Genomic DNA, 97500 nt, shown 5'->3' on the forward strand with positions numbered 1-97500 from the left:
GGCCCAGTACCTCGCGCACGCGACCGGGCATGCCCGCGAGGCCGGGGACGCCGAGCGCCTGCTGGCGGAGCTGCGCGACCGCTGCGCCCCGCAGATCGAGGAAGGCAACCCCGCCCGCGACCTCGCCTGGACGCTGTGGGGCCGCACGCCGCTGCTGCTGGCCGCCGAGGGGGCTGACGCCCTCCCACACGCCTGGCAGTCGCTGCTGGCCCGGGTCGGCAAGACGCTGGCCGTGCCCGTCCTGGGGGACCCCCTCGTGCTGGTCACCGGAGCCTTCGAGGCGCAGCACGAGAAGGGCGACGCCAAGGTGGCCCTGCTCCTCGGGGACGTGGACGCGGTTCTCGGCGTCGCGCGGGAGGTGCTGGAAACGCGCATCGACGAGGTGCTGCACGTCCCCTACCCGGAAGGCCTCAGCCCCGAGCATTCCGGCGGGTACGCCGCGCAGCTCGCCCTGTGGTACTTCGGCGCCTGGGTGGCCGCCTACCTCGCCGAACGCTACGGCCTGGACGCGGGTGACCCGCCCATGCTCACCCGCGCGCAGGCCGTTCTGGCGGGCGAGGCCGACCCCGAAGCCCTGTCCGCCCCAGCGGCTGACGAGGACGTGCGCCCCACCCAGCTCGTCCGCGACTGGCGGGCCGACGCCACCGATGGGCCGGAAGAAGAGGCTGACGAGGACCTGGACGGGGACGACCTGGACGACCGTTGAGAGAGGGCGTGAACGGTGGGCGGCGGGGGCAAACCTCCGCCGCCCTTTGCTTTGAGGGACCGGGGAACGGCCGGTGGGTTGGCTCCAGGGCGTGCGGGAGAGTGCCGGTCGTCTCCAGCTGCGGCAACGCGGCTCCCCTGTTGACCTGCACCTGAGCCGAATAGGTATGAATTCCCTTCACGCTCCATCAGGGTCCCGGGGGACCCACTTCATGAGCCTTCTTTAGTGTGGAGCATGTTGCCCGAAAGGAGGCTGGACCGGAGGAACCCGGAGCGGTAAAGCACTTCCGTCTTCTTGCCTTTCTGGAGGGTACTGGATGTTCCACCACGTCAAGGAGTTGCAGTTCAACGCCCGTGTCTCCGGCCCCGACCCCAGGTTCGCCAGCCTGCTGCTGGAGCAGTTCGGCGGCGCCAACGGGGAACTCAAGGCCGCCCTGCAATACTTCGTGCAGTCCTACAGCGCCCGGCAGGCGTACCCCGACAAGTACGACATGCTGATGGACATCGCCACCGAGGAATTCAGCCACCTGGAGATCGTCGGGGCCACCATCACCATGCTGCTGGACGGGCTGAACGGGGACCTCAAGGACGCGGCGGAACGCAGCGACCTGATGCGGCTGGTGCGCGGCGCGGGCGGGGTGGACCAGAAGGACCAGATGATCCACGAGGCGATGGTCAACCCGCAGTTCTTCGCGCTGACCGGCGGCGGGCCGCGGCTCACCGACAGCCAGGGCGTGCCCTTCAGCGGCGCCTACATCAACAGCAACGGCGACCTCACGGTGGACCTGAGGAGCAACATCGCCGCCGAGTCGCGCGCCAAGATCGTGTACGAGTACCTGATGCAGTTCACCGACGATCCCTACGTCAAGGACACCCTGCGCTTCCTGATGACGCGCGAGATCGCGCACTTCCAGATGTTCAGCGCGGCGCTCGACAGCATCCAGCCCAACTTCCCGCCCGGCATCCTGCAAGGCGACCCGCGCTACACCCACACCTACTTCAACCTGTCCACCGGCGCCAGCTCACGCGGCCCCTGGAACGAGGGGCAGGGGCCCTGGGGACCCGGCGAGAGCTGGGAATACGTGGAGGACCCCATTCAGGCGGTGATCCAGACCGGCGGCCTGGTCCACTTCCAGCCGTCTGTGCCCGTTCCGTCCGAGCAGGACGTTCAGCAGATGAACCAGCAGCTCAGCAAGGAGCGCAGCGGCGAGATCAAGAGCATGGTGCCGCAGGGCGACAACCAGTGGTGCAGCTACCCGCAGGACCAGCTCGCCAGTCCGATGGGCATTCAGGACAAGTCGAAGTAACCCGTGAGCGCACCGCACCCGCAGGGGGAAGCCCCGGACATGGCCCCCATCGAGGTCACCTACTACACCGACCCGCTGTGTGCCTGGAGCTGGGCCTTTGAGCCGCAGTGGCGCCGCCTGCGCTACGAGTTCGGGTCGCAGGTGCGCTGGCGCTACCGCATGGGCGGCCTGATTCCGAGCTGGGAGGGCTTCACCGACCCCCTCAACGATGTCAGCCGTCCCATCCAGCTGGGGCCACTGTGGGTGCAGGTGCATCACACCTCCGGCATGCCGCTCGACGACCGGCTGTGGTTTGCCGACCCGCCCGCCTCCTCGTACCCGGCCTGCCTGGCGGTGAAGGCGGCGGGGTTGCAGTCGCCCTGGGCCGCCGAACTGTACCTGCGGCGCACCCGCGAGGCTGTCATGACCGAGGCCCGGAATATCGCGCGGCGGGACGTGCTGGAGGCGCTGGCGGACGAGGTGGCGGGAGCTTCCCCCGGTGTCCTCGACCCCGAGCGCCTGCGCCGCGACCTGGACGGGGAGGAGGCGCGGGCCGCCTTCCGCGACGACCTGATGGAGGCCCGCTACCGCCGCATCGAGCGGTTTCCGGCGCTGACCGTGCGCCGGGGCGAGCGCGGCGTCGTCCTCATCGGCTACCGGCCCTACCCGGCGCTTCTGGACGCGCTGCTGAGGGTCGCGCCGGACGTGCCGCGCCGTCAGGTGACGGACGCCCAGGCCTACGCTGCCTACTGGGGCAGCGTCCTTCCCGCCGAACTGGCCGAAGCCCTCAAAGGCCAGGCCACGCCGCCCCAACCTGCCTGCTGAGATCGGCTTGCTCTACTGGAGCCGCTGCCCATTCCTTGCGTTCGGCCGGAAGCGAAAGTCCGCCCTTCCCCCTCCAATGAAGGGTCAAAGCGAACAAGCAGCCCGGCTGGTTCGGGGCTCTCTGCTTAGGACTTACGCGATTCACAAGCCGAGCGCTTGTGGAGAGGGTTTTTTACCCCTCCCCCCTTGCGGGGGAGGCTGGGAGGGGGGTTGACGGCGTAGCCGTCACAGCGCGGGAAAATGCGGTTTTCCACCACTACCCAGAACAGAGTTTCGCGTAAGTCCTATGCTGTCAGCGCCTCGTGGGACACACCCCGCAGAGGTTACCTGACCTGCGTGCAACCACTCACGGTCAGTTGCCCGTTCCGCATATTTTTCATGTAGGACACCTTGCCGTTGTTGACCCAGGCAAACTGGGCATTCCGGTACCGCACGTTGTCGGCCCCGTTGGCCAGATTCAGCACCAGGGACCGACCGGCAAATTGCACCCGCGCCCGGCCGGGCATCTTGGTCACCTGGACCCGCACGCCCCCCATGCAGCGGAAGACGGCCTGGCCGAGGACCTGATCGCGGTTCATCCCCCGGGAGGCCGTGGGGGCGCCGTCCGCGAACGCTGAACCGGACACCGCGAGGAGAGCGACCTGGCAGACACCCACCCGAAGCAACGCAGCAAATTGTCGCATACCTCGATTATTTCACATTCTGTGCGGAGCGGGTGGGTTTGCGAGCAGCCTGACTAGTCCCCGGCACGGGAAGGCTTCAGAACGTGATAGCGGGTGCCGCTGTCCTGCTCCGGCGATACAGGTCCAGGATGTTGAGGAGCAGGCGCGTGGTGAGCTGACATTTTTCCGCCGACGGGTGAACGCCGCGACAGGTCCGGGGGACACGGCGCTGCCGGAAGCAGTCGCCACGCCCGCGTGCTTTTGTCCGTTCCCGACTGGAGCAGTCCAGTTCTTCGCCCTCAGTCTTCTGCGGCGGCGAGCGCCCGTTCCTGCGGCTGGGCCTGTCCACCTTCCAACCCCAGCAGGTGACGGACGGCGGCATTCCAGCCCGCGTCGTCCAGCACCCGGTACAGGTGCGCCCACTGCCAGCGGCGGTAGGCGTCGGCCGCCTCCTCCAGCTTGCCTGCGAGGGGACTCGCGGGCGGCGGGCCGAGGTGGTGGCGCGACAGGGAACCTTCCAGCTCCGCCAGGGTCTTGGGGCCGAAGGCAAAGGCCACCCGGCCCCCGGCCAGCCAGCGGATCAGGTCGGGTTCAGGCGGCAGGGCGTACAGGATCAGTTCGCCGCCGGGGTGCGGGGCGCCGGGGGCGAGGAGCGTCAGCCCGGGCACCTGGTTGCCCAGGTATTCGGCCACCGCTCTGTCGGCGTAGGCACTGGCCCCGGCCCGCAGGTGGCTCATCGCTTCCCTGGGGTCGAGGCGGGGGAGGGCCGGGGCGCCGGTCCAGGGGCTGTCGAGGCCCAGGCGGGCGGGCGGGCGCAGGGCCTGCCCATGCAGTTCCATCCGGGCCTGCCCGCGCCACTCGCTGCTCACCAGATGCGCGGCGAGGTCGCGCTCGCCGGGGGCCGCGTCGCGCTCGCCGTGCTTGATGCCGCGCAGGCCCCCGACCTGGAATTGCAGGCTGGTGCCGCGTTTTCCCACCAGCCGCGTGCCGGTGAACGGTTCGCGCACATGCCAGAGGGGCGGGGCGTGCCCGGTGCCGTACGGCTCGAAGGCGGCGGCCTGGCTGACCAGCTCGGGCGTCGCGCCGAGGGTGGGCAGCGGTGCGTCCAGGCGGTAGAGCGGGACCGGGCGGGGAAACTGCCGCACGTAGGCGTGCAGCCGGTCCCGCAGCGCCCCGAAGTTCGCTTCCTCGACGGCGAAGCCCGCCGCGCCCGGGTGCCCGCCGTAGCGTTTCAGCAGGTCATGGCTGTAGCGCAGGCCCTCGACGGCGCTGATGCCGGGCGTGCTCCGCACCGACCCCTTGCCCTGCGCGACGATGTACACCGGCTTGTGAAAGGCCTCGACCAGCTTGCTCGCCACGATGCCCATCACGCCCGCGTGCCAGTCCGCCTTCGTCACCACGATGGCGGGTTCCTCGGGGTCGGCCAGCCCCAGCGCCTCCTCGTACATGCGGTCTTGCAGCACCCGCCGCTCCTGGTTGCGGGCCTCCAGATAGGTCGCGAGGGTGCGCGCCTCGTGGTCGCTGGCCGTGATGAGGAGGTTCAGCGCCAGGTCGGCCTCGCCCAGCCGCCCGGCCGCATTGACCAGCGGCGCGAGCAGAAAGGACACGTCCCGCGCCGAGGGCCGCTCGACCTTCTTGGCGTTCAGCAGGGCCTGGATGCCGGGCAGGGTCGAGGCCGCCAGCGCGTCCAGGCCCGCCCGCACCAGCGCCCGGTTCTCGCCGACCAGCGGGGCCACGTCGGCAATCGTGCCCAGCGTCGCCACACCCGTCAATTCAAGCGGCGCGGGCAGACCCAGCTCCTCCCGCACGGCCCACAGCAGGTGGTAGGCCACCCCCGCGCCCGTGAGGTTGTGCAGGTCGGGGTCATAGCTGGTGGTCAGGTGCGGGTGAACGACCAGGCATTCCGGGTAGTCGGGGCCGGGCGCGTGGTGGTCGGTCACGATGACCTCCACGCCGCGCGCGAGCAGCGCCCGCACCTCCTCCAGGTTGGTCACGCCGCAGTCCACTGTTACCAGCAGGTCACAGGCGGCGGCGTGTTCCTCCACCTTGCCGGGGTGAATGCCGTAGCCCTCGTTCAACCGGTGGGGGATGAAGCCGTGAATGTCGGCCCCCACCTCCCGCAGCCCCAGGACCAGGGTGGCGGTCGCGCTCACGCCGTCCGCGTCGTAATCCCCGTGAATGCGGATGCGCCGCCCCGCCCGGATCGCCCGCACGATGCGCCGGGCCGCCTCCCGCAGGGCCGGGTTGGGCGTGAGGCCCAGCGGCGGGTCGAGGTGGGCCGGAGTCAGGCCGCGCCCCTGGAGCACCTGCGCGAGCGGCGGCGCCACCCCCCAGGTCCGCATGCTCTCCAGCAGAGCCTCGCGGCTGGCGGGCGGCGCGAGCAGCCAGCGGGCCTCGGGCAGCCGGAAGCCGGGTTTCATGCATTCTCCAGGGGCGGTCGGGCGTCGGTGGTCGGCGGGGCTGGCGGGGTGCCCAGGCGGGCCTGGAGGGCGGCGGTCAGGCGGCCTTCCAGCCGGGCGCGTTCCCGCGCGGCGCGGCGGCGGCGCAGGCCCGCCGCCCAGAGGGGCGGCAGCAGCAGCAGGGCGGCGTAGGCGGCGCCCAGCCCCATGAACAGCGCCACCGCCTCACCCATCGGGACCACCAGTTCGCCCCGCCCGAGCGGCAGGGGGAGGCGCACCCGGGCCGGATTCTCCAGCGCGACCAGCAGCAGATAGGCCGCCAGGGCCAGCAGGAGCAGCACCTGAACGAACTGCACGAGTCGCATACCGACAGTCTAGCGCCCGCCCCGTGCGGGAACGTCCCGCAAGACCGCCAGGCCAAGAAGAAAGGCCCCACTGCGGGGGCCTTCCGGAGAGAAGCGGGGGGTTAGAAGTAGAACTTCAGGCCAGCCTTGACGGCGGGCGCGAAGCCGCGGTCGGTCGTGGTGGTGGTGTTCAGCGCGCCGCTGCCCTTGTTGCTCAGGTAGTAGCGGCCGTTGCCTTCCACGAAGGCAGAGATGCTGTTGGTGATCTGGAAGTCCACGCCGACCAGCGCGTTGACGTAGGTGTCGGTCGCGTTGGTGGTGGTGGAGGTGCGGCTGGTGCTGCTGGTCAGGCCCAGACCCACGCCCGCGTAGGGCTGGATGTTGGTGCCGGTGTTCAGGTGGTACATGGCGTTCACGTCGCCCGAGATCGCGTTGCGGCCGGGCTTGTAGTCGAGGGCGACGCGCGCCCCGATGGGGCCGACGATCTGCGTGCTGCCGATCATGCCGCCGAAGCTGGCGCAGTAGTTCACGGCGCGGCCGCCTGCTTTGGGCACGTAGCAGGGGCTGCCACCCGCGCCGCTCGCGCCGATGCTCACACCGGCGTACAGGTTGCCACGGGTGACCGCCGGGGTGGACGGCGTTTCACCGATCACGACCGTGGTCGGGGCAGGCGTCGTGGTGACGGTGCCGGTGGTCGTGGTGTCCACGGGCGCAGTTCCGGCAGGACCGGCAGGGCCAGCGGGGCCCGCAGGACCCTGGGGACCCGCGGGACCCTGGGGGCCAGCAGGAATGTTCCGCACGGCGGCTTCCAGCGCGTCAATGCGGGCCGTCAGGGCGGCCACGTCGGCGTTGGCCGCTCCCCCGTTGCCCAACGTGTTGATGCGGTCTTCCAGCGCGGTGATGCGGGCCTGCTGGTCAGCCGTGAGCTTTTCCAGGTCGGTCACGCGGCTGCTGATGGCGGCCAGCTCGGTGCTGACTTCCTGCATGCCGCGCGTGATGGTCGCCAGGTCCGTCTGGCTGAGGCTGCCGCTGCTCAGCGCGCCCGACTGGAGCAGGCGGTAGAAGATCAGGGCGGCCTGGTAACGGGTCAGGTTCTCGTTGCCACGGAAGGTGCCGTCGGGGAAGCCCTGAATCAGGCCGCGCTGCACGATCACGTCCACGGCGTCCTTGGCCCAGTGCCCGGCGGGCACGTCCGTAAAGGTCACGACCTGGGCGGGCACGGCGCTGGTGGTCGTGGTGGCCGGGGCCGCAGTGGCGGGCGCGGGCGTCATGGGGGTCGTCGGCGTGGGAGCAGGCGTCGTGGTCTGGGCGCTGGCAGCGCCGAGGCTGAGGGCCAGGGTAGACGCGATCATCAGGGACTTACGCATGAGGTTCTCCTTTTCGCACGGGTACGGCTTGCGCCCCCGGTGCCTGGGTTCACCGTAGGCAGGTCACGTGAGTGCGCTGTGAATCGTGTCGAACATTCCTCTCTCCAGCCAGTGGCTTTTCTCTCAAGCTGACGAACAGGCCCGTAAGATGAGAGGTAATTGAGAAGGCGTGCCTTCACTATGAGTCCCTTGCACCTCGTTTAAGTGGGAGTTTGCCCATCCTCAATGAGAAGCCTGTTGCTTTCTTCAGTCTTCGATTTCATGAGGGAATGCTCATGCTCACTCAGAACGGTCCGGCGTTCAGGAGGGGCTGGTGGTCCCCAAGTGAGAGGACGGAATGCCCTGCTGACGGTCCCTAGAGCCGGGGGATGGTCCTTTTCCCTGCGCATGTCCCAGGTTAAGGAAAGGTTCACGCGAGGTTCCAGTAGTGCCGGAAAAGGCAACCACAGTGTCCGGTTTTGGACGCCCTGCCCGGTTCAACCCCTCAGTCACCTTCGCTGACAGCTCCCCTTGAGGGGAGCCAGAGACAGTTCTCCATGAAGCCAGGTCTGTGGCCTCTCTTTGAACGCTTGATGTGCAATAGAAACTTGCTATATAGGATGAGCTTTCTTCTCCCTCCCCCCTTGCGGGGGAGGGTCGGGGAGGGGGGTGGCGGGCGAAGCTCGCCCTCATTCCAGACGAGAAAAATGCTTCTGCCTTCCCACCGTCCCAGCCCTGCAATGCACATCAAGCGTCTTGAGGGGAGGTGGCCCGCAGGGCCGGACTCGCAGAGCGGCGCAGCAGAGGGCCTCAACCGGGCTTGTGCGGACTCGGCGCCTTTGCAGTTGCCCTGGGTACCTGGAAAGGACCCCGCCGAATTAGGCTCCTGTCCCCCTATACTCGCGCGCATGAGTCAGATTCATGTGCGCGCCCAGCCCGGCGACGTGGCCGAGCATGTCCTGCTGCCCGGAGATCCCAACCGCGCCCGCCATATTGCCGAGACGTATCTGGAAGGCGCGGCGCTGTACACCGAGCACCGGGGGCTGCTGGGGTTCACCGGCACCTACCGGGGCGTGCGGGTCAGCGTGCAGACGACCGGGATGGGCTGCCCCAGCGCGGCCATCGTGGCCGAGGAACTGGCGCGGCTAGGCGCGAAGACGCTGATCCGCGTCGGGACGCTGGGTGGCGCGACGCCCCAGGTCAACCCCGCCGACCTGGTGATCGCCACCGCCGCCGTCCCGAATGACGGCACCACCCGGCAACTGCTCGGCGGCGCCCCCTACGCCCCCGCCGCGAGCTTCGAGGTCGTCGAGGCCGCCGCGCAGGCTGCCCGCGCCCAGGCCGTCCCGCACCATGTCGGCCTGATTATGACCGAGGACGCCTTCTACGCCAGCACCCCCGAACACGCCCGCCTGTGGGCCGCGCGCGGCGTGCTGGGCTTCGAGATGGAAGCGAGCGCCGTCTTTCTGGTCGCCGCCCTGCACGGCCTGCGGGCGGGATGCCTCACCGCTTGCAGCAACGACATCGGGGACCCCCAGCTCGTTCCGGATGAGGTGCTGGCCGCAGGCGTGGACCGGATGGTCCGGGTGGCGCTCGGCGCGGTGGTGATGCTGGACGGACGGTGAGGGCTGGACCGGCGCTGAACCCGCCCCATCTCCCCCTTCCCTTTCCCGCGCCATGTCAGGATTGACCCATGACGATGCTCGACGAACTCGAATTCCGCAACCTGCAACTTGACCAGCATGGCCCCCTGGCAGTGCTGACCGTCACCCGGCCCAAGGCGCTGAACGCCCTGAACAGCGACACCCTGAGTGAGATCGCGCAGGCGGTGGACCTGGTGATCGAGAACCCGGAAGTCGGCGCGCTGATCGTCACCGGGGGCGGCGACCGGGCCTTCGTGGCGGGCGCGGACATCAGCGAACTCGCGGAGCTGGGTGACGTGTACGCGGGGCGCGAGGCGGCGCTGGCCGGGCAGGACGTGATGCACCAGATCAGCAGCCTGCCGATTCCGGTGATCGCCGCCGTGAACGGCTTCGCGCTGGGCGGCGGCCTGGAACTCGCCCTCGCCTGTGACGTGCGGGTGGCGTCCCCGAACGCGAAGCTCGGGCTGCCCGAAGTCACGCTGGGCCTGATTCCCGGCTTCGGCGGCACCCAGCGCCTCTCGCGCCTGATCGGGGCGGGCCGCGCGCTCGACCTGATGCTGACCGCGCGGCAGGTGGGGGCGGAGGAGGCCCTCGCCCTCGGCCTGGTGAACTACGTCGCGGACGATCCGCTGATGAAGGCGCGCGAGGTGGCCGAACAGATGGTGAAGAACGCGCCGATTGCGCTCTCGCTGGTCAAGGAGGCGGTGCGCCGCGGCCTGGACACCACGCTGGAGGCGGGGCTGGAGGTGGAGGCGGACCTCTTCGGCATGGCGGTCGCGACCCAGGACTTCCGCGAGGGTACGGCGGCCTTTCTCGCCAAGCGCCGCGCGGCCTTCAAGGGTGAATGAAGGTGGGTGAGGAGATGCAGGAAGCCGAGCAGTCCGGCGCGACGGAGGAACCCAAGTTCACGCTGAACGTCTCCGACGGCGACGTGCGGGAGGTGGAGGGCCGCCGCCCGGAAGCGGAGGCGCAGCCGCCCCTGCTGGAAGCCCGGCGAATCGCCGAGTTCACCACGCCGCGCGCCAAGCTGCTTGAGGAGGCGCACCACGCCATCCACGCCGACCTCGCCAGCTACCCCCGCGCGCTGGCCGCCTACGAGGCGCTGCGCTCGGACCCCGAGGCGCTGGCGTCCTGGGACATGGCGAACTACGTGACCATGCGCAAGCTGGGCTACAACGACCACGGGCGTGTTCACGCCTTTATCACCGGCGCGGCCAGCATGGCGCTCACCGAGCTGCTGCTGGAGGCCGGGGTCAAGCCCGACATCATGGAGAGCGGGGTGGGCGACGCCGACGACGTGTTCCTGGCGGTGATCCTGGGCACCATGCTGCACGACATCGGCAACCAGATCCACCGCGTCTCGCACGAGCAGTTCGGCGTGATGCTGGCCCTGCCGATCCTCGACCGCATCCTGGGGCCGCTGTACCCCGACCCCTTCAAGCGCACCAAGGTCCGCTCCTTCATCCTGGGCGCCATCGACTGCCACGACCTGAACCCGCCGCCCCTCACGCTGGAAGGCGGCATCACGGCGGTCGCGGACGGCACCGACATCACCAAGGGCCGGGGCCGCAAGGCCTTTGCGCTGGGCAGCGTGGACATCCACTCCATCAGCGCCCTCGCGGTCGATCAGGTCGTGATCGAGAAGGGCCGGGACAAGCCGGTCCTGATCAGCGTGACCATGAACAACTCCGGCGGCATCTTCCAGGTGGAGGAGGTGCTGGCGCCCAAGGTGATTCGCACGCCGATGAGCCGCTACGTGGAACTGCGCGCCACCACCCGCGAGCAGGGCGACGAGCAGATCCTGCGCCGCGTCCGCCTCGAAGGCGACCACTTCGTGATGGACCTCGACGACGGCGAGCGCGTGCGGGTGGAGGTCGACGACCCCCAGAAGCAGGCGGCCGAGGCGGTGCTGGACAACCTGGGCGTAGGCGTTGAGCGGCGTTAGCTTCTGAACAGCGGATGAGGGTGAAGTGTGATCCGCCTTCATTCACTCGCCGGTGAAGCTCCTTACACTGCCGGGTGATGAAGGTCTGGGTTACTGGTCTGTCTGCCGCCGCGCTGCTCGGCGGCGCACTTGCGCTGGGGGTCGCCGCCCAGGATGACGGCAAACTCGCGCCCGGCCTGCGCGTGGCGGGCGTCGCGGTGGGCGGCCTGACCCGCGCGGAGGCGCTGGCGGCCCTGCAAAGCCACCTTCCCACCCCGCCCCAGGTGACCGTGACGGCGGGGCCGCGCGCCTGGACGCTGGAGGCTGGCCGCCTGGGCTGGCAGGCCGACGCGGGCGCGAGTGTGGACGCCGCCCTGCGGGCCACGGCGGAGCGCGGCTTGCTGGAGCGGCTCCAGGGACGGCTGGGCCAGGCGACCGGGCAGGACTTCCCGCTGGTCACGCGGGTGGATGTGGGGGCGGCGCTGGCGACCCTCAAGGCCCTGACGGGGGACCTCAACCGGTTGCCGCAGGACGCGGCCATCATCTTCGACAAGCGGGCGAAACAGTACGCGGTGCAGCCCGGCACCCCCGGTCGCCGCGCGGGGGCCGCCGCCGCCGCCAACACCTACGCCGCGAACCCGGCCCTGACCACGCTGGCCGTGCCCGTCACCGAGTGGCAGGGGGGACGCAGCGCCGAGGCCCTCCAGCCGCAGGTGGACCGGGGCAACCGCCTGATGCGCCCGCTGACCGTGCAGCTTGAGGGTACCGGGCGCACCGCGAGCCTGACGCCCCTCCAGGTCGCGAACCTGTACTGGGTGCGCGAAGGAGGCATCGTCCCCGACGAGCAGACCATCCAGTCGGCCTTTGGGCGCCTGACCGATGCGGTGGACCAGCCCGCGCAGAATGCCCGTTATGTCGTGGAGAACGGCAAGCTGGTGAAGGTGACCGAACAGGCGGGGCGCGTGACCGACCGGCAGGCGGCCCTCGCGGCGTTCCGCCAGGCGGTGCTCGACCCCGGCGTGCAGACGGTCCTGTTCGCCAGCAAGGTCAGCCAGCCGACCCTGACGGTCGCGGGGCTGCCCGATCCCAAAAAGATGGAACTGATCGCCACCGGCACCAGCACCTATTACGGCAGCAGCCGCGAGCGGCGCACCAACGTCGCCAATGCCGCCGCCAGGATCAGCGGCGTGGTGGTGCCCGCCGGGGAAACCTTCAGCTTCCTGAACGCGCTGGGCGGCATCACGCCGGACAACGGCTTCGTGGGCGGGCTGATCATCAGCGGGGGCCGCACCGTGGACGGTCTGGGCGGCGGCGTGTGCCAGGTGTCCACCACCACCTTCCGCGCGCTGTACAAAGCGGGCCTGCCGGTGGTCGAGCGCAACCAGCACTCCTACCGTGTGGGGTACTACGAGCCGCAGGTGGGCTTCGAGGCGGCCGTGTACGACCCCGGCGTGGACCTCAGGATGAAGAACGACACCGGCGCCCCCATCTTCATCCGGACGGTCAACAACGACGCGAAAAGTCGGCTGGAGGTGCAGGTGTGGGGCGTGAAGCCGGAGCGCACGGTGACTGTCAGCCCCGCCGTGATCCTCTCGCGCACGCCGCACCCGCCCGCCCAGTACGTCGTCAACCCCGACCTGCCCGCAGGCGCCGTGCGGCAGGTGGACTGGGCCCAGGACGGCTACAACCTCTACATCACCCGCACGATCAAGGACGCCCAGGGCACCCGCACCGACAAGGTCAGCACCGTCTACAAGCCCTGGCAGGCCGTGTACGAAACCGGGCCGCGCAGCTAAACAAGGCTGGGACCGCGCCGGGGCTGGGGGCGTCCGGCCCCTTTTCCGTCAGCGTGGCTCACCTGCCGGTCAGGCTCGCCACGTACAACAGAGGCATATGCGAGGCTTTTCTCCTCTGATCACGCTGACGGCACTGGCCCTTTCGGGGATGGCGGGCGCGCAGGTTCCGGCCCTGACGGGCACGACCTGGACCCTGACCGGATTGACGGACGGGGGGCGGCTGATCGCGCCGGGGCAGCAGGCGCCGCGACCGACCCTGCGGCTGGACGGCCGGGCGGCGTCGGGCAGCACCGGCTGCAACGTGTACCGCGCGAATTACGCCGCGCGCGGCGACGTGCTGCGCTTCGGGCCGCTCGCCGCCACGCGCCGCGCCTGCCCCGACCGGGTGGACGGCCTGGAGGACCGCTTCGTGAACCTGATGCGGGACGTGAACCGGTATCAGCTCAGCGGCAACACGCTGACGCTCCTCGCGGGCAGCGGCGACCGGCTGATCTTCGCGGCAGGCACTCCGGCTTCCCAGGAGGCGAACGTGAACCTTGACGGCACCTGGACGCTGACCGGCGGCACCGCCCTGCGCCCCGTACCTGGCAGTGTTCCTGCCCTCACCTTCGAGGGGGGCCGCGTGAGCGGCACGGGCGGCTGCAACCGCCTGACCGGCACCTTGCAGGCGAAGGGCGAGACGCTGAGTTTCGGGGCGCTCGCCACCACCCGCATGGCCTGTGCGCCCGCCGTGAACGCGCAGGAGCAGGCGTTCCTGGCCTTCCTGACTACGCCGCTCACCGCTCAGGTACGGGGCCAGACCCTCACGCTGACGAACGCGGCGGGCAGGACGCTGGTGTTCCGCCGCGCCGGGATGCAGGGTGGCGGTAGTCCGGTTGGTGGCGTGCAGGGTGGCGCGGCCCTGCTCGAACAGGCGCGCCAGGCCCAGGCGGACGCGGCCACCCAGGAGGTCAGTTACACCCTCACCCGCGTCAACGGGCAACCCGCGCCGCGCACCGCCCGGCCCCTCACCCTCAGCCTGGGGGAAGGCCGGATCGGCGGGAGTGACGGCTGCAACAGCTTCGGCGGCTCTTACCGGCTGGAAGGCAAGCGGCTGGTCCTGACCGGTCCCCTCGTCACTACCCTGATGGCCTGCCCCGAGCAGACGGCGGACGTGGACTTCCCGGGCGTGCTGAGAGCGCAGCCCACGCTGAACGTCACGCCGGATGGCCTGACCCTCACGGCGAACGGGAAGACGTTGACCTTTACCCGTGAGGTGACCCCTGGGCAGGGCCGCGTCCAGACGTGGACCGTGGCAGCCCAGCGGGTGCCCTGCACGGGGGTCGCGCCCATGTCCTGCCTGCGGATTCAGCGGGACGGCGGACCCTGGGAACTCTTCTATGGTCAGATCGAGGGGTTCACCTTCCAGCCGGGCGTCACCCAGGTCATCCGGGTGCGGGAGGAAGACCGGCCCGCGCCGGTTCCCGCCGACGCCAGCAGCAAACGCTACGTGCTGGTAGAGGTGGTGGAGCGGCGCTGAGCGAGCTTCACCAGGAAGAGGCCACCCGTGCATTCTCTGCGGGTGGCCTCTTCCTAAACCTCTCGCGGCGACGTTCCCGCCAGGCGTAAAGGCACCAGCCGTTCCAGCAGAGTCACCAGTTCCGGGTCCATGAAGCCGTACTCGTCGGGAATGCCGAGGGTGAGGAGGCGGGCATCGGGAAGGACACCACCCAGCTTCGCGCGAATCCAGTCGCGGTGCCGCTTTTCCATGCATACGGCCACATCCGCCCACTCCAGCAGATCGCGGGTCAGGGAAATCTCTGCGTCGCGCGCCGTGCCCGCCGAGGCCACCTGCCAGCCCGGATGCTCGCGGAAGAGGGTTTCTGCCGTAGGGCTGCGGAGTTTGTTCTGGGTGCAGACGAACAGGACCCGCAGGGGACGCTCCGTGCCGCTCAAGGTTCTTGCCCCCGCGTCAGCCACTCCGCCTCGAAGTCGCCCAGCGTGCCGGGCGCGTGTGCTCTGGCCCAGGCAGCGGCGGCTTGCATGTCGTAGGGGGTGCGGCGGAACTCGGCGGCCCAGGTTCCGGCGCGGCGGGTCAGCAGCACCCAGCGGGCCAGCGGCAGGCGGTCCTTCTGGCGGCTGACCGGCCCCGCGTTCACGACCGTCACGCCATCCACCACCGCCAGCATCTCGTGGTGGGTGTGTCCGACGACGCAGACACGTCCGCCCGCCTCAAAGGTGAAGTCTCCCAGCCGCTCCCGCACCTCGCGGAAGTGGGCGGGCCGGGTGGCATCGTCCTCGCCTTCTTCCGTCAGCAGCAGGTCTTCCCAGGGGCTGCGCGGGCTGCCATGACAGACACGCACCTCGCCGCCTGCCACGTCCACGAACGTCGGCAGCGCCGCGAGGAGGCCGGGCACGTCTGCCGGAAGCTGGGCCAGCAGCCAGTCGTGCAGAGCCTTCTTCCCCTCCCGCATTCCCGCCACACGCTCATCGGTGTTGCCGCGCACGGTGCGGGGGCCTGCTCGGCCTGGAGTGCCCACGCGCCCGCCGGGTCCGCCGCGCCCCACACGCTGTCTCCCAGGTTGAGCACCTGATCCGGGGCAGTCTCCCGGATGTCCTTCAGCACAGCTTCGAGCGCAAAGCGGTTGCCGTGAATGTCTCCCAGGATAGCGAGTCTCATCCCGTCCTCCTCACTGCGGTTTGCGGATGGCCGCGAAGAGCAGGCCGAACAGGATGCAGGTGAAGATCACACTGATCAGGGAGGCCCCGGCGTTGAAGCCGGGCCGCAGGGCGTCGCCCGTGAGCTTGTAGACGGCGTAGGGTGCGGCCCAGCCGAGGGCGTACAGCCCGGCGCGGTTCAGGTACGGGGGGGTGGACATGGCCTGCGGGAACAGCCGGGCGGGGGCGAGCATGGCGGGAATCAGCAGCAGTTGCGCCAGCCAGAACCACGCGGGCAGGTTCCCGAAGCCGTACTCCACCCCGGCGAAGATCACGTTCAGGGCGGCGATCAGCAGGCCCGTCACGAGCATGGAGCGAAGGAGCAGAGGATTCACCCCGGCATGTTGGCACAGGCCGCCCGAACTTGTGCCTCCTGCGCTCAGCCCGCATCATGGACGGATGACCGGCCCTGCCTCCAAAGACCCGCTGCACGGCGTCACCCTCGAACAGATCGTGGTGCGGCTGGCGGACCGCTACGGCTGGGAGGGCCTGGCGCGGCGTGTCCCTGTCCGCTGCTTCCAGCACGACCCCAGCGTGTCTTCCAGCCTCAAGTTCCTGCGGAAGACGCCCTGGGCGCGGGCGAAGGTGGAGGCGCTGTACGCGGCGCTGGTGCGGGACGAGCGGGAAACCTGACGGTCTAGCGGGGCCTGCCGCTCAGCGTGATCAGCGTCCGGCCGTCCGGCTGGCGGTCCGCCACGTACTGCACCCGCTCGCCTGCCCGCCCCAGGAAGACCGCGAACTCGTCCCCGTCGTCCTCCACGCCGCCCTCGGGCACGAAGCCCGCCGCCTGGAACGCCGGGAGCAGCGCCCGGGGGTGCCAGCCGGGAAGCGTGTACTGCTCGACCCGCGCGAAGCCCTCCCGCACCTCCTGCCGGTAGCTGCGGCTCTCGGGGCAGGTGGGCGTAGCCGCTGCCGGAACGGGCGCGAGGCCCCACACCTGCCCCGCCTGCTCGATGCAGTACAGCGGTCCCCGCCAGCGGGCCTCCCGCAGCCCCCACACCGCCAAGGCGGCGAGCAGGACGAGGACGGGCAGCAGCAGGAGCAGGGGAGAGCGGCGCATGGCCTCCACCCTAACGCGCGGCCAGCACGCCCCACAGGGTCAGCAGGGCCACCAGCAGCACCGGCGGCGTGAGGACCAGCCCCGCGCGCAGGTATTCGCCCCAGCTCACCTTCAGTCCCCGCCCACCCAGCACGTGCAGCCACAGCAGCGTGGCGAGGCTGCCAAGGGGCGTCAGCTTGGGGCCGATGTCCGCGCCGACGACCGCACCGTACAGCAGGGCGTCTCTGGCCGGGCCACCCACGCCGCTTTCGCGGATGCCCAGGAGGGCCGTCAGCAGGGCCGGAAGGTTGTTCAACCCCGCGCTGAGGCCCGCCACACTCAGGCCCCCCGCCAGGACGCCGGGCAGGGTTCCCCGTCCGGCCCAGCCTGCCAGCCACTCTCCATACGCCCCCGTGATGCCCGCCCCGCGCAGGCCGAAGACGACCGTGTACATCGCGAGGCTGAAGATCACCACGTTCCAGGGGGCCGAGCGCAGCACGGCGCGGCTGCTCACGTTGCCGCTGCGGGCGGCGACCAGCCACACCAGGGCGGCCGCCGTCCCCACCACCGCCGAGAGCGGGACGTGCAGCCGCGAGGCCAGAAACGCCCCCGCAAGCAGCAGCGGCGTGACTGCCCAGCCCGCCCGGAACACCCCCCACGACCGCACCGCGCTCCCCGGCTCCGGCAGCGCCGCGAGGTCGTAGCGCCGGGGCAGCGTGCGCCCGTATACCGCCAGCAGCACGGCCACGCAGGCCAGCACCACCGCGAGGTCGACCGGCACCATCACCCGCGCGTACTCGCCAAACCCCAGCCCGAAAGCGTCCGCCGCGATGATGTTGGTCAGGTTGCTGATCGTCAGCGGCAGGCTGGCCGCGTCCACCACGAAGCCCACCGCCAGCGCAAAGGCCAGCGTCGCCGCCCGGGGGAGCGAGAGCAGCGCCGCCAGCTCCAGCACCAGGGGCGTCAGGATCAGCACGCCGCCGTCGTTGGCGAAGACGGCGGCCACCAGGGCGCTGAAGACCACCAGCAGCGTCAGGAGCCGCCGCCCACGGCCGCCGCCCCAGCGGGCCACGTGCAGCGCGGCCCAGCGGAAAAAGCCCGCCGCGTCCAGCAGCAGGCTCAGCACGATCAGGGCCACCAGCGTCAGCGTGGCGTTCCAGGTGGCGTCCCACAGGGGCGGCAGGTCCGAGAGGTGAACCACGCCCACCAGCAGCGCCGAGGCCGCCCCCAGCGCCGCCGCCCACGCCGGGTCCAGCCCACGCGGCCGCCAGACCACCAGGGCGACGGTCAGCAGGACGATCAGGACAGCCAGCATGGGCGCCATCCTAGGGGCTGACGGTACGGGCCGTCACGGAATGGGGGGGGCCAGAAGTTCAGCCGGAGTCAGCCGCCGCGCCCCGGCCGCTGCGGGAAAAGGCACGGATGCGGGCAGCGAGGGCCAGGCCCGCCGCCAGCACGCCGCTCGACAGGGCGAACACCACCTGGAACCTGCCGGTCCGGTCGATCAGCCCGCCCGCCAGGGCCGGTCCCAGGAACTGACCCGCCGCGAAGAACAGGGTCACGTAACTCAGGGCCAGCGGCATGTCCTCGGCGGCCACCTGCTCGGTCCCGGCGGCCTGGATCAGCGTGAAGAGGCCGGTCACGGTGCAGCCCAGCACCACGTAATGCAGCGTGAACACCGCCAGGGTGGGCCACAGCACCGGCGCGAGCGTCGCCAGCAGCACCAGTCCCAGCGCGAGCATCAGCGACGCGCCCCGCCCCAGCCGGTCGGAAAGCCAGCCCCACACCACTCCCGAGAAGACCGAGAGCAGGCCGTTGACGGCCACCAGTTGCCCCGCCTGCCCGCCAGGCACGCCCGCGTGCCGCATGAAACTCACCATGAAGAGCGTCTGCACGATGGAGGTCAGGCCGACGGCGGCATACACCAGGCCCACCGTGATGACCCGGGGATTGCGGTACACCGCCCAGGCGCCCGCGCTCCCAGCGGTGGACCGGACGGGTGGCCGCGGAGGATCGCGCAGGAACGCGGCGACCAGGCCGCACACGGCCGCTCCGGTCACGGCGAACAGGCCCCAGGCCCAGCGCCAACCGTCGCTCCCCTGCCAGGCCGTCAGGGCCGGGACCAGGAACCCGACCGAGACCAGGCCCAGGCCGATGCCGCTCGTCGCCAGGCCGATCACCAGGCCGCGCTGCTGCGGGAACCACGCCGCCAGCGCCGAGATTAGCGGCGTGTACGTGAAGGCCGTCCCGATGCCCAGCAGCGCCATCAGGACCAGCAGCAGCGGGTACGCCGAGGCCAGCGCCAGTCCCACGAAGCCCGCGCTCACGGTCGCCACACCCAGCAGAACGGTGTTCCGCGCGCCCCAGCGCCGGGCGGCCAGCCCCGCCAGCATCACCGTGGCGAAGTAACCCAGGGCGGTGACGGTGCCCAGGTTCCCCGCCTGTCCGTAACTCAGGCCCAGCCCGCGCTGCATCTCGGGGAGCAGCACGCCGTACGCCAGACGGGCAAAGGCCAGCGTGACCAGCGTTACAAACCCGCCGGTCAGCACCATCCACCAGAGACTGCGGGCTGCCGGGGCGCTCTTCATCTCCGCCCGTCAACCTCCCCGCTCCGGCTCACTCCTGGCTGGTGATGAAGGGCAGGTTGCGGTCGAACTGCGCGCGGTCCAGGCCGTAGCCGTAGACAAAGGCGTCGGGAATGGTGAAGCCCAGGTACTCGACCGGCACTTCCACCCGGCGGCGGCTGGGCTTGCTCAGCAGCGCGGCGACCTTGAGGCTGGCCGGGCCGCGCCCCTGGAGGTAATGCAGCAGGTAGTTCATGGTGATGCCGGTGTCCACGATGTCTTCCACCAGGATCACGTGGCGGCCGCTGATCGGGAATTGCAGGTCCTTGACCAGCTTGACCTCGCCGCTGGACTGCTTGGCGTCGCCGTAAGAGCTGGCCTGGAGGAAGTCGATGGTGCAGGGGATTCCCAGGGCGCGCACGAGGTCGGCATGAAACAGGAACGCGCCATTCAGCACGCAGATCAGGTGCGGTTCCCTGCCCGCGTAGTCGGCCCGGATCTTCTGTCCGAGTTCAGAGATGCGGGCCTGGAGCTGTTCCTGGGTGATCTGGACGGGGCCGCTGCCGGGGGCGAGGCTCATATGGGCCCCAGGCTAACACGGGCCTCCCGCCTGTGGTCCCTTTCCCCCCGCCCCCGTATACTCCGGCGCATGACGGGCCTGCCTGTGACCCACTTTGACCGCGTGCCCGGCGTGCTGGGGCGCATCGTGCGCGAACGTGCCGCCGATTACGCGGCCGCGGACCCGCACCTGGGGCCTGCGCGTCCCCGCACCGGAAGGTTCCGCGCGGCGCTGTCCGGCCCCGACCTCGCCCTGATCGCGGAGGTCAAGCGGGCCAGCCCCAGCGAGGGCGCCATCGCTCCGCTCGATCCCGCCCAGGCCGCCCGCGCTTACGAGCAGGGCGGCGCGGCGGCCATCAGCGTGCTGACCGAGCGGAGGCACTTCGGCGGCGACGCGGAGGCGCTGCGGGCGGTGGTGGGTGCGGTGGACCTCCCGGCGCTGCGGAAGGACTTCGTGGTTCACCCGGCCATGCTGCGCGAGGCCGCCGACTGGGGCGCGTCGGCGGCCCTGCTGATGGTCAGCGTGCTGGGGGCGGCGGTGGGGGCGTATCTGGAGACGGCGCATCACCTCGGCCTCGACGCGCTGGTGGAGGTCCACGACGAGCACGAACTGGAGGTGGCCCTCGCCTCCGGCGCCCAGATCATCGGCGTGAACAACCGCGACCTCACCACGCTCGCCACCGACCTGAAGGTCAGTCCGCGCCTGATCCGCCGCGCGCGGGAGGCGGGCTTTGCGGGCGTCCTGGTCGCCGAGAGCGGCTACCGTACGCCCGCCGATCTGGCGAGCGTGCGTGGCCTGGCAGACGCCGTGCTGGTGGGCACCAGCCTGGCCGGAAGCGGCGACCTGACCCGCGCGGTCCGTGAGTTGATCGCCCCTTGAACGGCCCCACCCTGACGTTTCTGGGGACGGCCGACAGCAAGGGCGTGCCGCGCTTCTGGTGTGCCTGCCCGGTCTGCACCGAGGCGCGGGCGGGGGGCGTCAACCGCCGCACCCGCAGCGCCGCGCTGGTGCAGGGGGGAGGGGAGACTCTCCTGCTCGACTGCGGCCCGGACCTGCACGCCCAGCTCGCGCGCCTGCCGGGACCGCTGGTGCCGGACGCCGTGCTGATCTCGCACGCGCACAACGATCACCTGCTGGGCCTGGGCGACCTGCTGGACTACGTGCGCTACGCGGAAGGGCGCCTGCGCGTGTACGCGCCCGCCGAGATCATCCCGGAGATTCAGGGCCGCTTCCCTTACGCCTTCCGGCAGGCCGCGCCGGTGCAACCTCTGCCCCGGGAGGGGCTGGAGGTCGTGGGTCTGCGCGTCCGGGCCTTCCGGGTGCCGCACGGGGCCAACGGTCACAGCCACGCCTTCCGCCTGGACCGCCCCGGGTTCGTGGCGGCCTACGTGACCGACGCCATCGACATTCCTGATGACGTTGTCCGGACGTGGCTGACGGACCTCGACCTGCTGATCCTCGGCACGTCCTTTGCCGACGAGTCCGGTGTGCCGCACGCGGGCCGCAGCGTGTACGACGTGCGCGAGGCTCTGGCCCTGCCCTGGGCGCGGGCCGCCCGCCGCGTCTGCCTCACCCACCTCTCGCATGACGTGGACGTGCGCGCCCGGTCCCTCCCGGCTGGCTGGGACTGGGCGCGGGACGGCCTGGAGCTCGGGTTATGACGGTCTGGGGCCGCCGGGTTTAGACTGCCCTGATGTTGCCCGCCCTGTACCTGCTGTTCACGCTCGCGTTCGCGGCGGCGCTGCTGGCGCTGCTGTGGCGGCCCGGCGCGGCCCGGGGCATCGTCGTCTGGGGCCTGGCGGCGCTGCTGCCCCTGCTGGCGGCGGTCGCGGGGGCGCTCACCGGACAGGCGCGGTCGGCGCGGGTGCTGGCGGGCTATGCCGCGCGGCCCGTCACGGTCACCATCCTGAACGGGGCCGACACGCGGGTCCTCACCCTGGACACCCGGGACGCCGCCTGCGTCGAGCGGGCCTTGCGCCTCCACACCCGCAGCGAACTCCTCGCCGGGCAGGCCTCTGTTCCCCTGGTGGGGACCACGCGCGTGCTGGGCGAGCTTCCCCCGCAGCCGGTCGTGGAGGCGCTGGGGATACGCGGCACCCTGACCTGCCCGCACCTGCGCGCCCTGCCGGATGAGGCCGCTTCGTCCTGAAGCCGCCGCTCCGGCTGGAGAAGAGGGGCCTTCCTGAAGCTGTGCGGCCCCCGCTACTCCCCCAGATAGCGCCGCAATTCGTCCAGGCTGTGCCCGGTGCCGATCACCACCAGCTTGTCGTGGGGGCGCAGCTCGTCCTCGGCGCGGGGGGTCACCTCGACTTTCCCGGCACGGCTGATGGCGATGATCTGCACGCCGAAGCGGCCCGTCAGGTTCAGGTCGCGCAGGGTGCCCCGCAGCCGCTCGTTCGCCTCGATTTCCACGATGGCGTAGTCGCCGCCCAAGTCGAGCGTGTCCACGATGTTCGGCGTGGCGATCTGCCGCGCCAGCCGCACGCCCATATCGTGTTCGGGCCGGATCACCAGGTCGGCCCCGATGCGTTCCAGCACCCGGCGGGCCATCTCGTCAATCGCCTTGGTCACCACGTACGGCGCGCCCAGGCTCTTGGCGTTCATGGTGGCGAGGATGTTGGCCTGCACGTCGGTCCCGATGGCGACCACGACCACGTCGAAGTCGGCGGCCCCGATGGCCCGCAGCGCCCGCTCGTCGGTGGCGTCCACGATGGCGGCGTGGGTGACGCGGTTCATCACCCGCTCGACGTTGTCCTCGTTCTGGTCGATGGCGACGACCTCGTGGCCCATCTCGTAGAGGGTGGTGGCGACGGCGGTGCCGAAGCGGCCCAGGCCGATCACCAGGCATTGTTTGGTCTTCATTCAGCGGTCCTCTTTCCGGGGGACAGGCTAGCAGCCTTCAGCTTTCAGCGGTCAGCCGTCAGCTTCTTTTGCTGAAAGCTTCCCCCCTCACCCCACCAGGATGTCCCGCTCCGGCGGGTACTTCACGCCCCGGCCCTGCTGGCTGCGCAGGCTGAAGGCGACGGCGAAGGTGACGGGGCCGATGCGCCCCAGGTACATCAGCACCGTCAGGATCAGCAGGCCGGGGTCGTTGATCAGGTGGGTGGTGTTCAGGCTGAGGCCCACGGTGGCGGCCGCGCTCACCGTCTCGAACAGCAGGTGGGTGAAGCCGAGTTTGGGATTGGTGGCGAGCAGCGCGAAAAAGGAGGTGGCGACCAGCAGCGCGTACAGGGTGGTGACGGTCCCGGCCCGCACCACATTCTCCGGCTCCACCCGCCTCCCGAAGGCGATCAGTTCGCCCCGCCCGCGCACCATGTTCCACGCGCTGCCGACCAGGATGGCGAAGGTGCTGGTCTTGATGCCGCCGCCCGTCGAGCCGCTGTTGGCGCCGATGAACATCAGGGCGATCAGCAGGAAGAGGCTGGCACTCGTCATCCCGCTGATGTCCACCGTGGCGAGGCCCGCCGAGCGCGGCGTGACGCCCTGAAAGAAGGCGGCGAGCAGCTTGCCGGGCGGGGGGAGCGGTCCCAGCGTCTCCGGGTTGTCCCACTCCAGCGCCAGGATCAGCGCCGTGCCGACCAGCAGCAGCAGCCCGGTGGTCAGCAGCGTGAGCCTGCTGTAGACGGTCAGGCGGTGGCGGCGCGGCTGGAAGAAGTGCATCAGCACGTTCAGTTGCACCAGGAAGCCCAGCCCCCCCAGGATGATCAGGCCGCACAGCGTCAGGCTGACCAGGGGGTCCTGCGCGTACTGCCCCACCCCGCCGGGCACCACGCTGAAGCCCGCGTTGTTGTACGCGCTGATGGCATGAAAGACCGCCTGATACAGCCCCTCCCCCAGCCCGAACTGCGGCACGAAGCGCAGCGCGAGCAGCGCCGCCCCGGCGGCCTCGGCGGCGAGGGTGTACAGGAAGATGATGCGGATCAGGGACAGCACGCCGCCCACGTCGAGCGCGCTCACCTGCTGCGCCAGATGCTGCCGCTCGCTGAAGTTCACCCGCCGCCCGACCAAAAAGGCGAACAGCGTCCCGAAGGTCAGGATGCCCAGCCCGCCCACCTGCGCCAGCCCGATGATCAGGACCTGCCCGAAGCGCGTAAAGGCCTCCCCGGTATCCGCCACCACCAGGCCGGTGATGCAGATCGCGCTGGTGGCGGTAAACAGCCGGTCGATGCTGCCCAGCGCCGCACCGGGAGCTGTCACGCCGGGCAGGTGCAGCAGCGCCGTTGCCAGCAGGGTGCCCAGCAGGTACACCAGCGCGATCAGTTGCGGCGGCTGGAGCCGGGCCATCAGGCTGCGCTTGGGCGTCCGGTTCGGGAGGGGGGAGGCAGGAGGCATGGCGTATACGGACTCCGGTGGGAAGGTTGACTTGTCAGCCTGGAAATTCGGGCGGACTTGCTGCGCCGCAGAGCGAGCAGGAGAAAGTAGGGGCTGAAGCGGTCTGGAGCGGAAGCCGTATTACCCGATGATGATGTCCTTCTCCGCCGGATACCGCACCGGGTCACCCGGCTCGCGGTTGTTGAAGGCCACCGCGAAGGTCAGCGGGCCGATGCGCCCCAGGTACATCAGCAGGATGATCACGATTTGCTGGTCGGCATTCAGCAGCGGCGTGGTGTTCATGCTCAGGCCAACGGTCCCGAAGGCGCTGACCGCCTCGAAAAAGAGCTGCACGAACAGGATATTCGGGTTGCTGTTCATCAGCAGCAGCAGGATGAACATGGTGTTGACCAGGCCGATGCTCAGCAGGCCAACCGTCATCGCGCGCAGAACGGTGTCCTGGTCAATGCGCCGTTCGAACAGCGTGGTGTCGCGGTGGCCGCGCACCATGCTCCAGGCCGAGGCCATCATCACGTAGAAGGTGCTGGTCTTGATGCCGCCGCCCGTCGAGCCGGGGTTGGCCCCGATGAACATCAGGATGATCGTGATGAAGGCCGTGCCGAGGCGGATGGCCCCGTAATCGATGGTGTTGAAGCCCGCCGTGCGGGTGGTCACGCTCTGGAAGAAGCTGGCGAGCAGTTTGTCCCCGAAGGGGAGCGGCGCCAGGGTCCTGGGATTGTTCCATTCCAGCCCCAGGTAGGTCACGGTGCCGATCAGCAGCAGCGCGGCCATCATGGTCAGCACCAGCTTGGAGTGGACCAGCAGGCGGTTGCGCCGCGGGTTCAGCAGGTGCGCGACCACGTTGAGCTGCACCAGAAAGCCCATGCCGCCCAGGATGATCAGCAGCGCGATCACCAGACTGACCAGCGGGTCATTCACGAAGCCCATCAGGTTGTCGCTGTAGAGCGCGAAGCCCGAGTTGTTGAAGGCGCTGATCGAGTGGAAGACGGCGTAGAACAGCCCGCGCCCCCAGCCCTCCAGCGGCACGAAGCGGAAAGCCAGCAACGCGGCCCCCGCCAGTTCCAGCACGAAGGTATACAGAAAGATGTTGCGGATCAGCGGCACCACGTCCCCGGCGCTGAAGGCGCTCACCTGCTGCGCCAGCCGGATGCGGTCACTGTAGTTCACCCGCCGCCGCGTGATCAGCGCAAACACCGTCCCGAAGGTGATGATGCCCAGTCCCCCCATCTGGATCAGCAGCATGATGATCACCTGGCCCAGCCGGTTGAAGTCCCGGCTGGGGTCCACCACGTTCAGCCCGGTCACGCACAGCGCGCTGGTGGCGGTAAAGAGGGCCTGAAGAAAGTTCACCTGCCGCCCCGCGCCGTGGGTGAACGGCAGCGAGAGCAGCACCCCGCCAGTCAGAATCGCCAGCGCGAACGACAGCGCGATCAGTTGCGGCGGGCTGATCCGCGAGAACAGGGGTTTGCGGACGCGGGGCGTGGCGGCGTCGGCCGACCGGGCGCCGGACGCTGGGGGAGTGGGGGGGCGCGACATAGGAAACGCGCGATTCTACCACCGCCCCGCGCGTCCCCGGTCCCCGGCTATACTGCCCTGCTATGCCGCGCCCCGCCCGCCAGAAGAACCCCCCGTTCGCCCGCCCGAAAAAGTCCCAGGGCGACCACCGCGCCCGCCAGCCCGCCCACGAGTATGTGCTGGAAGCCCTGCCCGGCCTGGAGGCCGTCGCCGCCGAGGAACTGCGGACCGTGCCCCTGGCGCGCGACATCCGGGGCCTGCGGTTCTGGTACCCGGGCGACCCCGAGCGCCTGACCCGGCTGCGCGCTCCGGTGGCGGTCTACCGGGCGCGGGCCTGGGACGTGCCCCGCCCGCGCGGCCTGCTGGGGCATCAGCAACTCGGGGAGCTCACGGCCTTTCTGGAAGGTGTGGTGCGGTTCGGCGGGCACCGCTCCTTCCGCCTCGCGGCGGCGGGCCGCGACTCCAGCGTGATGCAGCGCATCGCGGACGAACTCAGCTCGGCCCTGAACCTCCCCTATGACCCCGAGGACGGTGAACTCCTGATCCGCCTGCGCCCCCAGGAGGACGGCCCCAGCTGGGAGGTGCTGGCCCGCCTCACGCCCCGGCCCCTCAGCGCCCGCGCCTGGCGGGTGTGCAACATGGGCGGCGGCCTGAACGCCACCATCGCCTACGCAATGCACAAACTGGCCGGGCAACGCGACGAGGACCGCATCTTCAACCCGATGAGCGGCAGCGGCACCCTGCTGGTCGAGCGGGCGCTGCTCGGGCCTTACGACGCGATGGTCGGGGTGGACCTGAACCCGGAAGCGGTCGAGTGCGCCAGGGCCAACCTGCACGCGGCCAAGCGTGAAGTGGAAGTCGCCCAGGTGGACGCCCTCCACACCGGCCTGCCCCCCCGGTCCTTCGACCTGATCGTCAGCGACCTGCCCTGGGGGGACGCGGTCGGCACGCACGGCGGCAACGCGGCCCTCTATCCCGCCTTCCTGACCGAGATGCACCGCCTGCTGAGCCGTCAGGGCCGCCTGGTGGTCCTGACCCACGAGATCAAACTGTTCGAGCGTCTCCTGAGCGAACAGGACCGCTGGCACGCCCACGAACTCTTCCAGGTGTACAGCGGAGGGCATCATCCCAAGGCGTATCTGCTGAGCAAGCGGTAAGGGGTCAGCTTTGAGCCGTGAGCTTGGGACTTACGTCGAACTCTGACTCGGAATATCGGGGAGTTGAGAGAAAGTGGGGCTGGGACGCTCGGCCCGTTCACCCCACCCGGCCTCTCGCGGTGCGAGCTGTACCAGTCCTCCCCCTGCTTCGCAGCTTTGCAAGTTAAGGGGGAGGAGTTAAAACGCCCTCCCACACGCTCGCCTACATCCAATCGCGTAAGTCCTGAGCGATGAGCCACGAGCAAAGAGGATGAGCGGGGTCGTCTTTTGCTCCTCCCTCCTTGCGGGGGAGGCTGGGAGGGGGGTGGCAAGCAATGCTTGCCCTTGCGGAAGGGCCTTACCTACACTTTCCTGCCTACCGCCGCGCCGCCCGAACCACCCGCGCGATCCCCGCCAGCCCCACCACTGTCAGGACGACGGTGTTCGGCACAAAGCGCGTCCCCTGCCCACCGGAGACATACGCCCCCAGCGGAATGCTCAGTCCACTGCCGCCCCCGCCGCCATTCTCGGCATTGTCACTCCCGCCCCCCGTCCCGAAAGCGACCAGCGCGACGGGCGTGACCGTCCCGGTGGGTGTCTGAACCGTCTCCCCCTGCGAGGCGCGGACACCCAGGGTCAGAATCGTCTCGGCCAGTTGGACAGAACTATTTGCCATAGGGCCAGCCTAACCCGGCTCAGGCTCCCGCCTTCTCCCCGGAACGCGGCCACGCGACCAGCACCACGCCCGCCAGAATCACGCCGAGGGCTGCCCAGCCCAGACGGCTCAGGCTCTCGCCGCCCAGCCCGACGCCCAGCAGCACGGCCACCACCGGATTCACGTAGGCGTAGCTGGTCGCCAGCGCCGGTCGGGTATGCGCCACCAGATACATGTAGGCGCTGTAGGCCACCAGGCTGCCGAAGACGGTCAGGTACGCCACCGCCCACAGGCTCGCAGCGGTCGGTGCGCTCCAGTGTTCCCGCAACAGCAGGCTGAGCAGCAGCAGCAGGCCGCCACCCGTCAGCATCTCGGCGGCGCTGCCCATCAGCCCGGCCGGAAGGGGGAGGTGCCGTGACCACTGGCTGCCGAAGGTCCAGCACAGCGGGGCCAGGAGCAGCAGGAACGCCGCCAGGGGCGTGGCGTGCAGCTCGCCCACGTTCAGCAGCGCGATGCCCGCCAGCCCGACCACGATCCCCAGCCACTCGCGCCCGCCGGTCCGCTCGCCCCACAGCCGCGCGAACAGCGCCGCGAAGAGGGGCGACACCGCGATCATCATCGCCGCGACGCTGCTGCTGGCGTCCCGCTCCGCGAGGGTCACCAGGCCGGTGCCGCCACCCAGCAGCAGCAGGCCCACGATGGCGCTCGCCCGCCACTGCCGCGCCGTGGGGCCAGGCGCACCCCGCCAGCGCAGGAAGGCGTACAGCAGCGCCCCCGCCACCAGAAAGCGCACCCCCAGCATCCCCAGCGGCGGCAGGCTCTGAATCGCGACCTTGATTCCGAAATAGGTGCTGCCCCACACCACATACACCAGGGCGAGCGACAGCAGGACGGCGGGTGTGAGGCGGGCACCGCGGGCGGCGAGAGAGGTCACCGGGAGAGCATACCCCCCATCTGGGGGAGGCCACATCTGCGGCGCCCGCCCGTCCCGGCCCACCGTACACTGCCCCCCGTGTTCCCCTCAGAACGCCGCTGGACGTTGCTCCTCGCAGGCGCCCTGCTGGTCGTGGCGGGACTGACGCTCGGCCCGGCCTTCTTCCCGGCGGCCCAGGCGCCCGCCGTCACGCGGGTGGACCTGCCACCGCCCGCACAGGTTCAGGCGGCCATGCCCGAGTACCCCACCACTGTCAGCGTGCGGCCGCTGATTTCCGGCCGGGTCAACCTGAATTCCGCCAGCCTCGAACAGTTGGAGGCCCTGCCGAAAGTCGGCCCCTCCCTCGCCGCCCGCATCGTGGCGGGGAGGCCTTACCGCAGCCTCGCGGACCTGGACCGGGTCAAGGGCGTCGGTCCCGCCATCCTCCAGGCGCTCACCCCCCTCGTGACCTTCTGATGGTCGGGCGTCACGCCGTCTCTCCCGGGTCCACCCGCGGGACGCGCTCCCCCTCTGGCCGACTGGCCTGGCCGGTGCCGCTCGCGTTCGGCGTGATGGGCGGCATCGTGCTGGGATTGGGCGTGTGGTGGGGCGGCCTGGTGTTGCTGGCGGGCGCCCTGTTCGCCGTGCTGGACAGCCGCGCGGTGCTGGCCCTGCTGGCGCTGGCCGGAGGCGGCCTGGGGTTCGGCTCGGAGCGCCTCAACGCCGCCAGGCCCGACCGGCTGGCGCCCTGGGTGGGGGCACAGGTCACGCTGAAAGGCGAGTGGGACGGGCAGTTCCTGCGCCTCTCCGACCCGCCCGCGCGGGTGGCCGTCTCCCCGAAACCGCGCGTTTTGCCGGGGCAGATGGTCGTGAGCGGGCGGTTGGTTCGCCCTGAAGGACGGCGCGTGCCGGGCGGCTTCGATCAGGCGGCGTGGTTGCGGGGGCAGGGTGGCCTGTTCGTCCCGACGCCGACCACCGTGCTGGTCGCGGCCCGGGTGCGCTCGTCCACCCCCGAGGGCGGCGGGCGCGGCTGGTTCCGCCGGGGCCTCACGGCAGGCCTGGGGGAGCGGCAGGCGGCACTGATGCAGGCGACCGAACTGGGCGACCGGAACGACATCGGCCGCGAGGACTTCGCGGAGGGGTACAGTGTCCGCGACGCCTTCGCCCGCTCGGGCCTCTCGCATCTGATGGCCCTCAGCGGGCAGAACGTGGCCCTGCTCACCGGCGCGGTGATCTGGCTACTGGCCTGGCTGCGGGTGCCGCTGGGGTGGCGGTATGCGGGTGCCCTGCTCTTTCTGGCGCCGTACCTGCTGCTGGTCGGGGTATCCCCCAGCATCTTCCGGGCGGTGCTGATGGGCGGGGCAGTGCTGCTGGGCTATGCATTGGGGCGGGGGAGGCTCGACCCTTACGCCGTCATCGCCCTCGCCGCCGTGGCCTGCCTGCTGCCCTTTCCCCTGTGGCTGCTGGACGTGGGCTTTCAACTGTCGTTCCTGGCGGTGCTGGGCCTCACGCTGTCGGCCCGGGTCGCGGAACGCCTGCCCGCCCGCTGGCCGCCCGCGTTGCGGCTGGCCCTGGTGGCGACCCTCCTGGCGGAACTCGCCACGCTGCCGGTGATCGCCGGGACCTTCGGGCAACTGCCGCTGGTGGGCCTGCCCGCCAACCTGATCGCGGGCGCGCTGATGGCCGCGCTGGTGCCGCTGGGGTTTGTGGCCGGGTTGCTGGGGCCGTTCGCGGTGGCGGTCAACTGGCTGACCGGCCTGCTGGCCTCGCTTCTGCTCGGCGTGGTGGAGGTGTTCGGCCAGGCGCCCGTCCTCACCTGGGGGACGGTGGGCGCGGCAGGCTTCGTCGCCTCCGGGGTCGCGGCCCTCGCGGGCGTGCTGTGGCTGCTGGGCCGGGTACGTGCGCCGGTCGCGCTGGGGACGCTCCTCGCCTGCGCCGTCCTGACCCTGCTCCCCGGCCTGCTGCGCCCTGCCCGTGAACTGGTGTTCCTCGACGTGGGCCAGGGCGACAGCACCCTGATCCGGGCGCGGGGCTTGAACGTGCTGGTGGACGGCGGCGGCTCGGTCGGCTCGGATTTCGATGTGGGGACCCGTACAGTTGTCCCCGCCCTGCGTGCGCTGGGCGTCCGTTCGCTGAACCTGGTGGTCGCCACCCACGCGGATACCGATCACATCGAGGGCCTCTCCGGCGTGCTCCGCGCCGTGCCTGTCGGGGAACTGTGGATCGGGCAGCGCAAGACGGATGATCCGGTGCTGAACGAACTCCTCACCGTCGCCCGTGAGCAAGGCGTGCCCGTGCGCGAGGTGCGGCGCGGCGACCGGGTGAGCCGGGACGGCGTGACCCTCACGGTCCTCTGGCCGAGGGGGAACGTCTGGTCCACGGAGGACAACGACAACAGCGTGGCGCTCACCGTCGAATCCCACGGCTTCCGCGCGGCCCTCCTGGGTGATCTCCCCAACCCCGCCGAGGCGCAGGTCGGCGTGGGCGACCTCGATCTGCTGAAGGCCGCGCACCACGGCAGCCGTTACAGCACCGGGGAGGCCATTCTGAAGGAAAGCACGCCGCACGACGTGCTGATCAGCGTCGGGCGCAATACCTACGGCCACCCGCACCCGGACGTGCTGAAACGGATCGGGGCGAGCGGCGCGCAGGTCTGGCGGACGGATCGACTGGGAACGGTGCGCTGGCCGCTGCCGTGAGCGTCAGCGTTCGACCAGAACCTGCCGCCCCTCCCGCGCCGCCGTGAACAGCGCGTCCAGCACCCGCGCCTGGCACACCGCGTCCTCCGGCGGATAGAGGGCCGCCTCCTCGCCCCGTGCCGCCCGCTGGAAATGCGTGACCATCGCGGCGTAGCCGTCATGCGGCGCGAATGTCTCGGTGCGTTCGCCCGCCGCAGTTTGGACCCGGAAGCTCAATTCAGTCTCCGTCCTGCTGCGGAAGACCCCGGTCATCTCCAGGGTCCCCGCCGTGCCCACCACCATCAGGCGCTGCGTGGGCGGATTGCCCCAGTCGAAGGCGCAGTCGAGGCTGGCGAGGGCCTGCCCGAAGTTCAGCGTGCCGCTCAGCCCCAGGTCCACCCCTCCCGCCGTCCAGCGGGCCTGCGCCGTGACGCTCTCCGGCTCGCCCAGCAGCAGGCGCGCGAGGTTCACCAGATAGCAGCCCACGTCGTAGAGGGCGCCGCCCCCCTTCTCCGCCTCCCAGCGGAAGTCGTCGGGCCGCATCAGCCCGAAGCCGAAGGCCCCCCGGTAAGCCAGCACTTCGCCCAGTTCGCCACCCGCCACGATCTCCCGCAGCCGCGTCACATGCGGCTGAAAGCGGTACGCGAAGGCTTCCAGCAGCACCCGCCCGCTCCGGGCCGCCGTGTCTGCGAGAAGCTGCGCCTCGCCCGCGTTCAGGCAGAGCGGTTTTTCCGTCAGCGCGTGCTTTCCGGCCCGCAGCGCCGCCTGGGTCCAGGGCCGGTGCGCGTCGTTCGGGAGGGGATTGTAGACCGCCTGCACGTCCGACGCCATCACGTCGTCATACGTGCCCATGTGCGGAATGCCCCACTCCTCGGCAAACGCCCGCGCCCGTTCCGAGTGCGGGTCGCGGACCCCCAGCACCGCCACCTCGCCGCCCGCCACGCGAATCGCGGGAATCAGTGCCCTCGCGATCCGTGCCGCGCCCAGAATGCCCCAGGTAAAGGTCGTCATAGGGGCAGCGTACCCGGAAAAAGGAAAAGGCCCACCGGGATTTCCCCGGCAGGCCCCTCCTTCGGCAGGTGCTTACTCGCCCTGCTTCTCCGTGTCGGTGTTGCTGGTGCTTTCGCCCTGGTCCTTCTTGTCGCCGCCCAGGCCGAACTGCGCGAAGAGGTCGGCGTACACGTCGCCCAGCTTCGTGCTGATCTTGCCGCCCTGAGAAGCGTCCTTGGCGTTGTAGTTGTAGTCGGCCCCGCCGCCGCGGCCACCGCGCCCGCCGCTGCGGCCGCCCTGACCGCCGCCACCGCTGTAGCGGTCGCTGCGCGTGCCGCCGCCCTGGCTGACGTAGTCACGCACCGGGCCACCGCCGCCGAGCGCACGGCGACGCGAGAGGCTCGCGCGCTGCTCGACGGGATCGATGTTCAGGATCACGGCCTCAATCTCGTCGCCCTTCTTGAAGAGGTCGGCGGGGTTGTTCACGCGCTGCGTGTCGAGTTCGCTGATGTGGATCAGCCCCTCGATGCCCTCCTCGATCTCCATGAACACGCCGAAGTCGGTCATGCCGGTGATCTTGCCCTTGACGGGCGTGCCGGGCGGGTAACGGTCGGGCAGCGCGCTCCACGGATCGTCCGTGGTCTGCCGGATGCCCAGGCTGATGCGCCGGTCCTTGGGGTCGATCCGCAGGATGACGGCCTCGACCTCGTCGCCTTCCTTCAGCACCTCGTTGGGGTGACGGACGCGCTTGGTCCAGCTCATCTCGCTGACGTGGACCAGCCCTTCCAGGCCGGGTTCCAACTCGACGAAGGCGCCGAAGTTGGTGAGGTTGGTGACCTTGCCCTTGACGCGCTGGCCGATGTGGTACTTCTCGACCGCGCCTTCCCAGGGGTCCTGGGTCAGCGACTTCATGGAGAGGTTGATGCGCTCGCGGCCCTCGTCCACGTCGATGACCTGGACCTGCACCTTGTCGCCCACCTTGACCACGTCGCGGGGGTGGTTGAAGCGGCCGAAGGTCAGCTCGGAGCGGTGCACCAGGCCGTCGATGCCGCCCAGGTTCACGAACACGCCGAAGTCGGTGATCTCGACGACTTCACCCTCGAACTGGGCGCCGGGCACCAGCTTGCCCATCGTCTGCTCGCGCGCCTGGGCCTTCTGGGCTTCCATGATCGCGCGGTGGCTGATGATGACGCGGTTGCGCTTGCGGTTCAGCTCGATCAGCTTCACCATCAGCGGCTTGCCGACGTAGGGGTCCAGGTCGTTCACCCTGCGGGTGTCCACCTGGGAAGCGGGCAGGAACGCCCGGATGCCCTCGACCTGCGCCACAAGACCGCCGCGCACCTTCTCCAGCACCTCGACCTCGAAGGCCTCGTCGTTCTCCTGCATCTTTTCCAGCACGCGCCAACCCTTGTCCTGGTCGGCCCGCTTCTTGGAAAGGACGATCTGGTTGTTCGCGAGGTCCACCCGCACGACGTACGCCTCGATCTGGTCACCGGGCTTGTACATCTGCTGGGCCTGCTCCAGCGTGACGGGTTCGTCGGCGATCTGGTTGAGGGGAATGGTGCCCTCCACCTTGGCCCCGATGTCCACCGCGATGCCCTCGTTGCCGATAAACACGACGGTGCCGTCCACGATGTCGCCCCGGCTGACCGACTGGTGTTCGGTCGCCTCGCTGGCGAGAACGTCCTCCATGGTCATCTCGGGGTACTCGCGGTCTTCCGGGCGGCTGGCCGGGGTCGGCGCAGGCTGCGCCTGCTGGCTGCCCGGCTGATCGGTCGCGGTCTGCCCCGCGTTGTTCTGCGCGGTGCTGGTCTGCTCGGTGCCCGGCATGGGCTGAGTGGTCCCGCCCTCTGCGGCGGGGGTCTGGGTCTGGTCTTCCATGAACTCCTGTCCTCCTGGGTGCCCACTCTTGTCGTGCGGGCGCCACGTAACCTGCGCTCTAGCGCGGAAACGCCTCAGTGTACCACCGCCGATTGGGGGGGGCAAGCGCGGTCTGAACGTGGTCCATTCGATATTCAGCAACTTTGGAAAGCCTGGCGGCGTGGTCCTGCGCTGCGGTGACGGTTGACGGGGCCAGGGGAGGCGGCTATACTCCCTCACGCTCACCTCCGGGTGCGGCGGCCAGAGATGACGTTGGGGCATCGTCTAATGGCAGGACGACGGTTTCTGGCACCGTTAATCAAGGTTCGAGTCCTTGTGCCCCAGCCAACCGAAGAACCCCGCCTAGTGCGGGGTTTTTTCATGTCTCCATTTCCGGGTTAACGGCCTTTTCCGGGCTTGCGCTGTAATAGCGCTGTAGTAGGCTATTCCAGGTCAGTCTGCGGCCTCCTGGCACCCCTCAACCCAGGCGTCCTCCTCGTCCTCAAGGGGAGTCATGGAGCCCACTTCCAGGGGCAGGGGTGGTTGCTGCTGTTCAAAGGGGTCGACCAGGTATTCATCACGCTCCGCATCCAGAACGTGGCGGTAGACCGGGAGGGTGATGGTCACATCGCTGTGCCCCAGGTTGCGGCTGATGACCTCAATGGGCACCCTCCGGCGCGCCAGGGTGGTGGCATAGGTGTGGCGCAGCAGAGGGGTTAAGTGCGGACTCGACGACTTTGCGGTCGCCCGGACTGACCCGGCCTGGAGGCGAAGGGGACCTGCCCGGCCTGCTACCATTGCGGGCGGTATGGAACGCACCTTTGCCATGATCAAGCCCGACGGCGTCCGACGGGGTCTGACGCCCGAGATTCTCGCCCGCATCCAGAAGAAGGGCTACCGCGTGGTCGGCCTCAAGCAGATGCTGATTCCCCGCGAGGTCGCCGAAACGCACTACGGCGAACACCGCGAGCGGCCCTTCTTCGGGGAACTGGTGGACTTCATCACCGGCGGCCCGGTCGTCGCCATCGCGCTGGAAGGCGAGAACGCCATCGCGGGCTGGCGCGCGATGATGGGCGCCACCAACCCCGCCAACGCCGCCCCCGGCACCATCCGCGCCGACTACGCCACCACCACCGGCGAGAACGTCACGCACGGCAGCGACTCCCCCGAGAGCGCCGCGCGGGAACTGGCGCTGTTCTTCGGGGACGGCGAACTGCTGAAGTAAAGCAGTCAGCGTTCAGCCGTCAGCAGGAACGGCACAGGCTCCAGCTCAGGCTGGGGCTTTTTGTTGACCCCGGCTGGCTGACCGCTCACCTGAACGCGGGCAAGAGCGCCGGTTCCTGCTGCGCCGCGTATCCGCGCGTCAGGAGGCGCAGGCCATCCGCGGTGGGGAGAATCAGCACGTCTTCCAGGCGGCCTGCGGCGGGGCGGAAGGCCTCGCCCTGTGGGGTCTGGACGGTGCGGGCCGCCTCCCCGGCCAGGCTGCGGGCGCTGAACTGGGGGGCCTGCACCAGCATCTCCCAGGCCAGGGTGCGGTTGTTGCCGTCATAGCGCACGGTGACGGCGCGGGCGGGCAGGGGCGGGTGGCTGGTCCACACGTCGCGGCGCAACCCGCCTCCCAGCCGGTCGCGGATATCCGCCTGCGCGTCGTAGCTGCCGTTGGCGGTGAACAGCACGCGGGCGGTGAGGTCAGACTGCTCGCGCGGGCCGCAGCCGACCAGCCCCGGAGCCAGGAGCGCGGCGAGCGTGAGGACGGTGGGCAGGCGGTTCATGCGCGCACGATACGCCCCGCCGGGGCTGTGCCAGCATGGCGGGTGTGGGTGCCTACCACTTTTCTCTGCTTCTCACCGCCGCGCTCCTCGCCCTGCTGCTGCTGCTCGGCCTGAGCCTGCAACTGGGGTGGCGGCGCGACCTCGCCCGCTGGCCACACCACGCGCTGTTTTTCGCCGTGTGTGCGGGCGTGCTGCTCTCGGCGGGCCTGGGCTGGCGGGCGGGCGCGCGGGGCTGGGCGCTTTTGCCCGCGCTGGCGCTGCTGCTGCTAATGCCGCGCACCCGTCCGGGCCGGGCCGATCACTGGCGGCTGGCGCTGGCGTGTGCGCTGGCGCTGGGCCTGGGAGTATGGGGGGCCTGGTAGCTCGAAGGGGGTAGAACGCAGGCCAGCGGGAGGTGTGGTCGGCGCTCCCTCATCGAAGTTGCCGGTTTTGTCTTACCGCGCGGCGAAAAACGCCAGATCGAGGGCGGGCGGGACATCCCCGAGCAGGCGGATCATCTGGACGATCTGCGCCGTGTGGCGAACCTCGTGTTGCATGACGTGCCACAGCACCTCGTCGACCGCGACGCGCCGGTCGGTCGCCGCCTGTTCGATCAGTTCGGGCCAGCGGGCCAGCGTGTCTTGCTCGACGGCCTCCCAGTACGTGAGCAGCTCCTCCAATGATTTCTCGGGATGGTGCCAGTATTCGTCGGGCGAGGAGGGCGGTTTCCAGCCGAAGGTTTCCCGCACCAGCGGTCGGCCCAGGAGGTCCCCCCGGAACCAGCCGTCTTCCACCACGGCGATATGCATCACCAGGTCTTTGATGCAGCGCGCCCCCTCTGTGGGGATCACGGCCCGCGAGAGCTGTTCGTCGGGCATGGCCCGCAAGGTCGCCCAGAGCGCGCGGCGTGTCCGGGTCAGGTAGTGGTAGAAGGCGTCAGTATTCACCCTCTCAATCTAGGTCCGGTTCACGTCAGGACTTGTCGTCATTCAGGTCCACTTCCGGCAACGCGCTAGCCTGGGGGCAATGACCCTCCCGCCCACTCCCCGGCTCCCGCCCGACCCCGTCGCGGCGGACCTGCCCGCCGTCATCCAGGGGATGCTCGCCCGGCGCACCACCAACGGCCCTTTCCGTCCCGACCCGGTCCGCCGCGAACACCAGCACCTCTTGATGCGGGTGGCGCAGGCGGCCCCCAGTCACTTCAACAGCCAGCCCTGGCGCTTCGTGCTGATCGAGGACCCGGGGACCATCGCCACCGTCGCGGACATTTCCGGGGCCAGCATGACCGAACTGATCGAGGCGGGCGTCTTCTTCGAGCGGTACCGCCGCTACTTCCGCTTCTCGGAAGCCGAGATGGACGAGCGGCGTGACGGCATTCATATCGACCACCTGCCGGGACCGCTGCGGCCCTTCACCCGCCAGGTCTTTTCCGACACCGGCCTGAAGCTGATGCGGCAGCTCGGCGTGCCCAAAAAGCTGGGGGAGGACAACCGCAAACTGGTCGCGGGCAGTCCCCTGCTGCTGGCCGCGCTGCTGGACAAAGCGGAGTATCGCCCCGGCGAACTCAGCGGCTTTTACAGCGTCTTCGGTCTGGGCGCGGCCATCGAGAACATCTGGAACGCGGTGGGGGCGTTGGGGATGGGCATCCAGTTCATCAGCACGCCGATGGAGCTTCCGCGTCAGTGGCAGGCCATCCGCGAGCTGCTGCGCGTGCCGGACGACCTCGAACTGATGGCCGTGTACCGCCTGGGCTACCTGCCCGAAGGCCAGAAGCGCCCCAGCATCGACTGGAGCAGCCGCCACCGCAAGAGGCTTTCGCAGTTCGTGGGCCGCGAGACGTGTGACGTGCCGGAGGAGGAGAACTGAGGGCGGTCAGCGTTGGACATACCGGGTGAAGTCGGGGTTGCAACTGTTTCATGTTCCAGATGGGTTTCCGAAAACGCCCTTCGTGGTCTGGAGTGAACGTTTCCCCCGGCCCTGAGTCCGGACAGTCCCCGGAGATGAAGGGACGCTGTAGCTCGCGCCCTTCCCGCATCTCTTCCCTCACCCCTCCGCCTTCAGAATGCCCGGTGGAGGAGAGAACATGACGAACACACTGACCCCCAACGCCGCCCAGAGCGGCAGCTTCCGGATCGGCGGCGACCTCAGCGTCAACCGCCTGGGCTTCGGCGCGATGCGAATCACGGGCGAGGGCATCTGGGGCGACCCCGCCGACCGCGAGGAGGCGCTGGCCACCCTGCGGCGCCTGCCCGAACTCGGCGTCAACTTCATCGACACCGCCGACTCCTACGGCCCCGCCGTCAGCGAGGAACTGATCCGCACCGCGCTCTACCCCTACGACACGGTGGTGATCGCCACCAAGGCCGGGCTGACCCGCACCGGCCCCGACGTGTGGGTGCCGCTGGGCCGTCCCGAGTATCTCAAGCAGCAGGCCTACCTCTCCCGCCGCCGTCTGGGCGTCGACCGCATCGACCTGTGGCAACTGCACCGCATCGATCCCACGGTGCCCCGTGACGAGCAATTCGCCGCCGTGCGTGAACTGCTGGACGAGGGCGTGATCCGCCACGCGGGCCTGAGTGAAGTGAACGTCGAGGAGATCGAGGCCGCCCGCCGCTTCTTCCCGGTGGCGACGGTGCAGAACCTCTACAACCTGGTGAACCGCAAGAGCGAGGATGTCCTCGACCACTGCGAGCGCGAGCAGATCGGCTTCATTCCCTGGTATCCGCTGGCGGCGGGCGGCCTGGCCCGGGAGGGCAGCGTGCTGGGTGAGGTCGCCCGGCGGGTCGGCGGAACGCCCTCCCAGGTCGCGCTCGCCTGGGTGCTGAAGCGCAGCCCGGTCATGCTGCCGATCCCCGGCACCGGCAAGGTCAAACACCTGGAAGAGAACGTGGCCGCCGCCAGCCTCCAGCTCTCCGAAGAGGACTTCCGCCTGCTCGACGAGGTGGGCCGCGAGGAGTGGCGTCAGCGGCAGGCCGCGCGCCGCTGAGGTGTGAGCATGGACAAGGTGAACCTCGCGGAGAAATTCGCGCTCTTCGACGACGCCTGGCACCCCCGCGTGGTGGCCGAACTGAACGGCCAGCAGGTGAAGGTCGTCAAGCTGCGCGGCGAGTTCGTGTGGCACCACCACGAACACGAGGACGAACTGTTCTGGGTGGTCCGGGGGACCCTGCGCCTGCGCTTCCGTGACCGGGACGTGCGGGTGGGCGAGGGCGAATTCATCGTTGTGCCGCGCGGCACCGACCATCTGCCGGTCGCGGAGACGGAGGAGGTCTGGGTGGTGCTGATCGAACCCGCCTCGACGCTGAACACCGGCAACGTGCGGGGCGAGCGGACCCGGGAGACGCTGGAACGGCTGTAGGAACGGCGGGTGCCGGTCGAGGATGAGTCCTTTTCCCTCCTGAACGTGAAGGGAGGATCAGCTCCACGGTGCCTTCCCGCACGGTGAGTGGCCGGGCAGACGAGAGAATGCCCGCATGTCTTCTGCCCCCGTCGTGCGTTCTCTGGTCACCGGGAACCCGCCCCACCGTGTCCCGCAGGCCGAGGTGCGCGAGGTGGCCCGCGGCGTGTTCCCGCGGATGGCCGCCCGCGCGCACATGCTGGGCGTGTTCGACAACGCCAGTATCGAGACGCGCTCCCTGAGCCGCCCGCTGGCGTGGTACCAGGAGGAGCGCGGCTTTGGCGAGAAGAACGCCGTCTTCGTCGAGGAGGCCCGCGCGCTGACCCTGCGCCTGGCCCGGGGGGCGCTGGAGCAGGCCGAAGTGGCGCCCGCCGAGGTGGACGCCGTCGTGGTGGTCAACACCAGCGGCATCAGCGCCCCCAGTCTCGACGCCTACCTGATCGAGACGCTGGGCCTGAACCGCCACGCGGCGCGGCTGCCGGTGTGGGGCCTGGGGTGCGCGGGTGGCGCGGCGGGGCTGAGCCGGGCGGCCGATCTGGTGCGCGCGGGCTTCCGGCGGGTGCTGTACGTGGCGGTGGAACTGTGCAGCCTCACCCTGGTGCGCGGCGACGAGTCCAAGAGCAACTTCGTGGGCACCGCGCTGTTCTCGGACGGCGGCGCGGCCCTGGTCGTGACGGCCCCCGACGTGCCCGGCCCCCCGCCCCTGCTGGCCCTGCATGGCGGCTACTCCACCCTGATCGAGGCTTCCGAGGACATCATGGGCTGGGACGTGGTCGATGACGGCCTGAAGGTGCGCTTCTCCCGCGACATCCCGGCCCTGGTCCGCTCGATGATGCAGGAGAACGTCGGGCAGGCTCTGGCCGCGCACGGCTGGTCACGGGAGGACGTGCAAACCTTCGTCGTCCACCCCGGCGGCGTCAAAGTCCTCGCCGCTTATGAGGAGGCTCTGGGGCTGCCTCCGGGCACGCTGGATGCCAGCCGCCGCGTGCTGGCCGACCACGGCAACATGAGCAGCGTGACCGTGCTGTTCGTGCTGGCAGAAACCCTGCAGGGGCGTCCCGAGGGCCGGGGCCTGCTGAGCGCGATGGGGCCGGGCTTCAGCGCCGAACACGTCCTGATCGAATTTCCCGGGGCCTGACGCCAGAACGGCAGGGGCGGAGAACATCACCCCTGCCGCTGGGTGCCGCGCGGCTCAGCTGCCCTGCTCGCCGTCCGTGGTCTTGTCGGGATCGGTGGTGGCCCCGCTGGCGGGCAGACCGGCCTCCATGCCGCCGTAGGTGCTGGGATTGCGGTCCTGGGCCCCGATGACCCCGGCCTGGTCGTCCTGGGGGTTGCCGGTCGTGGGCGTGCCAGCCCCCGCGTCCCGGTTGTCGTCGTTGACCTGATCCCAGTACCGGTCCTGCTTGCGCTCGCTGGGCGTCTTCTCGCCGCCCGTGTCCCAGTTGGGGTTGGTCTGGACCCGCTCCTGCGGCACGTTGTCCTGTGGGCCGGTCTGTCCTGACGGCTGATCGGATCGTCCTTCGTTCATGGGGCCTCCTGGGGCGCTGCCGTGATTCAGTGTGAGGTGGACTCAGTGTGAGGCGTCGGGCCGGTCGCTCACCACGGCGTCCGGCAACTGCTCCACCTGCTCCGCCTTCTCCTTCATCCCGGTGCGCTGCACGTCCTTGATGTCGCTGAGGTCGTCGGTATCCTTCTGGCCGCCCTCGGGGTGGCGTTCGGTGGGCGGCTGGCGCTGGTCGTCACTCATGGTGCACCTCCCGAAACTGTGAATTGAGGTTCAGCGTACCCCCGGCCAGCAGGCGGGCAGGTTCAGCCTCTCTTCATCTCCGGCGCGGCCCGCACCTCGCTCAGCGGCAGGTCCTGCTCCTGCGCCAGCTTCAGCCAGGACGCGGTCGGGTGTGCCCGCACGGTGGCCTCGGGGTCGGGGCCGGTGAGGGCCAGCCAGCGGTCCGCGAAATGCCCTTCCAGCGCGGCGACGGCAATCACACCGTCGGCGGTGGCATACAGGCGGTAGAAGGGCCGGGCGCCGGACAGCAGGCCGCCGGGCGCCGTCAGGCCGTACCGCAGCGGCAGGGCCGCGTGGCTGGCTGCCCCCGCGAGGCCCACCCTCCGCTCGCGTTCCGCCCCGCCGCGCTCGCGGCCCCACAGCAGGGCCAGCGCGGCGGCCTGCGCCTCCCGCGCCCCCAGCAGGTCCGCGACCAGCGTGCGCGGCATGACGGGCCGTGCGGGATCGATCAGCCCGGCCTCCGCCTGATACGTGAGGTCGTGTCCGGGTGCGTTCGGGTCGAGGGTGTCCCCCACGATGACCACCCGGCACAGCCGGGGATAGGCGGCGTCCAGCGCGGAACCGTCCAGCCCCAGCCGCGCCAGGGCCGCCGGGCGACTGCTGGTCAGCAGCAGGTCCGTCTCCGGCAGCAACGTGTGGAGCCTGGCCTGCCCCTCCGGCGTCTTGAGGTCCAGCGTGTGGACTTCCACCCCCCGCGTCACCTCCGCGTACCACTCCGGCGAGAAGTGCTGGAAGGGGTCCCCCCCCGGCGGCTCGATCTTCATGACCCGCGCCCCCTCGTCCCGCAGCGCGGCCGCGGCCAGCGGACCGGGCAGATTCAGCGCGAGGCTCAGGACGGTCAGGCCATGCAGTGGACCGGGCATTCCCCATCCTCCCTCAAAAGTGGGGGAGCGTGGCTCTGGTTAAAAATGCAGGCTGGCGAGTCCTCTGGCCGGGCCCCCCGGCTTTCTGCTCCCGTCCCGGGAAGGCAGAATCGAGATGATGCGGAAGGGACGGGAGGCGCCGAAAGCCCGGTCACTCCCTGTTGTCCCTAAAGTTGTAACAGCGTGCCTGAGGGAGTAACGGGGTGCGTCCAGGGCGGTGCCGCTTATGATAAAGGCATCAAGCGGCCCTTCGCGGGGCAAGGAGGAACCCAGCATGGCGATGAATCTGTTCGGTGCGCGCGAGGTGCTCACCACCAAAGCGGGCCAGACCCTGTATTACTACAACCTCAACAAACTTCAGGAGCAAGGCTCCGATATCAGCCGTCTGCCCTTCTCCGTCAAGGTGCTCCTCGAAAGCGTGCTGCGTGAGGCGAATGATTACGACGTGCGCCAGGAGGACGTGCGGGCCGTCGCGAACTGGAAGCCCGTCAACCCGGAGATCGAGATTCCCTTCAAGCCCGCCCGCGTGATCTTGCAGGACTTTACCGGCGTCCCGGCGGTCGTGGACCTGGCGGCGATGCGCTCGGCGATGGTGGCGCTGGGCGGCGACCCCGAGAAGATCAACCCGCTGATCCCGGTGGACCTGGTGATCGACCACTCCGTTCAGGTGGACGAGTTCGGCACCGAGATGGCGCTGCTCCGCAACATGGAACTGGAATTCGAGCGCAACCGCGAACGCTACGAGTTCCTCCGCTGGGGCCAGCAGGCCTTCGACAACTTCGGCGTGGTGCCGCCCGCCAGCGGCATCGTCCACCAGGTCAACCTGGAATACCTGGCCAAAGGCGTGCAGAGCCGTCCCGAGACTGTGCCGGGTGAAGAGGGTGGCGTGGTCGTGTACCCCGACTCCCTGGTGGGCACCGACAGCCACACCACCATGATCAACGGCCTGGGGATCGTGGGCTGGGGCGTCGGCGGCATCGAGGCCGAGGCCGTGATGCTGGGCCAGCCGATCTACATGCTGATGCCGGAAGTGGTGGGCTTCAAGATCACCGGGGCGATGCCCGAGGGGGCGACCGCCACCGACCTGGCGCTGCGCGTCACGCAGATGCTGCGCGAGAAGGGTGTGGTCGGCAAGTTCGTGGAGTTCTACGGCGCGGGCCTCAGCAACATGACCCTCCCCGACCGCGCGACCATCGCCAACATGGCCCCCGAGTACGGCGCGACGATGGGCTTTTTCCCGGTGGACGACGAGGCGCTGCGCTACCTGCGCCGCACCGGCCGCCTGGAAGACGAGATCGAACTGGTGGAGATGTACTACAAGGCCCAGGGCATGTTCCGCACCGACGAGACGCCCGACCCCGTCTTCACCGACACCATCGAACTCGACCTCTCGACCATCGTGCCCAGCCTGGCGGGTCCCAAGCGCCCGCAGGACCGCGTGAACCTCGCGGATATGCACACGGTCTTCGCGGAGGCGCTGACCGCGCCCGTCAAGAACCGGGGCTTCGAGCTGGGCGGGGAGCAGTTGAACGCCCAGGGCACCGTCGCGGGCACCAACATTCAGATCGGGCACGGCGCGGTGACGCTGGCCTCGATCACCTCCTGCACGAACACCTCCAACCCCAGCGTGCTGATCGCGGCGGGTCTGGTCGCCAAAAAGGCCGTGGAGCGCGGCCTGAAGCCCAAGCCCTGGGTGAAGACCTCGCTGGCCCCCGGCTCCAGGGTCGTCACTGAGTACCTGGAAAACGCGGGCCTCCAGCAGTACCTCGACCAGATCGGCTTCAACACGGTCGGCTACGGCTGCATGACCTGCATCGGCAACTCCGGTCCCCTTCCCGAACCCGTCGTGCAGGCCATCGAAGAGGGCAGCCTGGTGGCTGCGTCGGTGCTCTCGGGCAACCGCAACTTCGAGGGCCGCGTGAACCCGCACATCAAGGCGAACTACCTGGCCTCGCCGCCCCTGGTGGTGGCTTACGCACTGGCGGGCACGGTCGTGAACGACATCGTGAACGATCCCATCGGCACTGATCCGAACGGCCAGCCGGTGTACCTGCGTGACCTGTGGCCGACCAACGCCGAGATCCAGCAGATCATGGACCAGGCGATCAACGCCGAGATGTTCGGGCGCGTGTACGACGGCATCGAGAAGAGTAACGCCGAGTGGAACGCCATCCCCGTGGCCGAGGGCGCGCTGTACAACTGGAACCCCGACAGCACCTACATCCAGAACCCGCCCTTCTTCGAGAACCTGGCGGGCGGTCCCAGCGAGATCATCAGCATCGAGGGCGCGCGCGCGCTGGTGAAGGTCGGTGACTCGGTGACCACCGATCACATCAGCCCCGCCGGTTCCTTCAAGGCGGACACGCCCGCCGGGAAGTACCTGCTGGAGCGCGGCATCCCGCCCAAGGACTTCAACTCCTACGGCTCGCGCCGCGGCAACGACCGCATCATGACGCGCGGGACCTTTGCCAACATCCGCCTGAAGAACCAGCTCGCCCCCGGCACCGAAGGCGGCTTCACCACCGACTACACCACCGGGCAGGTCAACACCATCTTCGACGCCGCCCAGAACTACAAGGCCAGCAACATTCCGCTCCTCGTGTTTGCGGGCAAGGACTACGGCATGGGCAGCAGCCGCGACTGGGCCGCCAAGGGGACCCTCCTGCTGGGCGTGAAGGCCGTGATCGCGGAGAGCTTCGAGCGCATCCACCGCTCCAACCTCGTCGGCATGGGCGTGCTGCCCCTCCAGTACAAGAACGGGGAGACGGCTGACAGCCTGGGCATCAACGGCGACGAAATCTTCGACGTGATCCTGCCCCCCGACCTCAAGCCCCGTCAGGACGTGACGCTGCGCGTGACGGACAAAGGCGGCCAGAGCCGCGACATCACCGTCCAGTGCCGCATCGACACGCCCGTCGAGATCGACTACTACCGCAATGGCGGCATCCTCCAGACCGTGCTGCGCGGCATTCTGGAGCGGAGCCAGGGTGAAGTGAAGGCGTAACAGGGGAGGAAGGGATGGCCCCGCCTGGATGACTGGGCGGGGCTGTCTATATTTCCTTATTGGTATATAATTTCTCCCTGCCAATTTAACAGAAAAAGATTGAGAACATTTATTGCAGCATCACTGATGGATCTAGATATATCGGCCTCGCTGAAAGGGCCATGGAACTGTTCTATCTCCAGTGGAAAGCTATACCCTTTGAATACAGAAGTATCTTTCGTCAATATGGCTTGCTGGAAATCCGCTCGATTGACTCTGCCTTCACTGAGAAAGTAACGCGCAATGAAGAAGCGCTTTCCGCCTTCTGGAGGGAAGAGGCTCACCGCCACCATACCGCTGTACCGGCAATGTTCTCTTTGGGAGATGGTTGCCTGTCTTGGCAGTTTCGGTGCCTTGGCTTCCAGCAATTCAGAAAGTTTCAGCTCTGCGGCGGACGAGTAATCTTCTTGAATGGGACTAGTTTTACCTGCTGCTGCCAGATCAACGACGACGACGTTGTCCAGAAAGCAAATATCTGAAACTGCGACGTCTTTAAGCTGCGGTGTGCTGGGTGTAGCTGATGCTGTGATAATAAAGTTACTTAAAGCGGCAAACAGGATGGGGTGCATGAATGTAGTCTAACGCATTCAGACTGCGCGAATGGATTGAAGCCAGCGACTTGAGTCTCACAGCGGATATAGGTTTTTATACCCGCGCTCCTGCCCGTGCCAGCCGGAGCGTTTACAGGCCGACTCCCTCGTAAATGTCGTCCAGTGACAGCGGAACGTTCAGGCACGGCAGGTTCAGCGTCCCTTCCCCTTCCTCGTAGTGCTCGTCCCACCCGTCGCCGTTCCTGATGTACAGGCGAGCGGCGCCGGTCGCCGTGTCGACCAGCAGATAACCCTGCACACTGGGGAGGGCCGTGTAGGCGAGGAGTTTCTCGCGCCGGTCGAGATCGCGGGTGCTGGGGCTGAGGACTTCCACGACGAGGCACGGCGCCGTGAGGAACGTGGCGGCATCGTCCACGGGGTCACAGGTGAGCACGAGGTCCGGGTAGTAGTACCGGACACCGCCCCACTGCGGGATGCGGACGCGCATATCGCTCTGATACAGGCGGCAGCCCTGGCGCAGGGCCGTGCGGTGAAGTGCCGCGCCGATATTCATGCTGATCAGCCCGTGCCTGCTGGTGGCTCCCGCTCGGGCCTGCGGACTGTCCTCACCGTGCAGGGCATACACAAAGCCCCAGACGTATTCACGCTTGACGGGACTCGTTTCCTCGGTGCGGAGGTACTCCTCTTCCGTCATCGTCCTCAGGGCCGGGCCGCTCATGCCTCCATGCTACGCGCCGGACGCTTTACCGGAGCACTCTTGCTCTGGACGTATGAAAAGGCCTACGGCCCCGGCCAGTGCCGGAGCCGCACGCTCTCAAGCCCCCGGGTCTTTTACTTGCGCCGGATTCGCTCGGGGGCGAGTTCGGGCCTGGGCGTTTGCAGGCTGTGCAGCAGCAGGGCGAACACGATCAGGCCGTGCAGGGCCAGCAGGCTGAACAGGGCCATCTCGGGCTGGCTGCGGTACCCGTAAGCGCCGACGAGCTGGAAGAGGATCAGCGTGAGCAGGACGCGGGTGCGGCGGTCGGGAAAACGCAGGTAGGCGTAGGTGCCTGCCAGCATGCTGAATAGCAGGGGGAGTGCCAGGGTATTGAGCATTTCTTGACCCATATCTCATTTTCTCGGAAGCGGAGGGGGACAATCGCCATGTTACCCAGACAGGCACAACAAGGGTTCCTGGCCTTCCCCACGAGAGAGGCGGCGGCAAACCATCCTAACACTGGTAGCGGGCAAGCCGAACCGGGTCAAGCTGGTAGTCGCGCAGCGCGGGGACATCCAGCCAGCCGTTCTGAAAGGAGAGAGGCCGGTCCAGCAGGTCATCCTCCAGTTTCAGCACGAAGCTGAGTTCGCAGGGCTCCGTCACCTCGGCCTGGGTGGACAGCAGGGCGGCGTGCAGGGTGCCGAGGCCGCTGCTGGCCTGCGAGCCGACCATGCCACGCTTGCCCTGGGCGGCGGCGGCCCGCAGCATCTTCAGGCCGTCGGTAAAGCCGTTGCGGGCGGTCTTTACGTTCAGGATGTCGAAGGTGTTGAAGTCCAGTTCGCGGGCCAGGTCGGCGGGCGTGAAGCAGGAGTCGTCCGCCACAATGGGCAGGATGGACCGCGCGTGCAGGTCGGCGCGTGCCCTCAGCTCGCGCACCGGGAGCGGTTCCTCCACGTAGGTCAGGCCCGCTTCCCGCATCGCGGCGAGGGCGGCGGGGGCCAGGTCCGGCGTGAGCGTCTCGTTGCTGTCGGCGTAGAGCTGCACGTCCTCCCCGAAAGCCCGGCGCAGGTCACGGATCACCGCGAGGTCGCGGGCGTGGTCGCGGCCCACCTTCACCTTCAGGCAGCGCACGCCCACCGTGACCACCCGCTCGGCCTCCGCCAGCATCCCGGCGGGCGTCCCGATCCCCAGGATAAAACTGACCCGCACGCGGGGATTCGGCCCCAGCAAGGTGTCCCAGAGCGTCAGACCCTGCGCGCGGGCACGCGCGTCCCAGAGCGCCATGTCGAGGGCGCCGCGAGCGGTGTGGTTGTTCGCCACATTGTTCCGCACCCGGTTCAGCGCCGCCTCGTCCGTGATCTCCAGGCCCTTCAGGGCGGGTTCGAGGTGTTGCAGGATCGCCACCACGCTCTGCGGCGTCTCCCCGTAGATGGTGGGGCGCGGGGTGGCCTCCGCGGTGCCCACCGTCCCGTCATCGAGGGTGACGCGCACCAGGACGTGCTCGGCGGCATCGAGGGCGCTGTGGGCCCCCCAGGCGAGCGTCCCCCGCAGCGGCAGACGGTAGGGGATGCCTTCCACCCGCGCCACCCCCGGCCCGCTCATGCCCACGCCCCGATGGCGGCGGCGACCTGCCCCGGCGAGAGGGCCACCGTGTCGAGCAGCAGGGCACGCCCCGGCGGCAGCGTCCGCAAAAAGGCCGCCGCCGCGTCCGGGTCGTAATGCTGGCGCTCGGTAAGCACGATGCGCGTCTTGGCGAGGATGTCCCCCGGCGAGTCCCCCTCCGCTTCCAGCGCGGCGAGGGCGCCGAGTTCGGCGGGGGTGAAGACGGCGTCCACGCCGGGCAGCGCGGCCAGTTCCGCGCGCAGGTTGCCTCCGGTGTGCCCGCCAGGCATCCGGTCGAAGGCGTCCGCGCGCCCCAGCAGGCGGCGCACGCGCACCACGTCCGGGGCGTGCAGCGCCACGAAGCGCCAGGCGGGAAAGTGCCGCGCCGCGTACTCCACCTCCTCCAGCCCGCGCAGCCCGTCGAAGAGGGGCCGCTCGCCCCAGTGGCGCGTGTCGGCGGTCAGGGTGCCCAGCGCGTAGGCCATGCCGCCGGGGTGCTGTTCGCGGTAACGGGCGGTCAGGCGGAAGCGTTCGGCGCGGTCGCTGACGGGGCCGCCGCTCACGGGCCAGATCATCACCCGGTCGGTGATCTCGCGGCGGTCGGGGAGCACCCGCGCCTGGGGGTCGGCCGCCCGCAGAGCCGCCAGGGCGGTGCTTTTGCCCACCCCCGTCACACCGACCAGCACCGTCAGGGGCAACTCGGCCAGCCGCCGCTCGTGGGGGGAGGCGGGGGGGGCCGTATGCAGGTGATCCAGAGGGGCGAACATGCCCGGAGTCTAAGGCGACAGGCTGCCTTAAGGCTGGCGTAAGGTTCAGTCAACCCAGGGTGAGGAGAGGCCCCTCACTTCCGGCTGGAAGCGTTTCTAGACTCAAGCTGGAGGCTTACTGATGGCGCGATTGCAAGGCAACAGCGGTGGCGGCTGGGGGACAGTGCTGCTCATCATCCTGATTCTGGTGGTGCTGTTTTTGCTGGTCTACTTCCTGTACCTCAAGCCCCGGGGGCTGCTGAACCTCGGCTTCTGAAGCGGGCCCTGCCGCTCTGCGCCCCCCGGGGTGGCGGCCTGCACGCGGTCCCCGGTTTCCCGGGGGTTTCGCACGGCGTCCGGCCAGCGGCAGGTGGCCCCAGCTCCCCCGCATCCTCTTTTCCCCAAACGGAGACAGCTCATGATCAAAGGCAAGGAACTGCTCGGACGGAATATCGTGGCCATCGACAACGGCGAGCGCGTGGCCAGCGTGCATGACCTGGTGTTCGACCATCAGGCCAACCAGTTGCTCGGTCTGCTGGTGGACGAGGGCGGCTGGTTCCGCGCCGCCCGGGTGGTGCCCTTCGAGGCCGTGCGCGCCTTTGGTGAGGACGCGGTCATGGTGGACAGCGCCGCCTCGGTGACCTCCACCCGCGACGACGGGCGGCTGGCCGAAGTGCTGGATTCCAAGATCAGCCTGATCGGCCTGACGCTGCTGACCACCGACGGCGAGAACCTCGGCAAGATCGCGGACGTGTACTTCGACGAACACACCGGCCGTGTGGAGGGCTACGAGGCGACCGGCGGCATCTTCAGCGACCTGAGCAGCGGCCGGACCTTTGTTCCCGCCCCCGAAAGCGTGCAGATCGGTGAGGACGCGGCCATCGTGCCGGTCAGCGTCGCGGCGGCCATGCAGGAGCAGGAGCCGGGCGGGCTGAAGGGGGCCGTTCAGTCGGCAGGTCAGAGCCTCAGCGAGGCGTACCAGAACGCCGCCGACAGCGTGAAGGAGGGCTACGGCAATATCGCCGAGGCCACCAAGGAACGCCAGAAGGAATACGTGGTCGGCAAGACGGCGGGCAGCGACCTGACCCTCGACGACGGCACGGTGCTGGTCCACCAGGGCGACGTGATCACCGCCACGCAGGCTGACCGGGCCGAGCAGGCGGGCAAGCTGGGGGCACTGGCCGTTGCCGCGACCGGCGGCGCCATCAGCGAGGCCTACGGCAACGCCCGCGAGCAGGTGCAGGGCAGCTACGAGGACCTGCGGAACGCCACAGCCGAGCGCCAGAAGGAATACGTGGTCGGCAAGACCGCCGGGACCGACGTGGTTGCCGAAATGGCCGACGGGGTCAGCGAGGTGATCGTCCATCAGGGGGCCACCATCACGCCCTTCCAGGCCGAACGCGCCGAGCAGGCGGGCAAGTTGGGGGCACTGGTGGCCGCCGCGACCGGCGGGGCGGTGCAGGACCGGGTGCAGGCGTTCCGGGAGCAGCAGCTTCCCGCCCCGAACACCCTGGAGGCCACCATCGGCCGCCGCGCCAAGACGGATGTCCGCGCTCCCGGCGGCGGTCTGGTCGCCGCGCAGGGCCAGATCGTGACCCCCGCCATCGCGGAGCGTGCCCGGCACCTGGGGGTGGAGCAGGCCTTGATCGCGGCCACGCTGGGCAGCACCGCGGGTTCGGGGACCGCCGGGGCGAGCGCGGCGCTGGCGAACGGCGTGTCCAGCGTCAGCGAGGGCGCCAGCAACCTGCTCGACCGGGCCAAGGCCTGGCTCGGCGACAAGCGCCAGGAGGCCGAACAGGCCCTGGATCAGCGGCAGCAGGACATGCAGGAACAGCGCATCCGCGACGCCCTGGGCCGCCCGGTCACCCGCGTGATTCTCGCCCCCGACGACAGCATCATCCTGAACGTCGGCGAGATCATCACCCACAAGGCCATCGACGAGGCCCGCTCGGGCGGCGTGCTGGACATCCTGCTCGACAGCGTGAGCAAGGAGGAAGTGAACATCAGCCCCCTCGCCGCCCGCCCGCACGAGACGGGAAGCGCCGCCCTGGAAGGCCAGCCCGAACTCGGCGCGGATCAGACCGAGCAGCCCGCCTCCGGCCGAATCATCACCGACCCCAACGCCCCCAAGACCCAGAGCTGAGGGCATAAGGAGAGGGGCGGGCCTTCCGGGGATGGGAGGCCCGCCCTGTTTGGATGACGGCTCAGGATGGCCGCGAAATGTCGGCTGCGTTTTTGGAGGTAGGTGGTGAGGGCAGCCTATAGCTGCCGCCCCCCTCTGTTCCGCAGCTTTACAAGTCCCCCGCGAGGGGAGAGGAGCAAAACCGCCGCTCACGCGCTTTCTTCTGAAGCGCATCACCCCAAGTTGAACCGCTGAAAGCTGAAGGCTGCCCCTGACCGCTAATTCCTGAAAATCACCTCCTCCCGTCCGAAGGAGCGCAGGGCCAGCAACCCCACCAGCAGGGCGCCGAGCAGGTTCGCCGCGATGGCGGTCAGGACGTGCCCGACGGTCAGGTTGCCGCGCACCGTGTCGAGGATGGCGACCATGCTGCCGAAGAGCGGCAGGGCGTAGATCCCGCCGCTGAGGGTCAGGAAGTCGCTGAATTGCAGCAGCACGGCGGGAAAGACGATCAAGAGGCTCAGGGGCGTGACGTAGGTCTGCGCTTCCTTGTAGCTGCGCGCGTAGATGCTCAGGGCGATCAGGACGGCGCTGATCAGCAGTGCGGCGCTGACCATCGTCCCGAGCAGGGCCAGCGCGCTTCCCAGGGTCAGCGTGAGCTGGCCGCCGAACGCCTGTGTGAGTTCGGTCGGTGCCCCGGCGAGGGCCGCCCGCGCGATCAGGCCGCTCAGCAGGAACCCCAGCACGCTGAAACAGGCGGTCGTGAGGGCCGTGACGGTGGTGGCGAGCAGCTTCCCCGCCACGACCTCGCTGCGGCGCACCGGGGATACCAGCAGGCTTTCCAGCGTCCCGCGTTCCTTCTCGCCCGCTGTGGCGTCCAGCGCGGTCGCCATCGCCCCGGTCAGGATGAAGTTCAGCATCAGCAGCGGGATCAGGAAGGCGAGCTGCCCGCTGCGCCGCTCCTGCTCGGGGCTGGCGTCGATGGGGTCGAGGGTGACCGGCGTCAGCGTCTGCGCGCCCAGGCCCAGCGTGTGCAGGCGCTGCACGGCCAACTCACGGTTGTACGCTTCCACAGTGGACTGCACCTTGGCAAAGGCGCCCGTCTGCGCCCGCAGGCTCCCCAGCTTGGCGTAGACCTCCAATGTGCCGGTGCCGTCGCCCGCCCGGGCGGGCAGGGGAGAGGGGGCGCGCAGGGCCGCGTCCACCTCGCCGGACTGCACGGCGGCTTTCGGGTCCTTCACCGGCACCAGGTCCACCCCGGCCCGCGTCACCGTGCCGCCCGGCGTCTTCTCGTCCTTTGTCAGGGCCGCGCGCAGCGATTCGGGCAGCGTGCCCACCACCCCCACCTTCTGCCGTTCCTGTGCCTGGCCGCCGATCAGCTTGCCCATCAGCAGCGGCAGCCCCAGCGTAAAGAGCGGGATCAGCAGCAGCGGAATCAGGATGGTGCTGGTGAGGGTGCGCCGGTCGCGCAGCGTGGAGAGCAGGTCGCGCGAGGCCACCCGCCAGATGTAGTCAGGACGCACGCGCCGCCTCCCCCTGCCCCCGCACCAGCGCGAAAAAGGCCCGTTCCAGGTTGCGCTCGCCCGTCTGTGCCAGGATGTCCGGAATGGTCCCGACCGTCACCAGGGCCCCCTCGTGCAGGATCGCCACCCGGTCGCAGACCTCCTCGGCCTCGCTCATCACGTGGGTGGAGTAGAGGGTCAGCTTGCCGGGCTGCCGCGTCGCCGTCACGAAGTCCAGCAGCGTCCGCCGGGCGAAGATGTCCAGGCCGCTGGCCGCCTCGTCCAGAATCAGCACCTGGGGGTCGTGGATGACGGCGCGGGCGATCACCACCTTCTGCTTCATGCCGGTGCTGTACTCGCCCGCGCGCACGTCCAGCGTGCGGCCCAGGTCCAGTGCCAGGTCCAGCTCGGCAATTCGCGCGTCGGCCTGCGCCCGCGTCATGCCGTACAGCCCCGCGAAGGAGCGCAGCACCTCCCGCCCGGTCAGGCGCGCGGGCAGGCCCATGCCGCCGTTCACCACGCCCAGCAGGCGCCGCACGGCTTCCGGCTCGCGCAGCACGTCATGTCCGGCGAGCGTCGCCGTGCCGGACGTGGGTTTCAGCAGCGTGGCGATGATCCGCAGCAGCGTCGTCTTTCCGGCACCGTTTGGGCCGAGCAGGCCGAATACCTCGCCTTCCCGCGCGCCCAGGCTCACGTCCCGCAGCGCCGCGTGGTTGCCGTACGTCTTGCTCAGGTTCCGAAGTTCGAGCATCGTGCCTCCCATTGGGGGCGGGTACGGGGGGGAGGACCAAAACGTTTCCGCGTTAAAGTAAAGGCAGCCCGGCTTACGGTCCAGGGGTCCGGGACCGCTTACGATGGGCCAACTTTTCGGTCGGTGGCTTTTTCGCTTTCCCGCTCCTCCGTGAACAATCCCAGCCTCGCGTCAGGAACCTCATGCAAAGGGCATGAGAACCTGTCACAATAGGAAAGTTGCGCTCCAGGGCGCACTTGTACCGAGTTCACGCTCCTGCCTGAGCGGCCTGCCCAGCGGTGGTCCCGCCGCTCTGACCCAAACAATCGGATGTCCGGAGGATAGCGCATGTTCAACCCCCCCACCCTCGAAGATCTGCAAGAAACCCGGCGCGCCAACGAGAAGCTGGTGCTGAGGGCGCTGGAAAGCAAACCCGAATGGGTCGAAACCGAACTGGCCAAGACGACCGGCCTCGCCCTCTCGCACCTGCGCGCCGCGCTGGCCAGCCTGCTCGATCAGGGCCGCGTGCGCCGTTTGCCCGGCACCGGCACCCGCGCGGTCTACGGCCTGGCCGATCCCGGGCTGGCCGACGTGCCCGCCACGCCGCTGACCGAGGACGCCAAGCGCGTGCGTGACTACCTCGAAGGCCGCGCCGACAGTGCGCTGTACATGAGCGAGCAGCTCCGCATGTCCCGCGAGGACGTGATGAGGGCGCTGTCGCTGCTGAACGCCCACGGCATGATCACCTGCACCTTTGTGGGCAGCCTGGTGATCTTCCGCCTCAAGGAAACGCAGGCGCTCGGGCAGGAACAGGCACCTGCCCCGACCGGCAAGAAGAAGCAGGTCGCCTGACCTTCGCCCCGTTGTTCGGCCCCCCGTCGCGGGGGCTTTTTTCTTTGGGCTGACCGGCCCCGGCACCCCCTCTGCTATCCTGAGCTTCATGAAGCTGGTTCTCGCCGTGATTCAGGATGCCGACGCCTCGGGCCTCGTGCGCGTGCTGTCGGAGAACGCCTTCGAGGTCACCAAGCTCGCCAGCACCGGCGGCTTTCTGCGCGAGGGCAACACCACCCTGATGATTGGCGTGCCCGACGAGCGCCTGGCCGAACTCAAGCGCCACGTCCAGCAGACCTGCCGCACCCGCACCCGCCTGGTCACGCCGAGCGTCCCGATGGGCGAGCAGGGCGAGGGCCTGACCGCCGATCCCGTCGAGGTGGCGGTGGGCGGCGCGGTGATGTTCGTGCTGGGCGTGCAGGAATTCGTGAAGGTCTGAGGGGGTCGGGAATGTCCCAGCCGGACCAGCCGCTGCCCCGCCTGTCTCTGGGTGGGCAGCCGGTGCCCGTCCTCGGACAGGGGACCTGGATGATGGGTGAACGGCCCGAACGCTACCGCGAGGAACTCTACGTCCTGCAACTCGGCCTCGACCTCGGCATGACCTTGATCGACACGGCGGAGATGTACGGCAATGGTGCTTCCGAGCGTCTGGTCGGGGAGGCGATCCGGGGCCGCCGCGACGAGGTGTTTCTGGTCAGCAAGGTGCTGCCCAGCCATGCCACCCGGCCCGGCACCGTCCAGGCCTGCCAGCAGAGTCTGGGGTGGCTGGGAACGGATTACCTCGACCTCTACCTGCTGCACTGGCGCGGCCCGGTCCCGCTGGAAGAAACCGTCGAGGCGCTGGAAGGGCTGAAGGCGTCCGGCCAGATTCGCGCCTGGGGCGTCAGCAACTTCGACCCGCAGGACATGCGCGAGTTGAGCCGGGTGCCGGGCGGGGAGCAGGTGGCGACCGATCAGGTCCTCTACAACCTCACGCGGCGGGGGATCGAGGTGGACCTGTTGCCGGAGTGTCAGGCGCAGGGGCTGCCGGTGATGGCCTACTCGCCGGTGGAGCAGGGGCGTCTGCTGCGGCAGCCCGTCTTGCAGGAGGTGGCGCGGCGGCACGGGGCGACGCCCGCGCAGGTGGCGCTGGCCTGGGTGCTGCGGCAGCCGGGGGTGATCGCCATTCCCAAAGCCTCCCGTGAGGAACACGTCCGCGAAAACCGGGCGGCGGTGGACGTGCGGCTGAGTGAGGAGGACCTGGCGCAGCTCGACCGGGCCTTTCCGGCGCCCATGCGGCCCGTGCCGCTGGAAATGCTGTGAGGGTGTGGTCGAACAGGGGTGCGGCTGCCCAGCTCAGTTGGCCCACTTGCAACCCGGACTTGCTGTGCAAAAGCAGGGGAGGCGAGAGCTTTTGCTTTCTCCTGCTGAAGGCTGACTGCTGAATCGCTCGTCAACCCGCCCTCACGCCCCGTCAGCGTAGAGCGGCGAGGCTGAAGCGTGCCCCGTTTCCTCCTGACCGCCGCGCTTCTCGCCCTGAGCCTGACTGCCAGTGCTGGTGCCGTTGCCGTACAGCCCGCCTGGACGCTGAAGAACACCTCTTTCCTGGGCTTTACCGACCGGGGCGAGGTCGTGACCCGGCAAGGTGGGGCCGCCCCGGTGCTGGAACGCCTCGACCCACGAACGGGCGAGGTCAGAGGAACGGTCGTCTTTCCGGAGGCGGGCAATGATCTGGGCCTCCTCGCCTTCACGCCGGACCTGAAGACCTTCGCGTGGCTGAACCGGGCGGGCGACCGGCTGACCGTCCGCACCCCGGAGCGGCGCTGGGAGGCCAGCATTCCGGGGGTGCGCGGCACTCAGGCGCTGGTGTTCAGCCCCGATGGGCGGACCCTTGCCGCCATGAACGTGTACGGCTACGTCCAACTATGGGACGTGGCGGGGGGCGAGCGCCGGGCCACCCTGCGGCTGCACAGGCAGCCGCGTAGCCTGACCTTCCACCCGTCGCGGCCCCTGCTGGCCGTGAACGAGGCTCTGGGGGCGGGCAGCGTCACCCTCTGGAACACGGATACGGGCCAGAAGGTGTTGACCGTGCCGGGGCTGTCGGGTGTCTTGCACCCCTTCCAGTTCGCGCCGGACGGCACCCTGCTGACGGGCGTGGGCTACAGCGCCGGGTTTCTCCAGCTTGGTCTGGACCGGCTGGGGCAGGGGGACTGGGGCGTGAGCCTGCGGACGCTGCCCACCTACACCGAACCCTGCCCGCCGCGCAGCCCGGCGAAGGTCTGTGCCCGGGGCGTGCGCTCCGCCAGCTTCAACGCCGACGGGAGCCGCGTTCTGCTGAACATCTCCCGCACCGCGCAGGACATCCCGGCGGCTCTGCTGTACGACAGCCGGACCGGCAGGCGGCTGAAGACGATAGACATCACCGATGCCTGGGCCACCCTCACCCCCGACGGCAGGGGCCTGATTCTGAACAACTGGCAGGGCGAGGTTAAGGGCGCACCCCTGCCCTGACCTACTCCACCCCCAGCGCCGCCAGTTCCGCCCGGAGCTGCGCGGCGTTCTGGTAGCGGACCGCGTGCATCCCCACCGAGCGGGCCGCCTCGGCGTTCTGGGGGCGGTCGTCCACCATCACGGCCTCCTCGGGACGGACGTGGGCGAGGTCGAGGGCGAGGCGGTACATCGCCGGGTTGGGCTTCAGCAGGCCCAGGTAGCAGGACGTGAAAAAGGCCAGCAGGAACTCGTCCAGCCGGTAGGTGCGGATGCGGTATTCGTTGAGGTCGCGGCCCTCGTTGTTCAGGGAGTACATGCGCCAGCGCTGGCCCAGGTCACGCGCGAAGGCCAGCGTCTCCGCCTGGGGCTGACTCACGGCCTCCATCGCGGCGCGGAAGTCCTGCGGGGTGAAGGCGCGCCCCGTGTGGAAGATGGTCTGGTCCAGATATTCCGCGAGGCTCATGCGGCCCCGTTCCAGTTCCGGCACGGCCAGCTTGTGCCGCTCCGCGAAGTCCTCCGCGTCCAGCCCGAAGCGGGCCACCACCTCCGCCCGCTGCTCCCGGTCCCAGCCGTTGGTGAGCAGCACGCCGCCGATATCCCAGAACACCGCACGAATCGTCATGTCTGAAGGTAGCGCAGTGGGGAGCGGTCAGCTTTCAGCAATCCGGGGTTAGGGATCAGGTGTGAGGGGTGAGTGAAAATTTGACGCTTCCTCGATCCACCCCCTCACTTCGTGTCGTACCAGTTCGGCCCGATGCCGACCTCGACCGCGAGCGGCACGCTGAGGTGCGCGGCGTTCTCCATCACCTTACAGGTCAGTCGGGCGATGTCCTCGGCCCGGTCCTCCGGGGCCTCGATCAGCAGTTCGTCGTGGACTTGCAGCAGCAATCTCGCGCCCAGCGCGTCGAGTTCGTCCGCCAGGCGCACCATCGCGATCTTGATAATGTCGGCGGCGGTGCCCTGGATCGGCATGTTGTAGGCCAGCCGCTCGCCCGCCTCGCGCAGCGTGCGGTTCTGCGACTTCAGCTCGGGCACGTAGCGGCGGCGGCCGTACAGCGTCTCGACGTAGCCGTGTTCGCGCCCGAATTCCAGCGTCCGCTCGATATAGCGGCGGATGCCGGGATAGGTGCTGAAGTACACCTCGATGAAGCTGGCCGCCTCGGTGTAGGGAATCGCCAGCTCATTGCTGAGGCGGTGGGCGCTCATGCCGTACAGCACGCCGAAATTGACGGTCTTGGCGGCACGGCGCTGGTTCGGCGTGATGGCGTCTTCTGCCAGCCCCAGCACCTGCGCGGCGGTGCGGCGGTGAATGTCGGCCCCCTCGCGGAAGGCCTGCCGCATCAGCTCGTCGCCGGAGATGGCCGCCAGCAGCCGCAGCTCGATCTGCGAGTAGTCGGCGCTGATCAGGCAGTAACCCTCGTCCGCGATAAAGCCCTTGCGAATCTCGCGGCCCAGTTCCGAGCGGATCGGGATGTTCTGGAGGTTGGGGTTCAGGCTGCTGAGGCGGCCGGTCGCGGCGGTCGTCTGGTTGAAGGTGGTGTGCAGCCGCCCGGTGTGCGGATTCACCAGATTCGGCAGCGGGTCGAGGTAGGTGCCGCGCAGCTTTTCCAGTTCGCGGTATTCCAGCAGCGCGGGAATGATCGGATGCTCGTTCCGCAGCGGTTCGAGGGCGCTGACGGCGGTGCTGCGCTTGCCGGTCAGCTTGGTCTTCTTGCCGCTGGCCAGGCCCAGTTCGTCGTACAGCACGGCTTCGAGCTGGTCACGGCTGCGGATGGCGAACTCGCGGCCCGCCAGCCGGTGAATCTCGGCCTCCAGGCTGGCGATGCGGCCCGCGGTGGCCTCCGACAGCCCCCGCAGGTAGTCGCTGTCGAGCCGCACGCCGCGCACCTCCATGCGCTTCAGCACGGCGGAGAGCGGTTTTTCCACGTCCTCGTAGAGCTTGCGGCGGGCCTCGTCGAGTTGCGGGGGCAACTCCCCCAGCAGGCGGTAGGCGATGGCGGCCCGGGTCGCCGCGTCGTCCGGCCAGGCGGTGTGCAGGTAACGCTCGGCCACGGTGGGCATATTGGTGTTGGCCGGGTCGAGCAGGTAGGCGACCAGCAGGGGATCGTCCCCCGGCTCGATCTGCGTCCCGCGCACGCTGAGGTGGGCGGCCAGGGCTTTGGCCCCCGCCGCCGTCACCGTCCGCTGCCCGATGAACTCGGCCTCGCTGACGGTGGGCGGGAAGAGGGCCGCCTGGCGTTCCGCCGCCTTCTGCACGGCCCTGGCGGCTTTCTCGGCGGCCTGCTGCTCCTTTTTGGTGAGCTTCTTGGGCGCCTCGTCCGCCTGGGGATCGCTGAAGAGGGGACCGCTCGGCGCGGCGGTGTCCAGCACGGCCACGGCCTCCGCCGTGCTCCCCGCGCGCTCCTCCACCGGGGCCACCCGGGCCACCTTGCCGTCGAAGGTCGCCGCCGCGATCAGGTCGGCCGTCAGGTCGTCCTCACGCGACAGGACATAGCCCCAGGTTACGCCCGCGCCTGGGGTACGCCACTCCGCGATCTGCGGGGCCTGGAAGGTGTCCGGGTTGGTGGGGGCGTCGGGCGCGTCGGCATCCTGGGTGCCTTTGCTCAGCCCCAGCACGTCCCGCTTCAGCGAGGCGAGTTCCAGCTCGTCCAGCAGTTCTTCCAGGCGCCGTGGATCGCCTGCCCCGCGCGCCGTGCCCAGTTCCACCTTCAGCGGCAGGTCAGTCACCATGCAGGACAGTTCGCGGCTGAACAGCACGTCCGCCTCGGAGGCCAGCAGCTTCTCGCGGGTGCCCTTCGGTTCGAGCGTGCCCGCCTGCGCCGCCGCCAGCACCGCGTCCAGCGTGCCGTACTCCTGCAACAGTTTGGCGGCCGTCTTCGGCCCGATGCCCTTCGCGCCGGGGATGTTGTCGCTGGCGTCGCCGGTCAGGGCGCGGTAGTCCACCCACTGCCGCACGGTCACACCGTACTTGGCCAGCACCTCGTCCGGCCCGATCAGCGAGAAGTCGCTCGCGAGGACGCGCACGTGATCGTCAAGGAGCTGGTAGGCGTCCCGGTCGCTGGTCACGATGCGGACCTGAAAGCCCCGGCCTTCCGCCATCTTGGTGAGGGTGGCGATCACGTCGTCGGCCTCGTACCCCGGTTCCTCCAGGCGGGGCCAGCCCAGCGCGTCCACGATCTCCCGGATGCGGTTGATCTGCGCGGGCAGGTCGTCCGGCGTCTGCGCGCGGCCCGACTTGTAGTCGCCGTACTGTTCATGGCGGAAGGTCTTGACCGGTGGGTCGAACACCACGATCACCTGGTTCGACGCCTGCCGCGCCAGACGCAGCGTGTGCCGCAAAAAGCCCAGAATCGCGTGCGTCGCCTCGCCCTGGCTGTTGTGCAGCGGCGGCAGCGCGAAGTAGGAGCGGTACGCCAGCGCGTGCCCGTCGATCAGCACCAGCGTGTCGGGAGAGGGGGCAGTCATGGGCCCATTCTACTGTGGGCGTAACGGGCGACCCGGAGAGGAGCCGGGCTGACCACAGAGCGCCGGGAGGAAGGGCCTCCCCGCCCGCGCTCAGGGGTTGATGATCCCGTCCGGCGTGATCAGTCGCTCCCTGATCGGGGTGCCGAGGGTCTGCGCGGAGACATTCGGGATGGTGTAGGGATCGGCGGCGGCGTAGTTCACGGTGTAGCCCAGGTCGGCCAGGGCGCCCAGCGTGATCCGGCTCAGGGGCATCCCACTGCGGCTGGTAAAGCCGGTCATCAGTTCCCGCTGGAATACCGACTCTTTCCAGTGGCTGCACTGGGTGCCCTCGCCGTACTGGTCCTCGACTGGCACGCCCGCGGCCTGGCCCCCCAGGTTCCTGTACTCGCGCAGGGCCGCCGCGCCGCCGTACTGCACCCGGGTCGCGTCGGTGCAGATCGGGGCGTTGGCGTTCAGGAACCGGTCCCACAGCGTCCCGATGCCCAGCACGTGGCCCATCTCGTGCAGGATCACGCCCTGGAGCGTGCCGGACGCTTCCATGCTGGCCAGGTCGGCGGTGTCGAACTCCATCTCGCCCCAGAGCGGGAGCGTGCCGCCGCTGCGGACCTGCCGGGGTCCCGCCTGGCCCAGCACCTCGCCGGGGCCGTCGATGCTGATGCCGCTGGCGACGATCAGCACGTCGTCCACCGTGACCGTCTCGCCGGTCGAGATACGTACGTTCGGCACGTCGGGCAGCCCGGCCGAGATCACCTGGGACCAGCGGGCGGCCGCACTGGTGAAGGCGGCCTTCTGGGCCGAGGTGAGCTTGCTGTCTGCCGGAAAGATCACCGTGATGTTGAAGGGATCAGCGGTGGTCGCGGCGCCGGTGACGGTCGCCGTCAGGCTGGCCTTTTTGCCGGGGTCCTGAACGCTGGCCGCCGTGATGGTGGCGCTGCCCGCCGCAACGCCGGTGACGCGGCCGCCGCCGTCCACCGCCGCGACCCCGGGATTGCTGCTGCTCCAGGTCACGGCCGGGTTGACGCTGCCGCTGCCCTGCACGCTGGCGGTCAGCGTCTGGCTGCTGCCGCTGCTCAGGTTCAGGCTGCCGCTGCTGAGGGTGACGCCGGTGACCGTGGACTGCGCGAGGGAAGGATTGTCGTTGCCGCCCGTGCCGCAGGCCACCAGGCCGAGAGTCAGGACAAGGGCGAGGCCAAAGGCGTTCTTCGCGTTCTGCATGCGTCTCCCGGGGCACAGAGGAAAGAGATTTCCAGTTGGTGGAAAGCGATCTTTTATCTGGCAAAGCTATTGCGTCGGCGGAATTGTCTTTGCGGGAGATTCTGACATTGCAGGGGATTGTCAAAAAGAATGGGGCTTTCAATGCCGGAAAATCCAGTTTTCTACAACGGGAAAGCGAAATAGTTCATATCTGCGAACCCACGTCCTTTCCTGAAAGCTGACAGGTGGCTTTCCAGGCCGCCAGCTTCAGGCCCCGACCTTGCCCCGCGACTCGACCACGTCCGCGAGCGTCCGGGCGACCTCGTGAATCTCGGCCTCGTCCGGTCCCTCGACCATCACGCGGATCAGATTCTCGGTGCCGCTGGGGCGCAGGTTCACGCGGCCCCTGCCGCTCAGGCGGCTCTCGGCGGCGCTGACGGCCAGTTGGACGGCGGCGTCGCGGGCAATCGATTTTTTGTCGGCCACGCGGACGTTCACCAGGGTCTGCGGGAACATCACCAGTTCGTCGTACAGCTCGTCCAGGGTGGTGCCGAGCTGCTTCATCGCGCGCAGGGTCAGCAGGGCGCTCAGCACACCGTCCCCAGTGGGCGAGACATCGAGAAAGAGGACGTGGCCGCTCTGCTCGCCGCCCAGCGTGAGGCCCTGCTGGTGCAGCCGCTCATGCACGTAGCGGTCACCGACGGCGGTGCGCTCCAGCGGAATTCCCGCCTCCCGCAGCTTCACCTCCAGGGCCATGTTCGACATGATGGTCGCCACCACGGCCCGGTCCCCCCGGGCGCGGGCATTCAGCAGCAGCATGTGGTCGCCGTGGACCACGTTCCCGCGCGAGTCCACGAAGAGGGCGCGGTCGGCGTCCCCGTCGAAGGCCACGCCCAGGTCGTAGTCGCCCCCCCGCACCAGGCGCTGAAGGTGGTCCAGGTGGGTGCTGCCGCAGCCCCGGTTGATGTTGCGCCCGTCCGGCGTGGTGTACACGGCAAACACGTCCGCGCCCGCCGCCTGGAAGACCTTGGGGCCGACCCGGTACGCCGCGCCGTTCGCGCAGTCCATCGCCACCCGGAGCCCGCTCAGGTCGGGCGCGTGTTCCAGCAGGAAGTTGATGTAGAGCCGCTCGGCCTCGGTGTAGTTCGTCACCGATCCCAGGTTCACGCCCGTCACCGGGGCGAAGTCGGGTACCTCATCGATCGCGGCCTCGATCTCCAGCTCGGTCGCGTCGCTGAGCTTCTGCCCGTCGCGCCCGAAGAACTTGATGCCGTTGTCCTGGTAGGGATTGTGTGAGGCACTGATCACCACCCCGGCGTCCGCCCCCAGGTGCCGGGTCAGGTAGCTGACGCCGGGGGTGGGCAGCACGCCCACGTGAATCACCGTGACCCCCCGGCTGGTCAGCCCCGCCGCGAGGGCCGCTTCCAGCATGTCGCCGCTCTGGCGGGTGTCCTTGCCGATCACCACGCTGGGCCGCTCATGCTGCCGTTTCAGGACCTCGCCCGCCGCCGCGCCCAGGTTCATCACCCACGCCGCCGTCAGCGGAAACTCGCCCGCCACCGCGCGGACGCCGTCTGTCCCGAAATACTTCCGTTCGTTCATGATGGCCCATCATACGCGCGGACCGGCGATGAACCTGCCGCTTTTGCCGCAGGCCGGGAACCCGGGCCGCCCGGTCCACGTACCCTGGGACATGAGCGGATTTTCGGGCGGTTCCTTCTCGTTCGGTCACAGCCACAGTCGCGGCCACGGGCGGTACGGCTACCGGGGCCACAGCCACAGCAGCGGGCACGGCGCGGGCTTTCTGGGATTGGGTCACAGCCACAGCAACGGCCACCGGGGGCATTACGGGCGCGGCGGGCATTACCGGCAGGTGGTGCACCGCCGCCGGGGCTGCGGCTGCCTGGGGATGTTCCTGATCGGCGCGGCCCTGGCGGGCGGCTCGGTCACCGGGTTGCTGTCGCTGCTCGCTTGAGTCTGCTCGGGGACTGGCGGGAGGCGCTGAGCGGGCGCGGTCCCGCCCTGTCTTCCCGCGTCTGGCCGCGTGACCTCCGCGCCGCCTTTCCCGGCCCGCGCCGCCGCGTGGAGGCGTGGGTGGGGGAGGGGGCGGCCTTTGCCCGCTACGCGACGCCGCACGGTCCCCTGTTCCTGAAGTACCTCCCGGCGGGCTGGGGGGACGAGCGGGCCTTTCGCCGTCTCGCGCGGGAGGTGGCCTATCTGCGCAGCCTCGCGCCGCTGTCCCCGGTGCCGCACGCGCCGCTGCTCCACGCGGCCCTTGATCCGGCCCAGTTGCGCGGTCACCTCGTCACGCGCGACCTGACGGACGAGACGACCGGCTGGGGAGCCTTTCAGACGGACGCCGGGCGTGAGGCGGCGTTGCTGGAGGTCGCGCGTCTGCTCGCCCGGCACCACGCCTTCTGGCACAGCCGCACGGAACTGGTGGGCGAGTGGGGCTGGGACGCGGCGGAGGCGGTTCGGCGGGCGTGGCACACGGCGGCGTCTCTCGCGCCCGATTGGACCTCGGCGGAGGTGCAGGCCGTGCAGGAGGCCGCCCACGCGCTTCCCGCCTTGCTGGAGCGGGCGCCGGGCATGACGCTGGCGCACGGGGACATTCACGCCGGGCAGGTGCTGTGGCCGCTGGGGGGAGGCCGGCCCATCCTGATCGACTACGGTCAGGCGCACGCCGCGCCGCTGGGAGAAGACCTCGCCCACCTGCTGCACGTGCGCCTGGACGTGTCTGACCGCGCCCGCCTCGGCCCCGGGCTGCGGGAAGCCTATCGGGCCGAACTGGCCGCGCACGGTCATGCCCTCACGCCCGCCCAGCTCGCCGCCGAGGAACGCGCGGGCCTGGCCCTGAACGTGCTGACCACCGCGCGGCAGGCCCGGCGGGAGGACGGGAGCGGCGTGCGGGAGGCGCTGCGGCGGGTGGCGGAGGGGTGGCACGAGGGGCTGTAATCTCTCCGGCGCCCCCGCTACTTCAGGTCGAGAAAGGTCCGGTAGCGGTTGAGTTCGGCCTCCACCCCTTTCTTCAGCGCCGCCGTTTCACGCACGCCGGGGATGAACTGCACGTCCGCTCGCAACTCGCCGCCCTCCACCTTCAGATTTGCCCACCCCACCGCCCGCTCGGCCTGAAAGACTGGCAGCGCGTAATAACCGAATTCCCGCTTCTCGGCGGGCGTGTACGCTTCCAGCCGGTACGTCCAGCCGTGCAGGTGGGTAAAGCGGCGGCGGTCCCACACCAGGGGATCAAAGGGGCCGACGATCCGCACGCCGCGCGGGCCAGGCAGGGCCTCCGCGTCCCATTCGGCAGGCCACACGTAGCGGACGCCGTCCACCTTTGTGCCCGTCAGTTCCTCCCGCACCGCCGTCCGGTACGCCCCGCGCAACTCGCCGTGCAGGTGCGGCAGCCCGAAGCGCGAGAGGCCGACGAGGTAGCCCAGGCTCGCTTCCGGCAACGGCCCGTACAGCGCGGCCAGCAGATGCACCGCGCCGCGCACGCGCTCCGGTGTGGAGAGGGGCAATTCCCGTAAGGCGTCCAGATGCGGGGCCGGGCCGTACAGCCGCACGCCGCCTGCGCGCCGCGTCACCCGCACCTCGCCCCGGCGGTGCAGCGCGTCCAGTGCGCGCGTCGTGGCCGCCGACTGCCCGCCCCAGGCGTTCACCACGCGGCCCCGCCCGACCGCCGCCGCCACCTCGCGCGGGTGGACCTCGTCCCGTTCCCGCACCAGCGCGCGCACCTCGGCCAGCAGGTCGGGGTGTTCGCGTTCGATCCGCGTCTCGCCCACTTCGCGCGGATGCAGGAGCGCCTGCACATCCCGCGTCACGAAGCCGTAGTTCGGCAGCATGTCCTCCTCGGCGTCGAGTGTGGGATAAAGGCGCTCCAGATCGCCCGCCCGGTAGCCCCGCACCCGCTGAAAGAGGGTGAGGTCCTGTGCCCGCGCCGGGGCCCGGATCGGGTCGGCCTGCACGAAGCCCATAAGGTCCAGTGCGCCCTGAAGGGAACGCTGCCGTTCCAGGGTGCGGAACGCGAAGGCCCGCAGGGCGGCGGGCGTGAGGGGGGTGGCGTGGTCGGGCATGGGGGGAGGGTAGCGTGAGGGAGGGGGCCCGTTTGGAGCGGGCCGAACGAGGTTCTGCGGCAGGTGCGCTGACAGCCAAAATTCACTTCAATACACTGCTCGCAAGACCTGCCAATTCCCTCGGACCATCGCCGCCACAGCCAAAGACAAGACTTCTGCGGTCGTGGATATGGTCCAGCGGGCCATCAACGACCATGCACAGAGCGGTTGGGAGTTTTACCGCTCGGATACTTACGGCGTGGCCGTCGCGCCGGGCTGTCTCGGAGCGTTGTTTGCGGCAAAACATGAATATACGCAGTACGGCGTCCTGACCTTTCGCCGCCCTTCAGCCTGACGTGAGGTCCATGCTCGGCACCCCGGGCGACACCCAGGGATTCCCCCGCAGCAGGAACCGCCAGGGCAGATTGCGCCCTTCCTTGATGCCGATACGGGCGGTGACCGTCACCAGGTCGTCGGGCAGGGGCGCGGTGGGCGGGAGCAGATGTAGCGCCGGACTGTCCACCCGCCTGCCCGTCACCTCTGCCGGGTTCAGGCCCAGGGCGTAGACGAGCTTGGCGGGGCCGCTGGTGAGGTCACGCTGGCGGGTGACGGGTCGGTGGGTAAGCATGGTGCCCAGACCGGTCAGGGGTTCCAGCGCGCGGATCAGGATGCTGGCCGCGATGCCCTCCTCCCGGCAGGCCACCTGAAGGAGTGGGTGCCCGTGCGCCATCCAGAACAGCCAGTGGCCCGCTGGAATCGCCATCTCTGCGCTGCGGACAGCATGAAAGCGTCCAGCGGCACAGGCCGGATCGCGCGGGCAGTCGTAGGCTTCGACCTCCACCACCCGGCCCGACAGCACCTCGCCGCCGGGAAGGACATGCACCAGAGTGCCGCCGAGAACTTCGCGGGCCACGCGCACCGGGTCGCGGTTGAAAAAGGCTGGAGGAAGGGGAGAGGACATTCTCCCCGACAGGCTAGCGTCACCGCCACTCCGGGGTGTTACTGGGCCGGGTAGAGCCTCCTGGGCGGAGTGCGGTTCCCACCCGCAGCAGGAGTGGCAGCTTGCCCGTTCCGTATCGAGGCCCTCCTCCCTGCATCCCCGGATCGCTGTTCCTCCACTCACGGCCTGTTGCCCCGGCAGGGTTCACACCACGGAAAATGAAGAGGGCTTTATGCTTCTCACCGATGCGGCGGCTGTCCCTGATGCTGACCTGGCTGGTCCTGTTGTGTTTCGCCCTGTCTTCCCCGGCGCGGGCGGGCAATCTGACGCTGGTGTATCACCAGATCGGCCTTCGGGGGGGCGTGACGCTGGGGGTGCAGGCCGACACCCTGCGGCGGCGTGTGCTGGAGCTGCGGGCGCGCGGATACATCTTCGTGACCAGCAGCGAGATTCTGTCGTACCCCCGCAGCGTGAAGACCGCCACCTTCCGCTTCGACGACGGCTTCGAGAGCGTCTATCAGGTGGCGTTTCCGGCCCTGCGCGAGCTGGGCGTGCGCGCCACCGTCTACCCGATTCTGGACCAGATCGGCCAGCCCGGCCACATGACGCAGGCGCAACTGGACGAGCTGCGCGCCGCCGGATGGGAGATCGGCTCGCACACCCGCACGCACGCGGCGCTGATCGACCTGGCCCCGCGCCGCCTCGCCTGGGAACTCGATCCGGGGGACGCCGCCCTGCCCTGCGTGGCCTACCCCTTTTATCTGCAAGATGCGCGGGTGCGGCGGGCGGCCCGGCACACCTTCGCCTGTGGGGCCGGAGGCGCGTTCGGGGTGCGGGGCGAACAGTACGCGCTGCCTGGGCCGCTGGCCTCGCCCTGGGACGACTGGCTGCTCCCGCTGCGGGCCGCTGCGGGCCTGGACCTGCGGCTGCCGGTCCTGCTGGGCCTGGGCGGAAATGTCCTGCTGGATGGGCCGGACGCGGTGCAGGCCGCCCCTCCGCTGTGGAATCCGGCCGCCTTCGAGCTGGTCGGGTCGGGGGCGCTGGGCTTCAGTTGGCAGGACGGTGTGCGCGACACGCGGCTGCTGGTCCGGCAGCGCGACCTCATGTTGGGCCTGAACTTCCTGCGGGGCCGGGAAACGTACAGCGGCGCAACCCTGGCCTACAACCTCGCCCCGGTCACGCTGGCGGTGGGGTACGGTACGCGCGGTCCGGTCGCGGGCGTGTCCGTCGCGCTGGGCGGGTACGGCGAGGTGTGGGGACGGTACCTGGACGGTGCGTCAGCGGTCGGTGCCGAACTGATTCCCGTGAACTACCTGCGGCTCAAGGCAGAGTACGCCCTGTCCCCGGCCGCCGCCTTCCGGGGGGAAGCGCAGTACGCCCTGCCCCTGCTGCCCGGCGAGGGCCGCCCCGTGCGCGTGCTGCTGGGTTATGACCGGGGCTGGTACGCGGGCGGGACCGTCCGGCTGGGCGCCCACTCCGCCACCCTCACTTCCCGGCTGGACCGCCTGAGCTTCGGCGTGCGGGTGCAGACGTTGTGGTGAGGTCGGTCAAGAGAGACGCCAACGGGCGTTCAGAGCGCAAAGCCTGGCGAGGCTCGCGCCCGGAGTCAGACTTTCGGTTTCCAGAAAATGAGCATGAGGAGCGCGACGATGAACAGGACGGGCGGTCCCACGTCCAAAGCACTGAGGCTGCGACCGTCGAGGAGGGCAAAGGTGAGGCGAGCCGCCGACTGCGCCAGTTGTGGCGCGATCAGAACCACCGTGTAGAGCAGGGGCATGTGAAGATGTCCGCTCCGGCGAGAATGCCACAGCAGCCACCAGCCATACAGGATGGGGGCGCGAGGGTCAGCGCCATGAAGAGGAATCTCAGGGCCTCATGCCCGGGCTGGAAAACCAGCGAGGCCACCAGGAACAGCCCGGCAAAGGTCATGAGGACCAGCAGCAGGACAGGCGTACTGATGCTGGGCGGCGGGCCTCTCCGTTCGTCCGTGTCCAGGGCGCTACCCAGGCGGTCTTCCTGCATAGGCCTCAGCCTACAGCCCCGGCCCCCAGCAACCCTCCCTCGTAAATCCGCCGGATCGTCGCCTCGATGTCCGGCTCGCGCACGGTCACGTCACGCACCGGGGCGCGGGCGGTGACGAGGGTGATGGGCCGCGCCGCCGCGCCCGTGAAGGCGTAGGTGACGCGCGGGCCTTCGGCGCTCAGCAGGACCAGGCCGGGCACCCGGGGGTCGGCGGGCGGGGCCTCGAAGTCCACCACCAGTTCCCGCGCGCTCCCGAAGCGGGCCTGCAACTCGGGCAGGTTGCCGTCGTACAGCAGCGCCCCGTGGTCGATGATCATCACCCGCCGGGTCAGGCGTTCCACATCCGTCAGGTCGTGCGTGGTGAGCAGCACCGTCGCGCCCCGCTCGCGGTTGACGTGTGCCACGAACGCGCGGATACGTTCCTTGGCGACCACGTCCAGCCCCACCGTCGGCTCGTCCAGAAAGAGCAGCTCCGGGTCGTGCAGCAGCGCCGCCGCCAGGTCCGCCCGCATCCGTTGCCCCAGCGACAGGGAGCGGGCGGGTGTCCCCAGGAACGGCCCCAGGTCCAGCAGGTCCGTGAACGCCTTCAGGTTCTCGCGGAAGCGCCCGGGCGGCACCCGGTATACGTCCCGCAGCAGGTCCAGCGAATCACGCACCGGCAAATCCCACCACAGCGTCGTCCGCTGACCGAACACCGCCCCCAGCCTGGAGACGTGCCGCCGCCGGTCGCGCCAGGGTACCAGTCCCCCCACCTCCACCCGCCCGGCGGTCGGCACCAGCAGTCCCGTCAGCATCTTGATGGTCGTGCTCTTGCCCGCGCCGTTCGGCCCCAGGTAGCCCACTACCTCGCCCGCTTCGATCCGGAAACTCACGTCCCGCACGGCCTCCACCGTGCGCCGCTGGCCGCGCAGCAGGCCGCCCGAGCGGGTCTGGAAGGACTTGTGGAGGTGTTCGACTTCGATCATGGAGGCTCCTTCGGAGGGGCGTGTGGCTTGTCGCTTGTGGCTTGTGGAGGGAGGAGACCTTACGGGACGGTGGCAGACACGCTCTACAAGCCACGCGCCACACGCTACGAGCCAGTCCCGTGATACTGCCGCACCCCCACCCGCCAGAACGCGAAGGCCGCCGCGAGCATCAGCGGGCCGACGATGGGGGAGAGGTAGGCCGCCCAGCCCGGCAACCCGTCCGGCAGGGGCCTGCCCAGGAGGTGCAGCACGGGAAAGTAACTCAGGAACGCGGCGGGAATCAGGTACGTGAAGGTCTTGCGGAGCCACTCGGCGTAGATGCTCATGGGATAGGAGATCAGCGTGCGCCCGCCGTAGGTCATCACGTTCATCGCCTCGACGCTCTCCACCGTCCAGAAGGTGAGGGTGCCGCCCACCACGAACAGCCCGCCGAAAAAGGCGATCATGCCCAGAACGCTCCCGGCCAGCAGCAGCACGTCCCCCGCGCTCCACGCCACATCCACCTGCGAGACGCCGTACAGGGCAATCCCAGCGGCGAGGGCCACGCGCGTCAGGCGGCGCAGAGCGAAGTCCGAGCCGAACACCTGCACGGGCAGCGGCACCGGCCGCAGCAGGAAGGTGCTGAAACTGCCGGTACGGACGTGCGCGCTGAGGTTGGGGGCGTCGAAGCCCCCGAACAGGAAATCCATCAGCACGAACGCGAGTTCCGCCAGGCCGTACAGCAGCGCCACCTCGCCCAGCGTCCACCCGGTCAGGCCGCCGAAGCGCGGCAGCACCAGCGCAAAGGCCGAGAACTCCGCCCCGGTCACCAGCGCCGCCGCCAGGGCGTCCAGCACAAAGGCCGTGGGATAGGCGAGCTGCGAGCGGACCTGTGCCCCCAGCAGGCGGAAATACAGACGCAGAAGGTGCAAAGCGGAAGGCAGCAGGCCCCCGTTTGCTGGCGGCAGACCGCTGAAAGCTGACCGCCTAGCCACCCGCCACCTCCAGCCGCCGCAACCCCCGCGCCAGCACGAACTGTGCCAGCCCCAGCAGCACCACCGTCCACGCGGCCTGCACACCCAGCACGCGCAGGGCCGCCGCGCCGCTCACGTGGCCCAGCCACACCTCGACGGTGGAGTTCATCATGCTGGGAAAGGGTGTCCAGGCGAGGAGGGTCTGGAACCACGCCGGGAAAAAGGCCAGCGGCATCAGGAACCCGCAGGCCAGGCCCATCAGCGCCCAGGCGAAGCGCCCGATCCCCACCGCGTCCGGCGACCAGAAGGCCGCGCCGTTCACCAGGAACCGGAACGCGAAGCCGCAGGCCCAGGCCAGCCCCGCGCTGAGGACGGTCAGGAGCCAGCCGGACGCGCCCTCCGGCCAGTTCAGGCCCCAGAGCGCGGCGTACAGCGCCAGAATCGTCACGCCGCGCAGCAAGAACTGCGCCGCCGCCCGGCCCGCGTCCTGGGCCATCCAAAACCCCAGGAAACTGTGCGGGCGCAGCAGTTCGGTCACGACCTCGCCCCGGTGGACGGTCCGCATCAGGTCGTACCAGCCGAACAGGCTGAAAGCGGCCAGAAACGCCTGCGTCAGCCCGGTGTACGTGACGGCGTCGGCTGGGGTGAACCCGGCCACCTGCGGTTTCAGGCCGAACAGCGCGAGCAGCACCGCCACCCGCAGCGCCCCAAAAAACAGGTTCGTGAGGAGGCCCCAGAACGTCGCCGCCGGGTACGCGAACTGCCGCCGGAAACTCAGCCGGGCCGCCGCCCCGTACTGCCGGAGACTCAGGCCACCCTCGCGTCTCAGAAGTGCCGCATTCAAGGTCCCTCCCCTTTTCTCCCTCTGCTGAATTCACGGTGCCGAACCGGGAATGGGGAGGATACGCGGGGCGCGGGGGGGCTGCACATACGCCGGATGGCGGAGGCGGGCAGGCCGCAAACGTCAGGGAACCCTCAATGCCCACGCTCCTCCCGCTCACGGCCGCCCCGTAGGCTGGGGTTGAATTTCGGGCTTTACAGGAGGAACTCCCATGATGGACATCTTCAATATGCTCGGCGGGTTGGGTCAGGCCCAGCAGACGGTCGGCAGCCGCCTCGGCACCTCGCCCCAGCAGACCGAGGCCGCGCTGGAGGCCGCCGTTCCGCTGCTGCTCGGCGCGATGACCCGCAACGCCCAGACGCCCGGCGGGGCCGAGGCGCTCTCGGGCGCCCTGGATCAGCACGACGGTCAGGCCCTCGACCTCTTCGGCCAGGGGCAGATGCCCGACATGCAGGAAGGCCAGAAGATTCTGGGTCACGTGTTCGGCAACCAGCAGCAGGCCGCCGCGAACGCCGTCAGCCGCCGCGCGGGCATCGACCCGCAGCTCGCCTTGCAGATCCTCTCGATGGTCGCGCCGCTGGTGCTGGCCTATCTCAGCCGCCGCAGGCAGGGGCAGACACAGGGGCAGGCGGGCGGTCAGTCGGGCGGTCTGGGCGGCATCCTCGGCAGCATTCTGGGCGGGGGCGGCCTGGGGGGGATTCTGGGAGGTCATCCTTCCCAACCCCAGGTGCAGACGCAGGGCGGCAGTCTGGGGGAAGGCCCGGTCATTCCCGGGTACACCCAGCCTCAGAATCAGGGAGATGTGACGGGCGGCTCCGTCCTGCCCGGTTACCCCCAGAACCCGGCGGGACAGCCCGGCCACGCCAGCACGGGACAGATGGGCGGCATGATCGGCACCCTGAACAATGTCCTCGACCGTGACGGCGACGGCAACGCCCTCAATGACCTGATCGGCATGTTCGGCGGCCAGCGGCGGTAGGGAGAGCGTTCAGCGAGAAAGGGAAGGGCTGCCAGTTGTCGGGGCGGCCCTTCCCTCTTTTTTGGCAAAGGGCGGAGGTGAAGCAACAGAGGGTCGCCCCGAACACCGGCTGGGGCCGAAAAGCCGCCGTCCCAGCTTCAGACCGAAATCAGGAGTTCGCCGCTTCACCCACTTCGGGCGCCACTTCCACCTTCTCGCGCGAGTAGGGCTGGTATCCCCTGGGCGTCCCGGTGCGTTCCTCGTGGAACAGGCTGGTCGTGAGGTAGCGGGCGCCGGTATCGACGGCGATGGTCGCCACGCGCTTGCCGGGACCGAGGCGGCGGGCGACTTCCAGCGCGGCCCAGACCATCGCGCCGCTGCTCATGCCCACAAAAATCCCCTCCTCGCGGGCGAGGCGGCGGGCCAGCGGATAGGCGTCCTCTTCCCAGACGGTGACGACCTCGTCGATCACGCTGCGGTCGAGATTTTCGGGGATGAAGCCCGGCCCCATGCCCTGAAAGCCGTGCTCGCCCCGCTCGCCGCCGCTCAGGACGTTGCTGCGGGCGGGTTCCACCGCGACGACCCGGATGTCCGGGTCCTGGCGTTTGAGGTAACGGCCGACACCGCTGATGGTCCCGCCCGTGCCCGTCCCATAGACGAAGGCGTCGATCCGCCCGTCCATCTGCTGCCACAGCTCCGGGCCGGTCGTGCGCTCGTGCATGGCGGGGTTGGCGGGGTTGGTGAACTGGCCCAGCAGCACGGCGCCCTGCTCCCGCGCGATGTGTTCGGCCTCCTCGATGGCGGCCAGCATCCGGCGCTCGGGGTCGGTCAGGACCAGTTCGGCGCCGTAGGCGGTCAGCGTGCGCTTGCGTTCCTCGCTCATCTGGGCGGGCATACACAGGATCAGCCGGTAGCCCCGGGCCGCCGCCACCTGCGCCAGCCCGATCCCGGTGTTGCCGCTGGTCGGCTCCACGATGGTGCCGCCCGGCTTGAGCACGCCCCGCCGCTCGGCGTCCTCGATCAGCCCCAGGGCGGTGCGGTCCTTGATGCTGCCGCCGGGATTCTGGCCTTCGAGCTTCACGAACACGTCCGCCATGTCGGGCGTGACCACCCGCGTGAGCTGCACGAGCGGGGTGTTTCCTACCAGCGCGTCGATCATACTTTGAAGTGTAAAGCGGTGCGGCCTGCCAGACCATGATCGGCCCTAGAATGCGCCCCGTGCGCCTGGCCCTGATCGCCGACATCCATGGGAATGCCGACGCCCTGCGGGCTGTGTTGGCCGACGCGGAAGCGCAGGGCGCCGAGCGCATCGTCGTGAACGGCGACGTGGTGAACCGGGGTCCGGACTCGGCCGAGGCGTTGGCCCTGCTGCTGGAGCGGGATGACGTGGCCTTTACCCTCGGCAACCATGACGACCTGCTGCGGCTGTGGCAAGCCCGCAGCGACACTCTCCCCGCCGACTGGTTCACCGATCCGTTCTGGGGCGCGACCGATTGGAGCGCCGCGCAACTCGACCGCGCGGGCCTGTTGCACGTGCCGCAGGACTGGCCCATGACCCTCACGCTGACCGCGCCTGACCTGCCCGATGTGCTGATCGCCCACGGCACGCCCGCCCACTACCGCGAAAGCCTCAGCGAGCGCACCGACCCCGCGCGGGTGGCGGAACTCGCGGGCCAGGCGGGCGTCCTCGTCGGCTCGCACATCCACCGCCCGGCGCAGGCCACCCGCGCGGGTGTGCTGGTGCTGAATACCGGCGCGGTCGGCGCCCCTGCCAACGGCGACCCGCGCGCCCAGTACCTCCTGCTGACCGCCACGCCCGCCGGATGGGTGCCCGAGTTCCGCGCCGTGCCCTATGACCGTGCGGGCGTCCTGCGCCGGTTTGAAACCAGCGGCCTGCTCAGCACCGGCCTCAGCGCCGAGATCTTCCGCGACGAGGTCCGCACGGCCCGCAGCCTCTACACGCCTTACTGGATGTGGACCGAGGCGCACGGCCACCCCCGCGACGCGCAGACCTGGGCCGCCTTTCAGCGCCAGCAGCTCCTGCCCCGGTCCTGAAAGCCCCGAAAAAACCGCCCGCGCAGGGCGGACGGTTTCGGGGACAGGAGAGAACGTTCAGGGGGCGGGCGGCATCAGCACGGTGTCGATCACGTACAGCGTGCCGTTGCCGGTGTCGATGGAGGAGCCGGGCAGGATGATCGCGCTGCTCATCGCATTGCCGATCATGGTGCGTTCGGGATTGGCCGAGCGCGTCAGGGTCAGGGCGCCGCCCTGCACGCTGGTCAGTTGCGGGCTGCCAGCCAGGGCGGTCCCGGTGATGCGGCCCTGGACCACGTGGTACAGCAGCACCTGCTTCAGGCGGGCCGGGTCAGCCGAGAGGGCAGACAGGTCGGCCGGGGCGAGCTTGGCGAACGCTTCGTTGGTGGGCGCGAAGATGGTGTACGTCCCACCGGCGAGCGTGTCGGCCAGCCCCGCCTGCTGAACCAGGGTGGCGAGTGTGCTGAAGCGCGGGTCGGTGGTGATCAGCGAGGCCAGCGTGGTGTTGCTGCTCGTCCCGATAGCCGTCGTGCTGGCGGCTGGCGTCCCGGGTGCGGGCGTGGCGGTCACGGCGGTCGTCGCCGCAGCCGTGGTGCCGGTCGTCGCTGTGCCGGTGGTGCCCGTGGTGGTCGTGCCCGTCGCGGTCGTCCCGGTGGTCGCCGTGCCGGTGGTGCCGGTAGCGGTCGTCCCAGCCGCAGCCGTGCTGCTCGTATCCGTGGTGCCCGTGGTGGTCGTCCCCGTGGCGGCGGTGCTGCTGGTGTCGGTCGTGCTGGCGGGGGCGGGCAGCGTCAGGCCGGGGGGCATCAGCACCTGGTTGATCACGTAGATGGTGCCGTTGCTGGCCGTGGTGACGGTATCGGTCACGCTGGCCGGGCCGACCATCTGCGTGGTGCCGTTCATGCTCAGGGGCAGGGCGCCGCCTGCGAGGGCATTGAGGGAGGTGCCGCTGGACAGCTGTTCGGCGGTCATGCGGCCGGGAACCACGTGGTAGGAGAGCACCTGCCGCAGCAGATCGGGGTTGGCCTCCAGGGTCGCCAGCGTGTCGGCGGGCAGGGCGTCAAAGGCCTCGTTGGTGGGGGCGAAGATGGTGTATTCGCCGTTCGTCAGCATCTCGGTGAGGCCCGCGTCGCTGAGGAGGTCGCGCAGCGTGCTGAAGCGGTCGTCGGCCACGATCACGTCATACAGCGTGTTGGCCTGTTCGGTCGTGTTGGCCTGGGCCGTGGTCGCGGACGTATCCGTGGTGGCCGTGCCGGTGGCGGTGGTATCGGTCCCCGTCGTTCCGGTCGTGGCCGTGCCGGTGGCTTCGGTGCCCGCCGTTCCGGTGGTGGTGGTCGTCTCGGTCGTGGTCGCCGTGTTCGTCTCGGTGGTGGTGCCCGTGGTCGTGGCCGTGCCGGTCGCCTCGGTACTCGTCGTCCCGGTCGTGGACATGCCGGTGCTGTTTACCGTCGCGCCGCTCAGCGGGAGAGCGGGAATCCGGGTGACATCGAATGCCGCCGGGGCAGCGGGCGCCGGAGCGGCTGGTGCCGTGGTCATGGGAGCCGGGGCGGGGGCAGCGGGCGCCGGAGCCGGGGCGGGCGCTGGCGCGGGTGCAGGGGTCCCGGCGAGCATGGGGGGCACCAGCACCATGTCGATCACGTGAACCACGCCGTTGCAGGCGGGCAGGTCCGCGCGGGTGACGTTCGCGTTGTTGATCATCACGCGGTTGCCATTCATGTGGACGGTGAGGTTGGCGCCCTGGGCCGACTTGACGCTCTTGAGGCCCATCACCTGCTTGGACATGACCTTGCCCGGCACCACGTGGTAGAGCAGCACGCTTCCCAGCGTGTCGGGGTCGTTCAGGACCGCGGCGAGGGTATCGCTGGGCAACTTGGCGAAGGCGGCGTTGGTGGGCGCGAACACCGTGTACTGCCCGCCCATCAGCGTCTGGGTGAGGCCCGCGGCCTGCACGGCCGTCAGCAGCGTGCTGAACTGCGGATCATTCATGATGATCTGCGCGATGCTGCGGCAACCGCTGGCCGTCGGGGGTTTGGGAGCGGGCGCGCCTGCCCCACCGGCCAGGGCGGGCGTGGCGAGCATCAGGCTGAGCGTGATCAGGCTGGTCTGCTTCTTCATGAGTTCACCTCGGGTTGAAATGTCCGCCTCCCAATCTTCACCACTGGTCCACAAAAAGCAACTTACGCTGGGATTCAGACAGAACATCTAAACAAACCATCGGTTCGACTTGGCCCAGGCCTCATGGCGGCCTCATCGGGCCTGACGTTGAGATGGCTGTGGGCGCTGCTCAAGGGAATGCGGGTGTAGTCAGGGCTGGGACCGGGTCGCCTGGACAGACCAGAGCTGGCCCCAGCCTGCCGAGCGCGTCCCGAGGGGCCCCGCCCCAAACAGGACGGCTGCCCTCTCGCGAGCCGGGCAGCCGTCTGAACGGGAGGCAGGCCTAACGCCCGAAATACTCCGGCAGGTCGGCTTCGGTGATCAGCACCTCGCGGGGCTTGCTGCCCTGGTGCTTGGAGACGATGCCCATGGCTTCGAGCATATCCATCAGCTTGCCCGCGCGGGCGTGGCCGACCGAGAGGCGGCGCTGCAATCTCGACACGCTGCCCTGGCCCTCCTCGATGCAGATCAGCGCGGCCTGGCGCAGGTGGGGATCACTGAAGTCCATGTTGCCCTTGTCCACGCTGGGGCCGCTCGCCTCGACCGTGCCGTCGAAGTCGGTGCCGTAGGCTTCCCCGAAGGCGTCGTCGAAGACCTGCCGCCGCAGTTCGTCGGTGATGCGGGCGGACTCGACCTCGCTGATGTACGGCCCCTGGAGGCGCACCGGTTTGACCAGCCCCGGCTGATAGAACAGCATGTCGCCCATCCCAGTGAGCCGCTCGGCGCCCACACTGTCCAGAATGGTGCGCGAGTCGTGGCTGGAACTGACCGCGAAGGCGATGCGCGCGGGCACGTTCACCTTGATGAGGGAGGTGAGGATATCCACGCTGGGCCGCTGCGTGGCGAGGACCAGGTGCATCCCGGTCGCGCGCGCCATCTGCGCCAGGCGCATGATCGCGGACTCGACCTCCTTCGGGGAGGTGATCATCAGGTCCGCCAGCTCGTCGATGATGATGACGAGGTGCGGGAGCTCGTCTTCCCCGACCTGGCGCATCTTGGCGTTGAACTGTTCCAGGTTCTTGGCCCCGACCTGGCTCATCATCTTGTAGCGGCGCTCCATGTGGGCGACCGCCCCCAGCAGCACGCCCGCCGCGTCCATCGGGTTGGTCACCACCGGGCGCACCAGATGGGGAATCCCGTCGTAGGGCGTGAGTTCGACCATCTTGGGGTCCACCATCAGGAAGCGCAGCTCGGTGGGCAGGTAGCGGTACAGCAGGCTGGTGATCAGGGTGTTCACGCAGACCGACTTGCCGGAACCGGTGGAACCGGCGATCAAGAGGTGCGGCATCTTGGCGAGGTCCCCGACCATCAGTTCGCCGTCGATGCTCTTGCCCAGGATGATCGGCAGCCTGGCGCGCGTGCTCCGGAAGCTGGGGGCCGCCGCCGCCTGGTGGAAGGTGACCGGCTCGCGCTCGGCGTTGGGCACTTCCAGGCCGATCACGCTCTTGCCGGGGACCGGGGCCTCCACGCGCACGCCGCCGACCGCCAGTGCCCGCGCGAGGTCGTTGGAGAGAGAGGCGATCCGGCTGATCTTCTCGCCAGGGGCGGGTTCGATCTCGTAGCGGGTGACGGTCGGCCCCCGCGCGAAATCCACCACCTTCGCCTGGAGGTTGAAGTGCCGCAGGGTCTGGTCGATCACCGCCGCCCGCTGCCGGGCCGCCACGTCCAGTTGCGCCGTGTTCAGCGCCGCTGCCGGGACCGGGTCCAGCAGGTCGTAGCCGGGCAGCGCGATGTCGACCGCGCCCTGGGCCGGGCGGCGCCGTTCCGGCTGCGCGCTTTCCCAGGGCGCCGCGCCTCCCTCCTCCTCTTCCTCGTCTTGCTGGGCCTGCACTCCCCCCGGCTCAAGCAGGACTTCCGGCCGGGGCGGGACGGCGGTCAGGACGGTGGTGGAGGCGGGGAGGGGAGAAGGCTCCTCCGGTCGGCCCTCCTGCGCTTCCTGCGGGTCAACCGCCGTGAAGTCGAAATCGAGGGTGGGGGCGGGAAGGGGGTCCCCTCCCGGCGCGCTGACCTGGGCGTGCACGGCCATCGCCTGTGCGCGTTCCAGCGCCTCTTTCTGCGCGCGGTCCAGGCGGGCCCGCCATTCCTCCTGGGTGCTGAGCGTGCCGTCGGGGTCGCCAGCGAGAGCCTCGGCCAGGGCGGCGGCCAGCTCGGTGGGGGCGCGGTCGAAGGCGGCGGCCAGGTCCGGCCAGCCGGGGTAATGCCGCTCGCGGCCCCGCCAGGTCGTGAAGTCCTCGGCGAGTTCCTGCCAGGCTTTCTGGCGCTCGCGGTGCGCGGGGAGTTCGCGGGCCAGCACCCCGGCGTCGGGTTTTGCCAGCGCCTTTTCGGCGGCCTGGCGGTCGCGTTCCAGCTTTCCGGCCCGCTGGGCGAGGCGTTGCAGGTCGGTGACCAGGCCCCGGCGCAGCCGCTCCAGTGCGCCGCTGGCGAGTGTGCTGGGCAACTCCACCCGCAGCTCGTGCCGCCCGGTCCGGACCTCGTTCGCGGTGGCCTCGGCGTCGGCGCCCGCGCCCGGGGCTTCCGCCGCCACCGCTTCGCGCAGGTCGCGGGCCGCGTGGCCGACAAAGGTCTTCGTGACCTCTTGCCAGCCCGCCAGGTCGCGTTCCAGCCCTTTCAGGTCCCCCTCGTCCAGGGAGCGGAGCTCACGCTGCGCGGCCCGGACCTCGCCCTGCTGCGCCTTCAGCTCGCGGGCATCGGGGTAGAGCTTGCGGAGCAGGTCCAGGTCACGGGTCTGGGCCATGAGGGATTGGCGCAGCGGCGTGCGTGCCCGCGCGGAATCGCGCCCGTCCTGCCGGGCCTCGATGGCGCTCTGCACCTGGGAGGTCGCGCCGCCCAGCAGCACGCTCAGGCCCCGGAAAAAGGCCTTGAGCAACGTGAGGGGGGAGTAACGCAGCATCAGCTCCAGCCCCAGCGTGAGGGTGACCAGCGGCAGGAGGGCCGCCGCGTACCCCAGTGTGGTGGTCAGCGGGGCCATCAGGCGGGACGCCCCCTCGCCCGCCGCGCCCGGCACCAGGACCTCGTGGAGGGCGAGCAGCGACGCCACCACCAGCACGCCGCCCAGCACCCGCCGGGTCAGGCCCGCGAGGTCGCGGCCCAGGAACACCAGCACGCCGTACGCGACCGGGATGATCGGCAGCAGATACGCGGCCCAGCCCAGCCAGCCGGTCAAGGCCGCGTGCGCCTGCGTCATGAAGCCGCCCTCCGCGAACTGCGGCAGGGCCAGGGTGACTGCCAGGAAGATGCCCAGCGCGAACAGCACCAGCCCCAGTGCCTCCCCATCGAAGCGGTTCACGGGTGGAGCCGCCTTTGCACGAGCCTTCGCCATAGCGCCCAGTGTACTGTACGCGCGGCCTCCATTCTGCCCGTCGCCATGCGCCCAGCGCGGTTTTCTCAGGCTGGGGGCGGTCCGGCTTGCGGCCAGTGCTGCGCGCGCGGCGCGAACGCACTCCGGCCCGCGATAATGGCCGGGTGGCCCTGATCCTGCCGCCGGTCCTGGTGGATGCCCTGTGGGCGCACGCCGAACGTGACGCGCCCCGTGAGTGCGTCGGTGCGCTCGGCGGTCACCTGGACGGGGAAGGGGCGGAGGCGGTCGCCCTCTATCCCCTCGCCAACGTGTCGCCCGACCCCGAGCGCACGTACCTGGCCGACCCCGGCCACCTGCTGCGGGCGCTGCGGGCCATGCAGGCGGGCGGCCTGACGCTGGTGGCCCTGTATCACAGCCATCCACGTGGCCCGGCGTATCCCAGCCCGACGGATACCCGGCTTGCGGTGTACCCGGTGCCTTACGTGATCGCGGACCTCGGCAGCCGGACGCTCCGGGCGTACCGCCTGCCGGAAGGGACGCCGGTTGTGCTCCGGGTGGAGGGGCGCGCGGACTGAACAGGCCGGGCTTCAGGGCAGCCGCGCCAGCCGGTCCAGCAGCAGTTCGAAGAACGCCCCGTCATCCACCTTCATCCCCACCTGCACATTCGCGGGTTGCTCGGTCACCCCGTACAGGTCGCACACCGTCCGCCCGAAATCCAGGCCCTCCTGCGTCTCCACCTGCACGTTCAGCGCCTGCATCTGGAAGAGGTCGGGGCGCAGGACGGCCGCGACGGCCGCCGGGTCGTGGAGGGCGCCCCCTTCCAGCCCGTAGCGTTGGCGGTAGAACCCGGCATAGGAGGTCAGCAGCTCCGCGCTGACGGCCCCCGCCCGGTTCCCCAGCGTCCGCAGGCGTTCCACCCGCTGCGGGGTGGCGATGGCCTGCATGGTCACGTTCAGGCCGAACATCCGGGTGGGTGCGCCCGCTTCCAGCACGATCTTTGCGGCGTGCGGATCGGCCAGCGCGTTGAACTCGGCGGCCGGGGTGCGGTTCCCCTGCCCGGTGCTGCCGCCCATCCACACGACCTCGCGCAGCAGGCCCGGCAGGTCGGGGGCCAGGCGGAAGGCCAGCGCCACGTTCGTGAGCGGCCCGGTCGCCACCAGCGTCACCTCACCGGGCCGCTCGCGCACGGTGCGAATGATGAAATTGACGGCGTGTTCCGTCTCCAACCCGCGTGTCGGCTCGGGCAGGCCAGAGGCGGGCAGGCCGCTGTCCCCGTGAACCTCCGCCGCGGTCAGGGGCGCGCGGACGAGGGGGCGGTCGGCTCCGGCATGGATGGGCACCTGCGCCCCCGCCTCCCCCGCCAGCGCCAGCGTCACCCCGGCGTTGTGCGTGGTCAGCTTCAGGCCCACATTGCCATGCACGGTCGTGACGCCCAGCACCCGCACGTCCTCGGGGCTGGCAAGCGCGAGCAGCCAGGCGATGGCGTCGTCGAGCCCGGGGTCGCCGTCCAGAATCACGGGGAGGGGAGAGGAGGTCATGCCGGGCATTCTAGGCCCCCCGCTCCCGGTAGCCGTGGGGCGGGATGCCGCCAGCGGGCACATTCAGCAGGTTGAAGGTGCCGCGGGTGAAATGCGTGACCGCGCCACCGAAACTCCGCGTGAGGGTGCGGGGGCGGTCGGGCGTGCTGACGTTCAGGCTGGCCCGCAGCAGGGCCAGTCCTTCCCGGTCCAGCCGCCCGAGCGGGTCGCTGCTCGCGCGCAGGCCGCCCACCGTCTCCAGCAGGCCCAGCAGCGTGTGGCGCTCGGTGTGCCCCAGCAGGCTGAGTTCGCGCCGGGCGATCATCACGTCGGGGTCGGGTTGATACCAGGCGTGCTGGTACCAGCGCGAGAGGCTGGTCTGCACGGCGTTGCGCGCACCCGGCCCGGTCGCGTCCCCCAGCCAGAGGCGGCGGGATTCCTCTTCCCAGAAAGGGGCCACGTCCGGCCCGGTCCGCATGGCGTCCACCAGCCCGGTGCTGGCGGCCAGTGGGGCGCCGCAGCCCAGCAGGAAGGCGTCCGGTCCGGCCCCCTCCCGCAGCGCGGCCAGGGCATTCCGGTACGCCCGCGCCCGCCCCACGCCCGGGTCATGCCGCACGCCGGGCAGCGCCGCCCCGAACAGGAAGTCCAGCTTGAGGTACGGGAAGCCCCACCCGCGCACCGTCCGCGCGAGGTCCCGCAGCCAGGCCAGCACCTCCGGGCGCGTCGTGTCCAGCGCGAAATACGGCCCGCCCCAGTTGTAGCCGACCGGGAGAGGCCGCCCGTCCTCGCCGCGCAGCATCCAGTCCGGATGGTCCCGGAAGAGCCGCGAGGTGGGCGCAGCCAGAAAAGGTGCCAGCCACAGCCCCGGCGTGAAGCCCAGCTCCGACAGCCGGGCGGGCAGCTCCTGCACGTGGCCGCCGAAATGCGCGCTCGGTTCCAGCCAGTCGCCCAGGTCGGCCTGGAAGCCGTCGTCCACCTGAAACACGTCGAAGGGGAGGTCCAGCTCGCGGGCCAGCCGGGCGTTTTCCAGCACCGCCTCCAGCGTCACGTTCCGGTAGTACGAGTACCAACTGCACCAGACCCGCAGCGGCGCGGGCGTCCGGGCGTTCATGCGGCGGCCCAGTTCGGCGCTCAGGCGTTCGACGCTGCCGATCACGTCGGGTGTCTCCTCCCAGGCGACGTCGACGGGCGGCCCTTCCAGCGTGCAGGTCACGCGCACGCCGTCTCCCCCCGCGCGGGCTTCCCAGTGGGTGAAGGTGGAGGCGGCGTCCAGCGCGCAGCCCACCCAGCCGCCTCCGTCCGGCCGGATCAGGGCGATCAGCGTATGACTGCGCCACACCCCCGCCTCACCGCTGGGCAGGAAGGCCGGGTCGTGGCCCTGCTGATGTCGCCAGGGCATCAGCGGGACCGACTGGCGGTCCGTCAGGGAGCGCAGTTCCGCCTCGCTCCACGACTGGTAGCCGCTCACCAGCACGCGCAGGTCGGCGGGAGAGATGGGAAGGAAGCGTTCGGGCATGCCTCAGCCTTCCACATCGGGCGGCGGGCCGGGCCGTGAACGCCGCTTTACGCCGGGCACATGCGGGCCGTGGTGGGCACGCCTACGCTGCCTGGCATGACTGGACCCCGTGACGACGACCGGACCGACGTGCCGGTCCCCCCGCCCGCCTCCGACGCCGAGAGCGCGACCAAGTTCCCCTACCCCACTCCCGAGCAGGAGAGTGTCGTGCAGGACAGCCCCGGTACCCCCGGCGTGGAGCTGGAGGGCGGCAGCATGCTGGACGAACAGGGCAACTACAAACCGGACAATCTCGTGGACGATCAGGCTTGAACGGGACAGCGCCCCGAACCTGGAGAGGCGGGGCGCTGCCGGTGTGGTGCGGCGCTCAGCGCACGTCCATCAGTTCCACGTCGAAGATCAGGGTGGCGTTGGGCGGAATCACGCCGGGCACCCCCGCAGCGCCGTAGGCGAGGTGACCGGGAATGGTGAGGCGGGCCTTGTCCCCCACGCGGAGCTGTGCGATGCCCTGGTCCCAGCCGGGGATGACGTAGCCGACGCCCAGCGGGAACTCGATGGGTTCGCCGCGATCACGGCTGGAGTCGAATTTCTGCCCGTTTTCCAGCGTGCCGGTGTAATGCACGCGCACCATCTTCCCGGCCTGGGCAGGCGTGCCGTTGCCCTCGTGGTATTTCTCGACTTTCAGGTCCTGACTGGTCATGCGGTCCAGCGTACCCCTCGCCTCCCGCCCTGCCCCTGGAGTCTGAAGCGCGGGTGAAGGTTCCCTGCCCCGCCGGACCGCCTGCTAGCATGCGCCGCGTGACTCAGGCACCCACAGATGACCGTGCCGGTTCCGGCGGCTTCCGGTCCTTCTGGCGGGTCTGGGTGCTGGGGGCGCTGCTGCCGGTGTGGCTCTTCACGACCTTCGTGGCGACGCTCGCGCGGGTGGACGGCAACAGCATGAATCCCACCCTGCACAGCGGCGACCTGCTGCTGCTGCTGAAATATCCGCGCTGGCTGCGGGCCTGGGGCTTGCCCACCGCCTACCCGCGCCAGGGCGACCTGCTGATCTTCAAGGCCCCGGCGGACAGCCCCTACAGCTACGAGACGCTCTACGGCGTGCGCCACCGCCCCTACAACGTCAAGCGCGTGCTGGCGCTGCCCGGGGACACGGTCGCCATCGAGGGCGGGCGGGTGGTCGTGAACGGGCGGCCCCTCGCGGAGAGTTACGTGAATGACGGCGTGCTGAGTGACCAGCCGCCCCTGCATATCCCGCCCGGCAAGGTGTGGGTCATGGGCGACAACCGCCTGATCGGGGAAAGCCTCGACTCACGCGCTTACGGTCCGGTCGATCTGCGGGACGTGGCCGGTCCCGCCAACCTGCGCCTGTGGCCGAATCCGGGACTGGTGCGCCGCTAGCTAGCCTTCCGGCGACCGTTCCCCCGCCCGCACCGGCCCCGTCAGCCAGTTCTCACGCGGGGGGAGAGGGCAGGTCCAGCCCTCGCCATACGCGCAGTAGGGGTGGTAGGCCAGGTTGAAATCCAGGCGAACTTCCGGCCCCTCCGGCGCCCACGTCAGCGGCGCGTCCAGATAACGCCCCGCGCCGTAGGTTTCCGTCCCGCTCGTCGCGTCGCGGAAGGGCACGAACACGCGGGCTGGGGCCTCATCGCCGGGGGGCACGTAGAGGGTGAGGGTCTGCGGGCCGCCCGGCAGGTCCACGCTGGCGGTTCCGAACCGCGCCATCACCCGGGGCTCGCCGGTATTCGTGCCGAGGGTGACCTCCGCGCCGTCCGCCCGCTCGACCGGGACAATGAAGCTCCAGGCCTCGTCGGGCGGGTAGTAGCTCAGGCCCCGGAAACCTGGCAGGGCCTCGCCCGGGAGCGGCCCATGCCCCGCCCTGAAATGCTCGTCCTTGCGGCGCCGGAAGTCCGCGACAGCCTCGGCGTAGCCTGCGCCGCTCACCAGTCCACCCGCACGCGCTCGCCCGCGTATTCCACGATGTCCCCGCGCCGCAGCTTCTTGCGCCGCCGCGTCTCCACAGCGCCGTTCACCCGGACCTCGCCGCCCTGCACCCGGAACTTCGCCTCACCGCCCGTCTCGACCAGCCCGCGCAGCTTCAGGAAGTCCTGAAGGTCGATGGTGCCCTGCTCTTCCGTCATGCGGGCAGCGTAGCAGGTGGGGAGGGGCCGCACGGTCCCGGTGATCGCCTTCCCCTCAAGGCCGCGCTCATGTGCCGCTCGCCTGCACGGCTACCCTCAGGGAAAGCCGCACGGAGAGGAGGAAGGGCGGGTGGTCGACTTCCCCTGGATCATGCAGATGGAGTGGCGGGACCTGGTGTTCCTGCACTGGCCGCTGCCCGCCGCGTCCCTGACGCCGTTCCTGCCGGGCCGGGTGCCGCTGGACTTGTGGCAAGGGGAAGCCTGGCTGGGGCTGGTCACGTTTGACGTGACGGGGTTTCGCCCGCGCGGCGTGCCCTTCGCCCTCGACTTCGCCCAGGTGAACCTGCGGACCTATGTCCGCGTGAACGGTGGGGCGGGCATCTGGACCTTCAGCCTGGACGCGGCGAACGCCCTCGCGGTCCTGGGTGCGCGCCTGGGCTTCTGCCTCCCGTACTTCACGGCCCGGGCGAGCCTGCGTCCCGAGGGAGACGCGCTCGCCTTCCAGAGTGTCCGCCGCCGTCATCCCGCTTGCCGGTGCCGGTTGCACTACCGCCCCACCGGCGAGGTCTTCCGCGCCCAGCCGGGGACCCTCGAACACTGGCTGACCGAACGGCGCTCGCTGTTCACCGTCGGCTGGGGCGGGGCGCTGTGGCGGGAAGACGTGCAGCATGAAGCCTGGCCCCTCCAGGCCGCCGAGGTGCAGGTGGTGGACTGCACCCTGCCCGGGCAGTTGGGCCTCGGCGCGCTCGGCTCCCCACTGGCCCATTACGCCCGCGTGGTGCATGTGAAGGGCTGGCCGCCCCGCAGCGTGAAGAGGGGATAGCCAGCTTGAGCTGGGCAGAAGGGGCGGGGGCGGGGGCGCCGTCCTCGCCTCAGGGCTTGTACTGTGCGCTGAACAGTTTCAGGTCGGCGTCGTCCACCTTGCGGTCCTGGTTGAGGTCACCGACGGTCGCGCCGGACTTGCCGTAGTTGTTCATCAGCAGGGCCAGGTCGGTCAGGTCGATCACGCCGTCGCCGTTCAGGTCCGCGCCGCTCAGGCGCACGCGGGCGGCGGCGGGCGTCCAGTCCTTCAGGCCGAGTTCGTCCATCAGGGCCGCGCGCACGGCGTCCGCGAGAGGCAGCGGCCCCTGCGGGTTGAACTCGATGCGGCGCTCCCCGCCGACAGTCAAGGTGCGGGCCGCCACGTCCGGGCTGAACGGGACGGCCGTCGCCCCGCTCCCCCCCAGCGTGAGGATTGGGCCGCCGCTGGTGTCCAGCGTGACGGGCGTCTCCTTGGTGCTGATCGCCGCCAGCGCGTCCTGCACGGCCTTGACGAGTTCCGCGCCCTGGGGGCGCAGCTTGACGGTCGCCGCCTGCGCGCTCCCCAGCAGCAAGGCGAGGGCCAGCAGCCGCCACTTCCGGCCCTTCATTTGGCCTCCCGCGCGGCCCGCAGGGCGTCACGGAACTTGGCGGGATCACTCAGGGCGGCGTCCAGATCGCCAGGGGTGGGAGGGGTGGCCGTGCCGGGGGCGCCGGAAGCCGGGCCGGTGGGGGGTGAGCTGGTGGGCGCCGAGCCAGCGGGAGCCGGGCTGGCCGGAGTCGAGGTGGTAGAGGCCGAACTCGCCGGAGTCGAATTGGGAGGGGCCGAAGTGGGGGAGGCCGAACTGGAGGAGCTGCCCGTGGTGGGATTGGCCGCATTGATGCCGGGGGGGGCCGCAGCTGTCGTGGGGCTGGTGGTGGTGGGAGTGGCGCTGGGAGTGGCGCTGGGAGTGGCGCTGGGAGTGGTCGCGGCCTGCGTGCCCACTGCGGTGCCGGTCCCCAGTGCCGGACTGGTTCCCGGAGCCGGGTGCGTGACCTTGCCGTTTTCAATCGGATACACGCCCTGCCAGAACCCCACGATGGGGCTGTCCAGCCGCTTGCTGTAGAGCAGCAGGAAGGCGTCCTGCCCCGGCCGCAGGGTGGGCAGGCCCTCCATTCCCGACAGCAGGTACAGCGCGGGCTGGCCTTCCCGTTGCGGCAGGCTGGCCGCGTCCCCGGCGACCGTCTCGGTGACGGTCAGGGGATACACCAGCCACGTCACCTCGCCCTCCTTGACGGTGCTGGGGGTGCCGAGAGTAGCGCGAACGATCACGTCAGCCTTTTTGGCCTGTTGCGTGAGGCTGAGAGGCGGCGCGGTCGTCGCCTGTGCCGTCCGGGGGGCCGCCCCCAGGCTGAGCGCCGCCAGCAGCGCGAGCGCCCGCCTCATGAGGAGCCTCCGGGCGGCGTCGGGGTGGGCGTAACGGGTGGCGTGGGGGTGCCGGGGTTCGCCGGGGTGGTTCCCGGAGTGGCGGGCGGCGTCCCGGTGGGGGTGGCCGGAGTCGTGGCGGGGGAGGTCGGCGTCGCCGTGCCCGGGGTGGTGCTGGCCGGGGTTCCGGGGGCGGTGGGCTTGGGCAGCTCGGGCATCTTCACTTCGGCGAGGAGCTTGCCGTCACCGTCGCGGGCCTCAAAGGCGAAACGGTTGGTGTCGAGCGTGACCACCTTCTGCGGTTTGATCCCGATCAGCGCCACGCGCGCGCCCGAGCGCGGCACGGTCTTGAAGCCCACGTCCAGGGTCAGGGTCCGCCCCGCCTGTTTCCAGAACAGCACGCCGCCCGCGTCGGCGGGTTGCACCCGCGTGACCGTCACGCCTTCGGGCAGGTCCCAGACCACCCGCGCGGCCCGCACCGACCGGGGCGCGATGATGTTCAGCGGAATGCGCGTCTCGCCGCGCAGCTCGCCGGTGGGGAGCTGGGGCTTCAGGGCCAGCGGCGGCAGCTCGCTCACGTTCAGCGTGTAGGCCTGCACCTTGCTGCTGAGGTTCGCGTCGGACGCCTCCAGCGTGAAGGTGTAGCTGCCGGTCTTGCTGGGGGTGCCCGTGAGGCGCAGGTTTCGCAGGCTCAGGCCGGGGGGCAGGGTGCCTGAAGCGACCCGCACGCCATACGGCCCCGCCCCTCCCGCCACGGTCACGGGCGCGTCGTAGCTTTCCGACAGGTAGCCGACGGGCAGGCTGGTGGTCGTGAAATACAGGGGGTCACGGGCACTGGTCGTGCCGCTCGTGCTGGTGGGGTTGCTGCCGCAGGAGACGAGCAGCGCCCCGACGGCCAGCGCCGTCCACCCGGGGAGGGCTTGTCGCATGCGCGCAGTCTAGCGGGTGCGGATGAGGAGGAAACGGTCCGCCTTCCGCCGTCCCTCTGGGGGTACCCCGGGCCGGGCGCCCCTTTCTGCGGTCCCAGAGGGCAGAACGCCACGCTTGCCCCCGGCACGCGGCGCTAGACTCCCTCCCATGACCACCACCGAACGCCTCTTTGTTCTGCCCGCCGTGGGCGACCGGCTGGGCCGCTATACCGTCGAACGGGTGGAAGACCTGCCGGAGATGCAGGGCAAGCTGGTGTTGCTGCGCCACGACCTCGGCGCGCGGCACGCCCATGTCAGCCGCGACGACGACAACCTCGCCTTTGGCGTGACCTTTCCGACCGTCCCCAAGGACTCCACCGGCGTCGCGCACATCCTCGAACACGTCGTCCTGATGGGCAGCCGGAAGTACCCGGTGGGTGACCCCTTCTTCGCCATGCTGCCGCGTTCGCTGAACACCTTCATGAACGCGATGACGGCGAGCGACTGGACCACCTACCCCTTCTCCACCCGCAACGAGAAGGACTTCTACAACCTGCTGGGCGTGTACCTCGACGCCACCTTCTTTCCCCTCCTGCGCTACGAGAGCTTCCGCCAGGACGGCCACCGCTTCGAGTTCGAAACACCCGATGATCCCAGCACGCCCCTGAAACTCCAGGGCGTCGTCTACAATGAGATGAAGGGCGCGATGGCCTCGCCCGGCTCGGTGATGTGGCGCTCGTTCGGCAAGGCGCTGTACCCCGACCTCACCTACGCCAACAACAGCGGCGGCGCGCCCGAGGACATCCCCAACCTCACCTACGAGGGGCTGCGGGCCTTCCACGCCGCGCACTACCACCCCAGCAACGCCTTTTTCTACACCTACGGCAAGCTCGACCTGCCCCGCGTGCTGGGCGAGATCGAGACGCACGTGATGTCCAAGTTCAGCCCGCAGACGCTGGACGTGAGCATCCCCGACCAGCCGAGTTTCAGCGAGCCGCAACGGGTGGACGTGACCTACCCCGGCACCGACGTGGAACGCGGCGGGCAGGTCAGCGTGGCCTGGAAGCTGGGCCCCACCACCGACCCCGACCAGAACCTGCGCTGGAGCGTGCTGAGCGACGTGCTGCTGGGGAACCCCGCCGCGCCCCTCACCCGGCCGCTGATCGAGTCGGGGATCGGCAGCGCGCTGGCGGACCTGAGCGGCTACCGCGACAACTTCCGCGAGGGGGCCTTCGCGGCGGGCCTCAAGGGCTTGAGCGCGGGCAAGGCTGACGAGGTCGAGGCGCTGGTGCTGGACACGCTGCGGAGCATCGCCCAGGGTGGCATCGACCCCGAGCTGATCGAGAGCAGCCTGCACCAGTTCGAGATCGGCCAGCGCGAAGTGTCCAACAGCGGCTATCCCTACGGCCTGCAAGTGATGTTCCGCCTGCTGGGACCCTGGCTGTACGGCGGCGACCCGGTGACCGGCCTGCGCCTGGATGCCGAGCTGAACCGCCTGCGCGAGGACCTGAAGGCCGGGCCGGTGTTCGAGCCGATGATCCGGGAGGAGCTGCTGGACAACCCCCACCGCGTCACGCTGGTCCTGGCCCCCGACCCCGAACTGGCCGCCCGCAGCGAGCAGGCGGAGCGCGAACTGGTCGAACGCCTCAGCGCGGCCTTCACCGACGAGGACCGCGCCCGGATCGTCCGCGAGAGCCTGCAACTTCAGGAGCTTCAGGCCCAGGAGAGCGACCCCGACGTGCTGCCGACGCTGACGCTGGCCGACGTTCCCCCGACGGTGCAGCGCGTCCCCTACAGGGCGGAGGAGGCAGGCCGCGCGCTGATCGGCCGCGTGCCGCAGCCCACCGGCGGCCTGACGTATCTGGACGTGCAGGTGAGACTGCCCGAAGTGCCCGCCGACCTGCTTGACACGCTGCCGCTGTACGCCTACGCCGTCACCCGCAGTGGCGCGGCGGGGCAGGATTACCTGGCGATTGCCCGCCGCATCGAGGCCGTGACGGGTGGCGTGAGCGCGAGCGTCGGCGTGGGTGGCAGGCCTGACGACCTGGACACCCTGCGCCTGACAGTCACCTTCAGCGGCAAGGCGCTGGCCCGCAACGGCGGCGCCCTGGTCGGCGTGCTGCGTGACCTGATCCAAGCACCCGAATTCACCCGCGAGCGCCTGGAGCAACTGCTCAAGCAGCGCTTGGCGGGCCTCAAGGCCAGCGTCGTGAACGCCGGAAACGCCTACGCCGAGCGCCTGGCCGCCGCGCAGGTCAGCCCCGCCGGGAATATCGAGGAACATTTCAGCGGCCTGACCGCCCTGGAACACCTCAAGCAGATCGTGGAGGGGGACGAGGTTGATGCCCTCTTGGACCGCCTGAACCGCGTCCGCGACCTGCTGTTGCAGGGCAAGCCCCTGCTGTGCCTCACCGCGACCGAGGACGACCTGAATCTCGATCTGACGCCGATCACGCGCGAGTTCGCCGGGGATGCGCCGGTCGGCCACCCCCACCCCGGCACCCTTGAGGGCGGCCCGCAGGCCCGGCTCACCGATTCACCCGTCGCCTTCAACGCGGTCGCCTTCCGCACCGTGCCCTACACCCACCCCGACAGCCCGGCGCTGCTGGTGCTTTCGCGGCTCCTGCGCAGCGAGTATCTGCTCAAGGAAATCCGTGAGAAGGGTGGCGCGTATGGCGGCGGCGCGGCCTTCGATGCCCGCGCGGGCGTCTTTAGCCTCAGCTCCTACCGCGACCCGCACATCACCCGCACCTACGAGGTCTTCCGGGGCGCCCGCCAGTTCCTCGACACGCCCCTGAGCGAGCGCGAGCTGACCGAGGCGATCCTCTCGGCCAGCAAGACCCTCGACCCCCTCACCAGCCCCGACACGGCGGGCCGCCTGCGCTTCTATGGCGACCAGGCCGGGTACACGCCCGAGGTGCAGGAGGAGTACAAGGCCCGGTTGCTGAAGGTCACCCTGGACGACCTGAAGCGCGTCACGGACGCCTGGCTGACCGAAGGCCGCGCCGGGTACGCCCTGGTGGCAGGCCGTGACCCGAACGCCGAGACGGAAGGGCTGGGGCTGAAGTTCGAGGTGCAGGCGATTTAGGGCGCGTGGCCTGTTGCCTGGAGAGGAGGTGGGAGGCGAAGACGGCGCCTCCCACCTTCTTTGTTGCTCCAGCCTCCTTCACATCCCCTGGCCGCCCCTTTCGCTCACACTCGGGACATGCGAAGACTCAAGGCGGTGATGGTGCTGGCGGCCCTGATGACCGGCGCAGCGGGTGCGGAGCGGTTCGGCGTGCAGGCTGGCGTGGCGGCGGGGGGAGGCCTGGGCCTGCACGTGGGCGTGTATGGGCGGGTGGCAGGTTTCGGGCCGGTGCAGGCCGAACTGCGCGGCACCCTCGACCGCACGCTGTCCGGCCAGGGCGGGACGCGGGTGGGCACCGACGCGCTGCTGAGCATGAACCTGCTGCTGCTGCGGCCCTACGCGGGCGTGGGCCTGAGCTTCCCGCTGAACGCCACCGGCACGACCCTGCACACCACGCTGGGCGCGCGCTTTCCCCTGCCGGGACCGCTGGACGGGTTCGCGGAGGCCAACTTCGGGCGGCAGAACGTCTACCGGGTGGGGGCCGTCTTCCGCTTCTGAGGGGGGAGGGGTGAGTGGTTCGTAGAAAAGCTGAAGGCTGGCTCCCTCACCCCCGGTGATACGGCTCCCCCGCGCTGATGGTCGCGGCGCGGTACAGGGCTTCGAGCAGCACGATCATGGCGAGGTCGTGCGGCAGCGTGAGTTGCCCCAGGCTCCAGAGCTTATGCACCCCCGCGCGCAGGTCGTCCGTGTGCCCCTCCGGGCCGCCGATAGCGAAGGCCAGTTCGCCCACGCCGCCGAGTGCCTGCGCGTCCAGATAGGCGCTGAGGCCCTCGCTGGTGAACTGCTGGCCGCGCGGGTCGAGCAGGATCAGCGGGGCGCGGCCCGCCGCCCTTGCCACCGCTTCCGATTCCTGCGCCTGCGTCCTGCCGCCCACCCGCGTGACCTGCACCTTGTGGTAGCGCCGCAGCCGCTTCTCGTACTCGTCCCACCCGGCGCGGGCGTAGGCGAGCTTGGGTTCACCGACGGTGATCAGGTGCAGGCGCATGAGGTGGAGGATAGGCGTGTGGCGCGTGGCTTGTCGCCTGTGGAAAGCGGAAGCTGAAGCATGAGGCCGATGCCTCCACAAGCCACACGCCACGCACCACAAGCTAAACTGTCCGCCATGCCCGCCTTCCTGCCGAGGTCCCGGTGAACTACGCGGCGACACTGGCGGTGCTGGTGGTGCTGGCCTTCTGCTTCCCGCTGACGGTGCGGCTGGGGCTGCAACTCGGGGTGCCGGAGGTCTACACCGCCTCGGTGCTGGGGGCGCTGCTGACCTTCGCGCTGGCGACCTATCTGGTGCGCTGGCAGGTCAACCGCCACCGGGCCACACTGGCGCGGCTGGAAGCGGCGCGGGCGCAGGTGAGCGCCGACCCCGAGAACCCCCGCGCCTACTTCGTGGGGGGCGAACACCTGGGCATGATCCTGTTGCGCCTGGACCGGCGGCGCGAGGCATCGGAAGTCATCGACCGCTACGCCCGCCTGGGCGGGGCACGCGAGAGCGAGATCGTCGCGCTGCGCGAGGCCCTCTCCCAGGCCGAGCGGCGGCAGCGCCCGGCCCAGGGTGGGGAAGCGTGAGCCGCAGTCACCCAACCGGGTGACGGTCTTTCGGGGCTGCCCGGAATAGAGTGGGAGGCATATGAGGGCCTACAAGGGCATCGTGGAGAATGGTGTGGTCGTGCTGATCGGAGCGCGGCTCCCCGAGGGCACGGTCGTGACCGTGACGGTCGGCGAGGCGGAACTGCTGCGCGCGCGCATCACCAGCGCCCTGAACCGTCCCCGCAAGGTGCGCGTGCGCCTCAAGCCCACGCCCGGCCTGGTCGCGGAGGCCGTGCCCGCGCTGGCCGGGGCGGGCGAAGCGGGGAATGATTAGGAGCGGTGAGCCGTCAGCCGTCAGCGGTCAGCTTTGCTTGCTGGCGGCTGGGCGCCGGTTGCGGGCTGCTCAGGCAGGCCCGCCGTGACCGCTGAGCCTCCCCACGTCTGGCTGGTGCCGACCCCGGTGGGCAATCTGGGGGACATCACCCTGCGGGCGGTGGAGGTGCTGCGCGGGGCGGACGCCGTGGCCTGCGAGGACACGCGGCGCACGGGGGCGCTGCTCGCGCACCTGGGGATCGGGAAGCCGCTGGTGCGCCTGGACGCGCACACCATGCACCGCGCGGCGCAAGTGCTGGAGGACTACCCCCGCCTGGCCTACGTCAGCGACGCGGGCACGCCGGGCATCAGCGATCCGGGGGCGGAACTGGTGCGGGCGGCGGTCGCGGCGGACATTCCGGTGGAGGTGCTGCCGGGCGCGACGGCCTTTGTCCCCGCGCTGGTGCTGTCGGGGCTGCCCACCGCCCGCTTCGCCTTCGAGGGTTTCCTGCCCCGGGCGGGCCGCGAGCGCAAGGAACGCCTGAGCGCTATCGCCGCCCGCCCCGAGACGACCGTGCTGTACGAGAGCCCGCACCGCCTCGCCGCCACGCTCACCGACCTGGCGAGCACCTGCGGAGAGACGCGCCCGGCCAGCGTGACGCGCGAACTCTCCAAGAAGTTCGAGGAGACGGCGCGCGGTCCTCTGGCCGACCTGGCTGCCCGGTTCGCAGACGGGGTGCGCGGCGAGATCGTGGTCGTCGTCGCGGGCCGCCCGCTGGGGGAGGCCGTTCCAGGCGAGGAGGCTCCCGACCACGCGGCCCTGGCGCAGACCTGGGCACAGGAGGGCCGCAGCGCCCGCGAAATCCGGGAATTGCTGATGGCCCAGGGTTTGCGTAAGAATGACGCTTATGCGCTGGCCCTTCAGGCCACGCAGGACGCCTGACGCTCCCTTCTTTCCTGGCCCGGCTCTCCCGGGCACGGCCCCTGCCGAGGACCTCCCGTGACCGACATTCCCCACCTGACCGAGCATCCCAACCCCGCGGGCATCCGGCGGGTCGCCGTCCTCACCAGCGGCGGCGACGCGCCCGGCATGAACGCCGCCATCCGCGCCGTCGTCCGCACGGCCACCTACCAGGGCATCGAGGTGGTCGGGGTGCGCCGGGGCTTTTCCGGCCTGCACCGCGGCGACCTGCGCCTGATCGGCCCAAGAGATGTGGCGAACACCATCCAGCGCGGCGGCACCATCCTGCTGACTGCCCGTTCTCACACCTGGCGCACGCCCGAGGGCCGCGCCCGCGGCGCCCAGTACCTCCGTGACTGGGGCGTGGACGGCCTGATCGTGATCGGCGGGGACGGCAGCTTTCACGGCGCCCATGCCTTGCAGGAAGAACACGGCATCCCGGTGATCGGGATTCCCGGCACCATCGACAACGACCTCTACGGCACCGACCACACCATCGGGTACTTCACGGCGGTCGAGACGGCGCTGGACGCCGTGGACAAGCTGCGCGACACCGGGGCCAGCCACGAGCGCATCTTCGTGATCGAGGTGATGGGCCGCCACGCCGGGCACATCGCGCTGGAAGTCGCCGTGGCGGGTGGGGCCGAGGAAGTTTTCATCCCCGAGGACCCCAAACCGGTCGACGGCGTGGTGCAGATCGTGCAGGACAGCGTGGCGAAGGGCAAGGCCAGTTCCATCATCATCGTCGCGGAGGGGTATCCGGGCGGCGCGCAGGGCGTCGCGCAGGCCATCGAGGCGGGGACTGGGCTGGAGACGCGCGTGAGCATCCTGGGTCACATCCAGCGCGGCGGCTCGCCAGTCAGCAGTGACCGGGTGCTCGCCAGCCGTCTGGGTGAGGCTGCCGTGTACGCCCTGATGGACGGCCGCAGTGACGTGATGGTGGGGCGGCACAACGGCGAGATCAGCTACACGCCCCTGCCGGAAACCTGGGAGAAACGCAAGGACGTGAGCCGCGACCTGTATAGCTGCGCGAAGACACTGAGCGTCTGAAACAGATTGAAGCCTGCCCGACCTCTTTTTCTCCTGCGGGACAGGCTTCAATCTAGGCGGATGCGGGGAGGCAGAAAGACGGGTTCCCCGTTGTGAAAGCGCATCCTCCGCTGGTGGCGGGAGGGACGGGAACCGGATGGAATCCGTCTGAACGGAGACAAGAAGAGGGCCGCCCCACGGACAAGCGGGGCGGCCCTCTTCTTGCCTGATGAGTTTGTCAGGATTTGGCGGGCTTCACCGTCAGGGTCGTGTCCAGGTTGGGCTTGCCGCCCACGAGCTTGATCACGTACAGCTTGGCGGATGTGCGGTCGCCCGCACTGTTGAAGCTGACGTTGCCGGAGAGCAGGCTGGTGAAGTTGCCCTTGCGGATCGCCGCCTCGACCTGCTCGCGGCTGGGCACCTTGTTGCCGTTCGCCTTCGCGGCGTTCAGGATGCCCTGGAGGACCACCTTCCCGGCGTCGTACCCCAGGACGGCAAACGACTGGGCGGGGTTGCCGAAGGTCTTCTGGTAGGTGGCGGCAAAGGTCTTTGCGGGAGGGAACGCCTCGACCGGCGCGCCGGTGGTCGTGTAGTACACGTTCTCGGCACCCTTTCCGGCGATCTTGGGCAGTTCACTGCTGTCCAGGCCGTCCCCGCCCATCACCGGGACCGTCACGCCCGCGTCGCGGAGCTGCTTCAGGAACACGCCGATCTGGCTGTAGATGCCGCCGAAGTAGACCACGTCGGGGCGCTGGAGCTTGATCTTGGCGACGATGCTGGAGAAGTCGTTCTTCTCCTCGGTGCCCTCGTTGGCGACCACCTGAATGCCCTTGGCCTTCAGGGCCTTCTCGACCTCGTTCGCCAGGCCCGCGCCGTAGGCCGTCTTGTCGTTGAGGACGTAGACCTTCTTGGCCTTCAGCGTGTTCGCGATGAAGTCGGCGGCGGCTGGCCCCTGCGCGTCGTCGCGGGGCACGATGCGGTTCATGTTGCTCAGGCCACGGTCCGTCACCTGATCGGCGGTGCTGGAGGAGCTGACCAGCGGCACATGGCTGGGCGCCAGGGCCGCGCTGGCCGGGATGGTCGTCCCGCTGTTCAGGGCCCCGACCACGGCCAGGAACTGCCGGTCCGCCGCGATCTTGCGGGCGGCGGCGGTGCCGGTGGCGGGGTCGGCCTGGTCGTCGAAGGCGACGAGTTGCAGGTCCATCCCCAGTTTCTTGAACTGCGGCTTGTACTCGTTCACGGCGAGCTGCACGCCGTTGCGCATCTGGGTGCCCAGCAGGCTCTGCGGTCCGGAGAGGGGGCCGATGGTCGCGATCTTGACGGTGGCCTGGGCCCCCGCCGTGCTGGCAAGGGTACTGCCCAGCAGCAGGGCGGTGAGCAGGGCCAGGGGTCGGTGGACTGTCTTCATGGTTCCTCCTGTGAACCTAAGCGGTGGGATTGAGAGGACCAGGATACCCAAAAGCAGATTAGCCATCTAAGCAAAGGCTGAAGCCATCGCCTGGAGGCCGCACAGCTGGGCGTTCCGTTTCTGGCTCTTCTGGATACGTAATACTGGATACAGATTGAAGGACCCCTGCTCACGTGAGGAAGACTTGCCTAGATGGGACATGCCACAGCCACCGTCGCAGCTCAGCAGCAGCCTCCCTGCGGAGGGACGGCGGCGTTGCCCGCCCTCTCGCTGGCCTTCGCCCTCCTGGCGCTCGGCTGGGGGCTGCTGGCCCGCGCCCGCTCCGAGACGTGGTGGTGGGTGGCGGCGCTGGACGCGGTCCCGCCGCAGGTCCTGCTGCCGGTGCCGCTGCTGCTGGCCTGGTGGGCGCTGCGGAGGCGGAGGTGGGGCTGGGCCGGGGTGAACGCTGCTGTGGTGGCGGCATTTACAGTGGGGCAGGTGGGGTTGGTGCTGCCGCACGGTTCTTCGGGCACCGGGGCAAGCGGCACCCCGCTCCGGGTCCTGACGTTGAACACGGACTTTGCCGGGACGGACCCGGCGCGGCTGGCTGCCCTCGCCCGGCGTGAGCGGGTTGATCTTCTGACGCTTCAGGAAGCCCTCGGCCGTGACCGCGAGGCGGGCTACGAGGTGCGGGTGCGCGCGGCCTTCCCCGGCTGGACACTGACCCGCCATGACGAACTGCTGACGCTCTCGCGGTGGCCCGTGCTGGCCTCGCGCGTCATCTCCTTTCCGCGCTCACCCCACGCGGTCCTGCTGACGCGCGTGCGGGTGGCCGGGCAGACCGTGATCGTGGTGAACACACACCTGCCCACGCTCGGCCTTCTGCCCAGTGCCAGCGACACCCGCCTCGGCCGCGCTCTGCCGCAGCGGGTCGCCCGCCGCCTCTCCGTCCGGCGCGACTTCGTGGAGGTCGTGGAGCGCGTGCTGAGAGACGGGCCCGGCCCTGTGATCCTGGCCGGTGACCTGAACGCCCCGCCACGCGGCGAACTGCACGCCCGGCTGCGTGTCCTGGGCCTGACCGACACTTTTCAGGCGGGCGGCGCCGGTTTCGGCTTCACACACCACGCCCGCTTCGGGCACTCGCGCATCGACTCTGTGTGGACGCGCGGCACCCTGGCCGAACGGGTCACTCCGCTCCCCGACCTGCTGAGCGACCACCGCGCGCTCCTGGCCGCGCTCCGCCTGCCCGCGCCCTGAAAGAGGAAGGGGGCCGCGAGCGTCTGCCCCGGCCCCCCTTTCCCCTAACGCCTAACCCCTTCCTCAGTCGCGTCCGCCATTCCGCAGGAAGGCGGGAATGTCGTAGTCCTTGGGATCGTAACTGGCGCTCGCCTGACCGCGCACCGGGCGCACGATGGTGTCGATGCTGGTGCCCCGGTTGCCGCTGCGGCCCAGGCTCAGCCCGGTGGGGAAGGTCCCCTCGCCGAAGCCGGTGGCGATCACCGTGACGCGCACCTCGTCCCCGGCGGCCTCGTCCGGCGTGATGCCGAAGAGGATGTCGGGGTCCTCGAAACCGGTCGCCTCGCGGATCTTCTCGACGATCTCGTTGGCGTCCGTCATCGAGAGGTCGTAGCCGCCGGTCACGTTGATCAGGATGCGGCGGGCCCCCTCGATGCCGCGCTCCAGGAGCGGGCTGTGGATGGCGCTCATCGCGGCTTCCTCCGACACCTTCTCGCCCCGGCCCGCGCCGATCCCCATCAGCACCGTGCCCGAGTTGGAGAGCATGTTGCGCACGTCCGCGAAGTCGAGGTTGATCATGCCCTCGACGTTGATCACGTCGCTGATGCCCTTGACGCCGTAGTACAGCACCCGGTCGGCGATCAGAAAGGCCTCGCGGAAGCTGACTTTCTTGTCCACGGCGGTGAGCAGCTTCTCGTTGTTCACCACGATCATGCCGTCCACGCGCTCGGTGAGCTTGTTGATGCCTTCCTCGGCCACGCGCTGGCGCTTGGGCCCCTCGAACTTGAAGGGCCGGGTCACGATGGCGACCGTCAGG

At 69.7% G+C, this 97500-nt stretch carries 99 protein-coding genes, 1 tRNA gene and 1 pseudogene (2 of these 101 cut by a window edge); 45 read left to right on the forward strand and 56 right to left on the reverse strand.

What is annotated here, in order from left to right:
* The 3 genes from E5F05_RS09470 to E5F05_RS09480 form a co-directional block, all read left to right on the forward strand.
* Nucleotides 1-706: the 3' portion of an SIS domain-containing protein gene (locus E5F05_RS09470; RefSeq protein ID WP_129118383.1), read on the forward strand. 317 nt of this gene lie to the left of the window's left edge; the window shows 706 of its 1023 coding nt (coding positions 318-1023); its start codon lies off the left edge, out of view; it ends in the stop codon at nucleotides 704-706.
* A gap of 316 nt (nucleotides 707-1022) precedes the next feature.
* Nucleotides 1023-2012 (forward strand): manganese catalase family protein, encoded by a 990-nt coding sequence (locus E5F05_RS09475; protein WP_129118384.1) that lies wholly within the window; start codon nucleotides 1023-1025, stop codon nucleotides 2010-2012.
* 3 nt (nucleotides 2013-2015) lie between these two features.
* Nucleotides 2016-2816: a DsbA family oxidoreductase gene (locus E5F05_RS09480; protein WP_206733005.1), complete on the forward strand. Its 801-nt coding sequence runs from the start codon at nucleotides 2016-2018 to the stop codon at nucleotides 2814-2816.
* Between the two features lie 323 nt (nucleotides 2817-3139).
* On the opposite strand, the gene E5F05_RS09485 is transcribed toward E5F05_RS09480, so the two are convergent.
* From E5F05_RS09485 to E5F05_RS09500, 4 genes are all read right to left on the reverse strand, one after another.
* Complete coding sequence (locus tag E5F05_RS09485) at nucleotides 3140-3499, reverse strand: hypothetical protein (protein WP_129118385.1); 360 nt, start codon at nucleotides 3497-3499, stop codon at nucleotides 3140-3142.
* Nucleotides 3500-3777: 278 nt separating this feature from the next.
* Nucleotides 3778-5898 carry a single-stranded-DNA-specific exonuclease RecJ gene (locus tag E5F05_RS09490; RefSeq protein WP_129118386.1) on the reverse strand — a complete coding sequence of 707 codons (2121 nt, stop codon included), beginning with the start codon at nucleotides 5896-5898 and terminating at the stop codon, nucleotides 3778-3780.
* Entirely contained in the window at nucleotides 5895-6242 is a 348-nt protein-coding gene (locus E5F05_RS09495) for a hypothetical protein (RefSeq protein ID WP_129118387.1), read from the reverse strand. Before E5F05_RS09495 ends, E5F05_RS09490 begins: the two co-directional genes overlap by 4 nt.
* A gap of 101 nt (nucleotides 6243-6343) precedes the next feature.
* Complete coding sequence (locus tag E5F05_RS09500; RefSeq protein WP_129118388.1) at nucleotides 6344-7588, reverse strand: S-layer homology domain-containing protein; 1245 nt, start codon at nucleotides 7586-7588, stop codon at nucleotides 6344-6346.
* An 887-nt stretch (nucleotides 7589-8475) separates the two neighbouring features.
* Between E5F05_RS09500 and E5F05_RS09505 the strand changes: the two genes are divergently transcribed.
* The 5 genes from E5F05_RS09505 (at nucleotide 8476) to E5F05_RS09525 (ending at nucleotide 14449) form a co-directional block, all read left to right on the forward strand.
* Nucleotides 8476-9192: a phosphorylase family protein gene (locus E5F05_RS09505; RefSeq protein WP_129118389.1), complete on the forward strand. Its 717-nt coding sequence runs from the start codon at nucleotides 8476-8478 to the stop codon at nucleotides 9190-9192.
* A gap of 68 nt (nucleotides 9193-9260) precedes the next feature.
* Nucleotides 9261-10058 carry an enoyl-CoA hydratase-related protein gene (locus E5F05_RS09510; protein ID WP_129118390.1) on the forward strand — a complete coding sequence of 266 codons (798 nt, stop codon included), beginning with the start codon at nucleotides 9261-9263 and terminating at the stop codon, nucleotides 10056-10058.
* Entirely contained in the window at nucleotides 10055-11155 is a 1101-nt protein-coding gene (locus tag E5F05_RS09515; protein WP_241687113.1) for a phosphohydrolase, read from the forward strand. The genes E5F05_RS09510 and E5F05_RS09515 overlap by 4 nt, the downstream gene beginning before the upstream one ends.
* A 77-nt stretch (nucleotides 11156-11232) precedes the next feature.
* Nucleotides 11233-12930, forward strand: coding sequence for a VanW family protein (locus tag E5F05_RS09520; protein ID WP_129118391.1), 1698 nt, complete (start codon nucleotides 11233-11235; stop codon nucleotides 12928-12930).
* Between the two features lie 97 nt (nucleotides 12931-13027).
* Nucleotides 13028-14449 carry an META and DUF4377 domain-containing protein gene (locus E5F05_RS09525; RefSeq protein ID WP_129118392.1) on the forward strand — a complete coding sequence of 474 codons (1422 nt, stop codon included), beginning with the start codon at nucleotides 13028-13030 and terminating at the stop codon, nucleotides 14447-14449.
* A 53-nt stretch (nucleotides 14450-14502) separates the two neighbouring features.
* Here E5F05_RS09525 and E5F05_RS09530 read toward each other — a convergent pair whose 3' ends face one another.
* The 4 genes and pseudogenes from E5F05_RS09530 to E5F05_RS09540 form a co-directional block, all read right to left on the reverse strand.
* Nucleotides 14503-14865, reverse strand: coding sequence for a low molecular weight protein tyrosine phosphatase family protein (locus E5F05_RS09530; protein ID WP_206733006.1), 363 nt, complete (start codon nucleotides 14863-14865; stop codon nucleotides 14503-14505).
* Nucleotides 14862-15416, reverse strand: a complete 555-nt coding sequence (locus tag E5F05_RS09535; protein WP_306461357.1) for a metallophosphoesterase family protein — start codon at nucleotides 15414-15416, stop codon at nucleotides 14862-14864. Before E5F05_RS09535 ends, E5F05_RS09530 begins: the two co-directional genes overlap by 4 nt.
* 62 nt (nucleotides 15417-15478) lie before the next feature.
* Nucleotides 15479-15589, reverse strand: a pseudogene (locus E5F05_RS21990) (metallophosphoesterase); the annotation flags it as partial.
* A gap of 10 nt (nucleotides 15590-15599) precedes the next feature.
* Entirely contained in the window at nucleotides 15600-15962 is a 363-nt protein-coding gene (locus tag E5F05_RS09540; protein WP_129118393.1) for a hypothetical protein, read from the reverse strand.
* Between the two features lie 64 nt (nucleotides 15963-16026).
* Here E5F05_RS09540 and E5F05_RS09545 point away from each other — a divergent pair, with 64 nt between their 5' ends.
* The gene (locus E5F05_RS09545) at nucleotides 16027-16260 is read left to right on the forward strand and encodes a VF530 family protein (RefSeq protein WP_171029510.1); all 234 of its coding nucleotides are present in this window, start codon (nucleotides 16027-16029) and stop codon (nucleotides 16258-16260) included.
* Between the two features lie 4 nt (nucleotides 16261-16264).
* On the opposite strand, the gene E5F05_RS09550 is transcribed toward E5F05_RS09545, so the two are convergent.
* From E5F05_RS09550 to hpt, 4 genes are read right to left on the reverse strand one after another with little or no spacing between them, the layout of a single operon-like run.
* The gene (locus E5F05_RS09550) at nucleotides 16265-16687 is read right to left on the reverse strand and encodes a hypothetical protein (protein ID WP_129118395.1); all 423 of its coding nucleotides are present in this window, start codon (nucleotides 16685-16687) and stop codon (nucleotides 16265-16267) included.
* Between the two features lie 10 nt (nucleotides 16688-16697).
* Nucleotides 16698-17981, reverse strand: coding sequence for an arsenical efflux pump membrane protein ArsB (gene arsB, locus E5F05_RS09555; RefSeq protein ID WP_129118396.1), 1284 nt, complete (start codon nucleotides 17979-17981; stop codon nucleotides 16698-16700).
* Between the two features lie 58 nt (nucleotides 17982-18039).
* Complete coding sequence (locus tag E5F05_RS09560; protein ID WP_129118397.1) at nucleotides 18040-19254, reverse strand: MFS transporter; 1215 nt, start codon at nucleotides 19252-19254, stop codon at nucleotides 18040-18042.
* 28 nt (nucleotides 19255-19282) lie between these two features.
* On the reverse strand, nucleotides 19283-19810 hold the full coding sequence (gene hpt / locus E5F05_RS09565) for a hypoxanthine phosphoribosyltransferase (protein WP_129118398.1): 528 nt from the start codon (nucleotides 19808-19810) through the stop codon (nucleotides 19283-19285).
* Nucleotides 19811-19879: 69 nt separating this feature from the next.
* Between hpt and trpC the strand changes: the two genes are divergently transcribed.
* Genes trpC through E5F05_RS09580 form a run of 3 tightly spaced genes read left to right on the forward strand, consistent with a single transcriptional unit; the run spans nucleotide 19880 to nucleotide 21938 of the window.
* Nucleotides 19880-20668, forward strand: a complete 789-nt coding sequence (trpC, locus tag E5F05_RS09570) for an indole-3-glycerol phosphate synthase TrpC (protein ID WP_129118399.1) — start codon at nucleotides 19880-19882, stop codon at nucleotides 20666-20668.
* Nucleotides 20665-21450, forward strand: coding sequence for an MBL fold metallo-hydrolase (locus tag E5F05_RS09575; RefSeq protein WP_129118400.1), 786 nt, complete (start codon nucleotides 20665-20667; stop codon nucleotides 21448-21450). Before trpC ends, E5F05_RS09575 begins: the two co-directional genes overlap by 4 nt.
* Before the next feature lie 32 nt (nucleotides 21451-21482).
* Nucleotides 21483-21938 carry a hypothetical protein gene (locus E5F05_RS09580; protein ID WP_129118401.1) on the forward strand — a complete coding sequence of 152 codons (456 nt, stop codon included), beginning with the start codon at nucleotides 21483-21485 and terminating at the stop codon, nucleotides 21936-21938.
* 53 nt (nucleotides 21939-21991) lie between these two features.
* Here the strand turns inward: E5F05_RS09580 and E5F05_RS09585 are convergent, their stop codons facing one another.
* The 3 genes from E5F05_RS09585 to E5F05_RS09595 all read right to left on the reverse strand — a co-directional run bounded on the left by E5F05_RS09585 (nucleotide 21992) and on the right by E5F05_RS09595 (nucleotide 25657).
* Nucleotides 21992-22651 carry a potassium channel family protein gene (locus E5F05_RS09585; protein WP_129118402.1) on the reverse strand — a complete coding sequence of 220 codons (660 nt, stop codon included), beginning with the start codon at nucleotides 22649-22651 and terminating at the stop codon, nucleotides 21992-21994.
* An 87-nt stretch (nucleotides 22652-22738) separates the two neighbouring features.
* The gene (locus E5F05_RS09590) at nucleotides 22739-24121 is read right to left on the reverse strand and encodes a TrkH family potassium uptake protein (RefSeq protein WP_171029509.1); all 1383 of its coding nucleotides are present in this window, start codon (nucleotides 24119-24121) and stop codon (nucleotides 22739-22741) included.
* A 120-nt stretch (nucleotides 24122-24241) separates the two neighbouring features.
* A complete protein-coding gene (locus E5F05_RS09595; RefSeq protein WP_129118403.1) occupies nucleotides 24242-25657 on the reverse strand; it encodes a TrkH family potassium uptake protein in 1416 nt (471 codons plus the stop codon).
* 62 nt (nucleotides 25658-25719) lie between these two features.
* Here E5F05_RS09595 and E5F05_RS09600 point away from each other — a divergent pair, with 62 nt between their 5' ends.
* On the forward strand, nucleotides 25720-26793 hold the full coding sequence (locus tag E5F05_RS09600) for a methyltransferase domain-containing protein (RefSeq protein WP_129118404.1): 1074 nt from the start codon (nucleotides 25720-25722) through the stop codon (nucleotides 26791-26793).
* 355 nt (nucleotides 26794-27148) lie between these two features.
* Here the strand turns inward: E5F05_RS09600 and E5F05_RS09605 are convergent, their stop codons facing one another.
* Both E5F05_RS09605 and yedA read right to left on the reverse strand, forming a co-directional pair.
* On the reverse strand, nucleotides 27149-27448 hold the full coding sequence (locus E5F05_RS09605; RefSeq protein ID WP_129118405.1) for a hypothetical protein: 300 nt from the start codon (nucleotides 27446-27448) through the stop codon (nucleotides 27149-27151).
* A gap of 19 nt (nucleotides 27449-27467) precedes the next feature.
* Complete coding sequence (gene yedA, locus E5F05_RS09610) at nucleotides 27468-28361, reverse strand: drug/metabolite exporter YedA (protein WP_129118406.1); 894 nt, start codon at nucleotides 28359-28361, stop codon at nucleotides 27468-27470.
* Between the two features lie 78 nt (nucleotides 28362-28439).
* Here yedA and E5F05_RS09615 point away from each other — a divergent pair, with 78 nt between their 5' ends.
* Both E5F05_RS09615 and E5F05_RS09620 read left to right on the forward strand, forming a co-directional pair.
* Nucleotides 28440-28817 (forward strand): ComEA family DNA-binding protein, encoded by a 378-nt coding sequence (locus E5F05_RS09615; protein WP_129118407.1) that lies wholly within the window; start codon nucleotides 28440-28442, stop codon nucleotides 28815-28817.
* Complete coding sequence (locus E5F05_RS09620) at nucleotides 28817-31039, forward strand: DNA internalization-related competence protein ComEC/Rec2 (protein ID WP_129118408.1); 2223 nt, start codon at nucleotides 28817-28819, stop codon at nucleotides 31037-31039. The genes E5F05_RS09615 and E5F05_RS09620 overlap by 1 nt, the downstream gene beginning before the upstream one ends.
* A 3-nt stretch (nucleotides 31040-31042) precedes the next feature.
* Here the strand turns inward: E5F05_RS09620 and E5F05_RS09625 are convergent, their stop codons facing one another.
* Both E5F05_RS09625 and E5F05_RS09630 read right to left on the reverse strand, forming a co-directional pair.
* Nucleotides 31043-32029 carry a Gfo/Idh/MocA family protein gene (locus tag E5F05_RS09625; protein ID WP_129118409.1) on the reverse strand — a complete coding sequence of 329 codons (987 nt, stop codon included), beginning with the start codon at nucleotides 32027-32029 and terminating at the stop codon, nucleotides 31043-31045.
* 72 nt (nucleotides 32030-32101) lie between these two features.
* Entirely contained in the window at nucleotides 32102-33889 is a 1788-nt protein-coding gene (locus tag E5F05_RS09630; RefSeq protein ID WP_164973421.1) for a 30S ribosomal protein S1, read from the reverse strand.
* Between the two features lie 253 nt (nucleotides 33890-34142).
* On the opposite strand from E5F05_RS09630, the gene E5F05_RS09635 reads away from it, so the two are divergent.
* A tRNA-Gln gene (locus tag E5F05_RS09635) sits at nucleotides 34143-34216 on the forward strand.
* Nucleotides 34217-34321: 105 nt separating this feature from the next.
* Here the strand turns inward: E5F05_RS09635 and E5F05_RS22100 are convergent.
* Nucleotides 34322-34537, reverse strand: a complete 216-nt coding sequence (locus E5F05_RS22100; protein WP_241687114.1) for a hypothetical protein — start codon at nucleotides 34535-34537, stop codon at nucleotides 34322-34324.
* A 139-nt stretch (nucleotides 34538-34676) separates the two neighbouring features.
* Between E5F05_RS22100 and ndk the strand changes: the two genes are divergently transcribed.
* Entirely contained in the window at nucleotides 34677-35093 is a 417-nt protein-coding gene (gene ndk, locus E5F05_RS09645; protein WP_129118411.1) for a nucleoside-diphosphate kinase, read from the forward strand.
* A gap of 85 nt (nucleotides 35094-35178) precedes the next feature.
* On the opposite strand, the gene E5F05_RS09650 is transcribed toward ndk, so the two are convergent.
* Nucleotides 35179-35640, reverse strand: coding sequence for a hypothetical protein (locus tag E5F05_RS09650; protein WP_129118412.1), 462 nt, complete (start codon nucleotides 35638-35640; stop codon nucleotides 35179-35181).
* Nucleotides 35641-35675: 35 nt separating this feature from the next.
* Here E5F05_RS09650 and E5F05_RS09655 point away from each other — a divergent pair, with 35 nt between their 5' ends.
* Nucleotides 35676-36002: a hypothetical protein gene (locus E5F05_RS09655; protein ID WP_129118413.1), complete on the forward strand. Its 327-nt coding sequence runs from the start codon at nucleotides 35676-35678 to the stop codon at nucleotides 36000-36002.
* A gap of 72 nt (nucleotides 36003-36074) precedes the next feature.
* On the opposite strand, the gene E5F05_RS09660 is transcribed toward E5F05_RS09655, so the two are convergent.
* A complete protein-coding gene (locus tag E5F05_RS09660) occupies nucleotides 36075-36566 on the reverse strand; it encodes a DinB family protein (RefSeq protein ID WP_129118414.1) in 492 nt (163 codons plus the stop codon).
* Between the two features lie 151 nt (nucleotides 36567-36717).
* On the opposite strand from E5F05_RS09660, the gene E5F05_RS09665 reads away from it, so the two are divergent.
* The 4 genes from E5F05_RS09665 (at nucleotide 36718) to E5F05_RS09680 (ending at nucleotide 40154) form a co-directional block, all read left to right on the forward strand.
* A complete protein-coding gene (locus E5F05_RS09665) occupies nucleotides 36718-37485 on the forward strand; it encodes a nitroreductase family protein (RefSeq protein WP_375791564.1) in 768 nt (255 codons plus the stop codon).
* 217 nt (nucleotides 37486-37702) lie between these two features.
* Nucleotides 37703-38605: an aldo/keto reductase gene (locus tag E5F05_RS09670; RefSeq protein ID WP_164973423.1), complete on the forward strand. Its 903-nt coding sequence runs from the start codon at nucleotides 37703-37705 to the stop codon at nucleotides 38603-38605.
* Nucleotides 38606-38614: 9 nt separating this feature from the next.
* Entirely contained in the window at nucleotides 38615-38977 is a 363-nt protein-coding gene (locus E5F05_RS09675; RefSeq protein ID WP_129118417.1) for a cupin domain-containing protein, read from the forward strand.
* A gap of 115 nt (nucleotides 38978-39092) precedes the next feature.
* Nucleotides 39093-40154 (forward strand): type III polyketide synthase, encoded by a 1062-nt coding sequence (locus tag E5F05_RS09680; RefSeq protein WP_129118418.1) that lies wholly within the window; start codon nucleotides 39093-39095, stop codon nucleotides 40152-40154.
* Nucleotides 40155-40208: 54 nt separating this feature from the next.
* Here E5F05_RS09680 and E5F05_RS09685 read toward each other — a convergent pair whose 3' ends face one another.
* The 3 genes from E5F05_RS09685 to E5F05_RS09690 form a co-directional block, all read right to left on the reverse strand.
* Entirely contained in the window at nucleotides 40209-40544 is a 336-nt protein-coding gene (locus E5F05_RS09685) for a hypothetical protein (protein WP_129118419.1), read from the reverse strand.
* 42 nt (nucleotides 40545-40586) lie between these two features.
* Nucleotides 40587-40763 (reverse strand): hypothetical protein, encoded by a 177-nt coding sequence (locus E5F05_RS21330; RefSeq protein WP_164973424.1) that lies wholly within the window; start codon nucleotides 40761-40763, stop codon nucleotides 40587-40589.
* Nucleotides 40764-40825: 62 nt separating this feature from the next.
* On the reverse strand, nucleotides 40826-41665 hold the full coding sequence (locus E5F05_RS09690; RefSeq protein WP_129118420.1) for a CoA transferase: 840 nt from the start codon (nucleotides 41663-41665) through the stop codon (nucleotides 40826-40828).
* 274 nt (nucleotides 41666-41939) lie between these two features.
* Here E5F05_RS09690 and acnA point away from each other — a divergent pair, with 274 nt between their 5' ends.
* Nucleotides 41940-44669, forward strand: coding sequence for an aconitate hydratase AcnA (gene acnA / locus E5F05_RS09695; RefSeq protein WP_129118421.1), 2730 nt, complete (start codon nucleotides 41940-41942; stop codon nucleotides 44667-44669).
* A gap of 56 nt (nucleotides 44670-44725) precedes the next feature.
* On the opposite strand, the gene E5F05_RS09700 is transcribed toward acnA, so the two are convergent.
* The 5 genes from E5F05_RS09700 to E5F05_RS09720 form a co-directional block, all read right to left on the reverse strand.
* Complete coding sequence (locus tag E5F05_RS09700; RefSeq protein WP_129118422.1) at nucleotides 44726-45277, reverse strand: hypothetical protein; 552 nt, start codon at nucleotides 45275-45277, stop codon at nucleotides 44726-44728.
* Between the two features lie 112 nt (nucleotides 45278-45389).
* A complete protein-coding gene (locus tag E5F05_RS09705) occupies nucleotides 45390-45977 on the reverse strand; it encodes a Uma2 family endonuclease (RefSeq protein WP_129118423.1) in 588 nt (195 codons plus the stop codon).
* Nucleotides 45978-46090: 113 nt separating this feature from the next.
* Nucleotides 46091-46366 (reverse strand): hypothetical protein, encoded by a 276-nt coding sequence (locus tag E5F05_RS09710; RefSeq protein WP_164973425.1) that lies wholly within the window; start codon nucleotides 46364-46366, stop codon nucleotides 46091-46093.
* 103 nt (nucleotides 46367-46469) lie between these two features.
* Entirely contained in the window at nucleotides 46470-47558 is a 1089-nt protein-coding gene (locus E5F05_RS09715) for an enolase C-terminal domain-like protein (RefSeq protein WP_129118424.1), read from the reverse strand.
* Nucleotides 47555-48325, reverse strand: a complete 771-nt coding sequence (locus E5F05_RS09720; protein ID WP_129118425.1) for an ATPase — start codon at nucleotides 48323-48325, stop codon at nucleotides 47555-47557. Before E5F05_RS09720 ends, E5F05_RS09715 begins: the two co-directional genes overlap by 4 nt.
* 121 nt (nucleotides 48326-48446) lie before the next feature.
* Here E5F05_RS09720 and E5F05_RS21905 point away from each other — a divergent pair, with 121 nt between their 5' ends.
* A complete protein-coding gene (locus E5F05_RS21905) occupies nucleotides 48447-48581 on the forward strand; it encodes a hypothetical protein (protein ID WP_260177328.1) in 135 nt (44 codons plus the stop codon).
* Nucleotides 48582-48722: 141 nt separating this feature from the next.
* Nucleotides 48723-50447: a PRC-barrel domain-containing protein gene (locus E5F05_RS09725; RefSeq protein WP_129118426.1), complete on the forward strand. Its 1725-nt coding sequence runs from the start codon at nucleotides 48723-48725 to the stop codon at nucleotides 50445-50447.
* 257 nt (nucleotides 50448-50704) lie between these two features.
* Here E5F05_RS09725 and E5F05_RS09730 read toward each other — a convergent pair whose 3' ends face one another.
* Nucleotides 50705-51946 carry an ABC transporter permease gene (locus E5F05_RS09730; RefSeq protein ID WP_129118427.1) on the reverse strand — a complete coding sequence of 414 codons (1242 nt, stop codon included), beginning with the start codon at nucleotides 51944-51946 and terminating at the stop codon, nucleotides 50705-50707.
* A complete protein-coding gene (locus tag E5F05_RS09735; protein WP_129118428.1) occupies nucleotides 51936-52676 on the reverse strand; it encodes an ABC transporter ATP-binding protein in 741 nt (246 codons plus the stop codon). The genes E5F05_RS09730 and E5F05_RS09735 overlap by 11 nt, the downstream gene beginning before the upstream one ends.
* Nucleotides 52677-53003: 327 nt before the next feature.
* Between E5F05_RS09735 and E5F05_RS09740 the strand changes: the two genes are divergently transcribed.
* From E5F05_RS09740 to E5F05_RS09755, 4 genes are all read left to right on the forward strand, one after another.
* On the forward strand, nucleotides 53004-53507 hold the full coding sequence (locus tag E5F05_RS09740; protein WP_129118429.1) for a transcription initiation factor IIE subunit alpha family protein: 504 nt from the start codon (nucleotides 53004-53006) through the stop codon (nucleotides 53505-53507).
* A gap of 88 nt (nucleotides 53508-53595) precedes the next feature.
* On the forward strand, nucleotides 53596-53925 hold the full coding sequence (locus tag E5F05_RS09745; protein WP_129118430.1) for a cyclic-di-AMP receptor: 330 nt from the start codon (nucleotides 53596-53598) through the stop codon (nucleotides 53923-53925).
* An 11-nt stretch (nucleotides 53926-53936) separates the two neighbouring features.
* Nucleotides 53937-54788 (forward strand): aldo/keto reductase, encoded by an 852-nt coding sequence (locus tag E5F05_RS09750; RefSeq protein WP_129118431.1) that lies wholly within the window; start codon nucleotides 53937-53939, stop codon nucleotides 54786-54788.
* 177 nt (nucleotides 54789-54965) lie between these two features.
* Nucleotides 54966-55976, forward strand: coding sequence for a WD40 repeat domain-containing protein (locus E5F05_RS09755; protein WP_129118432.1), 1011 nt, complete (start codon nucleotides 54966-54968; stop codon nucleotides 55974-55976).
* A 1-nt stretch (nucleotide 55977) separates the two neighbouring features.
* On the opposite strand, the gene E5F05_RS09760 is transcribed toward E5F05_RS09755, so the two are convergent.
* The 4 genes from E5F05_RS09760 to glmM all read right to left on the reverse strand — a co-directional run bounded on the left by E5F05_RS09760 (nucleotide 55978) and on the right by glmM (nucleotide 62216).
* A complete protein-coding gene (locus tag E5F05_RS09760; RefSeq protein ID WP_129118433.1) occupies nucleotides 55978-56577 on the reverse strand; it encodes an HAD family hydrolase in 600 nt (199 codons plus the stop codon).
* 104 nt (nucleotides 56578-56681) lie between these two features.
* Nucleotides 56682-59420: a DNA polymerase I gene (gene polA, locus E5F05_RS09765; RefSeq protein WP_129118434.1), complete on the reverse strand. Its 2739-nt coding sequence runs from the start codon at nucleotides 59418-59420 to the stop codon at nucleotides 56682-56684.
* Nucleotides 59421-59510: 90 nt separating this feature from the next.
* Entirely contained in the window at nucleotides 59511-60635 is a 1125-nt protein-coding gene (locus E5F05_RS09770; RefSeq protein WP_129118435.1) for an Ig-like domain-containing protein, read from the reverse strand.
* 246 nt (nucleotides 60636-60881) lie between these two features.
* The gene (gene glmM, locus E5F05_RS09775; protein WP_129118436.1) at nucleotides 60882-62216 is read right to left on the reverse strand and encodes a phosphoglucosamine mutase; all 1335 of its coding nucleotides are present in this window, start codon (nucleotides 62214-62216) and stop codon (nucleotides 60882-60884) included.
* A gap of 91 nt (nucleotides 62217-62307) precedes the next feature.
* Here glmM and E5F05_RS09780 point away from each other — a divergent pair, with 91 nt between their 5' ends.
* Nucleotides 62308-62589: a hypothetical protein gene (locus E5F05_RS09780; protein ID WP_129118437.1), complete on the forward strand. Its 282-nt coding sequence runs from the start codon at nucleotides 62308-62310 to the stop codon at nucleotides 62587-62589.
* Nucleotides 62586-63569 carry a phosphotransferase family protein gene (locus tag E5F05_RS09785; RefSeq protein ID WP_129118438.1) on the forward strand — a complete coding sequence of 328 codons (984 nt, stop codon included), beginning with the start codon at nucleotides 62586-62588 and terminating at the stop codon, nucleotides 63567-63569. The genes E5F05_RS09780 and E5F05_RS09785 overlap by 4 nt, the downstream gene beginning before the upstream one ends.
* A 17-nt stretch (nucleotides 63570-63586) precedes the next feature.
* Here E5F05_RS09785 and E5F05_RS09790 read toward each other — a convergent pair whose 3' ends face one another.
* A complete protein-coding gene (locus tag E5F05_RS09790; protein ID WP_129118439.1) occupies nucleotides 63587-64690 on the reverse strand; it encodes a DNA glycosylase AlkZ-like family protein in 1104 nt (367 codons plus the stop codon).
* A 325-nt stretch (nucleotides 64691-65015) separates the two neighbouring features.
* A complete protein-coding gene (locus E5F05_RS09795) occupies nucleotides 65016-65630 on the reverse strand; it encodes a DNA-3-methyladenine glycosylase (RefSeq protein WP_129118440.1) in 615 nt (204 codons plus the stop codon).
* A gap of 224 nt (nucleotides 65631-65854) precedes the next feature.
* Here E5F05_RS09795 and E5F05_RS09800 point away from each other — a divergent pair, with 224 nt between their 5' ends.
* Complete coding sequence (locus tag E5F05_RS09800; RefSeq protein ID WP_164973426.1) at nucleotides 65855-67150, forward strand: polysaccharide deacetylase family protein; 1296 nt, start codon at nucleotides 65855-65857, stop codon at nucleotides 67148-67150.
* Between the two features lie 65 nt (nucleotides 67151-67215).
* Here E5F05_RS09800 and E5F05_RS21335 read toward each other — a convergent pair whose 3' ends face one another.
* From E5F05_RS21335 to E5F05_RS09815, 4 genes are all read right to left on the reverse strand, one after another.
* Nucleotides 67216-67386, reverse strand: coding sequence for a hypothetical protein (locus E5F05_RS21335; RefSeq protein ID WP_164973427.1), 171 nt, complete (start codon nucleotides 67384-67386; stop codon nucleotides 67216-67218).
* A gap of 250 nt (nucleotides 67387-67636) precedes the next feature.
* The gene (locus tag E5F05_RS09805) at nucleotides 67637-68596 is read right to left on the reverse strand and encodes an ABC transporter ATP-binding protein (RefSeq protein WP_129118442.1); all 960 of its coding nucleotides are present in this window, start codon (nucleotides 68594-68596) and stop codon (nucleotides 67637-67639) included.
* A gap of 104 nt (nucleotides 68597-68700) precedes the next feature.
* Complete coding sequence (locus E5F05_RS09810; RefSeq protein WP_241687115.1) at nucleotides 68701-69507, reverse strand: ABC transporter permease; 807 nt, start codon at nucleotides 69505-69507, stop codon at nucleotides 68701-68703.
* Between the two features lie 55 nt (nucleotides 69508-69562).
* Nucleotides 69563-70393, reverse strand: a complete 831-nt coding sequence (locus E5F05_RS09815; protein WP_129118443.1) for an ABC transporter permease — start codon at nucleotides 70391-70393, stop codon at nucleotides 69563-69565.
* A 208-nt stretch (nucleotides 70394-70601) separates the two neighbouring features.
* On the opposite strand from E5F05_RS09815, the gene E5F05_RS09820 reads away from it, so the two are divergent.
* Nucleotides 70602-71369, forward strand: coding sequence for a DUF937 domain-containing protein (locus E5F05_RS09820; RefSeq protein WP_129118444.1), 768 nt, complete (start codon nucleotides 70602-70604; stop codon nucleotides 71367-71369).
* 148 nt (nucleotides 71370-71517) lie between these two features.
* On the opposite strand, the gene cysK is transcribed toward E5F05_RS09820, so the two are convergent.
* A complete protein-coding gene (gene cysK, locus E5F05_RS09825) occupies nucleotides 71518-72507 on the reverse strand; it encodes a cysteine synthase A (RefSeq protein ID WP_129118445.1) in 990 nt (329 codons plus the stop codon).
* A gap of 50 nt (nucleotides 72508-72557) precedes the next feature.
* Here cysK and E5F05_RS09830 point away from each other — a divergent pair, with 50 nt between their 5' ends.
* Nucleotides 72558-73403: a metallophosphoesterase family protein gene (locus tag E5F05_RS09830; RefSeq protein ID WP_129118559.1), complete on the forward strand. Its 846-nt coding sequence runs from the start codon at nucleotides 72558-72560 to the stop codon at nucleotides 73401-73403.
* A gap of 57 nt (nucleotides 73404-73460) precedes the next feature.
* Here E5F05_RS09830 and E5F05_RS09835 read toward each other — a convergent pair whose 3' ends face one another.
* Both E5F05_RS09835 and E5F05_RS09840 read right to left on the reverse strand, forming a co-directional pair.
* The gene (locus E5F05_RS09835) at nucleotides 73461-75494 is read right to left on the reverse strand and encodes a fasciclin domain-containing protein (RefSeq protein WP_129118446.1); all 2034 of its coding nucleotides are present in this window, start codon (nucleotides 75492-75494) and stop codon (nucleotides 73461-73463) included.
* Nucleotides 75495-75816: 322 nt separating this feature from the next.
* A complete protein-coding gene (locus tag E5F05_RS09840; protein WP_129118447.1) occupies nucleotides 75817-78852 on the reverse strand; it encodes an FtsK/SpoIIIE family DNA translocase in 3036 nt (1011 codons plus the stop codon).
* A 95-nt stretch (nucleotides 78853-78947) separates the two neighbouring features.
* Between E5F05_RS09840 and E5F05_RS09845 the strand changes: the two genes are divergently transcribed.
* Nucleotides 78948-79406 (forward strand): M67 family metallopeptidase, encoded by a 459-nt coding sequence (locus tag E5F05_RS09845; protein WP_375791563.1) that lies wholly within the window; start codon nucleotides 78948-78950, stop codon nucleotides 79404-79406.
* Nucleotides 79407-79418: 12 nt separating this feature from the next.
* On the opposite strand, the gene E5F05_RS09850 is transcribed toward E5F05_RS09845, so the two are convergent.
* Both E5F05_RS09850 and E5F05_RS09855 read right to left on the reverse strand, forming a co-directional pair.
* The gene (locus tag E5F05_RS09850; RefSeq protein ID WP_129118448.1) at nucleotides 79419-80378 is read right to left on the reverse strand and encodes a nucleoside hydrolase; all 960 of its coding nucleotides are present in this window, start codon (nucleotides 80376-80378) and stop codon (nucleotides 79419-79421) included.
* A gap of 1 nt (nucleotide 80379) precedes the next feature.
* Nucleotides 80380-81864: a glycoside hydrolase family 36 protein gene (locus E5F05_RS09855; protein ID WP_129118449.1), complete on the reverse strand. Its 1485-nt coding sequence runs from the start codon at nucleotides 81862-81864 to the stop codon at nucleotides 80380-80382.
* 96 nt (nucleotides 81865-81960) lie between these two features.
* Here E5F05_RS09855 and E5F05_RS09860 point away from each other — a divergent pair, with 96 nt between their 5' ends.
* Nucleotides 81961-82176: a hypothetical protein gene (locus tag E5F05_RS09860; RefSeq protein WP_129118450.1), complete on the forward strand. Its 216-nt coding sequence runs from the start codon at nucleotides 81961-81963 to the stop codon at nucleotides 82174-82176.
* A gap of 55 nt (nucleotides 82177-82231) precedes the next feature.
* Here the strand turns inward: E5F05_RS09860 and E5F05_RS09865 are convergent, their stop codons facing one another.
* Complete coding sequence (locus E5F05_RS09865) at nucleotides 82232-82564, reverse strand: FKBP-type peptidyl-prolyl cis-trans isomerase (protein ID WP_129118451.1); 333 nt, start codon at nucleotides 82562-82564, stop codon at nucleotides 82232-82234.
* A gap of 89 nt (nucleotides 82565-82653) precedes the next feature.
* Between E5F05_RS09865 and lepB the strand changes: the two genes are divergently transcribed.
* Nucleotides 82654-83262, forward strand: a complete 609-nt coding sequence (gene lepB / locus E5F05_RS09870) for a signal peptidase I (protein ID WP_129118452.1) — start codon at nucleotides 82654-82656, stop codon at nucleotides 83260-83262.
* On the opposite strand, the gene E5F05_RS09875 is transcribed toward lepB, so the two are convergent.
* Together E5F05_RS09875 and E5F05_RS09880 are read right to left on the reverse strand one after the other, a co-directional pair.
* Entirely contained in the window at nucleotides 83263-83805 is a 543-nt protein-coding gene (locus E5F05_RS09875; RefSeq protein WP_129118453.1) for a DUF1684 domain-containing protein, read from the reverse strand.
* Nucleotides 83802-84002: an RNA-binding S4 domain-containing protein gene (locus E5F05_RS09880; protein ID WP_129118454.1), complete on the reverse strand. Its 201-nt coding sequence runs from the start codon at nucleotides 84000-84002 to the stop codon at nucleotides 83802-83804. The genes E5F05_RS09875 and E5F05_RS09880 overlap by 4 nt, the downstream gene beginning before the upstream one ends.
* A gap of 130 nt (nucleotides 84003-84132) precedes the next feature.
* Here E5F05_RS09880 and E5F05_RS09885 point away from each other — a divergent pair, with 130 nt between their 5' ends.
* Nucleotides 84133-84825, forward strand: coding sequence for a YqjF family protein (locus E5F05_RS09885; protein WP_129118455.1), 693 nt, complete (start codon nucleotides 84133-84135; stop codon nucleotides 84823-84825).
* A 49-nt stretch (nucleotides 84826-84874) separates the two neighbouring features.
* Here E5F05_RS09885 and E5F05_RS09890 read toward each other — a convergent pair whose 3' ends face one another.
* Genes E5F05_RS09890 through E5F05_RS21340 form a run of 3 tightly spaced genes read right to left on the reverse strand, consistent with a single transcriptional unit; the run spans nucleotide 84875 to nucleotide 87134 of the window.
* Nucleotides 84875-85411, reverse strand: a complete 537-nt coding sequence (locus tag E5F05_RS09890) for a hypothetical protein (RefSeq protein ID WP_129118456.1) — start codon at nucleotides 85409-85411, stop codon at nucleotides 84875-84877.
* A complete protein-coding gene (locus tag E5F05_RS09895; RefSeq protein ID WP_129118457.1) occupies nucleotides 85408-86226 on the reverse strand; it encodes a hypothetical protein in 819 nt (272 codons plus the stop codon). The genes E5F05_RS09890 and E5F05_RS09895 overlap by 4 nt, the downstream gene beginning before the upstream one ends.
* A complete protein-coding gene (locus E5F05_RS21340) occupies nucleotides 86223-87134 on the reverse strand; it encodes an Ig domain-containing protein (RefSeq protein WP_164973428.1) in 912 nt (303 codons plus the stop codon). The genes E5F05_RS09895 and E5F05_RS21340 overlap by 4 nt, the downstream gene beginning before the upstream one ends.
* Before the next feature lie 148 nt (nucleotides 87135-87282).
* On the opposite strand from E5F05_RS21340, the gene E5F05_RS09905 reads away from it, so the two are divergent.
* Nucleotides 87283-90201 carry an insulinase family protein gene (locus E5F05_RS09905; RefSeq protein ID WP_129118458.1) on the forward strand — a complete coding sequence of 973 codons (2919 nt, stop codon included), beginning with the start codon at nucleotides 87283-87285 and terminating at the stop codon, nucleotides 90199-90201.
* Between the two features lie 117 nt (nucleotides 90202-90318).
* Nucleotides 90319-90738, forward strand: coding sequence for a hypothetical protein (locus E5F05_RS09910; protein ID WP_241687116.1), 420 nt, complete (start codon nucleotides 90319-90321; stop codon nucleotides 90736-90738).
* Between the two features lie 46 nt (nucleotides 90739-90784).
* Here the strand turns inward: E5F05_RS09910 and E5F05_RS09915 are convergent, their stop codons facing one another.
* Nucleotides 90785-91225: a 23S rRNA (pseudouridine(1915)-N(3))-methyltransferase RlmH gene (locus tag E5F05_RS09915; protein ID WP_129118459.1), complete on the reverse strand. Its 441-nt coding sequence runs from the start codon at nucleotides 91223-91225 to the stop codon at nucleotides 90785-90787.
* Nucleotides 91226-91368: 143 nt separating this feature from the next.
* Between E5F05_RS09915 and E5F05_RS09920 the strand changes: the two genes are divergently transcribed.
* The 4 genes from E5F05_RS09920 to pfkA all read left to right on the forward strand — a co-directional run bounded on the left by E5F05_RS09920 (nucleotide 91369) and on the right by pfkA (nucleotide 94081).
* Nucleotides 91369-91797 (forward strand): hypothetical protein, encoded by a 429-nt coding sequence (locus E5F05_RS09920; RefSeq protein WP_129118460.1) that lies wholly within the window; start codon nucleotides 91369-91371, stop codon nucleotides 91795-91797.
* Between the two features lie 61 nt (nucleotides 91798-91858).
* Nucleotides 91859-92092 carry a hypothetical protein gene (locus E5F05_RS09925; RefSeq protein ID WP_129118461.1) on the forward strand — a complete coding sequence of 78 codons (234 nt, stop codon included), beginning with the start codon at nucleotides 91859-91861 and terminating at the stop codon, nucleotides 92090-92092.
* 84 nt (nucleotides 92093-92176) lie between these two features.
* Nucleotides 92177-93013, forward strand: coding sequence for a 16S rRNA (cytidine(1402)-2'-O)-methyltransferase (gene rsmI, locus E5F05_RS09930; RefSeq protein WP_164973429.1), 837 nt, complete (start codon nucleotides 92177-92179; stop codon nucleotides 93011-93013).
* Nucleotides 93014-93070: 57 nt separating this feature from the next.
* Nucleotides 93071-94081 (forward strand): 6-phosphofructokinase, encoded by a 1011-nt coding sequence (gene pfkA, locus E5F05_RS09935; RefSeq protein WP_129118463.1) that lies wholly within the window; start codon nucleotides 93071-93073, stop codon nucleotides 94079-94081.
* Nucleotides 94082-94298: 217 nt separating this feature from the next.
* Here the strand turns inward: pfkA and E5F05_RS09940 are convergent, their stop codons facing one another.
* Entirely contained in the window at nucleotides 94299-95468 is a 1170-nt protein-coding gene (locus tag E5F05_RS09940; protein WP_129118464.1) for a branched-chain amino acid ABC transporter substrate-binding protein, read from the reverse strand.
* Nucleotides 95469-95660: 192 nt separating this feature from the next.
* Here E5F05_RS09940 and E5F05_RS09945 point away from each other — a divergent pair, with 192 nt between their 5' ends.
* Nucleotides 95661-96704: an endonuclease/exonuclease/phosphatase family protein gene (locus tag E5F05_RS09945; protein WP_129118465.1), complete on the forward strand. Its 1044-nt coding sequence runs from the start codon at nucleotides 95661-95663 to the stop codon at nucleotides 96702-96704.
* 63 nt (nucleotides 96705-96767) lie between these two features.
* On the opposite strand, the gene ftsZ is transcribed toward E5F05_RS09945, so the two are convergent.
* Nucleotides 96768-97500: the 3' portion of a cell division protein FtsZ gene (gene ftsZ, locus E5F05_RS09950; RefSeq protein ID WP_129118562.1), read on the reverse strand. The gene runs 353 nt beyond the window's last position; only the last 733 of its 1086 coding nucleotides appear in the window; its start codon lies off the right edge, out of view — the gene reads right to left on this strand; the stop codon is at nucleotides 96768-96770.

Source organism: Deinococcus metallilatus (genome assembly GCF_004758605.1).
Lineage (GTDB): Bacteria > Deinococcota > Deinococci > Deinococcales > Deinococcaceae > Deinococcus > Deinococcus metallilatus.

Bases quoted from the DNA above. Each gene is read 5' to 3' on its own strand.
- E5F05_RS09475 (WP_129118384.1), top strand. From the start codon at position 1,023: ATGTTCCACCACGTCAAGGAGTTGCAGTTCAACGCCCGTGTCTCCGGC.
- E5F05_RS09485 (WP_129118385.1), bottom strand. From the start codon at position 3,499: ATGCGACAATTTGCTGCGTTGCTTCGGGTGGGTGTCTGCCAGGTCGCT.
- E5F05_RS09490 (WP_129118386.1), bottom strand. From the start codon at position 5,898: ATGAAACCCGGCTTCCGGCTGCCCGAGGCCCGCTGGCTGCTCGCGCCG.
- E5F05_RS09495 (WP_129118387.1), bottom strand. From the start codon at position 6,242: ATGCGACTCGTGCAGTTCGTTCAGGTGCTGCTCCTGCTGGCCCTGGCG.
- E5F05_RS09500 (WP_129118388.1), bottom strand. From the start codon at position 7,588: ATGCGTAAGTCCCTGATGATCGCGTCTACCCTGGCCCTCAGCCTCGGC.
- E5F05_RS09505 (WP_129118389.1), top strand. From the start codon at position 8,476: ATGAGTCAGATTCATGTGCGCGCCCAGCCCGGCGACGTGGCCGAGCAT.
- E5F05_RS09510 (WP_129118390.1), top strand. From the start codon at position 9,261: ATGACGATGCTCGACGAACTCGAATTCCGCAACCTGCAACTTGACCAG.
- E5F05_RS09515 (WP_241687113.1), top strand. From the start codon at position 10,055: ATGAAGGTGGGTGAGGAGATGCAGGAAGCCGAGCAGTCCGGCGCGACG.
- E5F05_RS09520 (WP_129118391.1), top strand. From the start codon at position 11,233: ATGAAGGTCTGGGTTACTGGTCTGTCTGCCGCCGCGCTGCTCGGCGGC.
- E5F05_RS09525 (WP_129118392.1), top strand. From the start codon at position 13,028: ATGCGAGGCTTTTCTCCTCTGATCACGCTGACGGCACTGGCCCTTTCG.
- E5F05_RS09545 (WP_171029510.1), top strand. From the start codon at position 16,027: ATGACCGGCCCTGCCTCCAAAGACCCGCTGCACGGCGTCACCCTCGAA.
- E5F05_RS09550 (WP_129118395.1), bottom strand. From the start codon at position 16,687: ATGCGCCGCTCTCCCCTGCTCCTGCTGCTGCCCGTCCTCGTCCTGCTC.
- arsB (WP_129118396.1), bottom strand. From the start codon at position 17,981: ATGCTGGCTGTCCTGATCGTCCTGCTGACCGTCGCCCTGGTGGTCTGG.
- E5F05_RS09560 (WP_129118397.1), bottom strand. From the start codon at position 19,254: ATGAAGAGCGCCCCGGCAGCCCGCAGTCTCTGGTGGATGGTGCTGACC.
- hpt (WP_129118398.1), bottom strand. From the start codon at position 19,810: ATGAGCCTCGCCCCCGGCAGCGGCCCCGTCCAGATCACCCAGGAACAG.
- trpC (WP_129118399.1), top strand. From the start codon at position 19,880: ATGACGGGCCTGCCTGTGACCCACTTTGACCGCGTGCCCGGCGTGCTG.
- E5F05_RS09580 (WP_129118401.1), top strand. From the start codon at position 21,483: ATGTTGCCCGCCCTGTACCTGCTGTTCACGCTCGCGTTCGCGGCGGCG.
- E5F05_RS09585 (WP_129118402.1), bottom strand. From the start codon at position 22,651: ATGAAGACCAAACAATGCCTGGTGATCGGCCTGGGCCGCTTCGGCACC.
- E5F05_RS09590 (WP_171029509.1), bottom strand. From the start codon at position 24,121: ATGCCTCCTGCCTCCCCCCTCCCGAACCGGACGCCCAAGCGCAGCCTG.
- E5F05_RS09595 (WP_129118403.1), bottom strand. From the start codon at position 25,657: ATGTCGCGCCCCCCCACTCCCCCAGCGTCCGGCGCCCGGTCGGCCGAC.
- E5F05_RS09600 (WP_129118404.1), top strand. From the start codon at position 25,720: ATGCCGCGCCCCGCCCGCCAGAAGAACCCCCCGTTCGCCCGCCCGAAA.
- E5F05_RS09605 (WP_129118405.1), bottom strand. From the start codon at position 27,448: ATGGCAAATAGTTCTGTCCAACTGGCCGAGACGATTCTGACCCTGGGT.
- E5F05_RS09620 (WP_129118408.1), top strand. From the start codon at position 28,817: ATGGTCGGGCGTCACGCCGTCTCTCCCGGGTCCACCCGCGGGACGCGC.
- E5F05_RS09625 (WP_129118409.1), bottom strand. From the start codon at position 32,029: ATGACGACCTTTACCTGGGGCATTCTGGGCGCGGCACGGATCGCGAGG.
- E5F05_RS09630 (WP_164973421.1), bottom strand. From the start codon at position 33,889: ATGGAAGACCAGACCCAGACCCCCGCCGCAGAGGGCGGGACCACTCAG.
- ndk (WP_129118411.1), top strand. From the start codon at position 34,677: ATGGAACGCACCTTTGCCATGATCAAGCCCGACGGCGTCCGACGGGGT.
- E5F05_RS09650 (WP_129118412.1), bottom strand. From the start codon at position 35,640: ATGAACCGCCTGCCCACCGTCCTCACGCTCGCCGCGCTCCTGGCTCCG.
- E5F05_RS09655 (WP_129118413.1), top strand. From the start codon at position 35,676: ATGGCGGGTGTGGGTGCCTACCACTTTTCTCTGCTTCTCACCGCCGCG.
- E5F05_RS09665 (WP_375791564.1), top strand. From the start codon at position 36,718: ATGCTCGCCCGGCGCACCACCAACGGCCCTTTCCGTCCCGACCCGGTC.
- E5F05_RS09670 (WP_164973423.1), top strand. From the start codon at position 37,703: ATGACGAACACACTGACCCCCAACGCCGCCCAGAGCGGCAGCTTCCGG.
- E5F05_RS09675 (WP_129118417.1), top strand. From the start codon at position 38,615: ATGGACAAGGTGAACCTCGCGGAGAAATTCGCGCTCTTCGACGACGCC.
- E5F05_RS09680 (WP_129118418.1), top strand. From the start codon at position 39,093: ATGTCTTCTGCCCCCGTCGTGCGTTCTCTGGTCACCGGGAACCCGCCC.
- E5F05_RS09685 (WP_129118419.1), bottom strand. From the start codon at position 40,544: ATGAACGAAGGACGATCCGATCAGCCGTCAGGACAGACCGGCCCACAG.
- E5F05_RS21330 (WP_164973424.1), bottom strand. From the start codon at position 40,763: ATGAGTGACGACCAGCGCCAGCCGCCCACCGAACGCCACCCCGAGGGC.
- E5F05_RS09690 (WP_129118420.1), bottom strand. From the start codon at position 41,665: ATGCCCGGTCCACTGCATGGCCTGACCGTCCTGAGCCTCGCGCTGAAT.
- acnA (WP_129118421.1), top strand. From the start codon at position 41,940: ATGGCGATGAATCTGTTCGGTGCGCGCGAGGTGCTCACCACCAAAGCG.
- E5F05_RS09700 (WP_129118422.1), bottom strand. From the start codon at position 45,277: ATGCACCCCATCCTGTTTGCCGCTTTAAGTAACTTTATTATCACAGCA.
- E5F05_RS09705 (WP_129118423.1), bottom strand. From the start codon at position 45,977: ATGAGCGGCCCGGCCCTGAGGACGATGACGGAAGAGGAGTACCTCCGC.
- E5F05_RS09710 (WP_164973425.1), bottom strand. From the start codon at position 46,366: ATGGGTCAAGAAATGCTCAATACCCTGGCACTCCCCCTGCTATTCAGC.
- E5F05_RS09715 (WP_129118424.1), bottom strand. From the start codon at position 47,558: ATGAGCGGGCCGGGGGTGGCGCGGGTGGAAGGCATCCCCTACCGTCTG.
- E5F05_RS09720 (WP_129118425.1), bottom strand. From the start codon at position 48,325: ATGTTCGCCCCTCTGGATCACCTGCATACGGCCCCCCCCGCCTCCCCC.
- E5F05_RS21905 (WP_260177328.1), top strand. From the start codon at position 48,447: ATGGCGCGATTGCAAGGCAACAGCGGTGGCGGCTGGGGGACAGTGCTG.
- E5F05_RS09725 (WP_129118426.1), top strand. From the start codon at position 48,723: ATGATCAAAGGCAAGGAACTGCTCGGACGGAATATCGTGGCCATCGAC.
- E5F05_RS09735 (WP_129118428.1), bottom strand. From the start codon at position 52,676: ATGCTCGAACTTCGGAACCTGAGCAAGACGTACGGCAACCACGCGGCG.
- E5F05_RS09740 (WP_129118429.1), top strand. From the start codon at position 53,004: ATGTTCAACCCCCCCACCCTCGAAGATCTGCAAGAAACCCGGCGCGCC.
- E5F05_RS09745 (WP_129118430.1), top strand. From the start codon at position 53,596: ATGAAGCTGGTTCTCGCCGTGATTCAGGATGCCGACGCCTCGGGCCTC.
- E5F05_RS09750 (WP_129118431.1), top strand. From the start codon at position 53,937: ATGTCCCAGCCGGACCAGCCGCTGCCCCGCCTGTCTCTGGGTGGGCAG.
- E5F05_RS09760 (WP_129118433.1), bottom strand. From the start codon at position 56,577: ATGACGATTCGTGCGGTGTTCTGGGATATCGGCGGCGTGCTGCTCACC.
- polA (WP_129118434.1), bottom strand. From the start codon at position 59,420: ATGACTGCCCCCTCTCCCGACACGCTGGTGCTGATCGACGGGCACGCG.
- E5F05_RS09770 (WP_129118435.1), bottom strand. From the start codon at position 60,635: ATGCAGAACGCGAAGAACGCCTTTGGCCTCGCCCTTGTCCTGACTCTC.
- glmM (WP_129118436.1), bottom strand. From the start codon at position 62,216: ATGAACGAACGGAAGTATTTCGGGACAGACGGCGTCCGCGCGGTGGCG.
- E5F05_RS09780 (WP_129118437.1), top strand. From the start codon at position 62,308: ATGAGCGGATTTTCGGGCGGTTCCTTCTCGTTCGGTCACAGCCACAGT.
- E5F05_RS09790 (WP_129118439.1), bottom strand. From the start codon at position 64,690: ATGCCCGACCACGCCACCCCCCTCACGCCCGCCGCCCTGCGGGCCTTC.
- E5F05_RS09795 (WP_129118440.1), bottom strand. From the start codon at position 65,630: ATGTCCTCTCCCCTTCCTCCAGCCTTTTTCAACCGCGACCCGGTGCGC.
- E5F05_RS09800 (WP_164973426.1), top strand. From the start codon at position 65,855: ATGCGGCGGCTGTCCCTGATGCTGACCTGGCTGGTCCTGTTGTGTTTC.
- E5F05_RS21335 (WP_164973427.1), bottom strand. From the start codon at position 67,386: ATGCCCCTGCTCTACACGGTGGTTCTGATCGCGCCACAACTGGCGCAG.
- E5F05_RS09805 (WP_129118442.1), bottom strand. From the start codon at position 68,596: ATGATCGAAGTCGAACACCTCCACAAGTCCTTCCAGACCCGCTCGGGC.
- E5F05_RS09820 (WP_129118444.1), top strand. From the start codon at position 70,602: ATGATGGACATCTTCAATATGCTCGGCGGGTTGGGTCAGGCCCAGCAG.
- cysK (WP_129118445.1), bottom strand. From the start codon at position 72,507: ATGATCGACGCGCTGGTAGGAAACACCCCGCTCGTGCAGCTCACGCGG.
- E5F05_RS09830 (WP_129118559.1), top strand. From the start codon at position 72,558: ATGCGCCCCGTGCGCCTGGCCCTGATCGCCGACATCCATGGGAATGCC.
- E5F05_RS09835 (WP_129118446.1), bottom strand. From the start codon at position 75,494: ATGAAGAAGCAGACCAGCCTGATCACGCTCAGCCTGATGCTCGCCACG.
- E5F05_RS09840 (WP_129118447.1), bottom strand. From the start codon at position 78,852: ATGGCGAAGGCTCGTGCAAAGGCGGCTCCACCCGTGAACCGCTTCGAT.
- E5F05_RS09850 (WP_129118448.1), bottom strand. From the start codon at position 80,378: ATGCCCGGCATGACCTCCTCTCCCCTCCCCGTGATTCTGGACGGCGAC.
- E5F05_RS09855 (WP_129118449.1), bottom strand. From the start codon at position 81,864: ATGCCCGAACGCTTCCTTCCCATCTCTCCCGCCGACCTGCGCGTGCTG.
- E5F05_RS09860 (WP_129118450.1), top strand. From the start codon at position 81,961: ATGACTGGACCCCGTGACGACGACCGGACCGACGTGCCGGTCCCCCCG.
- E5F05_RS09865 (WP_129118451.1), bottom strand. From the start codon at position 82,564: ATGACCAGTCAGGACCTGAAAGTCGAGAAATACCACGAGGGCAACGGC.
- lepB (WP_129118452.1), top strand. From the start codon at position 82,654: ATGCGCCGCGTGACTCAGGCACCCACAGATGACCGTGCCGGTTCCGGC.
- E5F05_RS09880 (WP_129118454.1), bottom strand. From the start codon at position 84,002: ATGACGGAAGAGCAGGGCACCATCGACCTTCAGGACTTCCTGAAGCTG.
- E5F05_RS09890 (WP_129118456.1), bottom strand. From the start codon at position 85,411: ATGAAGGGCCGGAAGTGGCGGCTGCTGGCCCTCGCCTTGCTGCTGGGG.
- E5F05_RS09895 (WP_129118457.1), bottom strand. From the start codon at position 86,226: ATGAGGCGGGCGCTCGCGCTGCTGGCGGCGCTCAGCCTGGGGGCGGCC.
- E5F05_RS21340 (WP_164973428.1), bottom strand. From the start codon at position 87,134: ATGCGACAAGCCCTCCCCGGGTGGACGGCGCTGGCCGTCGGGGCGCTG.
- E5F05_RS09905 (WP_129118458.1), top strand. From the start codon at position 87,283: ATGACCACCACCGAACGCCTCTTTGTTCTGCCCGCCGTGGGCGACCGG.
- E5F05_RS09910 (WP_241687116.1), top strand. From the start codon at position 90,319: ATGCGAAGACTCAAGGCGGTGATGGTGCTGGCGGCCCTGATGACCGGC.
- E5F05_RS09915 (WP_129118459.1), bottom strand. From the start codon at position 91,225: ATGCGCCTGCACCTGATCACCGTCGGTGAACCCAAGCTCGCCTACGCC.
- E5F05_RS09925 (WP_129118461.1), top strand. From the start codon at position 91,859: ATGAGGGCCTACAAGGGCATCGTGGAGAATGGTGTGGTCGTGCTGATC.
- E5F05_RS09940 (WP_129118464.1), bottom strand. From the start codon at position 95,468: ATGAAGACAGTCCACCGACCCCTGGCCCTGCTCACCGCCCTGCTGCTG.
- E5F05_RS09945 (WP_129118465.1), top strand. From the start codon at position 95,661: ATGGGACATGCCACAGCCACCGTCGCAGCTCAGCAGCAGCCTCCCTGC.